Genomic DNA, 115,343 nt, shown 5'->3' on the forward strand with positions numbered 1-115,343 from the left:
GAGTGATCCCCTTCTTTGTCTTCCCGCCGGCCATCCGGAAAGTGATTTACACCACCAATGCCATCGAAAGCATCAATGCCCAGCTGCGCAAGATCATCAAGACCCGGGGTCATTTCCCGAACGATGAAGCAGCCACCAAGCTGATCTGGCTGGGTCTGAGAAACATCACGGCGAACTGGGGCTCAGCGGCGCATGATTGGAAAAGTGCGATGAATCAATTCGCGATTTTGTACGGGGATCGATTCATCAGGCCAACCTGGTGAAAATCAGGGCCTGCTTGACGGCAGGCCGCTACCGGCCCGCACACAAAAAAACTGACACTCCCGGTTTGGGTTGCAACCCAAACCCTCTGCTACCCTTGACCTTCAGCACTGAGGCTGAAAGACAGTCGCTCGCCGTACCAGCGTTCACCTCCCTGGCTCCCGCCCCTCATTTCGAGCGTGACAACCCACCTGGGAGATGTGTATGCGCCCGCGATTCACCGCTGTGCTGGCAGTGACGCTGTTCTTGCAAGGCGCCCCGGCCCTTGCCGAAACACCCGACCCCGGCCCGGCCGCGCCCGCCGGCGACAACCAAAGCAGCCAGGGCAACCAGACCATCATCATCCAGCCTGCCGACCCGCAAACCGTCTACGTACCCAGCTACAACCCCAACGCCAGCTACGGCACCTGGCCTTATCCGGCCTCGCCGCCAACCTATTACCCGCCACCCCCCACCTGGTACCCAGGCTCGGCGCTGGTGGCCGGGCTGGCCTTCGGCACCGGGGTTGCGATCGTCGCCTCGCTGCGGGGCAATTGCGACTGGAACGACACCGACAACATACCCGGCGAATTGCACCACCCCCTGTAGGAGCCGCCTTGCCGGCGACAGGGCCGGTGAGGCTGGCACACCTTTTGTGGCCTGTGCGGGCCTCATCGCCAGCAAGCCGGTACCTGCAGAAAGCGCGTACAAGACCAACGGAGGGCACACATGCCACATGACGGCAGCCTGTTGCAGGCCACGGTGGTATTCCTGCTGGCAGTAGTGATTCTGGTACCGCTGGCCCAGCGCCTGAAGCTGGGGGCAGTGCCAGGTTACCTGCTGGCCGGCATCCTTATCGGCCCTCGGTGCTGGGGCTGATCGACAACCCGCACAACGTCGCGCGGCTATCGGAAATGGGCGTGGTGATGCTGCTGTTCGTCATTGGCCTGGAGCTGTCGCCGCGGCGCCTGTGGACCCTGCGCCAGGCCTTGTTCGGGGTGGGCTCGCTGCAGGTCGGGTTGACCGCCGCGGTACTCGGGCTGCTGGCCTGGCTGCTGTTCGGGCAGCTCCCGGCGGCGGCGGCGGTGCTGGGCCTGGGCCTGGCGCTGTCGTCCACGGCCTTTGGCTTGCAGGTGCTGGCCGAGCGCAAGGAGCTGGGCAAGGCCCATGGCCGCCTGGCGGTGGCCATTTTGCTGTTTCAGGACATCGCCGCCATCCCGCTGATCGCCGTGGTGCCGCTGCTCGGTGGCAGCGTCAGTACCGCCGACGAAGGCGCCTGGCCGCTGCTGGCGGTGCTGCTGGGTATTGCGGTGGTGGTGATCGCCGGGCGCTACCTGCTGCGCCCGGTGTTCCGCTGGACGGTGGGCAGCGGCCTGCACGAGCTGTCGACCGCCACCGCGTTGTTGCTGGTACTGGGCACCGCCTGGCTGATGGAACAGGTGGGCGTGTCGATGGCGCTGGGGGCGTTTCTGGCCGGGGTGCTGATGGCTGAGTCGGAGTTCCGCCATGAGCTTGAGTCGCAGATCGAGCCGCTCAAGGGGCTGCTGCTGGGGCTGTTTTTCGTCGGTGTGGGCATGACCGCCGACCTGCGCCTGCTGGCCGGCATGCCGTTGCAGGTGCTGGGCCTGACCGTGCTGTTGGTGGCGGTCAAGCTGCCGCTGCTGTGGGGCATAGGCCGCGCGTTCGGCGGCCTTGGCCGCCCGCAGGCACTGTGCCTGGCGGTGGTGCTGGCCTCTGGCGGCGAGTTTGCCTTGGTGGTGTTCAAGCTGGGCCTGCAACACCAGGTGCTGGCCCGGCAACTGCGCCCGGCGCCTGCGGCGGGTGGCGAGCAGCCGCTGCCGGAACCGCAGGAGGCCCCCCAGGTGGTGATCGCCGGCTTTGGCCGGCTGGGCCGGGCTATCGGCCGCATGCTGCACGCCGAAGGGGTGCGCGTGGTGGCCCTGGACGCCTCGGCCGAGGCCTTGGCGCGCAAGCCACGCCAGCGTGGCGACGGGCCGAGGGTGTTCTATGGCGACCCGTCGCGCTCGGAGATCTTGCGCGCCGCCAAAGTGGGGGAGGCGGCCCTGGTGATCGTCGCAGCCGACGATGCCCACAGCAACCAGAAGACCGTCGAGGTGCTGGTGCAGCAGTACCCGCGGCTGGAGGTGATCGCCGCCGCGCGCAACCACCGTGATGTGCTGCGCCTGCTCGACCAGGGGGTGAACCCGGTGCGCGAGACCTTCCATTGCAGCCTGGAAATGGCCCGCCGGGCCTTCATCGCCCTGGGCCGCAGCGAGGCGCAGGCGGCAGCCTGGGTGCAGCGCTACCAGCAGCAGGAGGCGCACTGGCTGCTGGAGCAGCACCACCAGGGCGCGGCGGTGGATGAGGATGTGCTGCCCGGCGCCGACCCGCACTGAACAACCAACCCGCAGGTGGACCATGCAGCCTGGTTTGAAACTGTACAGCGCGCTGTCGTGCGGTTTGCTCGATGTGCTGATAAAGGCCGGTGGTTACAGGTAAGGCGTCTGGCTGGCGGTTGTGGCGGTGTCGGTGATCACCTGCTCCTGGCCCGAGCGCAGTACGGTCAGCCGGCGGCGTTCGTAGTCTTCCTGGCTCAGGCCCTGGCGCTGCAGCGCTTCGAGTTGCAGTTGGCGGGTTTCTTCGGCGGTGTAGGGGCGCAGCTCGGGGTGGTTGGCGCAGCCGCTGAACACAGTGACGGCGAGGGCGGCTAGCAGCAGGCGGGCGGTGGTGTTCATTGGGGGCTTTCCATCAGCGGGGGAGTCGATGGGGAAAGGTTATGGTGCGGGGCTGGTGTTGAGAAATTGGCTGGCTTGATAGTGACTATTGAGGTTGGTGGGGGGTAGGGTGGTGATCTGCGTGATCTGGTTGGTTTTGGTAGTTTTATGCGCATTCATTTGCTGTGTTGACGCTTATTCACCTTTCCGCCCTTACGGCGTCTCACTTTTTGAAGGATCAAAAAGTAAGCAAAAAATCCTCGCTCCATTCATCCGGCCCCCTGCGCTGCGCTCCGGGGGTTCCCTCACTCCGGGCTTGCTCCGGGGGGACGCGCCGACGGGCCGTCCCTGGCCCGATCGGCGCTCGACCGACATCCATGCCGGTCGCCCCCCTACGCAATCCCTGCGTTCGGCCTCCTGAAGTCGCGAAGTTAGGGGCGGCGCCTGGGCTGGCGCAGCTAACCGCTAGTTGCCAGCGTGGGACCTCAGGCTTGCCCCGCGATGGCGTCAGAACAAACAACACATCAACAACAATCAAACCAACATCCCCGCTGTTGATCTGGCTGTTGATCTGGCTGTTGATCTGGCTGTTGATCTGGCTGTTGATCTGGCTGTTGATCTTGCTTCTAAGTGCGCGGAAGTTCAGGCAACACAAATCGCGACTTCAGGAGGCCGAGCGTAGGGATTGCGTAGGAGGGCGACCGGCATGGATGCCGGTCGAGCGCCGATCGGGCCAGGGACGGCCCGTCGGCGCGTACCTCCGGAGCAAGCCCGGAGCGAGGGAACCCCCGAAGCGCAGCGTAGGGGGCCGGATGATGGGAGCAGTGTACGGGTCACCCACATGGGTTACACAAAAGTTCGCTCACATAGGTGACAACACCTGAAGTGTTACATAACCATCATCGGCATCTCGCTCATCGATCCTGCCGAGAATGATTGGGCCGAAAATAACATCCCACACCCCATCCCCGACTTGCTCCAGCCCAATGGTCTGATGCTTGAGCACGTAACCTACATAGATCCTCAAACCCCGGCGGTTGACGATGCCACTGCGATCAGCTGGCAGGCTCTCGATATGACTGGGGTAAGTCATTTCAGGTAGTTTTTCCGGGAACGGGCGTGGCGAAGGCTGGTAGCAGGACGCTGGTGTTTTCTGCTTCAGTGCTTCGTGGAGCCGCTCGTAATTGTAGTGTTGCCGGAAGCGGTCGAAGTGCCGTTGTTGAGCCTCCCAAGCCACTGCGGGCGGTGACGGAAGCGTACTTTTGAGTGTTCGGTGCATACGCTCGTGCCGACCATTTTGCTCCGGTCTGCCAGGCGCAATACGTTCAGGAATGATGCCTAGGCGCAGCCACCAGATGGACAGCTGGGAGAGCCCTGCACGCCCTTTACTGGCAAACGGCACGCCGTTATCGGTCCGGATACGTTCAGGTAGCCCGTTTTCACGAAAGACCTCAGTGAACACAGCCTGTGTCTCCAGAAAGTTCGTATTGGCCATGCTGTGGCACGCGAGCAAGAAGCGACTGGCGTGATCCATGATCGTCAACGGATAGCACCAGACCCCAGCTCCTGTCAGAAACTGGCCTTTGTAGTCCGCAGTGAAGAGCTGATTGGGCGACTCCGCCTTTTCAAGCGGCTTGGGATAGACCGCTACGCGCTGACGCAGGCGCCGCGGCTTGATCAGCTCGGCTTTCTTGAGGATGTTGTAGATCGTTGTCTTGGAGGGAGGCGCCTGGTCAGGAAAACGTTCCTGCAATGCGGCCTGGATCTTTGGGCCCAGGCTCCGTCTGGCCCTTGCCGCGTAATTCGATAATGGCCTCGCGAACGGCGACGGGTACAACCAATCTTGCGTCAGCCGGCGACGGCTACGTTCCTCTAGGCCTGCTGGGCCAGCTTTCTCGAAACGCTCGACCCATTTGTAACCGGTCTTTCGACTGATCTCGTAGGCCTCGCAAAGGGCGCTGAAGCTAGGCGCCCCCTGGAGATAGTCAGCGATGAAAAGCACTTTCATGTCCATAGGTTTCAGCTCTCGCCAAGGCATGGTCAGATCCTCGAAAAACCGACCATGCCAGTTAAAAACTGTTACCTATGTGCGTGAACTGATTTGTAACCCATGTGGGTGAGTCATACCGCAGGGATTTTTTGGTGACTTTTTGATCCTTCAAAAAGTTACCCGCCGTAAGGGCGGAAAGGTGACGAAAAGCCGCTATCGTCAACGAATGTGCATACATCTTCTGAAGAAATCACCATAAGCCCCGAACCCGAACCCGAACCCGAACCCGAACCCGAACCCGAACCCGAACCCGAACCCCAAAAACCAGCGAGCCCCCATGCCCATAGCCCTGCTACTCCACACCACCAACCTAGAAACCACCCGCACCCACTACCGCGACACCCTGGACTTCACCCTAACCGACACCGCCCAATCAACCCTCACCGCCACCCTGCAAAACGCCACCCTGGTACTCACCCAGCAAAACCTATGGCAGCACCCCACCGGCTGCTCAGGCACCTTCTACCTGATCGTCGATGACATCGACCACTACCACCAGCAAGTCAAGCACCGCGCCAAAATCGCCTGACCACTGCAAAACATGCCCCATGGTTCCCGCGAATTCGGCATCCGTGACTGCAACGGCTATTAACTGGCGTTCAGCCAGCATCAAGCCCGCTGATCAGCCGGCAGAAAAAGGCCGGACAGGGGGCCTAGACTCGAGGAACCCCGCCCAGGAGCCAACGCACATGACCCCCAAGAACAGCATCTGCCTCTGGTACGACCACGACGCCGAAGAGGCCGCCAACTTCTACGCCAGCACCTTCCCCGACAGCCACGTCACCGCCGTACACAAAGCCCCAGGCGACTACCCCTCGGGCAAGGCCGGCGATGTGATCACCGTAGAATTCACCGTGATGGGCATCCCCTGCATTGGCCTCAACGGCGGCAAGGCCTTTACCCACAGCGAGGCGTTTTCGTTCCAGGTGGCTACCGACAGCCAGGCAGAAACCGACCGCTATTGGGACGCCATCGTCGGCAACGGCGGCCAGGCAAGCGTCTGCGGCTGGTGCAAGGACAAGTGGGGCCTGTCGTGGCAGATCAGCCCGCGGGTGCTCACCGAGGCGGTGGCCAGCCCCGACCGCGCAGCCGCCAAGCGCGCCTTCGACGCGATGATGGGCATGACCAAGATCGATATCGCCGCCATCGAGAAGGCTATCGCTGGGTAAACCGCGCAGCCTCTGGCTGCTGTACGGTGGCCAGGTATGTTCAGCCCTGGGCCGCCGGCTGACGGGTCGCGTGCCAGCACAGCAGCGAACCCAGGGTGACCAGCAACGCACCTTGCCAGAACTGCATGGCCAATGAGGCGCCCAGCCACAGTGCGGCAAAACCTGCCGACAGCACCGGGGCGAAGTACGAGGCGGTGGCCAGCAGGGTCAAGTTGCCGCGCAGGATGCCGATGTTCCATAGCGCATAGCCGCCGGCAATGGCCAGGCCCGCGCCCAGCAGCTCCAGGCTGGCCGCCGTGTGCGCGGCAGGCAGCAGCTCATCGCTGAAGGCGTACTTCACCCACAGCACGGCGGCAGTCAGCAGGAAGAACAGCACCACGTGGTTCTGCCCGTTGGCGTACCGCCGTGTGACGTTGCAGTACAGCGCGAAGGTCACCGCGCAGGCGGCCGCCAGCCCGTAGCCCAGCGGGTTGGATGCAAGGTTGCTGGCAAGACTCTGCAGCGACAGCCCGTCGGTGCTCACCACCCACAAGATGCCCAATAGTGCCAGGGCCGTGCCCGGCACGATGTACCAGCGCGCCGGCTGGCGGTTCATCACGATCGCCAGCACCACGGTCAGGCTCGGCCACAGGTAGTTGACTACCATCAGCTGGATCGCCTGGGTGCTGTCCAGGGCATAGCCCAGGGCCAGTGACAGGCAGATCTCGTAGGCGACGAACAGTATCGAGCCACTGACCAGGTAGAACGGCGTGGCCCTGCGCAGTCGCGGCTTGCCCAGCAAGGCCACCAGCAGCAGGGCACCGAGGGTATAGATGAGCGCGGCACCGCCGATGGCGCCGAAATGCTGGCTGACGCTGCGGATCAGGCCGGAAGCTGTGCTCCACAGCAGGATGGCGGCGAGGCCGCGGAAGGTGGCATCGCGCCCGGTGATCTTGGCCATGTTGGAGTTCGCGAGGAAAAGGCGCGAAGTCTAATGCGGTAGACAGTGTGTATACCATAGGCCGGGCGCGTCCCAGCGCTCCCACAGGGACCTTGTTAAATCAATGAGTTGCAGTTTGTTCTATGAGAGCCGGCTTGCCGGCGATAGGGCCGGCAAGCCAGGCGCGGCTTCAGAAACTGTACTTGGCCGTCAGCATGAAATTGCGCGGGTCGCCAAAGGTATCGCCGCCGTAATCCACCGACTCGGAGATCGACGAGTAGTACTTGCGATCGAAGATATTGTTGGCGTTCAGCTGCAGGTCCAGGTGCTGGCTGACCTGATACCCGGCCATCAGGTCGGTGACTGCATAGGCGCCTTGCTCCAGGCGGTAGTGGCTGACGCCGTCCTTGAGCACGATGTCGTTGTACATGCGGCTCTGCCAGGTCAGGCCACCGCCCACCCGCAGTTTTTCCAGCGGGCCCTGGAAGCGGTAGGTGGTGAACAGTTTGAACTGGTGCTCGGGGGTGTCGCTGTTGAGCGGCTTGTTGATGTTGCCGGGGTTCTTTTCATCCTTGATGGTGTGCACGCGGGCATAGGTGTAGCCACCACCGATCTGCCAGTTGTCGGTCAGCGCGCCTTGCAGCTCGAAGTCGACCCCCTGGCTGCGCACTTCGCCTGACGCCTCGTAGCAGGTCAGTTGCGGGCAGTTGACCACACCCACCTCAACCTGGCGGTTTTCCTGCTCGATGCGGAACACTGCAAGGCTCGCGTTGAGTGCGCCGTCGAAGTACTCACCCTTGATCCCCACCTCGTAGTTCTTGCCGACGATCGGGATGATCGGCGTGCCGGAGGCATCGCGACCGTCCTGTGGGGTGAAGATGTCGGTGTAGCTCAGGTACACCGAGTGGTGTTCGTCGAGGTCGTAGATCAGCCCGCCGTAGCGGGTCACGTTGCGGGTGACCTTGTAATCGCCTTTGCCATCGCCGTCGTGCTGGTCGTAGTCGTACCAGTCCAGGCGCCCGCCGAGGATCAGCTTGAGCGGGTCGGCCAAGCTCAGGCGGGTGGTGGCGTACACGCCTTCCTGCTCGATCACGTACTGGCTGTTGCTGCTGTGCAGGAAGTTAGGCTTGCCGCCGTTGAGCGGGTAGTTGGTGTCGTACGGGCTGTAGTCGCGCTCGTTCATGTCGTAGAGGCGCTTGCTGGCGCCGACCACCAGTTCGTGGCTGCGGCCAAGTGCCTGGAACGGGCCGCTGGCGAAGGCATCCACGCCCAGCTGGTTTTCGCGGTGGGCCGATTGGTAGACCGTGCGGCTTAGGTCATTGCCCGCCCAGCGCGACTGGTACGAGCCGCGGAACAACGCATTCTGCTCGCTGTAGGTGGTGTTGACCTGCAGCTTCCAGTCGTTGGCCAGTTGCTTGCGCACTTCGGCGAACAGGGTGTTGATCTCCTGGTCCTTGTTCTCCCAGTCGGTGGCCGGGTTGTACGAGCGCGACAGGTCCAGGTGGTGGCCGTCGAGCCCGACCGGGGTCGCCCCCCAAAAGAAGTTGGTCTTGTCCTTCTGGTGGGAGATGCCGAGGGTGAGGGTGGTGTCGTCGCTCAGGTCCGCTTCGGTTACCGCATAGAACAGGTCATGGTTCTCGTCCTGGCCGTCGCGGAAGCTGCGGCTGGGGTTGTACGAGGCCACCACCCGGCCGCGCAGGGTGCCGCTGTCGTTGAGCGGGCTGGAGGCGTCGATCTCGCCGCGGTAGTTGTCCCAGCTGCCGAGCGCGCCGGTGAGGGTGACCTTCTGTTCGGCCAGCGGGCGCTTGCGCACCAGGTTGATGGCCGCAGACGGCGTGCCGGCGCCGGTGACAAGGCCGGTGGAGCCGCGTACCACTTCGACCCGGTCGAACATCGCCAGGTTGGGCTGGGCGCCGACCACCCAGCCGGTGTAGGCGCTGGGGATGCCGTCGTACATGATGTTGTCGACATCGAAGCCACGGGCGGTGTAGGTCTGCCGGCCCGGGCCGTTGGACTGGTTGAGGAACAGCCCCGGCGTGTACTTGGCCACGTCGTTGATGCTCTTCATGTTCTGGTCGTCCATGCGCTGGCGGGTGATCACCGTCACCGCCTGGGGCGTTTCGCGCATGGTCAGCGGCAGCTTGGTGGCAGTGGACATGCTGCCGGTGGTGTACGACTGCGACCCTTCGGTGGTGCTGCCCAGGCTGCTGTCGTTGATGGCGGTGGCACCCAGTTCCATCACCGCAGGCGCTTGGGCCTGCTCCTCGGCGAAAGCGGGTGGCAGGGCGGCCATGCAGATGGCCATGGCCAGCAGGTTGGGCGTGAAGCGCTGGGGGGAAGGGCGAAGGGACATGCCTGAAGGGGTCCTTATTGCTAGTGCTTATGAGAACGATTAGCAATAATTCTGTCAGGGTTTATCAATATGTAACAGTCTGTATGGGTGGTTTTTTTACATATTTTTCACATTGGACACCCGTTCGAATGCTTTCGCCCTCTGTAGGAGCCGGCAAGCCGGCTCTTACAGAGGGCGTGGCCCGCCGATCCGCTTGCCTTGTTGCAACCCCACCTCCAGCGCTTGCCCGTCGCGCTGTTTGCCCTGTCGGGCCTGGCCGACCAGTTGCGGAATCAGCGGCCCCTCCGGCAGGTTGCGCCAGAAGCGCCCGGGCAAGTGCTGGCGCAGGGCATCCGGGTTGAGCCTGGCCGGGTTGAAGGTGTGCCGGTAGTAGGTCAGCCACAGCTCTGCGCCGGGGTCTTCGGCATTGCGCGCCCAGTCTTGCCAGTCGCTTGGGCACTGGCGCCGGTAGTCGAGGGTTTGCCCGTCGTAGCGGATGCCGTCGCGAGGCGTGGCAATCAGCCAGCGCTGGCGGCCCAGGCGCTCGGCAAAATGGCCGCTGGCGCTGTCGAGGATGTCGTGGGCCGGTTCGTGCCACGCGATCAGGTCAAGTTGCAGCGACTCGGCCAGCGCCTCTGGCAAGGGTATGAAGCGTACGAAGGCATGCAGGTGGTGGGCTTCACGGCCCACCTGGCGGATCCGCCGCTGCAGCTCGCTGCCCAGGCGCTCGCCGGCCAGCATGGCAGTGCGGTCGCCATGGGCCACCCGCCACAGCACCTCGTACAAAAGGTTCCAGCGCTGCTCGCCACGGTAGCGGCCGGCTTGTTCCAACTGTGTGAGCAGCTCTGCCGGCACCCGTGCGCGGAACGGGCCGGGCCCTTCGGGCAACGGTGTGACCACGGCCAGCAGGTCGCCCATCGGGCCCTGGCCCCAGGTGACCTCGGCCGGGTCGATGCCGTGGCCGAGCAGGGTGCGCGCCTGGTTGCGCCAGGTGGCGAAGCAGTCGCTGCAGTCGAGCGCGATCACCCCCACAGCCCCATCTGCACCGGCGCCTGGGGTTCGCGCAGGCGCTCGCGCAAAAGGCCACTGCGCAGCTCTGCCTGGGCCGGGCGGTAGTCGCTGGTGACGATGAACGGCCGGGCCTTTTCCAGCACGCAGCGCAGCTGGATCAGGTCGTCGTAGCGGATGCGCCGCTCGCGGCGCAGCGCCACCATGCGCTGCACGCTGCGCAGGCCGATGCCGGGAATGCGCGCCAGCAGTGCGGGCTCGGCGCGGTTCACATCCAGCGGGAACACCTCGCGGTTGGCCAGCGCCCAGGCAAGCTTGGGGTCGATGTCCAGCGCCAGGTTGCCCACCTCGCCCAGCAATTCGCCGGCCTTGTAGCCATAGCCGCGCAGCAGGAAGTCGGCCTGGTACAGGCGGTGCTCGCGCAGCAGCGGCGGGGCGGCCAGGGGCACGCTGCCGGGGCTGTCGGGGATCGGGCTGAACGCCGAGTAGTACACGCGCTTGAGGCCGTAGCCCTGGTACAGCGACTCGGCGTTGCGCAGCAGGGTGCTGTCGTCGGTGGCGTCGGCGCCGACGATCACCTGGGTGCTTTGCCCGGCCGGGGTGAAGCGCGGCGCGCGGGGTTCGCCGGCCACCGCCTGCTGGCCCTGGTGAATCACGCCCATGGCCTGGCGAATGGTGCTGGCTTGTTTTTCCGGGGCCAGGCGCTGGAGGCTGGCGTCGGTGGGCAGCTCGATGTTGACGCTCAGGCGGTCGGCCAGGCGCCCGGCTTCTTCGATCAGCAGCGGGTCTGCGTCGGGGATGGTCTTGAGGTGGATGTAGCCGCGGAAGTTGTGCTCCTCGCGCAGCAGGCGGGCCACGCGGATCAGCTGCTCCATGGTGTAGTCGGCCGAGCGGATGATGCCGGAGCTTAAAAACAACCCGCTGATGCAGTTGCGCCGGTAGAAGTCCAGGGTCAGGCGCACCACTTCTTCGGGGCTGAAGCGCGCCCGCGGCACGTTGCTGGAACGGCGGTTGACACAGTACTGGCAGTCGTACAGGCAGAAGTTGGTCAGCAGCACCTTGAGCAGCGACACGCAGCGCCCGTCGGGGGTGTAGCTGTGGCAGATACCCATGCCGTCGGTGGCGCCCAGCCCGTCGCGCCCGCGCGAGCTGCGCTTGGGCGCGCCGCTGCTGGCGCAAGAGGCGTCGTACTTGGCGGCGTCGGCGAGGATGCCGAGTTTGGCGATCAGCTGCATGGGGGATGACTCGATATACTGAATATTCATACAGTATTTCGAGAATGCGCCGATGGCAAGCATCTGCTGCATCGGCCTTACCGCCGGCACGGCTGAGCCCCCTGCAGGAGCCGGCTAGTCGGCGATGAGCCGGTTCAGCAAACCCGAGCATTTCAGTCAGCTAAGCTACACCCAGGCGTGATGCCCGATCATGGACAATCGCAAAGGGAGCACACATGAACATCAACAAAAAACCATGGGCGCTGGCCACGCTGTGCCTGGCCATGGGCTTGGGCACGGCCCAGGCCGCCGATAGCAAAAAGGTCGACGTGCTGCTGGTGGGCGGCGGCATCATGAGCTCCACCCTGGCGGTGTGGCTCAACGAACTGGAGCAGGGCTGGTCGATGCAGATGGTCGAGCGCCTGGACAAGGTCGCCGAAGAAAGCTCCAACGGCTGGAACAACGCCGGCACCGGGCATTCGGCGCTGGCCGAGCTCAACTACACCCCCGAGAAGGACGGCAAGATCGACATCAGCAAGGCGGTGGAGATCAACGAGTCGTTCCAGGTCACCCGCCAGTTTCTCGCCTGGCAGGTGCGTCAGGGCGTGCTGAAGAACCCGCGTTCATTCATCAACACCACGCCGCACATGAGCTTTGTATGGGGCGACGACAATATCCGCTTCCTGAAAAAACGCTACGAGGCCCTGCAGCAGAGCCCATTGTTCAAGCCCATGCAGTTTTCCGAAGACCACGCGCAGATCGCCAAGTGGGTGCCGCTGATGATGGAGGGGCGCGACCCCAACCAGAAGCTTGCGGTCACCTGGACGCCCATCGGCACCGACGTCAACTTCGGCGAGATCACCCGCCAGTACGTGGGCTACCTGCAAACCCGGCCGAACTTCGACCTCAAGCTCTCCAGCGAAGTCGAGGACATCACCCGCAACCAGGACGGCAGCTGGCACGTCGAGTACAAGAACCTCAAGGACGGCAGCAAGGCGGCCACCGATGCCAAGTTTTTGTTCATCGGCGCCGGCGGTGCGGCGCTGCCGCTGCTGCAGAAGTCCGGCATCGACGAGGCCAAGGACTACGCGGGCTTCCCGGTGGGTGGCTCGTTCCTGGTCACCGACAACCCGGCCATCGCCCAGCGCCATATGGCCAAGGCCTACGGCATCGCCGCCACCGGGGCGCCGCCGATGTCGGTGCCGCACCTGGACACCCGGGTGCTCGACGGCAAGCGCATGATCCTGTTCGGCCCGTTTGCCACCTTCTCCACCAAGTTCCTCAAGGAAGGCTCGTTGCTGGACCTGTTCGCCAGCATGTCGGTGCACAACAGCTGGCCGATGGTGCGGGTGGGTGTGCGCGAGTTCGACCTGGTGAAATACCTGATCGGCCAGGTGCTGCAGTCCGACGATGACCGCTTCGCGGCCTTGCAGACCTACTTCCCGGAGGCGAAGAAGGAAGACTGGCGCCTGTGGCAGGCCGGGCAGCGGGTGCAGATCATCAAGAAGGATGAGAACCAGGGCGGGGTGCTCAAGCTGGGCACCGAGATTGTCGTCGCCAAGGACGGCAGCATCGCCGGCCTGCTGGGCGCCTCGCCGGGCGCCTCGACCGCGCCGCCGATCATGCTCGATCTGCTGGGCAAGGTGTTCAAGGACAAGCTGGCCACGCCCGAATGGCAGGCCAAGGTGCGGCAGATCGTGCCTTCATACGGCACGCGGCTGAACGAGCACCCGGACAAGGTCGAGGAAGAATGGCGCTACACCAGCGAGGTATTGCAGTTGGCGGCGCCCAGTGAGGTGGCGGCGCCTTGAGCCATGATTGCCAGCTCCTGCAGGGTTGCGCGGGCCCCTGTAGGGGCCGGCTTGCCGGCGATGGCGTCATCACCGACAACACAGCAACATCGTTGAGCGGTCAGGAGGCGCGCTTGCGCGAAGCGTGCGGGCGGCCGGCGTAGCTGGACTGCTCGATACGTGAAAACGCCTCGATGGCGTTTTCGTTCAGAAAGCTGTCGTATTGGCTGGAGGCGCGCAGTTGAGCGAGCTTCTCGTCGGCAATGGCTTTGAAATGAGCCACGGTGGCGCTGACGTCACTGGGTTTATCGGTCATTTCGCCTCATGATTGAGCGCAGCGTAGCCACGCGTCAGGTCGTAGGCAAGGCCGATGCCCTTGACCTGCCTGAAACCGTCCAGCCCGTAGGCGGCGCGAGCCTGGGGCTTCTCTTGTTATCGACTGAGCAGTACCAGCTATACCAGAGCGAGAAGCCGTTTGCGTATGAAGATCAAGGACTTGAGGTTAGCCCCCGGTCACCTTAAATGGCCTGGGGCTTTTTCAGCCCGGTCCACAGCAAAATTCCGGCCCCGGCCATGATGGCGATATCGGCCAGGTTGAACACGCCGGTGTGCAGGGGGCCGAGGTTGAGCACCAGGTAGTCGACCACGTGGCCGTCGCGGGTCACCCGGTCGATCAGGTTGGACAGCCCGCCCATGGCGATGAAGTACGCAGCGCCAGCCTTGAGCGGCGTGGCCTGCCAGTTACGCAGCGCCCAGACGATGGCCCAGACGCACACCACGCCCACTGCTGCCACGAAGATCAATTGCTTCACCCAGGGCGACAGGCCTGCGCCCAGGCTGAGGAATGCGCCTGGGTTGAGGCTCAGGGCCAGGTCCAGCCACAGGTGCTGGTTGCCGAATACGTAGCTGTGGCTTTTCAGCCCCACCAGGGCGATCAGCTTGACCCACTGGTCGAGGAGGATGAAGGCGACACCCAGGATCAGGGTGAGGGTACGGCTGGAGAGCATGCTGGCATTTCCTTCGCATTGCAGGTGGGGCGGGCGGCGAAGATAGCGCAGGCGCGGTGGGACTTAAAGCCCGGTGGCGGTTCAGGTGGTTATTCCTGTGGCGGCCTCTTCGCGGGCAAGCCCGCTCCCACAGGTATCCGGCTCCTGCAGGGGCAGCGCAGGTTTGAAGCTCACGTGGTCCCTGTGGGAGCGGGCTTGCCCGCGAAGAGGCCGGGCCTGCAAAACAAAAGGGGCGCCATGCGGCACCCCTTTTGTTCATACCACTGATGATCAGGCTTCAGCGTCCCACGGACGGTCGCCTTTTTCATCTTTCACGCGGGTCGGCAGGCCCATCACGTCCAGCGCCTTGAGGAACGGCTCGGCCGGCAGTTCCTCGACGTTGACCATGCGCCCTGCGTCCCACTCACCGCGGGCCACCAGCAGGGCGGCCGCTACCGGCGGCACGCCAGCGGTGTAGGAGATGCCCTGGCTGTCGGTCTCGGCGTAGGCTTCTTCGTGGTCGGCCACGTTGTAGATGAACACCTCGCGCGGCTGGCCATCCTTGGTGCCCTTGACCAGGTCGCCGATGCAGGTCTTGCCGGTGTAGCCCGGGGCCAGCGAGGCTGGGTCCGGCAACACGGCCTTGACTACTTTCAGCGGTATCACTTCCAGGCCTTCGGCGGTCTTCACCGGCTGCTCGCTGAGCAGGCCGAGGTTCTTCAGCACGGTGAACACGTTGATGTAGTGCTCGCCGAAGCTCATCCAGAAGCGCACGTTCGGCACGTTCAGGTTCTTCGAGATCGAGTGCACTTCATCGTGCCCGGTCAGGTACAGGTTTTGCGAACCCACCACCGGCAGGTCGTCGGTACGCTTGACCTCGAACATGGTGTTGCTGGTCCACTGATTGTTCTGCCAACTCCACACTTGCCCGGTGAACTCGCGGAAGTTGATTTCCGGGTCGAAGTTGGTGGCGAAGTACTTGCCGTGGGAGCCGGCATTCACGTCCAGGATGTCGATCGAGTCGATCTGGTCGAAGTACTGTTGCTGCGCGAGTTTCGCGTAGCTGTTCACCACACCCGGGTCGAAACCGACGCCGAGAATGGCGGTAATGTTCTTTTGTTGGCACTCTTCGAGGTGTTTCCACTCGTAGTTGCCGTACCACGGCGGGGTTTCGCAGATCTTGCCCGGCTCTTCGTGGATGGCGGTGTCAAGGTAAGAGACACCGGTATCGATGCAGGCACGCAGCACCGACATGTTGAGGAAGGCAGAACCGACGTTGATCACGATCTGCGATTCGGTCTCGCGGATCAGCGCCTTGGTTGCCTCGACATCGAGGGCATTGAGCGAGAAGGCCTGGATGTCGGCGGGTACCTTGAGGCTACCCTTGGCCTTGACGCTGTCGATGATGGCCTGGCATTTGGAGATGTTCCGTGACGCAATCGCAATACGACCCAACTCGTCGTTATGCTGTGCGCACTTGTGGGCCACCACCTTGGCGACACCTCCTGCACCAATGATAAGAACGTTCTTCTTCAATTCAGCTGCTCTCCTTCATGAAAGCCCGTCTTACGACAGGCTCGAAACGTAGTCTTCGAAACCAAACTCGCGTACCAGCTCGACGCTGCCGTCGAGTTGCTTGACCGCGATGGACGGCATTTTCAGACCGTTGAACCAGTTTTTCTTGACCATGGTGTAACCGGCCGTGTCGATGAACGACAGGCGATCGCCGATGGCCAGCGGCTTGTCGAACTGGTACTCGCCAAAGATGTCACCGGCCAGGCACGACTTGCCGCAAACCATGTAGGTGTGCTCGCCATCGTTGGGGGCCATCTTGGCGTTGAGGCGGTAGATCAAAAGGTCGAGCAGGTGCGCTTCGATCGAGCTGTCGACCACGGCCAGGTGCTTGCCGTTGTAAAGGGTGTCGAGCACGGTCACTTCCAACGAGGCGCTGTTGGTGATGGCCGCTTCGCCTGGCTCCAGGTACACCTGCACACCGTATTTTTCGGCGAAGGCTTTCAGGCGCGCGCAGAAGGCGTCGACCGCGTAGTCCTCGCCTGTGAAGTGGATGCCGCCACCCAGGCTGACCCATTCGACCTGGTGCAGCAGGTGGCCGAAGCGCTCCTCGATGTGGCTGAGCATCTTGTCGAACAGGCTGAAATCGCCGTTCTCGCAGTTGTTGTGGAACATGAAACCGGAGATCTGCCCGATCACCTGTTCGATCTTTGCCGGGTCCCACTCGCCCAGGCGGCTGAACGGGCGCGCCGGGTCGGCCAGCAGGTAGTCCGAGCTGCTCACTTGCGGGTTGACCCGCAGGCCGCGGATCTTGCCTTCGGACTGTTCGGCGAAGCGCTGCAGCTGGCCGATCGAGTTGAAGATGATCTTGTCGCAGTTGTCGAGCATCTCTTCGACTTCGTCGTCGGCCCAGGCCACGCTGTATGCGTGGGTTTCGCCGGCGAACTTCTGGCGGCCGAGCTTGAGCTCGTACAGCGAGGAAGAGGTGGTGCCATCCATGTACTGCTGCATCAGGTCGAACACCGACCAGGTGGCGAAGCACTTGAGGGCGAGCAGGGCCTTGGCACCGGAGTGTTCGCGCACGTAGGCGATCTTCTCCATGTTGCTCAGCAGCTTGGTTTTGTCGATGAGGTAGTACGGCGTCTTGATCATTTAAAGGCCCCCGGCCAGGCCGGCCAAAAAAAGGACACGCATTGTGCCTTCACTTGCCGCAGTACGAAAGGGCGCAAGGCGCTTTTCGTCCGAGTTGCGGCCGTTTGCTGCCGGCCTTTCGCCGGCAAGCCCCTGCGCGCCGTCCCTGGCGCGGGTTCCGGCGGGCTGGCCGGGGGAATTTTTCTGGTTGGGGCGGGCTCAGTAGAACAAAAGAATATGACCGTCGTGATCAGCCTTTGAGTTGAGCAGGCGTATGCTGTGCCGCCCGTCAGCCGGCAGAGGATTGGCAATGAAAATAGGCGTGATATCCGACACCCACGGGCTGCTGCGCCCAGAGGCTTTGACCGCGCTGCAAGGCTGCGCGCTGATCGTGCACGCCGGGGATATCGGCAAGCCAGAAGTGCTCGAGGCGCTGCAGGCCATGGCGCCGCTTCAGGTGGTACGCGGCAACAACGACCTGGGCCTGCCTTGGGCCGAAGGCCTGGCAGATGAGCTGCGTTTTTCCATCGAGGGTTGGCAGGTACTGCTGGTGCACGATATCGCGGATGTGCCGCAAGACCTGGACGATGCGGTGCAGGTGGTGATCACCGGGCATTCGCACAAGCCGCTGATCGAATGGCGGGCAGGGCGCTTGTACCTCAACCCGGGTAGCGCCGGGCCGAGGCGGTTCAAGTTGCCGGTGACGCTGGCGTTGGTCGAGGCCAGTGCCGCTGAGTTTCGACCAGAGCTTGTCACGTTGTTGGGCTGAAGGCCGCCTTAACCTGTAGGAGCCGGCTTGCCGGCGATAGGGCCCTGTCAGGCCAGCAGATCCTCATGAAACGCCCCGTACCCCAGCGTCGGGTGGGCAATCTGGATTTCCAGAATCCACAGCCCGGCCCCCGGTTGCCCTTCGAACGCGCCCAAATCGCCGGCACGGTAGATGGAGTGCGGGAAGTCGCTGACCCGGTGCCCCTTGATCTCCATGTTCAGCACCCAGCCCATGGCCCGGGCGCGTTCGGCGGCGAAGTCGTACAGCGCGACCCCGGTCACGCCCTGGCTGCGCCAGCAGGCCGCCACTTCGTCGAACAGGGCCTTCACCGCTGCCGCGCAGGCGACCATCTGCGGGTCGTTGCCGGTGACGAAGGTGGTGCCGGCATCGCCTTCGTGGCCTTCCCACACCACTCCCATGTCGATGAAATAGATGTCCTGTTCGCCCAGCACCGGGTCGCCGTCGGAGCGCTGCTTGAAGGTCTTCAGGGTGTTGGCGCCGAAGCGGATGTGCGTGGGGTGCCAGAGGCGCTGCATGCCCAGCTGCTCCAGCACCTGCTGGCCCAGGGCACGCGCCTCGGACTCGCGCATGCCCGGGCGGATGCCGTCGGCGATGCGCTCGACGGCTTGCCAGGTCATGCGCTGGGCGTGCTTCATCAGGTCCAGCTGGTACTGGGCACCTACGGCTTCCTTGGCGGCATGGTTCATGCCGGTACTCCTTTTCGTTGTATTTTTTTGATGTAGCGATCAGGCGGTCTTGCCCACCGCCAGCGCGTCCGGGCGCAGGCTGCGCAGCAGCATATCGACCATGGCCTGGGTCGAGGCACGGCTGGGCCTGACCTGGCTGGCGCTGCCTGGCGCCTCGCCGAAGCGCAAGGTGGCCAGGGGCGTGGACCAGAGGAACACTAGCAGATGTTGCGGGCAGGCCCGGGCGATCAGCCCGCGGTCCATCCAGGCGCTGAGGCAGGCGAGGTTCTGGCGCACGCTCAGGCGCAGCTCCTCGGCGCTGTTGCCGGGCAGGTGGCGGGCGCCGTGCAACATTTCTTTTAGCCACACCCGCGTGGCATGCGGGTGCTGGCGGGCGACTTCGGCCTTGGCCTTGAGGTAGCGCGGCAGGGCCTGCTCGGGGTGCAGGTCGGCGACCAGGCGGCGCGAGGCCAGCAGCAGCGGTTGCATCACCAGGTCGAGCACGGCGATATACAGCAGGCGCTTGTTGCGAAAGTAGTAGAACACGTTGGGCCGCGGCAGCCCGGCGCGGGCGGCGATGGCGTCGATGCGCGCCGCGGCGAAGCCGTGTACGGCGAATTCCTCGCTGGCGGCTTCGAGGATCAGGTGCTGGTTGCGATCACGGATAGTGGGCATGGCAGGGGACTTCTAAATCGCTGTATCAAAAAGTATATAGCGATAGAGGGCGGCTTTGCCATGCTGGTTGCCGGCGATGGGGGGCAATTCATTGGCCGAGCCAGGCGCGCATCTGCGCAAGCGTGGCCGTCGCCCCGCCACACACGATCACCAGCACATTGCCGTAACCCTGCAACGCATCCGGCCGCTCCAGCAGCGCCAGCGCGGCACCACAAGCCGGCTCCACCAGCAGGCGGTGTTCGTGCAGCAGCCGTTCGCAGGCCAGGAGGGCCTCGCGGTCGCTGACCAGGTGGCTGTGCACCGGGTGCTCGCGGGTGCAGGCCAGCGCCCGCTCGGCAACCCGCTTGGCACCCAGCGAGGTGGCCACCGAGGTGATACCGGCAAGTTCCACGGTGTGCCCGGCGGCCATGCCCGCATGCAGCGAAGCAGCGCCCTCGGTTTCCACCGCCAGCACCGGCACATCGCCCCAGCCATTGCGTTGCAGGCCCTCGATCACACCGCTGAGCAAACCGCCACCGCCCACCGACAGCACCACGGCATCGGGCTTGAAGCCGGCCGCCGCCACCTCGTCGACCATGCTGGCATGGCCGCCCCACAGCAGCGGGTCGTCGAACGGATGGATGAACGCGTCATTCGGGCCCAGCAGTGTCTGCGCATGGGCATTGGCTTCTTGCCAGGAGGCGCCATGCACCACCACCGTGGCGTCTTCCAGGCGCAGCAGCTCGATGGCGCGTGCGCTGGTGGTTTCGGGCACCACCACGGTCACCGGCACGCCCAACTGGCGCCCTGCATAGGCCACCGCCAGCCCGGCGTTGCCGCCCGACGACGACACAAAATGCCGGGCGCCGCGGACGTGGTGGGTTTCACAGGCATGGCCGACCCCGCGCAGCTTGAACGAGCCGCACGGCTGCAGGGCTTCAAGTTTGAGCCAGACCGGGCGCCCGGCGCTGAGCGACAGTGGGCGGGACTCGATCAAGGGTGTGTGGATGTGCAAGGGCATGGCGGCTCCGGGGTCAGTCGCGGGCAGCCGGGGCGTGTTCGCCGCGCAGCTGCTCCAGGTAGTTGTAGATGGTGTAGCGGGTCACGCCGAGGGCCTCGGCGGCTTTCTCCACGCCGCCCTTGACGATGAACAGGCCGCGCTCCTGCATCATGCGCACGGCCTGTACCTTGGCCTGCTTGTTCATCCGCCCCTGGCCGCTGCGTTGCAGCGCAGCCTGGATGATCTCGGCCATCAGTACCGCCATGTCGGCGGCCGGTTCCACGCTGTTGGCCTGCCCCGGGCTGGCCCCCAGCGGCTGGAAGTGCTGGATGAAGGCCATGGCCGCGTCAAGGCCGGTGACATCGGTGTTGATGCACAGGCTGGCGAACGGTTGGCCGTCGCGGTCACGGAAGATCGCCGTGGCGCTGCGCAGCTGCCGGCCCTTGAGGGTGGTCGGGTAGTCGGGCAGCACCACCGGCGCGCAGCCGGGCTGGCCGTCGGCGGCCTGCATCAGGGCCTTGAAACCTTGGTCCTGCTCGGGGGCGGCGAGGATCGGGCTGCCGACCTGGCGCCCGGACAGCTGGCCGTTGGCGATGGCCACCACCGAGTGTTCGGGGTGGTCGAGGTCGTGCAGGAGGATTTCTACATTGCGCGGGGCAACGCTGGCCAGGGCCTGGAGGGCGGCCTTGAGGACGGTGAAGGTGAGCTTGCGCTCTTGGGCAGCGGTCATGCGGGCAGGCTCTAATCAACAGATGGTTGATTTTTGCATGCTTTGTTGAATTGTTCCAGGTGGTCGCTGGCCCCCTGTAGGAGCCGGCTTGCCGGCGATGAGGTCGTCAGCCACGGCGCAACTCCAGCATCGTGGTTTGCAGGCCGGGCCCTATCGCTGGCAAGCCAGCTCCTACAGGGGTGTTGCGATCAGCTCAGTTTCGGCGTGCGCGGCGGGATCATGCGGCGCGAACCTGTGGCCTCGAAGGCCGCGGCAAATTTCAACAGATTGTTGTCGCTGTATGCCTTGCCGGCGAAGGTCAGGCCCACCGGCATGCCGATATCGGCCATCACGCCCATCGGCACGGTGACGGTCGGCACGCCCAGGTGGCGGATCGCCAGGTTGCCGTTGGCCACCCAGATGCCGTTGCTCCAGGCAATGTCCGCCGACTCCGGGTTTACGTCGGCATCTGCCGGGCCCACGTCGGCCACGGTGGGGAACAGCACCGCATCCAGGCCCTGGGCGTCCATCCAGTCTTCGAGGTCGAGCTTGCGGGTGGCTTCCAGGCCGCGCAGGCCGTCCGGTAGGCTGGCGATCTGGTCCCAGGTTTTCAGGCCGCGCTTGGCCATGTTGACGTACTCGTCCATGCCGGCGGCCAGGTCGTCTTCACGGTTGGGCAGGGTGCCCGGGTCGTGGGGGAAGATCTGCGGGCCGTCGACGTCGGCCAGGCGGTTGAGTTGCGGGTCGTCGTTGGCCCGCAGGAAGTCGTCGAACGCCCAGCCCGACAGCTCCCACAACTCGTCATGCAGAAACTCCTTGCTGACCATGCCGCGGTTGTACACGGTGGGTGCGCCCGGGCGGTCGCCCTCGCAGTTGGACACCAGCGGGAAGTCGGTTTCGACCACTTCGGCGCCGGCTGCTTCCAGCGCTTGGCGGGCCTGCTGCCACAGCGCGATCACGCTGGCGCGGGTGTTGATGCGCTGGCCAGTCGGGCCGCCGATGCCGGGCTTTTCCGAGGTGCCGGCTTCAGGGTCGGCATTGATGTACATGCGCGGCACGGCAAAGCGCTTGCCCTTGAGCGAGTCGGCTGGCACCGCCAGGTCCAGGTACGAAGCCGGGCGCACGCTGGAGGCTGCCGGGATCGGCACCCAGGGTTGCAAACGCCACAGGTCGCCGCGGGTGTCGCTGTCGTCGGCCACCACCACATCGAGGATTTCCAGCAGGTCGGCCATGGTCCGGGCGTAGGGCACCACCACGTCCATGGTCGGGGTCAGCGGCCAGTTGCCGCGTACCGAGATCACCCCGCGCGACGGGGTGTAGGCGCACAGGCCGTTGTTCGAGGCAGGGCCGCGGCCGCTGGACCAGGTTTCTTCAGCCAGGCCGAAGGCGCTGTAGCTGGCGGCAGTGGCGGTGCCGGCGCCGTTGGACGAGCCCGAGGCGAAGGGGGCGGTCAGGTACTTGGCGTTGTACGGGCTTTCGGCACGGCCATATACGCCGCGCTGCATGCCACCGTTGGCCATCGGCGGCATGTTGGTCTTGCCCAGGCAGATGGCGCCGCCGGCGCGCAGGCGCTCGACGGTGAAGGCATCGCGCTGGGCGACCAGGTGCTGAAACGCCGGGCTGCCGGAGGCGGCGGTCAGGCCCTTGACCAGGTAGCTGTCCTTGGCGGTGTAGGGGATGCCGTCCAGCGGGCCGAGGGTCTTGCCCTGGGCGCGGCGGGCGTCGGAGGCCTCGGCCTCTTTCAGTGCCTCGGGGTTGCGCACCACCACGGCGTTGAGTGCGGTGGCGGTGTGTTTGCCGTCAAAGGCGTCGATACGTGCCTGATAGGCCTTGACCAGCTCCACGGCGGTCGTGCGGCCGGTCTCGAGCGCGTTGCGCAGCTCGGCAATGGAAACCTCGGTTACCTCGATCATGCTGTCACCACAGTTGTGCAGGTGGAAAAATCATGGCGGCGAGTGTAGCAAGAAGGTCTTGTTGCACGCAGGCATGCAGCGGGGAAATGGTTCGTTGCAGCGCGGCAGTCCGGGCGCGCTGGCGGGGCATGAATGCTGGTGTGGGAGCGGGCTTGCCCCGCGATACCGGCGCAGCCGGCGCCATCCATCGCGGGTCAAGCCCGCTCCCACGAGGCATCAATCCAGATCAGCCGCCGAATGCCGCTCCGGCACCTGGGTGTCTTCATCTCCCCAGGTGCGGTTGACCCGGGTGCCGCGCTGCACCGCCGGGCGCTGGGCGATGGTTTCGGCCCAGCGCTGCAGGTTGGGGTACTCGTGCACCGCCAGAAACTCGGCCGCACCGTACAGGTTGCCGCGCACCAGCTGGCCGTACCAGGGCCATACGGCGATGTCGGCGATGCTGTACTCGTCACCGCCCAGGTAGGCGCTGTCGGCCAGGCGCCGCTCCAGCACGTCGAGCTGACGCTTGGCCTCCATGGTGAAGCGGTTGATGGCGTACTCGAACTTCTCTGGCGCATACACGTAGAAGTGGCCGAACCCACCGCCCAGGTACGGCGCCGAACCCATCTGCCAGAACAGCCAGTTGAGGCACTCGGTGCGTGCGGCCGGAGCCTTGGGCAGCAGGGCGCCGAATTTCTCGGCCAGGTACAGCAGGATCGAGCCGGACTCGAACACCCGCACCGGCGGTTCGACGCTGCGGTCGAGCAGGGCGGGAATCTTCGAATTGGGGTTCACCTCAACGAAGCCGCTACCGAACTGGTCACCCTCGCCAATGCGGATCAGCCAGGCATCGTATTCGGCGCCGGAGTGGCCGAGGGCGAGCAGCTCTTCGAGCAGGATGGTCACCTTCACGCCGTTGGGCGTGGCCAGCGAATACAGCTGCAGCGGGTGCTTGCCGACAGGCAGCTGTTTGTCGTGGGTGGGGCCGGCGACCGGGCGGTTGATGCTGGCGAACTGGCCGCCGGAGGCGGCTTCGTGCTTCCAGACTTTGGGCGGTACGTAGGGGGACTTGCTCATGGGCGCGATCTCCTGAAAGGCATGTGCAGGCACGGTAGACGTGCATCTATGCCATGGGTTCGGCGCCGGGGGCAAATGGTTGGTGGCCTGGGCTGGCCCTATCGCCGGCAAGCCGGCTCCTGCAGGGGGCGCGTCAATCGGGATTGCGCGTTAGCTTGCCGGCGATGAGGCCATCCGCTCAGAACCGGTAATCCACGGTGGCAAAGTACGACCGCGGCGTGCCCAGCAACCACTGCTCGCCGCTGTACGCCGACTGCGCATACACCCGGTCGAACAGATTGTTCACCTGCAGCCCCAGGCGCACGTCCGGCAGCACTTGCCAGCCGATATTGCCATCGACCACGGTATAGCCCGGCACGCGCTGGCTGTTGGCGGTGTTGGCGTAGCGCTCGTCCACATAGCGCAGGCCGATGCCGGCATCTACCGCCTGGCTGAAGCCTTTGTTCAGCCACAGGTTGGCGGTGCGCCGCGGTACGTCGGTGGGGCGGTTGCCGGCGCGGTCATAGGCGATGCCGCCGTTCACCTCGTCGAACTGGTCGTACTCGGCCCGCACAAGCGCTGCGTTGGCCGACAGCTGCCACTGGTTGCCCAGCGCCAGTTCCAGGCTGGCTTCCAGGCCATCGGAGGTCTGCTGGCCGGCCTGCTGTTTGGCATGGGTGAGCGGGTCGCTGACCAGCAGTTTCTTTTTGACGATGTGGTAGGCCGCCAGGGTCCATTCGCCGCGCCCGGCCCAAAAGCGCTGTTTCAGGCCCAGTTCGGTCTGCTTGGCCTCGGTCAGGTCCAGGCTTTGCTCCGGGCGCAGGGTCAGCAGGTCGCCGACGCCGTCCTCGCTGGTGGAAAACTGGCCGTACAGTGACAGGTCGTCGCTGAGCGCATACACCAGGCCCGCTCGCCAGTTGCCGCCGCGCAGGCTGCGGTCGTTGCGGCTGTTGTTGACCAGGTCGTCGCGGTCGATGTGGTTCTGGTCGCGGCGAATGCCGGTGACCAGCGCCAGGCGCTCGCTCAATTGGGTGCGGTTTTCGGCAAACAGGGCGACGGTGTTGACCTTGGACAGCATCTGCGGTTGTGTCGGGCTGTTGCTATGGAAAGGGCCGGGGGCAGGGTGCCACGGGTCGAGCGGGTCGCTGCTGCCGTCTTCGTAGGGGAAGTTGCTGTCGATGTTGAAGCGGATGCGGTTGGCCTCGACGCCCACCACGGTCTTGCTGGCAAGGCCCAGCAGGCTGTGGTCGAAGGTGAAGCTCTGGCGGTCGCCGACCTGCTCCTGGTTGTGGCGGATTTCCAGGAAGCTGCCGCGCTGCACCGCAGAAGCGGACGGGTCCCAGCTGTAGCTTTCGGCGTTGCGCCAGTGGCGGCGGCTCTTGATGTAGTACAGCTGGTTGCTGGCCGACACGCTGTCGCTCAGGGCCCAGTCGGTGGTCAGGCGTGTCCATTCATCGTGGTAGCGCTGCACATCGTTGCTGACGTTGTAGTTTTTCTTGCGCAGGCTGTCGCGCAGGTGGCCGTCGATCAGCGGGGTGCCGTAGTAGTTGGCCGGCTGCGCGTCACCGCGTTCGTGGGCCAGGGTGAAGCTCAGGTTGTCGCTGGCATCGAAGCGCAGGGCGGCGCTCAGGGCCAGGCTGCGCGACTCGGTGCGGTCAACGTAGCCGTTACCGGCTTGCTGGTTGAGGGTCAGGCGATAGCTCAAGCGCTCGCTCAAGCTGCCGCCACTGTCCATGCCCAGTTGCTGGCGGCCCCACGAGCCATAGCCCAGGCGCAGGTGGTTGCGCACCTCGCCGGTCAGCGGCTTTTTCGGGACCACGTTGATCGTCGCCCCGGTGGCGCCTTCGCCGTACAGCACCGAGGCCGGGCCGCGCAGCACATCGATACGCTCGACCATCCACGGGTCTACCGGGAACGTCTGGGTGCCGGCACCGGTGTACAGGCGTGCGCCGTCGAACAGGGTCATCACCGAATTTTGCCCGGTGAAGCCGCGCGCCGACAGGCCGGTGCCGCCGTCGCCCGGGGTGCCGATGAAGGTCAGCCCTGGGGTGCGGCTTACGGCGTCCTGCACGGTGGCGTTGTTGCGCTGCTGGATCTGTGCCTCGCTGAGGGTGCTGGTGCTGGCGGGGGTGTCCAGGGCGCTGAGGTTCAGCCGCGAGCCAGCCGGGGTCGGGGTGGCCAGGTCGATGCTGCGTGCCTCCTGGCTGTCGGTAACAGCGGTGGAAGGCAGGGTCAGGGGTTCGTCGGCCAAGGCCGGAAGGGCGACGGCCAAACAGGCGGCCAGGGGGTGGAGCTTGCTGAATCGGGACATGTCGTTCCACTGCTGCAGGAATGAATGGATCCCGGTGGAAAACACGCAAAGGCGAACCACGCACGCAGGCGCGCACGCGGATACCGGCCTGCGCCCGCCCACCGCGGGTTGCCAAGTAAGGCTTCAGGCCGGTCTCCGGGCTTGCGAGGGTCGTGAAGCCTTCACCTTCCCATGCCAAGGCACAGTGGTGTGTCGAAGGGTTCGCTCGCTTACCGTTGCGGGGGCAGCGCCGGACTTGTCGCAAAAACGACGCACCGGCTTCCCGTTTCACCCTGCGCGCGGCGGCGCAGGACACCTGAAACTGGCGCGCATCTGACCACCAAAAGTGTGACGGGGCAATGGTTTAGCAGTTTTTACTGATTTTTTTCCGAACTTTTCCCAATGACGTTGTCTCGAAGGGCTGGTTTGTCATTCACTTACGTCATGGAGACTTTTGCCAATGTTCATCCGTAACCCGCTGCGCCACGCCTGCCTGCTGGCACTGATGGGCGCGCCCCTGGCCGCCAGTGCCGCACCCAGCACCGACCCGCTGTTCACCTTCGGCCTGCTGGGCTCGTACGACAGCTTCAAGTTCGAGGGCGGCAGCAGCTCGGACAAGGAGCACCTGGGCCAGGGCGGTGTGTTCGCCAGCTTCGGCAACAAGATGACTGCCGAGTCCGGGCTGATCTATCAGCTGGGGGCCGAGGCCAAGTACGGCAAGAAGAACGACAACAAGCTCAAGGAGGCCCAGGCCGAACTGGACCTGGGCTGGCGCGCCGCGCTGGATGCGCGCAACTTCGTCGATGTCACCGTAGGCGGTGGCTACAGCTGGACCCGCTTCGAGCCCGAGATCAACGACCTCGATACCCGCCTGACCTACAAATCGCCTTTCGCCAAGGCGGCGCTGGGTTACAACCACCAGTTCGACACCTCGACCCTGCGTTTCGAAGTGGGCGCCCGCCACACTATCGACGGCCGTGCGCGCATCAAGGTGGACGATTTTGGCAGCGACAGTGTCGACATGAAGGACCGCACCAACCCTTACGCCGAAGTCACCTTGCTGATGAACCAGCAGGGCAGCATGCCGGTGCAGGCCGGGGTGTACTACACCCGCACCGAGTACAAGGTCGATGGCGATTCGCCGGTGCTGGACAACAACAAGCTCAAGCGTGACGAGTTTGGCGTGAAGGTCGGGTTGGCGTTCTGATCAAAGTGTCCTGTCGCCGGCTTGCCGGCGACAGGGCCGCTACCGGGCATCAGCGCCCGCGTCGTCGCGACACCCGCGCCTCGATGTTCTTGCGCCCGATCAACAGCGCAGGCTTTTCCACCACCGGCTCGTCGGCAAGCCACTTGTACATCACCAGGCAGTCCACCAGCCCCAGCTGGGCATGCCGGTAGGCCTTGGGCAACCGCCCGACCGTGTCGAAGCCGAGCTTGTGCCACAGCGCCACAGCCACTTCGTTGCTGGCCACCACCGAATTGAACTGCAACGCCAGAAAACCCTCCTGGCGCGCGAGCTTTTGCGAGTGTTCGCACATCAGCCGCGCCACGCCACGGCCACGGGCGTGCTCGCAGACCATGTAGCCGCAATTGCCCACATGGCTGCCAGGGCCGGCGGCGTTGGCTTTGAGGTAGTACGAGCCGAGCAGCTCGCCGTGTTCTTCGGCCACCAGGGTATGCAGGGGCGCTTGCAGCCACAGCTGGCGGGCCTGGCTTTGGTCGAGGGCGGGGTCGAAGGCGTAGGTCTGGCGGGCCTGGACGATGGCCTGGAAGGTGGGCCAGAAGCGTTCGAAGTCGTCCGGGGTCATGGGGCGGATGTGGATCATGCGGCTACCTGGGCGGGCTGGGCAGGCAAGTCTGGGGGGTGTGGCGATTGGGAGCAAGCCTGTTATGGCCCCATCGCGGGCAAGCCCGCTCCCACAGGTACAGCGCAGGTCTGAAAGGCCATGCGCCCCCTGTAGGAGCGGGCTTGCCCGCGATGAGGCCGGTAAAGGCAACACCAGGCAGTTGCCCCCACCGGGTGGTGCCAATCAGGCCCCGGCCTTGCCCACCGCATCCAGCGCCCGGGCCGAATACACCAGCGCCGCGCCGGCATTCATCGCCACCGCCACACCCAAAGCCTCGGCGATTTCCTCGCGGGTGGCACCATGCTTGACCGCCTGCTGCGAGTGCACGGCGATGCAGCCGTCGCAGCGGGTGGTCACCGCCACCGCCAGGCTGATCAGCTCGCGGGTTTTTGCATCCAGGTGGTTGGTCTTGGCGCCGGCGCCGCTGGCGGTCATGTACCCGGCCACGGTGTCGGGGGAGAGGTGCTTGAGGTCGCCGATACCGGCCATCAACTGCTTACGGTAGGCGTCCCAGTCCATCATGCTCATCGTCTTCACCTTGTCGGGTTGGCAACAGGAGCTTTCAGGCTAGTCGAGGTTGCGCAGGGCGTCTTGTGCGGCTGTGCTGCGTTCGCAGCGCCCCCTGGAGGAGCCGGCAAGCCGGCACCTCCAGGGAACGGCGGGTCAGATGTAGATGAACACCAGCACAAGTGCGGCGACCACAGCCCACTTTTCGAGGTAGTAGCGGGTGCGGTTGCGCTTCTTCATGGCCTTGCCGCGCTCGCGAATCTTGTAGATGCGGGTGAACAGGCGGTTGATGCCGCCGGTCTTGTCGTTGGCATCGTTCGGTGCGGCGGCTGCGGCCATCACGTTGCGGCTGAACCAGCGGTTGAAGGCGGTCGCCCAGCGGTACTTGAGCGGGCGCTCGACATCGCAGAACAGGATGATGCGGTTGTGCTCGGTGGTGTTGGCGGCGTAATGGATGTAGGTCTCGTCGAACATCACCGCCTCGCCGTCGCGCCACGAGTACTTCTCGCCGTCGACGTCGATATAGCAGCCGTCGTCGTTGGGGGTGTCCAGGCCCAGGTGGTAGCGGTAGGAGCCGGCGTACGGGTCGCGGTGGCGTACCAGCTTGGCGCCCGGCGGCAGGGTGGCGAACATCGCCGCCTTGACCGTGCCGATGCCTTGCAGCAGCTCGGTGGTGCGCGGGCACAGGCTCATCGCTGACGGGTGGCTCTCGCCGTACCACTTCAGGTAGAAGCGCTTCCAGCCGGTTTTGAAGAACGAATTGAAGCCGACGTCGTCATAATTGTCGGACTTTTTGATTTCGCCGGCATGCAGCAGTTGCTGGGCTTCCTGGCGGATTTCCTGCCAGTTGTCCTTGAGCGGTTGCAGCTCGGGAAACGCCTCCACAGGCAGGTACGGCTTGGCCGGCTGCTTGGAGAACAGGTAGAGGAAGCTGTTGACCGGGGCCAGGAAGCTTGAGTGGTCACCGAGCTGGCGGGTGAGTTTGTGACGAACCCGACCGCGCAGGTGAACATAGGCGATCGAGAGGGCGAAGATCAGTACGATTGCAATTTTCATGGACGTTTACTTGTCGAAAAATGGCCATGCGCCATGGCATAAGCCCGCCAGCATAAACTTCGTGGTCGGTCTTGTTAAGACAATTCCGGGCGACTTAGGTGTAATGGCCTATAGCTTGCGCAACCGTTTCAACCAAGGAGCAGCACATGGCCCAGGACCCACGCCCCAGCGGCGCCCCCTTCAAGCGGTTGTTCTTCGCCCTGCCAGTGGGCGACGCCCAGCGCCGCGAGCTGGCCCGCTGGCGCCGCGGGCTGGGCCTGCGCAGCGGCAAGCCGGTGCCGGCCGACAACTTTCATGTGACCTTGCTGTTTTTGGGCGATGTCGATGCCGGGCAGGTGCCGGCGATCTGCGCGGCGGTCGAACGGTTGGAGCGCCCGGCGGCGCCGCTGCGGCTGCTGCTCGACCGGCTGCAGGTGTGGCCGCGGCCCGGGGCTTTGCTGCTGGCCCCGGAACACACGCCACCGGCCTTGTTGCAGTTGGTGTATGGCTTGCAGCAGGCGCTGTTGCCGTTGGGGGTGCAGGGAGGCAGCCGCGAGTACCGGCCGCACCTGACGCTGTCGCGTGATTACCGCGGCCAGCCGCCAGAGGCTGGGGAGGCGCCGGAATTCTTCCTTACCGCCCGGCACTTCACCTTGTACGAGTCGCGCAAGGGGCAGTACTGGCCGCTGGCCGAGTGGGCGCTTGGTTAGCCTGCACATTCCTGTAGGAGATCACCCAGCCCTCGGGGCTGCGCGACAGCACAGCCCTCGGGGCTGCGCGACAGCACAGCCCTAGAGGGCTGTGTGGTCTCCTACAGGGAAGGCACCGACCGAGCCGGTGCCATGGCTTGAGGTTTGCCGGTCTGCCGCATCGCGGGGCAAGCCCGCTCCCACGAACGCCTTCTAATCGGTTGCCTGGATTGCCCTCAGAACGTCGGCGTGTATTGGGCAGCGGTGTGAGCTGTCGGGTCAGGCGCTGACCGCTTCGGTGTCGAACAGCCCTTGGCCAAGGGCTTGGGCCTGGCGCAGCGCGGCGGCTTGCGGTGCGCTTTCGGTTTCGCTGAACAGCGTCGAGCTCAGCACCTGCGCGCCACAGTAGTCGAAGATGCCGTGCTCGATCTGCACACGCATCGCTTCGGCGTAGCCATGGCGTTCGAAGGTGCCGGCGTCGGCTCCGGCCACCCCGACCAGGTGCGCGGTTATGCCGCGCAGGCGCTTGGTGGTGCTGCCGTCGGCAGCATAGTCGAAGGCCCAGCCGTTGCTGAACACGCGCTCCACCCAGCCCTTGAGCAGGGCCGGCAGCGACCACCAGTAGATGGGGTAGACCAGCACCAGAGTGTCGGCGCGGTCGATGCGCGCCTGCTCGGCCAGCACGTCAGCCGGCGGTGCGGCCAGGCGGCGGTGCACGGCATGGTCGGCCAGGCCGAAGCGTGGGTCGAAGCCTTCGCTGGCAAGGTCTGCCAGTTCGCTGGTATGGCCTGCCGCCGCAAGGCCAGCAGCCACCTGGTGGGCGAGGGCATGGGTGAGGGATGCAGGGTCGTGGTGGCCGATGACGATCAGGGCATGCATGGCGAAGCCTCCGAAAAGCGGGGTGCACAGGGAGCGCGAGCGCTATATACTCGCAGTAAGTTACGATCGGTAAGTTACTTTTGGTAGGTAAGCTATGTCAAGCGAAGACAACGCCGCCCCGCGTAAACGCCTGTCCCGTGAGCAGCGCCGCCGTCAGTTACTGGAGGTGGCCTGGCAACTGGTACGCGAGGAGGGCACCGAGGCCCTGAGCCTGGGGCGCCTGGCCGAGCAGGCCGGGGTTACCAAGCCGGTGGTGTACGACCACTTCGAGACGCGTGGCGGGTTGCTGGTGGCGCTGTACCAGGACTACGACGCGCGGCAGACCGCCATGCTCGAAGCGGCCCTGGCCGGGTGCCCGGCAGAACTGCCCGGGCGGGCCTGGGTGATTGCCGAGGCCTGGGTCGATTGTGTACTGAGCCAGGGGCGGGAGATCCCCGGGGTCAGCGCGGCGCTGGCCGGCTCGCCTGAGCTTGCGGCCCTCAAACAGGCCTACGAAGGGCCGTTTCTCGACAAGTGCCGGCAGGCCCTGGCGCCGTTCGCACCGGGTGGGGATGTAGGCGGCGCAGGGTTGCGCGTGCTGGTGGGGGCGGCAGATGCGCTGGCCCAGGCGGCGGCGAGCGGGGAGCTGGAGGCAGCGATGGCCAAGCTGGAGTTGCAGGCGACCATTGTGGCGATGGTGTTGCGTCAGTAGGGGTATCAGCCTGCTTCGCGAATTTTGTAGGAGCGGCCTTGCCGGGGCGCCGGACCGGCCGGAAAGGGCCGCAAAGCGGCCCCGGCATATCAGCCGTGATGCTGGAATCCTGGGGCTGCTGCGCAGCCCTTTCGCGGCACAAGGCCGCTCCTACAGGGACCGCGTCAAATCGGCGGTCTAACTCTCTTAAACCGGCAAGCTCTGATACGGCTGCTCCTCCCCCGGGCTGCGCGCAAACTCGCGCTTGTACTCGCGGCTGAACTGCGAGGTGCTCTGGTAGCCCACCCGGTGCGCCACCTGCGCCACCCCCAGCCGTTCGCCGATCAGCATCTGCTGCGCCTTGAGCAGGCGCAGGCGCTTGAGGTACTGCATCGGCGCAAGGTCGGTTGCGCGCTTGAAGTGCTCATGGAAGGTCGACACGCTCATGTTGGCGCGGCTGGCCAGCTCGTCCACCCCCAGCGGCTCGGCGTAGTGGGCACGCAGGTAGGCCATGGCCGCACCGATGCGGGCGAAGTGCCCCTGCTGCTCCACCAGCGCCCGCAACACCCCGGCCTGGGGCCCGCGCAGCGCGGTGTAGAGCACCTCGCGCACCCGCGCCGGCCCCAGAATTCTGGCGTCCATCGGGTCCTGCAGGCACTGCAGCAGGCGCTCGACGCTGTCGCGCATCGGCGCATCCAGCGCCGCCGAGCTCATCGACTGCGGGGTCTGTACCTGCACCGCAGCGTCCGGCGCCAGGTGCATGCTCTGCACCAGTTCGCCCAGCAGGGTGCGGTCGATGTCCACCGCCACCCCCAGCAACGGCGCTTGCGCGGTGGCGAAGGTTTCGCACATGAACGGCACCGACAGCGCCTGTACCAGGTAATGCCCGGCGCCGTATTCCAGCGTGCGCGGGCCCAGGCGCGCCAGCTTGCTGCCCTGGGCGAGGATGATCAGGCTCGGCTCGTAGATCTGCGGGCTGCTGGCCACGTAGTGGTCCCAAGTCAGCACCTGCACCTGGGGCAGGGCGGTCGGCACGAAGCCCGGGCGCGTGGCGAGGCTGCGGATCAGCGTGCAGAGCGTGGCGTTTGCATCCACGTGGCGGGTCAGTTGCATGGTCTACCTGGGGCAGAGAATCGGACAGTGCAATTTTCGCAGAATCGCCGCTGCACGCCAGACGCTTACGCGAAGTTCCGGAGAATCAGGCATGCATGCCGGAGAATCGGCGATGGGCGCAGGCCGCACCCGCGCGGAAAATGGCACCACCTGAACCGTTTCACTCTCCGAGGTGCCCCCTATGTATACCGCAATCGGTTACGCCGCCCAGACCCCCACCAGCCCCCTGGCCCCGATGACTTTCCAGCGCCGCAGCCCGCGCGCGGACGATGTGGCCATCGAGATTCTCTACTGCGGCGTGTGCCACTCCGACATCCACCAGGCGCGCAACGAGTGGGGCATTGCCGTGTACCCGCTGATGCCGGGCCACGAGATCGTCGGCCGCGTCACTGCGGTGGGCGAGAAGGTCACCGGCCACAAGGTCGGCGACCTGGTGGGCGTCGGCTGCATGGTCGATTCGTGCCGCCAATGCGCTGCGTGCAGCCAGGATGAGGAGCAATACTGCCTCGCCGGCCCGACCATGACCTACGCCACCCCCGACCGGGTCGACGGCAGCAACACCATGGGCGGCTATTCCAGCAGCATCGTGGTCAGCGAGCACTTCGTGCTGCGCATTCCGCAAGGCCTGGACCTGGCCAGCGCCGCGCCGATTCTGTGTGCAGGCATCACCACCTACTCGCCGCTCAAGGCGCACGGCGTGGGCCCTGGTCACAAAGTCGGTGTGCTTGGCATGGGCGGCCTGGGCCACATGGGCATCAAGTTCGCCAAGGCCCTGGGCGCTGAAGTGACCCTGTTCACCCGCTCGGCAAGCAAGGCCGAAGAGGCCCGCCGCCAGGGTGCCGACCATGTGATCGTGTCCACCGACGCCGAGCAGATGGCCGCCGCCGCCGGGCACTTCGACTTCCTGCTCGACACCATTCCGGTACAGCACGACCTAAACCCCTACCTGCAAACCCTCACCTTTGGTGGCGTGCACATTCTGGTCGGCCTGATCGAGCCGGTCGAGCCGCCGGTGCACGCCGCCAACCTGGTGATGCAGCGCCGGGTGCTGGCCGGCTCGCTGATCGGCGGCATCGCCGAAACCCAGGAAGTGCTGGATTTCTGCGCCGAGCACGGCATCAGCTGCGACATCGAGATGCTTGACATTCGCAACATCAACCAGGCCTACGAGCGCATGATCGTGGGTGATGTGAAGTACCGTTTCGTTATCGATATGGCCACTTTGCAAGCCTGATGCAGCCCCTGTAGGAGCCGGCTTGCCGGCGATGAGGCCGGGCCTGCCTGAACAGGTCCGATGGCCCTATCGCCGGCAAGCCGGCTTTCATGGAACAAACTACAACTGATTGATTTAACACGGCCGCTTCCCACAGGTACAAGGTTTGCCTTGGGCTTGTGGGAGGTCGAATCACCGCGAGCACGGGCGACGTCCGTGTCATTCAGTGGCCTTACCAGACCAGCGGCCGCTCGAACCCCTTCCAGCACACCCAGCGGCGCACTTCGCCATGCTCTGCGGTACCGATCTGCCACGCCGGCCGCCGGGTATCCAGGGCAATCACCGAAATGAACCCCGCATAACTGGCCGCCACCAAGGTGCGCCCATCGGCACTGATGTCCATGGCGCTGATGGTCGAACCCAGAAAGTGCTGCCAGTGCTCCGTTGCGTCCTCACCGAACGCTCGCAAGTAACCATGGGCATCGCCAACGATGTACTCCCCCTGGCGCGCCACACCGGCATACAGTCGTGCGCCGTCCTGCAGCACCGGCGTGCGCGCATCCTCGCTGTAGTGCTCGGTGTCCAGCCCCGGCAGGTCGGCTACCCGCACTCCGACGCTGGCGCCGTGGTAGAAGTGGCAGGCGTTGAGCAGCAACTGGTCGCCAGCCTGGTTGAACAATGCAAAATGCGGGTACTCGCTGGCCGGGCCGACCACCGCCAGGCGCTGCAACTGCTCGCCCAGCACCAGGTGGTGCCCGCATTGCTCGCCCAGGGCGATGAGCCGGCCGTCCGGCGACATCGCCACGTGCTGCATGCACAGGCCCAGGCCGACGTCGTCCGGGTCGGTGCCGGCGTCCAGCTCTTCGAGGATGTCGTCAGCGCGCGGCAGCAGGCGCGTGGCGCCGTCGGCGGCCAGCACGAAGATGCCGTCGCTGCTGGCCAGCAGTACCCGCTGGCCGTCGGGGAAGGGCATCAGCGCGGTCGGGCGCGGCGGCATGTCCAGGGGTTCGAACGGGAAGCCTTCAGGCAGCCCCTCAAGGCCGTGGGGCCAGGGCAGGCGGGCCACCAGCGGGCCGCCCCAGCCATCGGTCACGCGCACGCCCTCGCTGTTGGCCAGGGCGTAGAAGCGCCGCTGCGGGCAACGGCCAAAAAAATCGACGCCGATCACCGGAGTTACCGCATCGCCCTCGAGGCGCAACACCTGGCCCTTTTCGAACGGCTTGCCGATGCGTGCCAGCAGGCTGCCGTCATCGAGCAGCAGCACCTGGTCAACCCCCTGGGCCTGTTCTTCGAGCAGTGGCAGCAGCGGCAGGTGCGCCGGCGGCCAGGCCTCGCGAAACAGCTGGCGCTGCTGCTCGCCAGTGCCTGGCCGGTTGATCGCCACCAGCGCCGCGCGCCAGGCGTCGAGCAGGTGCGCGGTGTCGGGGGTGGCAGGTTCTTCGAGGTGGTCCCAACCTTGCTCGCGGCCTTGCGCTACATACAGGTTGATCGCCTCGGCATAGGCCAGCACGGCCTCGCGCCACTGCTGCTGCGGGTGTTGCTTGTCCATGGGCGGATCGGGCTCCTTGTTCCGCGTTGTTGCTGGCAGTCGTATCACAAAAGCGTGCATGGTACTCCGTCCACCGGCGAGGTTGTGAGGCCCGGGGTTGATGCGTACCATGGCTGCATCCTACTAATAACCAAACGTGCGTCGCCCAAGCCCCAGGCTGGCTGTCGATGCGCGTGCTGTTGCCTTGTCTGCGAGGAATGCGTTTTTCATGAATGGTCCGGTCCCTACCTCAATGCCGCCCACCGCCGGCAGCGGCAGCTGGCTGAGCGTCATCGCCCTGGCCCTGGCGGCGTTCATCTTCAATACCACCGAGTTCGTGCCGGTGGCGCTGCTCAGCGATATAGGCCGCAGCTTCGACATGAGCACCGCCCAGGTGGGCCTGATGCTGACCATCTACGCCTGGGTGGTGGCGCTGGCATCCCTGCCGATGATGCTGATGACCCGCAACGTCGAGCGCCGGCGGCTGTTGTTGTTCGTGTTCCTGGTGTTCATCGTCAGCCACCTGCTGTCGTGGGTGGCGCAGAGCTTTGCCATGCTGCTGGTCAGCCGCATCGGCATTGCCCTGTCCCACGCGGTGTTCTGGGCCATCACCGCGTCGCTGGCGGTGCGCGTGGCGCCGCCGGGGCAGCAGGCCAAGGCCCTCGGGTTGCTGGCCACTGGCACAACGCTGGCGATGGTCATGGGTATCCCGCTGGGGCGCGTGGTGGGTGAGGCGCTGGGCTGGCGGGTGACTTTTTTGTGCATCGCCGGGGTGGCGCTGGTTACCATGCTGTGCCTGATGAAGTCGCTGCCGCTGCTGCCCAGCCAGAACTCGGGCTCGCTGCGCAGCCTGCCGATTTTGTTCAAGCGCCCGGCGCTGGTCATCACCTACCTGCTGGTGACCCTGGTGATTACCGCGCAGTTCACCGCCTACAGCTACATCGAGCCGTTCGCCCTGCATGTGGCGCAGATCGGCGGCGAGCGCACCACCTTGCTGCTGTTGCTGTTTGGCGGTGCGGGGGTGTTCGGTTCGCTGCTGTTCAGCCGCTACAGCGAGCGCTTCCCCCATGGGTTTCTGCTGGGCGCCATCGGCGCGCTGGCCGCATGCCTGCTGTTGCTGCTGCCGCTGTCGGGCAACTTCTACCTGTTTGCCGGTTTGAGCATGCTGTGGGGCGTGGCGATCTTGAGCTTCAGCCTGTCGCTGCAGTCCAAGACCCTGAAGCTGGCATCGGATGCCACCGACGTGGCCATGGCGCTGTTCTCGGGCATCTACAACATTGGCATCGGTGGCGGCGCGCTGCTGGGCAGCATTGTCAGCAGCCAATTGGGCGTGGCCGATATCGGGTTGGTGGGGGGCGGTGTGGCGTTGGCCGGGTTGGCGCTGGCGCTGGCCGGCAGCCGGCGGTTGCGTTAGGCGGGCGCCGGCCTCATTGCAGGCTGGCGCCAAGGGGCCCACAAGATGCGCATGGCTGAAGGTCGGTGGGTTCTGTGGGGTGGTTTGTATATTGCGATGTGCGCTGTTGTTTGTTGTTTGTTTTGAAAGTTGTATGCGCATTCATTATTTGTAGTGACGCTTATTCACCTTTCCGCCCTTACGGCCATCCCTTTCAAGGTCTTCGGTAGAATCTGCTGAAATCCAGTCAGGAAGACCCGAGTGATGTGGGCTGATGTTCTAGCGCGATTCGAGAAAAAAGCACCGGCCAGCGTCATGGCCAAACTCGCTTTGGAGCAAGCTATTGCGCCTGAGTGGGTCGATCAGGTTTTCGAAGAGCACCGCCAGCGGCAGTACTCTCGTGAGCTGTTGTTCTCGACCATCGTCAAGCTCATGTCGCTCGTTTCGCTGGGTCTGAAGCCGTCGCTACATGCTGCGGCAAAGCAGTTGGACGATCTCCCGGTCAGCCTGGCAGCGCTTTACGACAAAATCAGTCGAACAGAACCTGCGCTACTACGTGCCCTGGTGACAGGTTGCGCACAGCGACTGACTCCAACGATCCATGAGTTGGGCTGCTCGGCCATGCTTCCCAATTGGCAAATTCGGGTGGTTGATGGCAGCCACCTGGCCTCCACCGAAAAGCGTCTTGGCGCGTTGCGCCAGGAGCGCGGGGCTGCCCGTCCGGGGTTTTCGGTAGTGGTCTACGATCCCGATCTGGATCAGGTAATTGACCTGCAACCCTGCGAAGACGCCTACGCAAGTGAGCGAGTCTGCGTCCTACCGCTACTGGCTGATGCCCAGCCCAATCAGGTTTGGATCGCTGACCGGCTCTACTGCACGCTTCCTGTGATGGAGGCGTGCGGGCAGGTGAAAACTTCATTTGTCATTCGTGAGCAAGCCAAGCACCCACGCATAATCCAGGAAGGCGAGTGGCAAGCGCCGATGCCCGTCGCAACAGGTATGGTACGCGAGCAATCTATCGAGGTGAGGGGCGGGCACACGTGGCGGCGGGTCGAGTTGACGCTCCATTCAAAAAACGACTCAGGCGATACCAGTCTGATGTTCTGGAGCAACCTGCCCGAGAGCATCAGCACACAGCAGATCGCAGATTTGTATCGTCGTCGCTGGAGCATCGAAGGGATGTTTCTGCGACTAGAAGCCATTCTGGAAAGTGAAATTGAAACCCTCGGCAGCCCGCGTGCTGCGCTGCTTGGGTTCACCACTGCGGTCTTGGCCTACAACGTTCTGGCATTGCTGAAACGCAGTGTTGAGCAAGCCCACCGCGAGACGCTGCCGGAGAGTTGGGAGGCGTCGATCTATCACTTGGCGGTCCAGATCCGAGGGGGCTACGAGGGTATGCAGATCGCCCTACCATCGGAGCACATACCGGTTGTCCCTATAGAAGAATTAGGTCGGCGCCTGCTGGAACTGGCCAAGAACATCCAGCCCAAGCAGGTTGCGAAAAACCCACGAGGCCCCAAGGTGGCCAAGCCCAAAACCTGGGTACAGGGAACGGCGGTACATGCCCACGTTTCAACAGACCGGGTGATCAAGGCTGCCAAAACGAAAAGACCTTGAAAGGGATGGCCCTTACGGCGGCTTACTTTTGTCTTGTCAAAAGTAAGCAAAACCGCTCGCTCCCATCATCCGGCCCCTGCGCTTCGCTCCGGGGTTCCCTCACTCCGGGCTTGCTCCGGGGGTACGCGCCGACGGGCCGTCCCTGGCCCGATCGGCGCTCGACCGGCATCCATGCCGGTCGCCCCCCTACGCAATCCCTGCGTTCGGCCTCCTGAAGTCGCGAAGTTAGTGGCGGCGCCTGGGCTGGCGCAGCTAACCGCTAGTTGCCACCGTGGGACCTCAGGATTTAATCGCGGGGCAAGCCCGCTCCCACGTGGTTCAGCGAGCGCAGTTCTAACGTGGGAGCGGGCTTGCCCAGCGATTGCGTCAGAACAAACATCACATCAATAACAATCAAACCAACATCCCGGCTCTTGATCTGGCTCTTGATGTTGCTTCTAAGCGCGCAATAGCCCAGGCAACACAAATCGCGACTTCAGGAGGCCGAGCGTAGGGATTGCGTAGGAGGGCGACCGGCATGGATGCCGGTCGAGCGCCGATCGGGCCAGGGACGGCCCGTCGGCGCGTACCTCCGGAGCAAGCCCGGAGCGAGGGAACCCCCGAAGCGCAGCGTAGGGGGCCGGATGATAGGAGCAGGCGGTTTTGCCTACTTTTGCCAAGACAAAAGTAGGCCGCCGTAAGGGCGGAAAGGTGACTAAAAGCCGCTATCGTCAACGAATGCGCATACATCTCCAAAAGCAATCACCCTGGCCTATGACCCCGCCCGCCCCCCGGCATCCAGGCACCAAACCAACCCCTACCGCAAAAACGGATTACGCAACCGCACCCAAACTACAGCCGGCAGCGCCATCAGCAGCCACTTCAGGTACTTGTTCACCCCGAACTGCTCGCACAGCACCCCAATGACCGTGCAAACCACGACCACCGCCATAAACTCGATCATCTTGTGCATGGAGATTGTTCCGTCATAGCCGCAAAGAAGAGGGCGCGCACTTTAGCAGGTGCACCCGGCGACGGCGTGCACGGCATTGCGCAGTAACACTTTCAACCTTTACACCCGAGCCACCTGGGCTACCGTCCCGGCTGCCCCCATAGCCCGGACGTCACCCCATGCCCACCTTCCACGGCGGTTGCCTGTGCGGCCGTATCCGCTTTCGTGCCAGCGGCACACCGCGCTTCCCCCATACCTGCTCCTGCCATATGTGCCAGCGCCACTCCGGCAGCCTGACCTTGTGCTGGGTCGAGTTCGACAAGATGGCGGTGCACTGGACCGGGGAGGGCGGGGCGCCCAGCCTGTACCGGTCGTCCGAGCATTCCAGCCGGGCGTTCTGCCCCGCCTGCGGCAGCTCCCTCGGCGCCATCGACGACGCACCCACCGTGGCCCTGTTGCTAGGCAGCTTCGACCGCAAGAGCGCGCCGGCCCTGCGCCCGCTGAGCCATTCGTTCACGCCCTCGCGGCCACGCTGGTGGGGCGCTATTCTTGCCCCATGACCACCCAACCCCTTCAACGCCACCCATGCCCGCCCGGCGCCTGTGACTGCGGCCGCGAGCAACTGCTCGACGGCCCGGCCGAGGTGCAGCGCATTCTGCTGCTGACACGTGAGGAGGAAAAGCGCCTGCTCGAACGCCTGGAAAACCTCAAAGACCTCGAAGACCTGCAGCGCCTGCAGCAGCGCATGTACCAGAACCTCGGCCTGCGCGTGCACATCGCCCCAGGCTACAACGAGGTGCGCACCATGCGCGGCATCGTCATCGAGCTGGAGGCGCTACCGGGGCTGTGCCGCAAGACCCGGCAGTCCATTCCAGCGGCGATTCGCCGGGGGCTTGAGCGTAACCCGCAAGTGGCGTTCAGGTTGCTGGATGCCCACGACCTGTTGCGCGATGCAGGAGCGTGAGTGCTCCAGAAGCGATCACCATGATCATGTGTTCCCTCCACGCAGTGATAAAATGGCCATCCTGATGATGTCTTGTACCATGTCTGCCTTGGCACGCCGCTCGGTGAAAATGAGTGAAACTTTCCCTATGTGTCTTTCTGTTCTAGTCCGGTTGTCAGTAGCCGCCATGTCATATGCCAGCCTAGCAATATAATTGGACTGTTCTTTGTATAGGCGTATGAGGTTTTTAATTTCTTCGTCTATGGATATCGAGGTGCCACTGTAATTTTTGCTCAGTTGCTGTAGTGTTCTATCCGAAGTGGCGAGTTGGTTAATTTTTCCAGCGGATATAGGCCGCAGTTGGTATTTTTCAAAATTGGGGCTGATCGCGCGAAATTGAGTATATGCATTCGCATAAGCTTTTTTCCCAGAGGGAGTTTTTAACCACTCCAAATTGCTTTTATATATCTTCTTTATTATTACAGGCAGCTCGGGACGAACAGGGATGGGCGCAGGGATGACTTTTTTTGGGCGTGGGGGCGTTTGTGGGATCCGATGATGGCCTGAGGGGTCTCGGTAGTTCACTGGGTCGCCACCGCAGTAGCTGTAGCTGTTGATCCCGCCCTTGCCAAAAGGGCTTGTTCTATCGCCTGCCAGGAAGCGCATCAGTACCGCGGAGTACGCACGGTGATGCCCGGTCCCCAGTAGATAAAGTCGTGCATACGGCTCGTTGAATTCGCCATTGAAGCCAAGCAGGGACTCAATCGCGTTGAGGCTCCCATCATGGCCAAAAGCAGAAAAGGTGCGCGGCTTGATCACTTCGCCATTCAGCGCAGCGAGCGAAGAGCCTTTCTCATCGCACGCCAGCAGATGAGTAGCGTTATCAGTGACACCGTGCTGCTCGGCCATTGCCATGCCTTCGGCACGGAAGATTCCGCGATACTGCCTACTGCCGTTGGCGGTAACGAGCGCGCCCTCTTGGTAGAAATAACGGGTGGTGTAGTTGTCCTTGCTCATGGCGCGCTCCTGTTCGCGACGGTGACTGATACTGCGGACTCAACAGCAGCATGGCCATGAACAAGTCAACAGTCTACTGGCAAAAATGCCAGTCTGGCAGGCGCAGCTTCTAGCGCATCGCCGCCAGCTTGATGCCGAACCCCACCAGGCAAGCCCCCGCCAGGCGCTCGAGCAAGTTGCCCACCCGCGGGTTGGCACGCATGCGTTCGGCCAGGTGGTGGGTCAGCAGCACCGCCACCAGCCCGTACAAGAAGGTCACCGTGGCCACAGTCACCGCCATGAAGGCAAAGGTCACCATGCCTTGGTGCTTCACCGGGTCGATGAACAGCGGGAAGAACGCCATGTAGAACATGATCGCCTTGGGGTTGAGCAGGGTGATCATCATGGTCTGGCGCAGGTATCGGCCATTGCTCATGGCGCTTTCCCGGGGCGCTGTGCCGGGCTTGCTCAGCACCATGCGCAGGCCCAGCCAGGCCAGGTAGCCAGCGCCGGCCCACTGCACCACATGAAAGGCCGCCGGGTACGCCGCCAGCAGTGTGGCAACACCGGCCACCGCCAGCCACATCAGTACCTGGTCACCCAGGATCACCCCGCAGGTGGCGGCCAGGCCACCCTTGATGCCGCCCTTGCCGGTGGCGGTAATCAGGGCAAAGTTGCCAGGCCCCGGGATCGCCAGCAGGATGATAAAGGCAATCACGAAAGCGCCGTAGTCGGTCACGCCGAGCATGGGGAAGGTCTCCGGGGGCAGGTTGGCAGTCAGGCGTTGATATATGCCATCATCCGCGCCACTTGCAAAGCCGCAGCTCACACGGAGGTGAACCATGGCATTCAACGAACACGAGCGCAGCCAGCTGCTGGCGCTAAAGGGCGTCGGCCCGACGGTGCTGCAGCGCCTGGAGCAACTGGGCTACCACAGCCTTGCACAATTGGCCGAAGCGGACGCCGGGCACATCGTCCAGGCCGTCGCCAGCCTGGTGGGCTCCAGCTGCTGGAAGAACAGCCCCCAGGCCCGCGCCGCCATCCAGGCCACCATTGCTCATGCTCGGCTAATTTCCGGCGCACCTGCTTCGTCTTCCTGATAGCCGCCCCGCGCCCGGCGCGTCGGCCCACATCATCCAAGGAGACAGGCAATGACTTCCGTATTCGACCGCGACGACATCGTGTTCCAGGTAGTGGTCAACCACGAAGAGCAATATTCCATCTGGCCCGACTACAAGGCCATACCCAACGGCTGGCGCGCGGTGGGCAAGAGCGGCCTGAAAAAAGACTGCCTGGCTTACATCGACGAAGTCTGGACCGACATGCGCCCGCTGAGCCTGCGCCAGCAGATGGCAGCCGCGGCCCAGTGAGCGTGGCCACGCTGAATCTGCTGTGCCTGCCGTATTCCGGGGCCAGCGCCATGGTTTACAGCCGCTGGCGGCGCAAGCTGCCGGCCTGGCTGCAGGTGCGCCCGGTAGAGCTGCCCGGGCGCGGTGCGCGGCTGGGCGAGGAGCCTTTCACCGACATGCAGGCTCTGGCGCGCAAACTGGCCGATGAGCAGCGCCTGGCTGCCGCTGCGCCCTATGCGCTGCTCGGCCATAGCTTGGGCGCGTTGTTGGCCTTCGAGCTGGCCCACGAGCTGCAGGCCCTGGGTTGCCCGCCGCCGGTAGCGTTGTTCGCCTGTGGCACGGCAGCGCCGACCCGTCGCGAGGACTATGACAACGGCAACTGGCGCGAACCGAAAAGCGACCCTGAGCTCAAGGCCGAGCTGCACAAGTTGGGCGGTACCCCTGAAGAGGTACTGGCCAACGACGAGCTGATGAGCCTGACGTTGCCGGTGCTGCGTGCGGACTTCTTGCTGTGCGGGCGCTACGCCTACCGCCAGCGCCCGCCACTGCGTTGCCCGCTGCATGTGCTGGGTGGCGAAAGCGACCGGGCGAATGCCGAGCAGTTGCAGGCCTGGGGCAAGGAAACCCTCGGCCCGTTCAGCCTGGACATGTTCCCCGGTGGGCACTTCTTCATCCATGAGCATGAAGACGCGGTGCTGGGCTTGCTCAGCGCCACCCTCGAGCCTCACCGGCTCAGTGCCTGATTGACGCCTGCGTTTGCCTGGGGGAGGCTAGACGCTTTCCCAGGCAAGGCGCAGACAATGCTGATTGACTCATCCAAGGCCACGCTGCTGGTGGTCGACATCCAGGAAAAACTCATCGGCGCCATGAGCGACCCCGCCGGCACCGCCGCCCGGGCCCGCTGGTTGCTGGCCGCCACCGCCGACCTTGAGTTGCCCACGGTCATTTCCGAGCAATACCCCAAAGGCCTGGGCTACACCCTCGAGGCGTTGAAGGCTGCCGCGCCTGCCGCTGAAATTGTCGAAAAACTGCATTTCTCCTGCGTTGCCGGCGAGTGCCTGCCGGCCAGCCTGCTGGCCCGCGAGCAGGTGATCGTGTGCGGCATGGAAACCCACGTTTGCGTATTGCAGACCGTGCTTGGTCTGCGCGAGTTGGGCAAGCAGGTGTTCGTGGTCGAGGACGCCTGCGACAGCCGCAGCGCCGCCAGCAAGGCGGCGGGCCTTGCGCGCATGCGTGACGCCGGGGCGCATATCGTCACCCGCGAAATGGTGCTGTTCGAGCTGATGGGCAGCGCCAGCCACCCGCAGTTCAGGCATATCAGCAAGACCTACCTCGTCGGTGAGCAGCCCTGAACGCGCGGCTGTTGGCGGCGGGGCTGCTGGCCCTGGGCCTGTTGCAGGGCTGCGTCGGGCGCCGCGAAGAAGCCCCTGAAGCGGACCCTGCCAAGGTCCGCGCCCAGTTGCTGCGCCTGCTGCCGGCGCAGGTCAAGGACCGCGAGGGCTGGGCCAAGGACATCCAGGTGGCGTTCCAGGCCCAGGGCCTGGCCCCGAGCAAGGGCAATCTGTGCGCCGTGCTGGCGGTGACCGAGCAGGAGTCCACTTTCAACGCCGACCCGCAGGTGCCCAACCTGGGGCGCATCGCCCGTGAAGAGATCGACCGCCGCGCCGCGCGCCTGCACATTCCGAAACTGCTGGTGGACGGCGCCCTGCAAACTCCGTCGAGCAACGGCAAGAGCTACCAGCAGCGGCTGCAGGCAGTGCGCAGCGAGAAACAGCTCAGTGCCCTGTACGACGAGGTGATCGGCCGCCTGCCGCTGGGCCGCACGCTACTGGACGGGCTCAACCCGGTGCACACCGGCGGGCCGATGCAGGTGAGCATCGACTTTGCCGAGCAGCACACCCAAGGCTACCCCTACGATTACCAAGGCACGGTGCGCCAGGAGGTATTCAGCCGGCGTGGCGGTATGTACTTCGGCATCGCCCACCTGCTGGGTTACCCCACCCACTATGAGCGCCCGCTGTACCGCTTCGCCGACTTCAATGCCGGCTGGTACGCCAGCCGCAACGCGGCGTTCCAGGCTGCCCTTAGCCGCGCGACCGGTGCAGCGCTGGCGCTGGACGGCGACCTGATCGCCCCCGGCGCGCTGATGCCGGGCAAGACTGAAACTGCCGCGCGCTCGCTAGGGCCGAAGCTGGGTTTGCGTAACCCGCAGATTCGCTCGCAGCTGGAGAAGGAGGGCAGCCTGGCCTTGAAGCAGACCGACCTGTACGAGGGCGTGTTCCGCCTGGCCGAAGCCAAGGCCGGCAAGGCGCTGCCAAGGGCGGTGCTTCCCGGTATCGAGCTGAAGAGCCCGAAGATCACCCGCAAGCTGACCACGGCGTGGTTCGCAGGCAGGGTGGATGAGCGCTACCAGCGCTGCATGAAGCGTTGATCGCAAAGCCGCCACGCGCCGCGGCAATTTTGCATGATGCGCAGATCCTGGGGCTGCTTCGCACCCCTTTCGCGGCACAAGGCCGCTCCTACAGAATTGCGCCAGTCCTGAGCCCTGTGCGGTACCTGTGGGAGCGGGTTTACCCGCGAACACCGGCGAAGCCGGTGCCATCTAGCGCGGCGCCTGTTTCGCGGCTAAAGCCGCTCCCACAGGTATCGCGCCAGCATTTAGAAGTGGAGCAATACATTCAGAAGCGGCGTTCAGCCTTGCTGCAACGCCTTCACTACCTGCTCGACACTGGCCTTGAGCCCGGCCACGGTATCTTCCGGGTCGCTCTCCACCACCAGAAGCTTGGCGCCACCCGCAGCAATGGCCTCAGTCACCTTCGCATCAGGTTGGCGGTGGTGCAGCACCAGCGCCACATCCTGGCCCTTGAGGTTGTCGGTCAACGCTTTGAGCGCCGCCTCATCCCACTGGTCATCGGCCGGCAACGGCTGCTCCACCACATCCAGGTTCAGCCCGCTGGCCAGGTAACCTAGGCGCTCGGACAGGCTCACCACGCTCAGGTTGTCGACTTCGGCCAGTTGCGTCTGGCTGCTGGCGGTCAGCTCCAGCATCTGGCGTTTGAGCGTGGCCAGGTTGGCCTGGATCTTCGGCTTTTCAGCAGGCGACAGGCGCTCCAGGTCGTTGGCCACTACATCGGCCATGCGCCCAAGGTTGCTCGGGTTGAGCCAGGGGTAGGCGGCGAACGCCTCGTCACCCTTGACCGCGATGCCCGGCAGCGCGCCGTCCACCGGGCGCGCGGCATCGATCTCGACAATGCGGATATTGCTGCGCCGGGCCATGGGGTACAGCGGGTCGTCGCGCCAGATCGAGCGCACGCCGATCACAGCATCCGCCTTGAGCGCCGCCTTGTGCAGGCTGGCGCCGCCACGGCCGCTGAAATACGACGGCTGGCGCGTGGCCGGCAGGTTGGCCGGGGCAGCGCGGGTCAGTTGCACCTGGGTGCCCTGCAGCAGCGCGCTGGCCAGGCTGTGGGTCAGTGGCAGGGTGGTCAGCACCTGGGTGTCGGCCGCTTGGGCCAGCGCCGGCAGGCTGGCCAAGGCCATGGTCAGGGTGAGGCGTTTGAGCATCGGGGTCATGCCGGGTTTCCTTGCAGACGGGGTACGAGGGCGCGGGCCAGGGCGGCGAGGGCGAAGCACATGCCGGCGACCAGAATGATCGCCGCGCCCGAAGGCACCGGCAGGTCGAAGACGATCGGCAGCAAAATGCCGAGCAGGGTGCTCAGGGTGGCAATCACCACCGAGACGAAGAAAAACCCTTTGAGCGACTGGCTCACCAGGCGCGCCGCAGCCGCTGGGATCACCAACAAGGCGCCCACCAGGATCGCCCCGATCACCTTCACCGCCGCCACGGTCACCAAAGTCACCAGCACCACGAACAGGTAGTCCAGGGTCTTCACCGCCACCCCGCGCACCGCTGCCAGCTGCGGGTTGAAGCTGGCCAGCATGATGCGGTTGTACAGCGGCACGGCCAGGGCCAGTACCAGCACCGCGACGATACCCAGTACCAGCAGGTCCTGGCCGCTGACGGTCAATACCGAGCCGAACAGCACGTTCTCCAGAATATGCACGTTGATCTTGCCGGCCAGCATCAGCAGCAGGCTGGCACCCAGGGCCAGCGACACCGACAGGAACACGCCAATCAGCGTATCCGGCGAAAGCCCGGTGCGGTTGCGCAGGTAGTTGAGCAAGATGCCGAACAGCAGGCAGTAACCGAACAGGCTGCCGTAGGGGCCGGTGTAGGGCTCACCCAGCAGGATGCCGATGGCCACACCGGTCAGCGCGGCATGGCCCACGGCTTCGGAAAAGAACGCAAAGCGCTTGACCACCACCAGGGTGCCCAAACCGCCCAGCACCGGGCCGATCATCAGGCCCGCCAGCAGGGCGTTGACCACAAAACCATAGGCCAGCGCCTCGGGCAGGTAACCCGCGCTGGCCCACTGCTGGACCATTTCGCGGAAGGCGTCGTAATTCATCAGGCAAGGCTCTCGCTGCGCGGGTGGACGGAAAACAGCCCGAGCAGGCGCTCGGGGGTCAGGGCTTCGGCTGGCGGGGCGTCGAACAGCACCTGGCGGCTCAGCCCGGTAACCCGGTCGGCCAGGCGCAGCACTGCTTCAAGGTCGTGCTCGATCCACAGCACCGTGGTGCCGGCCTGGCGCCAGCGGTGCAACAACTGCTCGAACACCTGAATGCCGGCCTCGTCCAGCGCCGACATCGGCTCGTCCAGCACCAGCAGTTGCGGCTCGGGGATCAAGCCCTGGGCTAGCAGCACGCGCTGGCGCTCGCCACCCGACAGCGCACCCATGCGCCGTTTGCGCTTGTGCAGCATGCCGACCCGCGCCAGGGCCGCGTCGATGTCCGGGCGCACCCGCCGCGACAGCCCGAGAAACGCCGGGCGGCGCTGGCACATGGCAGCCATGAAGTCGTCCACGGTCATCGGCAGGCCGCGGTCGAACTCCAGTGCCTGGGGCACGTAGCCGATCACCTCGCGCTCGCCCGGCCAGTGCAGGGTCAGTTGGCCCTGGTGCGGCATCTGCCCGAGCAAAGTTTTGATCAGCGAGCTCTTGCCGCCGCCGTTGGGGCCGACGATGGCGTGCACGCTGCCGGGGGCGACGCTGAAGCGCACGTTTTCAAGGATGCGCGTGCGGCCCAGGGTCAGGTCGATGCCCTCGAACTCGATGCGCGGCCCGTGGCTGCTGACGATGTTGGCGGCGGCGGTCACGCGCGGTTCTCCTGAATGGCCTGCACCACGGTGTCGAGGTTGCGCTTCATCTCCACCTCGTATTTTTCCTTGGTGTACTCGCCGTAGGAGATATGGGTCAGCGGGTAGATGCGCACGCCCGATTCACGCTGGATGGTCTCGACATAGGCCGAAGGGAAGTCCATTTCCGAGAAAATCACTTTCACGTCCAGCGCCTTGAGCTGGTCGATGGTCTTTTTCAATTGCGCAGGGCTTGGCTCGATGCCGTGGGCCGGTTCCACCACCGCAGTTACCTCCAGGCCGAAGTCGCGCACCAGGTAGTCGTAGGCGGCGTGAATGGTGGCCACGCGAAAAGTCGCACCTGGCGCCTCGGTGACCTTGGCCAGGGCCTCGGCACGCAAGGCACGCAGGCGCTTGGCATAGGCGCGGGCGTTGCTCTGGTAGAACTTGGCGTTGTCCGGGTCGAGCTTGCCCAACTGGCGGGCAATGTTGTTCACCTGGGCGATGGTGGCGCTGATCGACAGGAAGGTGTGCGGGTTGACCACCTTGCCGGCGCCACGGGCGGCGATGCCGGTGGCTGCCAGCAGCGGCACGTTGGCGTTGGATTCGATGGTCTGGATGTCGGGCTTTTCGCTGGCGGCGATCATGCGGTCGGCAAAATCGTCATGGCCCACGCCGTTGAGCACGATCACATCCAGGCTGCCGATGCGCTTGATGTCCTCGGCGCGCGGCTCGTAGGCGTGGGGGTTGAAGCCTGCCGGAATCAACGGCACCACTTCGGCCTTGTCGCCGACGATGTTGCTCACATAGCTGTAGTAGGGGTGCAGGGTGATGCCGATGCGCAGCGGCTTGCCGTTGTCGGCGAAGGCCAGGGCGGGCAGGGTGGCGGCCAGAAGCAGCGCCAGGGCGCGGGCGAAGCGGAGCATGGGCAGGTCCTTGAAATCAGTGGCGGTGCTGGCGGGTGACCCCGGCATCGTAGTGGGTGACGATCTGCTGCCAGCCGGCGGCGATCAGGGTGTCGGCATCCAGGGCGTCGGGGGCCACGGCGCTGCTGTCGCGGCGCAGCCAGAGGCCGGCAGGGGCCTGGTTATCGAGTGGCACGATCAACAGGAAGCTGCCGGCCACTGCCGCGTCCTGGCTGCGGCCCAGGTAGGCGTTGCCGGGCAGCTGCGACCATTGGTGGCTGCCGCGGCTCTGGCTGCTGGCATCCGCCACGAACGGCGGCAGGCCTTCATCGGCCAGGGCTTCGACGCCAGGCGCTGTACCGGTTTCGTCGCGCAGGGCGCGGATCTCGTCCGCCGCCACCCACAGGTCGGTGTGGATGCCTTGCTCGGCGGCGTTGAGGTCGCGGCGGGCATCCAGCTGGTGGGCTTCGACGGTCTGTTCGTCCTCGCGCTCGCCGCGCAGCGACACCACGCCTGCGGCCAGCAGCACAATCAGTAGCGCCGCCAGCAGCACGTACAGGGTTTCATGCCCGGCACCGGCCGGGCGCACCAACTGTGCGCGGCTCATGGCGCACCGATGTCGGCGTGGTCGACTTCCACCACGTGGCCGGGGCCTGCATCGAACAGCACGTAGAACTCGCCGTCCGGGCGCTTGAAGGTCAGGCTGGAGTCGTCGCCCAGCTTGCTGGCCACCAGCACCTGTTCGTCGTAGCCGATCACATCCAGGGTCACCCCCGGTGCGCCGCTGCCGTCGGAGAAGCCACCCTTGCAGGTGATCTGTTCGCCGCTTTCGGTGCATTCGCACATCGGGTTGTGCGCCAGCGCCGGGGTGGCGGCCAGCAGGGCGAAGGGCAGGGCGAGCCTGCGCAGCAGCTGTTTCATTTATTGCCTCCTTGTTTCTTGAGCCAGGCCACGGTGGCCGGGGATGCCTTGGCCAGCGGCACTGATGCCTGGTACATCTTGCCGTCCCAGCCTTCGATGGTGATCCAGATGTCGGCGTCGCCACGGGTGCGCGGCGGGATCGGCAGGTTGGTGCCCATGCGGTAGGGCGAACCGAAGAAAATGGTACCGGCGGCGCGCAGGCTGCGCGGTTTGCCGATGCGCAGGTAAACCGCCTTGACGCCTTCGGCGCAGGTCTGGCAAAGGGCTGCGTTGAACGCCTTGAAGTACCCGGCCGGGCCGTCGCTGAGCGGGGCCTGGTCGCGCAGCTCGGCCAGGCTCAGGCGCCAGCGGTCGATCTGGATATCCTCGATCACGTTGGCGCCCAGGCCGCTGGCGCCGCGGAACAGGCTCACATCGGCGAAGTACTTGGGCATGAAACCCAGCGGTATGAGGATCAGCAGGATGTTCAGGTGGAAGCGCCACTTCAGCCACCACTGCTTGAAGCCGCCCTGCGGTAAGGTATTCGCCTGGCTCATGGCTGGGCCTCCACGGTGGTTTCACGGGGCTGTTTGACCCGCGCTGGGCGCTCGCTGCGCTTGAGCGCGGCGGCAGTGGCCTGGGCGGTGCGCTTGGTCCAGATCAGCAGGCCGCTGAGCACCATCAGGGTCAGTACCAGGCCGAAGAAGAACCAGATCAGCTTGATCGCCAGGCCGCCGAAGTCGCCGGTGTGCAGCGGGCGCATCGACTCGGTGACGAACTCCAGGGCCGAGCGATCGCCCAGCAGGAACTGGCTGTCGACGTTGCGCGTGTAGGGGTTGACCTCGGCGGTCTGGAACATCAGCGGGTACCAGCCGCGCCCGCCCATGCTCACGTGGCTGTAGGCGGTGGCCGGCAGCGAGATGAAGCTTACGTCCAGGCCCGGGATGGTCTGGGTGGCGATGCGCGCGGCTTCGTCCAGGTCGATGCGTGGGGCCGGGCTGCCATCGGTGGTCTGCGGCACCTGCTCGCGGGCGATCACCGGCACGATCGGCTCGGTGGAGATGGTCACGTGGTTGTCGCCGAGGATCGCCTGGATCAAGAACCAGGTGCCGGTGATGGAAATTACCGCGATGAACCAGATCGACCACACCCCGGCCAGACGGTGCAGGTCACCCCAGAAGATCCGCGGCCCGTGGCCAGTACGCACCGGCTTGAAGAAGCCGCGCCAGAACTTCTTGTAGACCACCAGCCCGGTCACCAGCGAGGCCAGCATCGGCAGCCCGAGCAACGACACCAGGTACCAGCCCCAGCTGTAGCCGTTGGTGAACGGCACCAGCCACCAACCGTGCAGGGCGCGGGTGAAGGCCTCGAAGTCGAAGTCCGGGCGCTTGCCCTGAATGGCGCCGGTATAGGGGTTGACGTATAGCAGCGCGCTGACGCCATCGCCGCGGATCACCGAGGCCTGCAGGGCGAAGTGCGAGCCGTCCGGCTGGCTGAAGAAGCGCACCGTGGTGTTCGGCTCGGCCTTGAGCACGGCGTCGTACACCTGCTGGTAGCTCAGGCGCTCGGCATCGGGTGCGTCATCGGGCTTGCTGGCGCGCACATCCGGGTTGGCCAGCCAGACGATCTCCTGGCTGACCACCGCGAGCATGCCGGTAAAGCACACGATCAGGACGAAGAACCAGATCGGCAGGGCAAGCCAGCTGTGTACCAGGAACCACAGTTTGGAGTTGGATTTCTTTTTCGGTTGTCGGGCCATCGGTCGGTCTTCTGCATAAAAAGTGCGGTCGAGACACGGCTCAACCGTGAAGGCTGCACTTAATAGGACGGATGAGAATGAGAAACCTGCCAGGGCAAATGAAAGCAAATGTTTCAGAGGCCTTCGGGTGCCCGTCCGGCTGCGGCGCAAGCCGTTAATTTTTTGCAGGTTGTATCCGTTTCGTAGGGATAGCCGGGCTCGGCCCGATACCCCACTCGTACGGAAGCAATCTGAATGAATGCCGAAAAGTCCTTGCAACTGGCCCGCCGTTTCATCGAGCTGCCGCAGGACAAGCGTCGCTTGTTCCTGGCCAGCCTGGACAAGGAGGGCATCGACTTTTCCCAGTTCCCCATCCCCGAAGGTGTCGTGGTCGATGACCGCGATGCCCTGTCCTATGCCCAGCAGCGCATGTGGGTGCTCTGGCAGCTCGACCCCCAGGGGGGCGCCTACAACCTGCCCGGTGCCGTGCGCCTGCGTGGCGCCCTGAATCTGCAGGCGCTGGAGCAGGCCTTCGCCACATTGCTGGCCCGCCACCAGGCACTGAGCACGGTGTTCGAGCGCCGGGCCGATGACCAGTTGCGCCAGCGCTACCGCCCGGGCGCCCCGGCTATTGCCCATACCGACCTGGCGGGGCTGCCTGGCGCCGAACAGGAGCAACAGGTGCAGGAGCAGGTGCTGGCCGAGTCGCTGCGCCCGTTCGACCTCGAGCACGGGCCGCTGTTGCGCATACGCTTGCTGCGCCTGGGCGAGCAGGAACATGTGTTGCTGCTGACCCTGCACCACATCGTGTCTGACGGTTGGTCGATGAACGTGCTGATCGACGAGTTCAGCCGCTGCTATGACAGCTTCGCTGCAGGTCAGGCGCCCAACCTGCCCAGCCTGCCGATCCAGTACGCCGACTACGCGCTGTGGCAACGGCGCTGGCTGGAGGCGGGCGAGCTCGAACGCCAGCTCGGCTACTGGCAGGCGCAACTGGGTGAGGAGCAGCCGGTGCTGGAACTGCCGCTGGACCATCCGCGCCCGGCAACCCCAAGCCTTGCCGGCAGCCGCCTGGAACTGGCCGTGGAGGCTGGCCTGGCCGAGCAATTGCGCGGCTTCGCCCGCCAGCACAACCTGACCTTGTTCATGGTGTTGCTGGGGGCCTTCGGCCTGTTGCTGCAGCGCCATACCGGCCAGCACGACCTGCGCATCGGCAGCCCGGTGGCCAACCGCAACCGCGCCGAAGTCGAAGGCCTGATCGGCCTGTTCGTCAACACCCAGGTATTGCGTCTGCAGCCAGACGACCAGCTCGACGTATCGAGCTATTTGCAAGCTGTGCGCCAGACCGTACTGGGTGCCCAGGCGCACCAGGACCTGCCGTTCGAGCGGCTGGTCGATGCGCTGAAGGTCGAGCGCAGCCTGAGCCATGCGCCGCTGTTCCAGGTGATGTACAACCACCAGCCGCAAGTGGCTGACCTTGGGGCAGTGACCCTGGCCTCGGGGCTGGAGCTGCAGCCGCTGCAATGGCGCAGCCGCACCACCCAGTTCGACCTGAGCCTGGACACCTTCGAGCAGGGCGGCACGCTGCGCGCGGCCTTCACCTTTGCTACCGACCTGTTCGAACCCGCAACCATCGAGCGCATGGCCGGGCACTGGCTGACGCTGCTGCGTGGGCTGGTCGAGGAGCCTGGCCGGGCTCTCTGGCAGTTGCCGATGCTCGACGCTGCCAGCCGCCGCCAGGTGCTGCAGGAGTGGAACGCCACCGATACCCCTTACCCACTCGAGCAGCCCGTGCACCAGCTGTTCGAGGCGCAGATGCGGCAGAACCCGGATGCCCCCGCGCTGGTGTTCGAGGACACCACGCTCAGCTATGCCGAGCTCGATGCCCAGGCCAACCGGCTGGCCCACTACCTGCGCGGCCGGGGTGTCGCCAGCGATGGGCTGGTGGGGGTGGCGGCCCAGCGCAGTGTGGAAATGGTCGTGGCCCTGCTGGCCATCCACAAGGCCGGCGCCGCCTACGTGCCGCTCGACCCGGAATACCCTGCAGAGCGCCTGGCCTACATGATCGAGGACAGCGGCATTGCCCTGTTGCTCACCCAACAAGCCTTGCAGGCCAGCCTGCCGCTGCCGCCCGAGGTGCAGTGCGTGGCGCTGGATACCCTGGCCCTGGACGAGCAGCCAGCAACCCCGCCGGCAGGCGATATCACCCCGTCGCAGTTGGCCTACGTCATCTACACCTCGGGCTCCACCGGCCGGCCCAAGGGTGCCGGCAACAGCCACGCGGCACTGGCCAACCGCCTGCACTGGATGCAGCAGGCCTATGCCCTGGGCGCGCAGGACCGGGTGTTGCAGAAAACCCCGTTCAGCTTTGACGTGTCGGTCTGGGAGTTCTTCTGGCCGCTGATGACCGGTGCCTGCCTGGTCATGGCAACCCCCGGCGAGCATCGCGACCCGGCCCGCTTGATCGCCCGCATTCGCCGCCATGGCGTGACCACGCTGCACTTCGTGCCCTCGATGCTGCAGGCGTTCATTCATGAACCAGGCGTCGAGACCTGCGACAGCCTGGTGCGGATCGTTTGCAGCGGCGAGGCGTTGCCGGTGGATGCCCAGCGCCAGGTGTTCGCCCGCCTGCCCGCTGCCGGCCTGTACAACCTCTACGGCCCGACCGAGGCCGCCATCGACGTCACCCACTGGACCTGTGTCGAGGAAGGGCGTGACAGCGTGCCGATTGGCCGGCCCATCGCCAATATTCGTACCTATGTGCTCGATGCAGGGCTCGAGCCTGTGGCGCCCGGGGTGTCGGGTGAGCTCTACCTGGCAGGCATCGGCCTTGCCCGGGGCTACCACCGTCGGCCGGGGCTCAGCGCCGAGCGCTTCGTCGCCGACCCGTTCACCCCCGGTGGCCGGCTGTATCGCACCGGTGACCGGGTACGCCAGCGCAGCGACGGGGTGATCGAGTACCTGGGGCGCTTCGACCACCAGGTGAAAATCCGTGGCCTGCGCATCGAACTGGGCGAAATCGAGGCGCGCCTGGCCGAGCATGACAGTGTGCGCGAGGCGGTGGTGCTGGCCAGGGATGGCCGCCAGCTGGTGGCGTACCTGGTACTGGACGCGCAGCCCGAGGGCTGGCAGCAAGGGCTCAAGGACTGGCTGCTGCAAAGCCTGCCGGAGTTCATGGTACCCACCCACCTGCTGGTGCTCGACAGCCTGCCCCTCACCCCCAACGGCAAGCTCGACCGCAAGGCCTTGCCGCTTCCGGACAGCGCCGCGCAACCGGCCTACCAGGCGCCGCAGGATGCCCGCCAGGCCAGCCTGGCGCAGGTCTGGAGCGACGTGCTCGGGGTGGCGCAGGTGGGCCTGGACGATAACTTCTTCGAACTGGGCGGTGATTCGATCATCGCCATCCAGGTGGTCAGCCGCGCGCGCAAGGTCGGCCTGCAACTCAATCCGCGCGACCTCTTCCAATACCAGACGGTGCGCAGCCTGGCCCAGGCGGCGGGGCAACTGCGCCACATCGAGGCCGAGCAGGGGCAGGTACAGGGCCAGGCCCTGCTGACGCCTGTGCAGGTGGCGTTCTTCGAACAGGCCCTCGGCGTGCCGGGGCACTGGAACCAGTCGCTGCTGCTTGCCCCGCGTCAGGCGCTGGACCCCGAGCGCCTGGCCCAGGCCCTCGAGCGCCTGGTGGCCCAGCACGATGCCCTGCGCCTGCGTTTCAACCGCCCTGACGGGCACTGGCAGGCCTGGCACCAAGGCAGCGATGGCGCTGCGACGTTCAGCCAGGCGCAGGCCGACAACGACGCCGCCCTGCAGGCGATCTGCGAGGCGACCCAGCGCGAGCTGGACCTGGCCGACGGGCCACTGTTGCGGGCGGTGCTGGTGCAGCATGCCGGCGGCGGGCAATACCTTCTATTAGTCATTCACCACCTGGTGGTGGACGGTGTGTCGTGGCGTGTACTGCTCGAAGACCTGCAACTGGCCTACCAACAACAGCCGCTGGCGGCCAAGAGCACTTCCTGGCAGGCCTGGGCGGGGCGCCTGCCGGCGCTGGCCCAGGCCCATGCCGGCGAGCTGGATTACTGGCGTGGGCAGTCCGGCGCAGCCGAGCTGCCCTGCGACAACCCGGCCGGCGCCATGCGCAACCGCGATGGCCGCACCCTCAAGGCGCGCCTGGACAGCGAGGCTACCCGGCGCTTGCTGCAGGTGGCGCCGGCCGCCTACCGCACCCAGGTCAACGACCTGCTGCTGACGGCCCTGGCACAGGTGGTGACCCGCTGGAGCGGCCAGGCCTCGATGCATGTGCAGCTGGAAGGGCATGGCCGCGAGGCGGTATTTGATGACGTCGACCTGTCCCGTACCGTCGGCTGGTTCACCACGCTGTTCCCGCTGAACCTGACCCCGGCCCGGCATCCAGGTGAGGCAATCAAGGCGGTCAAGGAGCAGTTGCGCGCGGTGCCTGGCAAAGGCCTGGGTTACGGCCTGCTGCGCCACCTGGGTGATGCGGCGCAGCGCCAGGCGCTTGCTGCCCTGCCCGAACCACGCATCACCTTCAACTACCTGGGGCGTTTCGACCAGCAGTTCGACGCCGACGCACTGTGGCAGCCAGCCACCCAGGGCAGCGGTACCGCCCAGGACCCCGATGCGCCGCTGGCGAACTGGCTGACCGTCGAAGGCCAGGTTTACGCCGGCGAGCTGTCGCTGCAGATCGGCTACAGCAGCCAGATGTACCAGCACGACACAGTCGCCCGCCTGCTCGAGGAGTACGTGGCCCAGTTGCACGCACTGATCGAGCATTGCTGCCAGCTGCCTGCCCCCCAGGCCACGCCTTCGGACTTCCCGCTGGCGGCTGTCGACCAAGCCAGCCTCGATGCGCTGGCCTTGCCCCTGGCCGATATCAGCGACCTCTACGCGCTGTCGCCGATGCAGCAGGGCATGCTGTTCCACAGCCTGGCCGACCAGGCTGCCGGCAGCTACATCAACCAGCTGGTGGTAGGGGTCGAGGGCATCGAGCCGGAGCGCTTCCGGGCAGCCTGGCAGGCCTGCGTCGATGCCCACGACATCCTGCGCAGCGGCCTGCTCTGGCAAGACCCGCTGGAGCAGCCGGTGCAGGTGGTGTACCACCAGGCGCAATTGCCGTTTTGCAGCCTGGACTGGCGTGAACAGGCCGACCCCGAGGCAGCCCTGGCTGCGCTGGCGGCCGAGGAGCGCCTGCGCGGCTTCGACCTGCACCGCGCGCCGCTGCTCAGGCTGGTGCTGGTGCGCCTTGGCGAACATGACTACCGACTGATCCAGACCCATCACCACGTGCTGATGGACGGCTGGAGCAATGCCCAGTTGCTGGCCGAGGTGCTGCAGCGTTATCAGGGCCTGGCACCGGTTGCCGGCGCTACGCGTTATCGCGATTACATCCAGTGGCTGCATGCCCAGGATGCGACAACCAGCGAAGCGTTCTGGCGCGAGCGCCTGGCAACCCTGCCAGGGCCGACCCGGCTGGCGCAGGCCCTGCCACAGGACGCGGCAGGCGAGGGCTTCGAAGATTGCGCGGTGCAGTTGGACGCTGCGTGCCTGGCGCGCCTGCAACGCCTGGCACGGGAGCAGAAGGTCACCCTCAACACCGTGGTCCAGGCTGCCTGGCTGCTGCTGTTGCAGCGCTACACCGGGCAGTCGACGGTGTGTTTCGGTGCCACCGTGGCGGGGCGCCCGGCGCAGTTGCCGGGCGTCGAGCAGCAGATCGGCCTGTTCATCAACACCTTGCCGGTGATTGCCAGCGTCGCCGGCGACGTGGTGGTGGGGGACTGGTTACGCCAGGTGCAGGCGCACAACCTGGCCCTGCGTGACCACGAACACACACCGCTGGCCGAGTTGCAGCGCTGGGCCGGCCACCCTGGCGAGGCGTTGTTCGACACCCTTGTGGTGTTCGACAACTACCCGGTAGCCGATGCGCTGTCGCAGGCGGACGCCGGGCTACGCTTCTCAGGCCTGCAGCACCATGAACATACTCACTACCCATTGACCCTGGAAGTGGGCCAGGGCGCCGGCCTGAGCCTGCGCCTGAGCTACGATCGCGCCAGCTTCGACGCCCCGCGGGTGGCGGCACTGGCCGCGCACCTGGAGCAGTTGCTCGACGCCTTCTGCGCCGCGCCCACGCAAGCACTGGGCAACCTTGCCCTGCTGCAGTCTGGCGAACACCGGCAAGTGGTCGAGTCGTGGAATGCCACGGCCAGGCAGTACCCAACGCAGTACAGCGTGCAACAACTGATCGAGGCCCAGGTGGCGCGCACCCCGCACGCCGACGCGCTGCTGTTCGGCGAGCGGCGGCTGAGCTACGGCGAACTCGATGCACAGGCCAACCAGCTCGCCCACTGCCTGCGTGAACAGGGGGTAGGGCCGGACGTACTGGTCGGCATCGCCGCCGAGCGCAGCATCGAGATGGTCGTCGGCCTGCTGGCCATTCTCAAGGCCGGGGGCGCCTATGTGCCGCTGGACCCTGAGTATCCCCGTGAGCGCCTGGCGTATCTGTTCGAGGACAGCGCCATGGCATTGCTGCTCAGCCAGTCCCACCTGGCATTGCCGGTGCCTGCCGGGGTGCCGGTGCTGCACCTGGACCGCCTGGACCTGGCCGGTTACCCGGTACAGCGCCCCGAGGTGACGGTGGCCGGCGAGCACCTGGCCTACGTCATCTACACCTCTGGCTCCACCGGCCAGCCCAAGGGTGCCGGCAACCGCCATGTCGCCTTGCTCAACCGCTTGTGCTGGATGCAGCAGGCCTACGCCCTGGATGCATCGGACACGGTCTTGCAGAAGACACCGTTCAGTTTCGACGTGTCGGTGTGGGAGTTCTTCTGGCCGCTGATGACCGGCGCGCGCCTGGCGATCGCCGGGCCCGGCGATCACCGCGACCCGGCCCGCCTGGTGGCGCTGGTTCAGCAGCACCAGGTCACCACGCTGCACTTCGTGCCGTCGATGCTGCAGGCATTTCTCACCGACGAGCAGGTACAGGCCTGCGTCGGCATCACCCGCATCATCTGCAGCGGCGAAGCGTTACAGGCCGACACCCAGCAGCAAGTCTTCGCGCGCCTGCCGGGTGCTGCGCTGTACAACCTGTACGGCCCGACCGAGGCGGCGATCGACGTCACCCACTGGACCTGCCGCGAAGAAGGCAGCGATACGGTGCCGATCGGCCAGCCGATCGCCAATCTGGCCACCTACGTGCTCGACGCCGACCTCAACCCATTGCCGGCCGGTGTCACCGGCGAGCTGTACCTGGGCGGTGAAGGCCTGGCGCGGGGTTATCACCGCCGGGCCGCACTGACCGCCGAGCGTTTCGTCACCAGCCCGTTCGGCGGCGGTGCGCGGCTGTACCGAACCGGTGACCTGGCGCGCCAGCGCGCCGACGGCGTGATCGAGTACGCCGGGCGCATCGACCACCAAGTGAAGATCCGCGGGTTGCGCATCGAGCTGGGCGAGATCGAGGCGCGTCTGCTCGAGCAGCCCGAGGTGCGCGAGGCGGTGGTGGTAGCGCTCGATCAGCAGTTGGTGGGCTACGTGACTGGCGCAGTACAGGCCGACATCCTGCGCGAGCGCCTGCGTGCAGTGTTGCCCGAACACATGCTGCCGGCGCAGTTGCTGGTGCTTGAGCACATGCCGCTGAGCCCCAACGGCAAGCTCGATCGCAAGGCCCTGCCGCGCCCGGACGTCAGCGCCAACCAGGCCAGCTACGTGGCGCCGGTCACGCCGGTCGAACAGCACCTGGCGCAGATCTGGCAGCAGGTGCTCAAGCTTGAGCGTGTCGGCCTGCACGACAACTTCTTCGAACTGGGCGGCGACTCGATCATTTCCATCCAGATGGTCAGCCGGGCTCGCCGCCTGGGCATCCAGCTGTCGCCCAACGACCTGTTCCGCCACCCGACGGTAGCTGCCCTGGCAGCCGTGGCGGGGCAGGGCGCCCAGGCTGTCATCAGCCAGGGCCCGGTGCACGGCGAGCAACTGCTGCTGCCGGCCATGCACGGGTTCTTCGGGCAGGTGACGGTGGAGCGCGGGCGCTGGAACCAGTCGCTGGTGCTGGATGTACACCAGCCCCTGGACGGCGACGTACTGGGCCAGGCCCTGCACGCGCTGGTCACCCACCATGACGCCCTGCGCCTGCAGTTCAACGGGCAACAGGCCCACTACGGCGAACCCGCTGCAGGCACCGACCTGTTGTGGCAGCACTGCCTCGACGACGAGGCGCAATGGTCGGCCCTGGCCGATGCGGCGCAGGGCAGCCTGGACCTGGCCCAGGGCCCGCTGCTGCGGGCACTGCTGGCAACCGTGGGCGGGCGCCAGCGGCTGTTGCTGGTGGTCCACCACCTGGTGATTGACGGGGTTTCCTGGCGGGTGCTGCTCGAAGACCTGCAGGGGCTCTACCGCGACCTGCAGGCCGGGCGGCCTGCAGCACTGCCGGCCAAGACCCACTCGCTGCAGGACTGGGGGCGTGCGCTGCAGGCGCAGGTCGCGCACACCGCAACGGCCCAGCTTGCGCGCTGGCAGCAACTGCTCGCCGGGGCGTCGCCGGCCTGGCCGTGCCCGCAGCCGCAGGGCAGCCGCCAGCGCCGCCACCTGGGCGTGGCCCGCGCCAGCCTGGCAGAGCCGCTTACCCGGCAATTGCTGCAACAGGCGCCTGCGGCCTACCGCACGCGCATCAACGACCTGCTGCTGACCGCGCTGGCACGGGTGCTCACCGCCTGGAGCGGCGCTGACGAGCTGCTGGTGCAGCTCGAAGGGCATGGCCGCGAGGTCGAGGGGGTGGCGTTGGACCTGACCCGTACCCTGGGCTGGTTCACCGCGTTCTACCCGGTGCGCCTGGCCCCGGCGGCAGGCATCGGCGAGTCGATCAAGGCGATCAAGGAGCAACTGCGTGCGGTGCCAGGCAACGGCAGCGGCTTCGGCCTGCTGCGCCACCTCGGTGATGCCCCGACCCAGGCCGCACTGGCGGCGTTGCCGCAGCCTGCGGTCACCTTCAACTACCTGGGCCAGTTCGACACCGATATCGCCGGGGCGCAACCGCTGTTCACCCTGGCCGGGCACGACAGCGGCCTGGAGCAGTCGCTGGACGCCGAACTGCCAGGTGAGTGGTCGATCGACGCCAAGGTCGAAGGTGGCCAGTTGTCGCTGGTCTGGACGTTCAGCCAGGCCCGTTACCCGGTTGCCCAGATGCAGGCGCTGGCCGATACCTACATTGCCGAGCTGGGCGAACTGGTCCGCCACTGCTGCCTGCCGGAGCAGGGCAGCGCAACGCCGGCAGACTTCCCCCTGGCCGGGCTGGACCAGGCCCAGCTGGACGACCTGCCGGTACGCCTGGCCGAGGTGCACGACATCTACCCGCTGTCGCCCATGCAGCAAGGCATGCTGTTGCACAGCCTGTTCGACAGTGGCCGTGGCGACTACATCAACCAGGTACGCCTGGATGTCAGCGGCCTCGACCAGGCGCGTTTCATCCAGGCCTGGCAGGCGTGCCTGCAGGCCCACGAGATCCTGCGCAGCGGGTTCCTCTGGACCGCGCAAAGTGCGCAGCCACTGCAACTGGTGTACCGCCAGGCGCAGCTGCCGGTCACCCGCAGCGACCTGCAGGGCCAGGCGGCGCAGGCCTTCGATGCGCTGGCCGAGGCTGAGCGCCGGCAAGGCTTCGCGCCGCTCGAGGCGCCCCTGCTGCGCCTGCACATTGCCGAGCGCGGGGCCGGGCAGCAGCACCTGGTGCTGACCTACCATCACGCCCTGCTCGACGGCTGGAGCACTTCGCAGCTGCTCGGCGAGGTACTGCAGCGTTACAGCGGGCTGCAGCCTTCGGCGCCGGCCGGGCGCTACCGTGACTACATCGCCTGGCTGGGTGCCCAGCCGGCGGGGGCCAGCGAAGCGTTCTGGCGCGAGCAACTGGCCGGCCTGCAAGGCCCGACCCGTCTGGTCGATGCCCTGGGTGGCGGCTCCGGCGAGGCCGGCGGCGGCCAGCACGACCTGCAACTGCAGCTCGACAGCGCCACCAGCGAAGCGCTGCAGCGCCTGGCGCGGGATCACCGGGTCACCCTCAATACCCTGTTGCAACTGGCGTGGGCGCTGCAGCTGCAACGCCTGACCGGCAGTGTCCAGGTCACCTTCGGTGCCACGGTTTCCGGGCGCCCGGCAAGCCTGCCGGGCGTCGAGCAGCAGGTCGGATTGTTCATCAACACCCTGCCGCTGGTGTGTGCGCCGCGCGCCGAGCAACCCTTGGGCGAAGCGCTGGCGCAGTTGCAGGCCAGCAACGCCCGCCTGCGCGACTTCGAATACGCGGCGTTGTCGGATATCCAGCGCTGGGCCGGGCTGCCGGGCGAGCCGCTGTTCGACCATATCCTGGTGTTCGAGAACTATCCGGTGGCCAAGGCCCTGCGCGAAGGCACGCCGGACGGCCTGCACTTCGACAACCTGCAGGCGCCTGAGCAGACCAACTACCCGCTGACGGTGCTGGTGACCCAAGACCCTGGCCTGGTGGTGACCCTGCGCTACGCCAGCGAGCACTTCAGCGAACAGGCCATGCGCGCCTTGCGCGACGGCCTTGCACAGCTGCTGCATGGGCTGCTGGCCGCGCCACAGGCGCGCATCGGCGAACTGCTGGCAGTGGGCAATCGGGCACTGGGTGAGCAACTGGCGCGCTGGAACGCCACCGCGCAGGACTTCCCGCTCGATCGCCCGGTGCACCATTGGATCGAGGCACAGCCGGCCGATGCGGTAGCCCTGTTGTATGGCGAGCAGACCCTGACCTACGGTGAGCTCGACGCACGCGCCAACCGCCTGGCCCATGGCCTGATCGGGCAGGGCGTAGGGCCGGAAACCCTGGTCGGCGTTGCCGCCGAGCGCAGCCTGGAGCTGGTCATCGCCCTGCTGGCGGTGCTCAAGACCGGCGCCGCCTACGTGCCGCTGGACCCGGACTACCCCTCGCAACGCCTGGCCTACATGCTCGAGGACAGCGCAGTGCGGTGCCTGCTGGCGCCACGCGAGCTGGCACTGGAGCTGCCTGAAGAGGTTGCGCGGCTGGACATCGCCGGTGACTGGTCGGCCTTCCCGGCCACCCGCCCGCAGGTCGAAATCGCCCCGCAGAGCCTGGCGTACATGATCTATACCTCAGGTTCCACCGGCCAGCCCAAGGGCGCCGGCAACCGTCATTCAGCGCTGACCAACCGCTTGTGCTGGATGCAGCAGGCCTATGGCCTGGGGCGCGACGACACGGTGCTGCAGAAGACGCCGTTCAGCTTCGATGTGTCGGTGTGGGAGTTCTTCTGGCCGTTGATGGTCGGCGCGCGCCTGGCCATCGCAGCCCCTGGCGATCACCGCGACCCGGCGCGGCTGGTGGCGCTGATCGAGCGCCACCAGGTGAGCACGCTGCACTTCGTGCCTTCGATGCTGCAGGTGTTCCTGCTCGATGACGGTGTGGGCCGCTGCAGCAGCTTGCGCCGCATCATCTGCAGCGGCGAGGCACTGGCGATCCAGACCCAGCGCCAGTGCCTGGCGCAGCTTCCCCAGGCCCGGCTGTACAACCTGTACGGCCCGACCGAGGCGGCCATCGACGTCACCCACTGGACCTGCCGCGAGGAGGGGCTTGACCTGGTGCCGATCGGTGAGCCGATCAGCAACGTCAGCACCTATGTGCTCGATGCCGACCTGCAACCACTGGCGCCGGGTGTGATCGGCGAGCTGTACCTCGGCGGCGCCGGCCTGGCCCGGGGTTACCACCGCCGCCCGGCGCTGACCGCCGAGCGCTTCGTCACCAGCCCGTTCGGCACCGGCGAGCGGCTGTACCGCACCGGCGATTTGGCGTGCTATCGCCCGGACGGGGTTATCGAATATGCCGGGCGTATCGACCACCAGGTGAAAATCCGTGGCTTGCGTGTCGAGCTGGGCGAGATCGAGGCACGCCTGATGGAGCAGGACCAGGTGCGCGAGGCGGTGGTGATCGCCATCGACCAGCAGCTGGTGGCCTATGTCACCGGCAACCCGGCCCTTGAGCCGCTGCGTGAAGCGTTGCGTGGCGTGCTGCCTGAACACATGGTGCCGGCCCGCATCGTGGTGCTCGAGCGCTTGCCGCTGAGCCCCAACGGCAAGCTGGACCGCAAGGCCTTGCCGAGCCCGCAGGCACAGGCGGCGCCAAGCCGCGCGCCGCACAGCGAGCTGCAGTTGCAGGTGGCGGCGTTGTGGGGCGAGGTGCTCGGGTGCGAGCAGGTGGGGCTGGACGACAACTTCTTCGAGCAGGGTGGCCATTCGTTGCTGGCCACGCGCCTGGTCATGGGCCTGCGTCAGCAACTGGCCCTGGACATTCCCCTCGATGCGCTGTTCGCCAGCGCCAGCCTTGAGGCGTTCTGTACGCGCCTAGAACAGCTGCGCGCAGGCAGCGCACCGATTGTGGACGAATTGGCTAAATCTCTGGAGGCACTCAAACGTTTATCTGCCGAAGAACTTGAAAACCTGATTCATTGACGGGAGAGGCCTCGTGCAAGAACTACTGGACTCGGTGGCATCGCTCGGCCCGCGCGAGCGCAAGGCGCTGGCGGCGATGCTGGCCAAGAAGGGAATCAACCTCTTCGGCATCACTCCGATCCAACCCCGCGACCGCGACGAACCGGCGCTGTTGTCCCATGCCCAGGAGCGCCAGTGGTTCCTCTGGCGCCTGGACCCGCAGGGCAACGCCTACAACATGGCGGCCACCCTGCGTGTGCGAGGTGCCCTGGACGTGCCACGCCTGCAGGCGGCATTTCAGGGGCTGGTGGAGCGCCATGAGGTACTGCGCACTACCTTCGTCGAGCAGCAGGCAGGCCCGGTGCAGGTCATTGCCGGGCACCTGGCGCTGCACGTCGAACACTTGCCGGGCAGTGCCGACGAGGCGCAGGTACGGCGCCAGGCCGAGGCGTTCCATGCCAGGCCTTTCGACCTGGCCAATGGGCCATTGCTGCGGGTGGCGGTGCTTGAGTGCGGGCCGCAGGAACATGTGTTGTTGCTCACCCAGCACCACATCATTTCCGATGGCAGCTCTACCCAGCAATTGATCCGCGAGGTGATGGCCCTGTACCAGGGCGAGCAGTTGCCGGCGCCGACACTGCAGTACGCCGACCATGCCGCGTGGCAGCGCCAGTGGCTGAACGCTGGCGAGCGCGAGCGCCAGCTGGCCTGGTGGCGTGAGCGCCTGGGCGGGGAGGCCAGCGTATTGCCGTTGCCGTTCGACCGGCCGCGGCCGCTGCAAGGCGACAGCCGGGGCGCGGCCGTGACGGTGCGCTTGCCGGCCGCGCTGGTGACTGCGCTCAAGGCCCGCGCGCGGGCCAGCGATGCCACCCTGTTCATGTGGCTGCTGGCGGCGTTCCAGGGCTTCTTGTACCGCTACAGCGGGCAGGCCGACGTGCGTGTCGGTGTGCCGGTGGCAGGGCGCGGGCGGCCCGAGCTGGAAGGTTTGCTGGGGTTGTTCGTCAACACCCAGGTGTACCGTACCCAGGTGGACGGCCAGGGTGATTTCACCCGTTTGCTGGGCCAGGTCATGGCCGAGGCGCGTCAGGCACAGTCCTATCAGGAGCTGCCGTTCGAGCAACTGGTCGAGGCACTGCAGCCGCAGCGCCAGCTGAATGTCAGCCCGTTGTTCCAGATTCTGTTCAATTACCAGGGGGCCCAGGTGCCGGCCACCGGCATGACCGGCCTGCAGCTTGAGTACCTGGACTGGGCGCAACCGGCAGCGCCCTTCGACCTGACCTTGTACATGCGCGAGACAGGCGACGCCCTGGAGGCCGAGTTCATCTACCCGACCGCGCTGTTCGATGCTGCCACCGTGCAGCGTCTGCTGGACCACTGGCAGGTGTGGCTGCAGGCGCTGGTGGCCGATCAGGGGCAGCGCATCGATGAGGTGGCGCTGCTGGGCGAGGGCGAGCGAGCCTGGCTGCTGCAGGCCTGGAACCCGCCGGCCAGCGAGCTGGCCAGCCCGTTGCCGGTGCACGAGCAGTTCGTCCAGCAGGCCCTGCGCACGCCGCAGGCGACGGCGCTGGTGTATGCCGGCCAGGCGTACAGCTACGGCCAATTGGAGCAGGCCAGCCGTGCGCTGGCCCAGCGCCTTCAGGGTGAAGGGCTGCAGGCCGAAGAGCGGGTGGGCCTGGCCGTGCGCCGCGGGCCTGCGTTGGTGGTCGGCCTGCTGGGCATTCTGCGCGCGGGGGCAGCCTACGTGCCGCTGGACCCGGAGTTCCCGGCCCAGCGCCTGGACTACATGCTTGAGCAGAGCGGGGTACGCCTGCTGCTGAGCGAGGCGGCGGTGCTCGCGCATTTGCGCGTGCCGGCGCAAGTGCGCAGCCTGGGCCTGGACGACTGGGCCGCGCTGCCTTTGGCGGACACGCCGCTGGTGGCGCCCATCGCCCTCGACCAGCTGGCCTACACCTTGTACACCTCCGGCTCCACGGGCCAGCCCAAGGGCGTGATGATCAGCCACCGGGCGCTGAACAACTTCATAGCCGCGATGGGCTCGCGCCTGGGCCTGGCGAGCGGGGACCGGCTGCTGTCGATGACCACGTTCTCGTTCGATATTTTCGGCCTTGAACTCTACCTGCCGCTGGTGACCGGCGGTGTTGTGGTGCTGGCCAGCCAGGAGCAGGCCAGGGACCCGCTGCACCTGCGTGAACTGCTGGCCGGGCAGCCGGTCAAGGCGATCCAGGCCACGCCTTCGGCCTGGCGCATGCTGCTGGACAGCGGCTTGCAGGCGGCGCTGCGCGATGTGCTGGTGCTGTGCGGCGGCGAGGCATTGCCACCGGACTTGCTGGCGCGCCTGCAGCAGCTTGGCCCGCAGGTGTGGAACCTGTACGGCCCTACCGAGACCACGATCTGGTCCTCGGCCCAGTGCATCAGCGCACAAGACCGCGAGGCCCTGCTGGGCCAGCCGTTGGACAATACCGTGCTGCACGTGCTCGGGCCGGACCTGGCACCTGCGCCCCTGGGGGCGGCGGGTGAGCTGCTGATCGGTGGGCTGGGGCTGGCGCGCGGCTACCTGGGGCGCCCGGGCCTGACGGCCGAACGCTTCGTGCCCGACCCGGCCCGCAGCGGGCAGCGTCTGTACCGTACCGGCGATGTGGCGCGTTATCGCCCGTGCGGTGCGCTGGAGTACCTCGGGCGTGCCGACCAGCAGGTCAAGGTGCGCGGTTTTCGTATCGAGCTGGGCGACATCGAGGCGCAACTGTTGCTGCTGCCGGGTGTGCGCGAAGCTGCGGTCAAGGTGGTCGAATCGCCCGAGGGCGCGCAACTGGCAGCCTGGGTGGTGGTCGAGGAAACAGCGCTTGTCGGCAGCTTGCCTGAGCAACTGCGCCGCGAGTTGGGCCAGCGCCTGCCCGGCTACATGGTGCCGGGCTTGTGGCAACGCCTGACGGCCATGCCCAGAACGCCCAACGGCAAGCTCGACCGCAATGCCCTGCCTGCCATTGCCAGCGCCGCCGCCGAAAGCGGCCGGTTGCCGGCCACTGAGCTGGAACGGTCGGTCGCCGCCGTCTGGGAGCAGGTGCTGGGGGTTCAGGGGCTGACCCTGGAGGCAGACTTCTTCGGGCGCGGCGGGCACTCGTTGCTGGCCACCCGCATCACTTCGCGGCTGCGCGAGCAACTGGGCCTGGAAGTGCCTTTGCGCGTGCTGTTCGAGCATTCGCAACTGGGCGACTTCATCGCCGCCCTGCAAGCGGTGGAGCAGGGCAGCCAGGCCATGGCCAGGGCGCCGGAGCACGCGCGGCGCCGGCCATCCTTCGCCCAGGAGCGCCAGTGGCTACTGTGGCGCCTGCAACCAGACAGCCATGCCTACACCTTGCCGGCCGGTTTGCGCCTGCGCGGCACGCTGGACATCGCGGCACTGAACCAGGCGTTCGATGCGCTGATCGAGCGACACGAACCGCTGCGCAGCCGCTTCATCGCCACGGCCGACGGTGTCGAGATCGACGTACTCGAACAGCTGAAACTGCCGGTGTCGGTGCAGCGCATCGAGGCTGCGGGGCTGGCTGCGCTGATCGATGAGCAACTGCGCCAGCCTTTCGACCTGGCCGAGGGGCCGTTGCTGCGCCTGACGGTAGCAACGTTGGACGACGACCAGCACGTGCTGTTGCTGACCCAGCACCACATCGTCTCGGACGCCTGGTCGATGCAGTTGATGATCGAAGAGCTGCTGGCGCTTTATGGCGCATTGCGCGAGGGGCGCGCAGCCGAGCTGGCGCCGCTTCAGGTGAATTACTGCGACTACGCCTGGTGGCAACGCCAGTGGCTGGCGTCGTCGGTGGGCGAGCAGCAACTGGCCTACTGGCGCGGGCAACTGGGCGAGGAGCAGCCTGTGCTGGCGCTGCCGTTCGACCGGCCACGCCCGGCGCGCCCGAGCCTGCGTGGCGGCTTGCTCAGCCGCCGCCTGGGCCCGGCCTTGTCGGCGGCCGTCGCCGAACAGGCGCAGGCGCACGGGTGCACGCCGTTCATGCTGCTGCTGGCGGCCTACCAGGTGCTGTTGTGGCGCTACAGCGGCCAGGCGGATATCCGCGTCGGCGTACCGGTGGCCGGGCGCAACCGGCTTGAGACCGAGCGCCTGATCGGGTTCTTCGTCAATACCCAGGTGCACCGCGCGCAGTTGCAGGGCAGTGACACCTTCGCCGGGTTGCTGGCCCAGGTGCGCGAGACGGCGCTGCAGGCCCAGCAGCATCAGGACCTGCCGTTCGAGCAGTTGGTCGAGGCACTGCAGCCCCAGCGCAGCCTTGCGCATACGCCGTTGTTCCAGGTGCTGTTCAATCACCATGCCCGGGCCGCCGAGGCCCGTTGGCAGGCGCCTCTGGCGGGCCTTGAGGTGCAGCCGCTGAGCTGGCCGCAGGAGGCTGCCAAGTTCGACCTGACCCTGGAAACCCAGGAGCTGGACGGCGATATCGAAGCCGCGTTCATCCATGCCAGCGACTTGTTCGACGCCAGCACCATCGAGCGCCTCGCCGACCACTACCTGCAATTGCTGCAGGCGTTCGTCGGCCAGCCCGGGTTGCGTCTTGGCGAGCCGGTGCTGGCCGCAGGCCCCATGCCGGTGCTTGAGGGGGCGGTCACACACGAGGCGGGCGAGGGTGTATACGCGCGCTTCGAGCAGCAGGTGCGGGCCAACCCCGAACGCCTGGCGCTGGTCGAGGGCCAGCAACGGGTCAGCTTCGCCCAGTTGCATCAGCGCGTGCTGGGGCTCGCCGCGCTACTGGAAGAACAAACACAGCTGCAGGCGCGGGTTGCCGTGGTCGCCGAGCGCAGCATCGGTTTCGTTGCTGCGGTACTGGCCTGCCTGCGCCAGGGCCGGGTCTTCGTGCCGGTCGACCCGCAGCAGGGCGAGCGTGCCCGGCAGGTCATCACCGACAGCGCGGCGGCCTTGCTGCTGGGCGACCCTGCGCTGGCGCAAGGTTCTGCCGGCCTGCCGGTGCGCGACCCGGCCAGCGTCGGCGGCCTTGACGAGCGCCAGGCGCCGGCGGCGGTGAACACGCTGGACGACCAGTTGTGCTACCTGCTGTACACCTCCGGTTCCACCGGTACGCCAAAGGGTGTGGGTGTGCGCCATGGCGGGCTGCGCAACTATGTGCAGGCCTTGCAGCACTGGCTGCCGTGGGCTGACATCCAGCAGGTGGCCTTGCTCTCGACCCCCGCGGCCGACCTGGGCTACACCAGCCTGTTCGGCGCATTGTGCCTGGGCCGTACCCTGCACTTGCTGCCGGCCGACTGGGCGCTCGACAGCCAGGCGGTGGCGCGCTACATGCAAGCCCAGCGCATCGACCTGCTCAAGCTGGTGCCGTCGCACCTGGCGGCGCTGCTCGAAGGGGCGGGCGCTGACGTACTGCCGCGTCGGGCACTGGTGCTGGGGGGCGAAGCGCTGCCGGCCAGCCTGCTGGCCCAGGTACGCCAGGCTTTGCCGAGCTGTGAAGTGTTCAACCACTACGGGCCTACCGAAACCACCATCGGTGTGCTCAGCACTTCGCTGGCGCACACCAGCGAGCAGGCGCCCATCGCCCTGGGCCAGGCCATGCCCAACCTGCGCCTGAGCGTGGTCGACGAGCAGCACAACCTGCAGCCGCAAGGCCTGTATGGCGAGTTGCTGGTCGAAGGCGTCGCGCTGGCCCAGGGCTACTGGCAGCGCCCGGGGCTGACCGCCGAGCGCTTCGTGCCGTCACTGAACGGGGCTGCGGGTGCCCGCTGCTACCGAACCGGTGACCGGGTGCGGGTGCAGGCCGACGCCTTGCAGTTTGCCGGGCGCCTGGATGATCAGGTCAAGGTGCGGGGCCACCGCATCGAGCCGGCCGAGATAGCGGCAGCGCTCAAGCGCCTGGCGGGGGTGGCCGACGCGTTCGTCGGCCTGTGCCCGCAGGTCGATGGCCTGGTGGCCTGGGTGGTGGGCCAGGGCAGCGCAGCGCTGGAGCCTGGCGCAGTACTGCGCCAGCTGGCCGGGCAGGTGGCGGATTACATGGTGCCGGCCCACTGCGTGGTGCTCGAGCACATGCCGCTGACCGCCAACGGCAAGACCGACCGGCGAGCCTTGCCGGCGCCGACCCCGGCCCCCGAGCGCCCGTACCAGGCGCCGCAGGGCGATTGTGAAACCCGTGTTGCCGCGATCTGGCAGGCCGTGCTCAAGCGTGAGCGCATCGGCCGCCATGATGATTTCTTTGAATTGGGAGGCCACTCGCTGCTGGTGATGAGCGTGGTCTCGCGTATGCAGTTGGAACTGGGAATGACGATGAGCCCACAGTTGCTGTTTACCCACACGACGCTTGCCGCGTTGGTGGAGCACCTCGAACCGCAGGCGGCACGCCTGGATGATGCGCGGCTCAGCCGCCTGGAAGACCTGTTTGACGAGGTGGATGCGTAATGGACAATCAATCGACCGCCGCGCGCATTGCCCGCCGTTTCGTGCTGATGCCGCTGGAAAAGCGCCGCCTGTACCTTGAGAAGATGGCCGAAGAGAACCTGTCGCCGGCCAACCTGCCGGTGCCCGAGTGCCAGTCGGCGCTGCAGGTGTTGCCGCTGTCGTTCGCCCAGGAGCGCTTGTGGTTCATCTGGCAGCTTGAGCCTGACAGCGCCGCCTACAACCTGCCGCGCGCCCTGCGCCTGCGCGGCGCGCTGGACCTGGCCGCCCTGGGTCGTGCGTTCGATGCGCTGGTTGCGCGCCACCAACCGCTGCGGACCCTGTTCGGGCTGCATGAAGGCAAGGCCTGCCAGCTGATCCAGGCACCGTTCAGTGTCGATATCAGCGTCGAGACGCTGAGCCCAGGCGAGGCGCAGGCCAGCCTGCAGGCGCGTATCGAGGAGCAGGTGCACCAGCCGTTCGACCTGCAGGCCGGGCCGCTGTTCAGGGTGCACCTGCTGCGCCTGGCCGCCGATGACCATGTGCTGGTGCTGACCTTGCACCACATCGTCTCGGACGGCTGGTCGATGCAGGTCATGGTCGACGAGCTGGTGCAAGGCTACCTGGCCTGTACCACAGCTAGTCAGGGCGAGGCCCCTGCGGCGCTGCCCATTCAGTATGCCGACTACGCGATCTGGCAGCGTGCCTGGATGCAGGCCGGTGAGCAGGACCGCCAGCTGGCCTACTGGGCCGAGGAGCTCGGTGATGAGCAGCCGGCCCTGCAATTGCCTGCCGACCATCTGCGCCCGACGGCGCCGAGCGGTCGGGGCGACAGTGTCGAGCTGTTGCTGCCAGCCGCGTTGAGCCAGGCGCTGCAAGGCGTGGCGCAACAGCACGGGGCGACGCTGTTCATGCTGCTGCTGGCATCGCTGCAGGCCTTGTTGCACCGCTACAGCGGCCAGCAAGACATCCGCATCGGGGTCCCCACAGCCAACCGCAACCGCCCGGAAATCGAAGGGCTGATCGGCTTTTTCGTCAACACCCAGGTGATCCGCGCACAGCTTGACGGGCGCACCCGCTTCGAGGCCTTGCTGCAACAGGTCAAGGACCGCACGATCCGTGCCCAGGCCTATCAGGACCTGCCGTTCGAGCAGGTGGTGGAACGCCTGAGCCCCGAGCGCAGCCTGAGCCATTCGCCGCTGTTCCAGGTGATGTTCAACCACCAGCGTGAAACCGCGGCGCAGGGCCTGGTGCAACTGCCAGGCCTGCAGATCGAAGGCGTGCAGTGGCGCAACCATACGGCCAAGCTGGACCTGGCGCTGGACACCCGCGAGGCGGCAGACGGCAGTTTGAGCGCCCGGTTCACCTATTCCCTGGACCTGTTCGAACACGCCACCATCGAGCGCCTGGCCCGCCACTGGCAACAATTGCTGGGCGCCATCGCCGCCGATCCCGGCTGCGCGCTGGGCGAGCTGGCGCTGCTTGATGAACAGGAACGCCGCGAAGCGCTGCGGGCCTGGCAGCAGCCGGCAGCCAGCGAGCATTTCACGCCGGTTCACCAAGCCATCAGCGCACACGCCCGGCGCACGCCGGATGCCGTTGCGATCATCTGCCAGCACCGCTCACTGAGTTTCGCCGAACTCGATGCCCGCTCCGATCGCCTGGCCGCCAGCCTGTGGCGCCGCACCGAGGGCCGTGCGGTGCGTATCGGTATTGCCCTGCCGCGCGACGAGCAGGTGTTCGTCGCCCTGCTGGCGGTACTCAAGGCCGGTTGCGCCTACGTGCCGCTGGACCTCAAGCACCCACCGCAGCGCCTGGCCTACCTGATGCGCGATGCGGGCATGCCGTTGCTGCTGACTCACTCCAGCGTCAGCGCTGGCCTGCCAGAGGCAGGCGAGGTGCTGGCCCTGGACATCGAGGCCTTGCTGGCAGAGCCCGAGGCGCCGGCGCCGGCGTTGCAGGTACACCCGGCACAACTGGCCTATGTCATCTACACCTCCGGCTCCACCGGCGAGCCCAAGGGCGTCGAGGTGGCGCACGCCGGTATTGCCCGGCACTGCCAGGCAATCGGTGAGCGTTACGGCATGACGCCTGAGGACTGCGAACTGCTGTTCATGTCGCTGGCCTTCGACGGTGCCCACGAGCGCTGGCTGACCACCCTGACCCATGGTGGGCGCCTGCTGCTACGCGAGGACAGCCTGTGGACGCCAGAGCAGACCTTGCAGGCGATGGTCGAGCATCAGGTCAGCGTCGCCGCGTTCCCGCCGGTGTACCTGCAGCAGTTGACCGAACAGGCTGCGCTCGAGGGGCCGCTGCCCAAGGCGCGCATCTACTGCTTCGGTGGCGATGCCGTGCCTAAGGCCAGCTTCGAGCGCCTGCGCGAGGTACTGCGCCCGGACTACATCATCAACGGCTACGGCCCTACCGAAACGGTGGTGACGCCGTTGCTGTGGAAGGCGCCGGCCAACCAGCCGTGCCCGAGCGCCTACGCGCCGATCGGCAGCCCGGTGGGGCCGCGTACCGCCTGCGTGCTGGATGCCTCGGGCAACCTGATGCCGGCCGGGGCCTGCGGCGAGCTGTACCTGGGCGGCCTGCTTGCCCAGGGCTACCTGGGCCGCCCGGGGCTGACCGCCGAACGCTTCGTGCCCGACCCATTCGGAAATGGCGAGCGGCTGTACCGCACGGGCGACCTGGTACGCCAGCGCGCCGATGGTGAATACGACTACCTGGGGCGTGTCGACCAGCAGGTGAAGATTCGTGGTTTTCGCATCGAGCTGGGCGAAATCGAATCGCGCCTGTTGGCCCATGCCGGCGTCGAGGACGCCGCGGTCCAGGCCCGCGAAGGGCAGGGCGGCAAGCAACTGGTGGCCTATGTGGTTGCCGCGGCCGACCTCGACGGTCAGGCGCTGCTGAGCCAATTGCGCGCCAACCTGCGCGTGAGCTTGCCCGACTACATGGTGCCGGCGCACTTCATGCTGCTGCCCAGCCTGCCGCTGAACCCCAATGGCAAGCTTGACCGCAAGGCCCTGCCCGCGCCGGTGTTCGATGCCTGCGGCGCCGACCATGTGGCCCCGGAAGCGGGCCTCGAGGCCCGTATTGCGGGGCTTTGGCAGGATATCCTCGGCCATGGCGCGGTTAGCGCCACGGCCAACTTCTTCGAACTGGGCGGCGATTCGATCATTGCCATCCAGGTGGTGGGGCGGGCACGCCAGGCCGGTATCCACTTCACACCCAAGGACATGTTCATTCACCAGACGGTGCGCGAACTGGCGCAGGTGGCGCAGCTGGCCGGTGGCCAGGGCGTGGTCGAGCAGGGGCCGGAGCAGGGTACTGCGCCGCTGCTGCCGATCGCCGAATGGTTCTTCACCCAGGATCACCCGCTGCCCGGGCACTGGAACCAGGCCGTGGCGCTGGAGCCGCGCCAGGCCCTGCAGCCACAGCACCTGCGCCAGGCGCTCGAGGCACTGATCGCGCACCACGACAGCCTGCGCATGCACTTCACCCGTGATGATGCCGGCGTACAGGCCCGCTACCTCGACAGCGTCGATGCCAGCCAGGTGCTGTGGCACGAGCAGCTCGATGACCTGGCACAGTGGCCGGCGCTGGCGGAAAAGGCCCAGCGCAGCCTGGACCTGCAGCACGGGCCGCTGCTGCGCGTGGTGCTGGCCGACCTGCCGGAGCAACGCCAGGGCCTGCTGCTGGTGATCCATCACCTGGTGGTCGACGGGGTTTCCTGGCGCATCCTGCTGGAAGACCTGCAAACCCTGCTGGGTGCCCTGAACCAAGGCCAACCGCTGCGCCTGCCGGCGCGCAGCAGCAGCGTGAAGGCCTGGGCGCAGCAGTTGCAGGCAGCCGCCACGCAGCCACGCTGGCTGGCCCAGCTGGATTACTGGGCGGGCCTGGCCGAGGGCGCGGTGGCGGCATTGCCGGTTCGCGCCGGGGCCAGTGACACGGCGCGCAACCAGGATGCGCGGCAGCTGGACGTGACCCTCGACGAGGCTGATACGGCACGCCTGTTGCACCAGGCGCCGGCGGCCTACCGCACGCAGATCAACGACCTGTTGCTGGCCGCTCTGGCCTTGGCCGTGCGCGGCTGGACCGGGCATGCGCACACCTTGGTGCAGCTCGAAGGCCACGGCCGTGAGAGCGACAGTTTCGAAGGTATCGACCTGACCCGCAGTGTGGGCTGGTTCACCAATGCCTACCCGCTGCGCCTGACGGCTGGCGAGGGCGTTGGCCAGACGCTGCGGCTGGTCAAGGAACAATTGCGCGCGGTGCCTGACAAGGGGCTGGGCTTCGGCCTGCTGCGCTACCTGGGCGATGCCGCCAGCCGGGCACGCCTGGCGGCGCTGGCGCAGCCGCGCATCACCTTCAACTACCTGGGCCAGGTTGACGGTGGTTTCAACGAGCCGGGTGGGTTGTTCGGTCCGGGCAGCCTGGTGACCGGCAGCAGCCAGGACGCCCAGGCACCGCTGGGCAACTGGCTGACTATCAACGGCAAGGTCGAGGCGGGGCGCCTGTCGCTGGCCTGGAAGTTTTCCGACAGCCAGTTCGGCGCCGACGACATGGCCGCCCTGGCGAACGATTACCTGGTGCAGTTGCGCGCGCTGATCGAGCATTGCTGCGACCCGGCCCAGGGCAGCCTGACGCCTTCGGACTTCCCGCTGCTGGCCCTAGAGCAGGCGCAGCTCGACCAGTTGCCAGTGGCCGCGCGCCAGGTGCAGGACTTGTATCCGCTGTCGCCGATGCAGCAGGGCATGTTGTTCCACAGCTTGTACCAGCAGGGTTCGAGCGACTACATCAACCAGCTGCGCAGCGATGTCGAGGGGCTCGACCCCGAGCGCTTCGCCCAGGCCTGGCAACAGGCCATGGACCGGCATGACATCCTGCGCAGTGCATTCCTTTGGGCGGGCGCTTTCGAGCAGCCGGTGCAATTGGTTCACCGCCAGTTGCCGTTCCCGCTGCAGGTGCTCGACTGGAGCGACCGGCCGGTGGATGCGGCGGCGCTCGATGCGTTGGCCGAGGCGCAGCGCCAGGCAGGTTTCGAGCTGGCTCAAGCACCCTTGCTGCGCATGGTCCTGGTGCGCCTGGCCGGTGACCGTCACCACCTGATCTACACCAACCACCATGTGCTCATGGATGGCTGGAGCAGCTCGCAGTTGCTCGGCGAAGTGCTGCAGGCCTACGCCGGCCAGGCCATGGCGCCGGTGCGTGGCCGCTACCGCGACTACATCGCCTGGCTGCAACGCCAGGATGCCCAGGCCAGCCAACGCTTCTGGCAGGCCCAGCTGGCGCCGTTGCCGGCACCGACCCTGCTGGCCAACGGCTTTGCCGTGCGCCAGGGGGGCAGCGTGGCCCGGCAACAGGCCGAATGCCAGCTCGATGCCCAGGCCTGCGAGCGCCTGAACCAGTTCGCCCGGCGTTGCAAGGTCACCCTCAATACCGTGGTGCAGGGGGCCTGGGGGCTGCTGCTGCAACGCTGGAGCGGCCAGGACGTGGTGGCCTTCGGTGCCACCGTGGCCGGCCGCCCGGCCGAACTGGCCGGCATCGAGCAGCAAGTCGGGTTGTTCATCAACACCTTGCCGGTGGTGGTCCAGGCCGCCCCGCAACAGCCGCTGGATACCTGGCTGCAAGCGTTGCAGGCGCAGAACCTGGCGATCCGCGAGCACGAGCACTGCGCGCTGGCGGACATCCAGCGCTGCGCAGGCTTCGAGCCGCAGTCGCTGTTCGACAGCTTGCTGGTGTTCGAAAACTACCCGGTGGCCGAGGCCCTGAGCGGCGCTGCGCCGTCGGGAGTACGCTTCTCCACTATCGACAGCCGCGAGCAGACCCACCTGCCGTTCACCCTCACCGTGCATCAGGGCAGTGTGCTGGCGCTGGGCCTGACCTGCACCGGCCCGCTCGAGCCAGGCCTGGGCCAGCGCCTGCTGGAACAGTTGGCCCAACTGCTTGGGCACATGAGCCAGGCAGGCGGCGAGCGGTTGGGCAACTTGCCGATGCTGGCCGATGCCGACTACCAGCAGTTGGTGCATGGCTGGAACGCCACAGAGGTCGATTACCCGAACGCACAGCCCGTGCATCGGCTGTTCGAGGCCCAGGTGCGTGCCACGCCGCAGGCGCTGGCGCTGGTCTGCGCCGGGCGTGAGCTGGACTACGCCAGCCTCAACGCCCAGGCCAACCGCCTGGCACATCAGCTGATCGCCCACGGCGTCGGCCCGGAAAGCCGGGTCGCGGTGGTGGCCGAGCGCAGTGTGGAGATGGTCGTGGCCCTGCTGGCGGTGCTCAAGGCTGGCGGCGCCTACGTGCCGATCGACCCTGAACTGCCCGCCGAACGCATTGCCTACCTGCTGCGCGACAGCGCCGCCCAGCTGCTGCTGGGCCAGGCCGCCCTGCGTGGGCAGATCCCCGCCGATGACGCCACGCCTGGCCTGTGGCTGGAGGCCGACGCAGTGATCGCTGCAGGCTTTGCGCAGGATGATCCGCAGGTTGTGTTGCAACCGCAGAACCTTGCCTATGTCATCTACACCTCCGGCTCCACCGGCCAGCCCAAGGGGGCTGGCAACAGCCACGCGGCGTTGTACAACCGCCTGGCCTGGATGCAGCAGGCATATGCCCTGGGTGAGGGCGACCGGGTGCTGCAGAAGACGCCGTTCAGCTTTGATGTGTCGGTGTGGGAGTTCTTCTGGCCACTGATGGTCGGTGTGCCGTTGGTCATGGCCCTGCCCGGAGAGCACCGCGACCCGGCGCTGCTGGTCGAACGTATCGTCGCGCAAGGCGTCACCACCCTGCATTTCGTGCCTTCGATGCTCCAGGCGTTCCTGCAGGACCCGCAGGTGGCGCGCTGCACTGGCCTGCGCCGGATTGTCTGCAGTGGCGAGGCGTTGCCGGTCGAGGCCCAGCGCCAGGTGTTCGAGCGCCTGCCACAGGCGGCGCTGTACAACCTGTATGGCCCGACTGAAGCGGCGATCGACGTCACCCACTGGACCTGCCGCGAGGAGGGCAGTGACAGCGTGCCGATCGGCCAGCCGATCGCCAACCTGGCCACCTATGTGCTCGATGCTGCCCTGCGCCCCCTGCCTGCGGGTGTGGTGGGCGAGCTGTACCTCGGCGGCCTGGGCCTGGCGCGCGGTTACCACCAGCGCCCGGCGCTGACGGCCGAGCGTTTCGTGCCCAGCCCGTTCGCCACGGCCGAACGCCTGTACCGCACCGGCGACCTGGCCCGCCAGCGCGCCGACGGGGTGATCGAGTACGCCGGGCGCATCGACCATCAGGTGAAAATCCGCGGCCTGCGCATCGAACTGGGTGAAATCGAGGCGCGCCTGCTCGAGCAGGCTTGGGTCAGCGAGGCGGTGGTGGTGGCCCGCGATGGCAGCCATGGCAAGCGCCTGGTGGCTTACCTGGTCGCCACCAGCGACGCGCCGCAGGGGCCTGCGCTTGTGGAGGCGGTGGCGACGCAACTGCGCCTGGCGCTGCCCGAGTACATGGTGCCCAGCCACTTCGAGGTGCTGGCAAGCATGCCGTTGAGCGCCAACGGCAAGCTCGACCGCAAGGCGCTGCCTGAGCCCGGCCTCACCCAGGCGCCCTCGCGGACACCACAGGGCGAACATGAACTGGCCCTGGCGCAGATCTGGCAAGAGCTGCTGGGCCTGGAACAAGTGGGTGCCGACGACAACTTCTTTGCCTTGGGCGGTGATTCGATCATTTCCATCCAGGTGGTCAACCGGGCGCGTCAGCGTGGCCTGGCGATCCAGGCCAAGGATATTTTCGAGCAGCAGACCATCGCCTTGCTGGCCCTCAAGGTCGGTAGCACCGGCAACCTGCCGGCGCTGGCCACGCCCAAGGACTGGCACGGCTTGAGCGACGCCGAGGTGCAGGCGTTGGCGCTGCCCCATGCGCGCATCACCGGCCTTTACAGCCTGTCGCCGATGCAAAAGGGCATGCTGTTCCTCGGCCTCGACAGCCCGGATGCGCAGTTGTACGTCAACCAGCTGAGCCTGCCGGTGCACGGGCTCGACCCGGCGCGCCTGCGCAAGGCTTGGGCGCAGGTGGTGCAGCGTCACGATATTTTGCGTACCGGCTTCCTCTGGCAGGGCTTGGGCGACCCGCTGCAGTTCGTGCTCGATAGCCTGGAGCTGGCATACAGCGAGCTGGATTGGCGTGACCGGCCGCACGACCCGCAGGCGTTGCGCGAGCTGGCCCGCGAGGAGCGCGAGCGTGGCTTCGACCTGGCCAACCCGCCTTTGCAGCGCCTGATGCTGGTCAGCCTGGACAACGGCGGGCACCAACTGATCTGGACCTACCACCACATGCTCATCGATGGCTGGAGTACCTCCCAGCTGGTTGGCGAAGTGCTGGCGCTGTATGCCGGCAAGGCCCTGCCGGAGCCGGTGCCGTATCGCCAGTACATCGGTTGGCTGCGCAACCAGGACGAGGCGCAGGGCGAGGTGTTCTGGCGCGAGCAACTGGAGCCGTTGAACGAGCCGACCTTGCTGGCTGCCTGGCAGCCGCACAAAGCCAGTGGCCACGGCCACCAGGCGCTGTACAGCCGCCTCGATGCGCAGCTGACGGCACGCCTGAAGGCCTTTGCCCAGCAGCAGCGCATCACCTTCAACACGCTGGTGCAAGGTGCCTGGCTGTTGCTGCTGAGCCGCTACAGCGGCCAGAGCACCGTGGCCTTTGGCGCCACCGTGGCCGGCCGGCCGGCGAACCTGGCCCACAGCGATTCGATCCTCGGGCTGTTCATCAACACCTTGCCGGTAGTGCACTCGGTGCAGCCGACCCAGGCGGTCGGTGACTGGCTGCGCGAGCTGCAGGCGCGCAACCTGGCGATGCGTGATTTCGAATTCACGCCGCTGGCGCAGATCCAGCGCTGGGCGGGGCGCCCGGGGCAGGCACTGTTCGACAGCATCATCGTGTTCGAAAACCACCCGGTCGATCAGACCCTGCGTGACTGGAGCGACGAGCAACTGCGCTTTGGCGAGATGGACAGTGTCGGCCTGACCAACCTGCCGATGGACCTGATGGTCACCCTCGACGATGTGCTGGTGATCGAATACATGTTCCTGCGCCAGCACTTCGATGTGCAGGCGGTGGAGGGCATCCGCCAGGCCATGGAGGGCCTGCTGCTGGCCCTGGCCGAAGACGCCGGGCGTGCGCTCGGGGTGATAGGCCTGCCGTGCCCGGCGCCGCAGCCTGCGGCAGTACCGGTTGGCGCCAGCCAGGGCTGGCTGGCGGTTCACCAGCGCATCGCGCAATGGGCCGAGCGTACGCCGGGGGCACTGGCGCTGACCTGCGCTGACGGCGCAACCCTGACCCATGGTGAGCTGCAACAGCGTGCCAACCGCCTGGCCCACTGGCTGGTCGGGCAGGGGGTCGGCCCCGAGGTGCGGGTGGCGGTGGCCCTGCCGCGCAACGAGCACCTGCTGGTGGCGTTGCTGGCGGTACTCAAGGCAGGCGGCGCCTACGTGCCGCTGGATGTGGACTACCCCCGTGACCGCCTGGCCTGGCAGATGCAGGACAGCGGCGCGGCCATGCTGCTGACCGATGCGCAGCAGCGCGAGCTGCTGCCGATCCCGCAGGGGGTGATGGCGGTCGACCTGCCGGGCCTGGTGCTGGACGGCCTGCCCGAGCATGCCCCGGCCTGCGAGGTGGCTCCGGGCAACCTGGCCTACATCATCTACACCTCAGGCTCCACCGGCCTGCCCAAGGGCGTGGCGGTCAGCCACGGGCCGCTGGCCATGCATTGCCTGGCGGTGGGTGAGCTGTACCAGATGAGCCCGGCTGATTGCGAACTGCACTTCATGTCGTTCGCCTTCGACGGTGCCCACGAGCGCTGGCTGACTGCCCTGAGCCACGGTGCGCGCCTGCTGCTGCGTGGCGATGGCCTGTGGACCGCGCCGCAAACCCTGGAGCAGATGCGCCGGCACCGGGTCAGCGTGGCGGCGTTCCCGCCGGTCTACCTGCAGCAGTTGGCCGAACAGGCAGAGCTTGAAGGCGATGCGCCGGCGGTACGGGTTTACTGCTTCGGCGGCGATGCGGTGCCTAAAGCATCGTTCGAGCGGGTACGCGCCGCGTTGGCGCCGCAATGGATCATCAACGGTTACGGCCCGACCGAAACCGTGGTCACGCCGCTGATCTGGCGTGCAGACGCCCAGCAGGCGTGTGACAGCGCTTATGCGCCGATCGGCGCCATCGTCGGGCAGCGCAGTGCCTATGTGCTGGACGCCGACCTCAACCCGTTGCCGGCAGGCCTTGCCGGTGAGCTGTACCTGGGTGGTGAAGGCCTGGCTCGGGGCTACCTGGAGCGCCCGGGGCTGTCGGCGGAGCGCTTCGTTGCCGACCCGTTCGGCGCCAGCGGGCAGCGCTTGTACCGCACCGGCGACCTGGTGCGTGAGCGCGCCGACGGCGGCTACGACTACCTGGGGCGCCTGGACCAGCAGGTCAAAGTGCGCGGGTTCCGGATCGAACTGGGCGAGGTGGAAGCGTGCCTGAAGCGCTGTGCCGGGGTGCGTGATGCGGTGGTCGTGGCCCATGCCTCGGTCAGTGGCCAGCGCCTGGCCGGCTATGTGGTCATGCAGCAAACGCCAGCGTGCGCCGACCCGCGGCCGGCGTTGAACCTGGCCCTGGAGCAGGCCTTGCCGGATTACATGCGGCCTTCGAGCCTGACCGTGCTGGATGCCTTGCCGCTGACCCCCAATGGCAAGATCGACCGGCGCAACCTGCCAGAGCCTGGGGTGGAGCAGCGCCGCTACGTGGCGCCGCGCAGCGAGTTGCAGATTGCCCTGGCGGCGATCTGGAGCGAGGTGCTGAAGGTCGAACAGGTGGGCATGACCGACAACTTCTACGAGCTGGGCGGCGACTCGATCCTCAGCTTGCAGGTGGTGGCCAAGGCGCGCGGCCTGGCTCGTCTGGGGCTGCGCCTGAAACTGCGCGACCTGGTCAGCCGGCCGACCATCGCCGAGCTCACCGGCGAGGCGCCGCAAGGCCCGGCCCTGGCGCCGACTTTGCCGCTGAACGCGGCGCTCGGCGGGCAGCCGCCGCTGTTCTGTCTGCACGCAGGCTTTGGCACGGTGTTCGATTACGAGCCGTTGGCGCGCCGCCTGAACGGTGTGCGTCCTCTGGTCGGCCTGCCGTGCCGCATGCTGCTTGAGCCTGGGCGCGAAGAAACCTCGCTCGAGGCCATGGCACTGGACTATGCCCAGGCGATTCGCGGGCAGCAGGCCGAAGGGCCTTACCACCTGCTGGGCTGGTCGTTGGGCGCCACCTTGGCGGCGCTGGTGGCTGCCGAGCTTGAGCGTCAGGGGCAGCGGGTGGCGTTTCTCGGTCTGGCGGACAGCTTCGTGCCAGGTACCGAGCAGGCCGACCCGGACCGCCCTGGCGACTGGCACGACGACCTGCAAAGCCTGATGGGCTGGATGTCGGCGCAGGCGCCCAAGGTGGACCCTGCACGCGAGGCCTGCGAAGCGACCGCCCGCCATTACCTGGGCCAGGCCATGGCCCAGCTTGGGCAGCAGGGCGGCGCCTATGCGGCCCTTGGGCTGGAGGAGTGGTTGAACCTGTTTGCCACCGCGCGGCGCCTGAAGCGCCTGGCACTGGGTGCGGCTGACTGCCAGCCACTGCGCTGCAGCCCGCGGCACTGGTGGGTCGAGGGGCGCCAGGCACACCGCCAGGCGCTGGCCGGGCAACTGGGCCAACCCCTGGACGATGCGACGATCCTGCCCTGCGACCACTTCCAGCTGCCTCGCAACGAGGCCTGGCTGGATGCCATAAGCGATGAACTCAGCCCGCAACCGGTTGCGCTTGCAGCCGACTGAAACTTTCTTTCCCACTGAGCATGCCCGGCCATTCGGCCGGGCATCGGAGATTTCCCGTGAACCTCAATCCCGATATCGCTGCCTACCTGCAGCTGGTCAACGCAGCCCGTGCCAGTGGCAAGGTGGCGGCCATGCACGAAATGTCCCCTGAACAAGCCCGCGCGGCCTTTGACCAGTCCTCCGTCATGATGAGCCTGGGCGGGGATGACAGCGTCGAGGTGCAGGACCTCGAGCTGCCCACCCGTGACGGCGTGGCGCTGGCGGCGCGGCTGTACCGGCCGGCTCCGGCCCGGCCCGGCAAGCTCGATGCTGCGGTGGTGTACCTGCATGGTGGCGGCTATGTGGTCGGCAGCCTGGACTCGCATGATGCGCTGTGCCGTGACCTGGCCCTGGACTGCGGCTTGCCGGTGCTCTCGGTGGACTACCGGCTGGCCCCGCAATGGCAGTTCCCGACGGCCAGCGAGGATGCCGAGGACGCATGGGCGGCGGTGGTGGCACAGGCGCAGGCTTTGGGCCTGGATGCCCAGCGGCTGGTCGCGGCGGGTGATAGCGTCGGTGGCAGCCTGGCGGCGCAAGTCGGCACGCCACAAGCCTTGCCGCGCTTGCGCGTGCTGATCTACCCGGTGACCGATGCCACCAGTCAGAGCGCTTCGTTGCAGCGCTTCGCCAGCGGGCATCTGCTGGAGACGGCGACCCTGCAATGGTTCTACCAGCAATACGCACCGCAGGCAGCTGATCGCAGTGATCCGCGGCTGTCGCCCTTGCTGGGTGCGGTGGCCAACCCGCAGGTGCCGGTGTGCCTGGTGCTGGCCGACTGCGACCCGCTGTACGACCAGGGCCTGGCCTACGCCCGGCACCTGCAGGCGGCGGGTGTGACGGTGCAGCTGCAGGTATATGCCGGCATGGTGCATGACTTCTTGCGCATGGATGCGATTGCCGATGAGGCAGGCGAAGCTCGCCAGGCGATTGCCGAGGCGATTCGCGTGGCGGTGGGCGAGGGCTGAGAGGCATCTTTGCGATTGCGTTCGCGTTTGGCTTGCCTGGGGCTGCTTTGCAGCCCGTTCTCATAGAACTGCACATAACACATTGATTTAGCAGGGACCTGTGGGAGCGGGCTTGTCGGGGTGCCGAACCACCGCGAAGCAGGCGACGCGGTGTCTGGCACCGGCTGCGCCGGTGTTCGCGGGCAAGCCCGCTCCCACAGGGATCGCGCCAGCTTTCGATGAGGCCAGTACTGCCAGCACAAGGCAGTGGCTATTTATAGAAGACCGCGAATCGCTGAAGCGGGTCTTGGCAATCTTGAATCAAGCGACAATCGCCAGAAAGTTGCGCAAACCTTGAAGGAAGTCCCGCCGTGCCCTGGGGCACGGCGGGCAGGGCGCTTAGAACTTGGCCCGGAGGGTGACGGTGAAGTTGCGCGGGTCACCGTAGAAGTTGTTGTAGTGGTTGAACTGCACGGTCTGGTAGTACTTCTTGTCGAAGGCGTTGTTCAGGTTGCCCTGGATCTCGTAGTTCTTGTTGAACTCGTACACCGCATGCAGGTTGGTGACGGTGTAGCCGGCCTGCTCCACCCGGTAGGTCGCGGTCTCTTTGTACATGTGCGTCTGCGACAGCACGCTGCCGCCCACCCGTACCTGTTCCAGCGGCGCTGGCAGGCGGTAGTCGGTGGAGAGCTTGAACAGGTGCCGCGGGATGTCGGTGTTGGCCGCCGAGCCCTTGCTGTCACCACCCTCGTAGCGCGGCGAGGAGTAGGTGTAGCCGGCTGCGATGTTCCAGTTCGGGGTCAACTCGCCGTAGGCTTCCAGGTCCAGGCCGGTGGTGCGGATCTTCTCTTTGGCGGCAAAGCAGCTCGCAACACCTGGGGCGCAGCTGTCCAGCGCTTCGGGGGTACCGGTCAGGTCGGTCTGGAACAGCGCCACGGAGCCGCCGAAGCGTTTGTCCAGGGTCTCGCCTTTCAGGCCGATTTCATAGTTGCTGCCGGTGGCCGGAGCCAGCACGCTGCCGTTGAAGTCGACGTTGCTCTGCGGCTTGAAGATCTCGGTGTAGCTGGCGTAGACCGAGAAGTTCTCGTTGAGGTCCTGGACGATGCCGGCGTACGGGGTGATCTCGCGGTTCTTGGCGTACTCGGCCTTGACGCCCAGCAGGTCGGTCTCGGTCTTGTACCAGCTGATCCGCGAACCGAGGATCAGCTTGGTGCTGTCGGTCAGGCTCAGGCGGGTCGCCAGGTAGGCACCTTGCTGCTCGGTGTTGTAGCTGTACTTCCACTGGTTGTAGTTGATGTTCGGTTCCGGCGGGTTGAAGGCATCGAGGTTGTCGATGTCGAACGGGTAGCTGTAACTGGCGTCGCGGCCGCCGTGGTAGTCGAAGTCGTCCTGGCGTGCGTTGAAGCCGATGATCAGGTCATGCTGGCGCCCGAGCATCTGAAAGGGGCCGCTGAGATAGCCGTCGATGCTGGTCTGGTTGTCGTCGTAGCGAAAGCCGCGCGGGTTGAGGGTGTAACGGGTGGGGTCGCCGGCCACCGGCCAGGTGTAGTTGGCCAGAAAGTCCGACTTGGCCCAGATCTGGTTGGCCGCCAGTACCAGCTTCCAGTCGTTGTCGAAACGCTTCTGGTAGTCGACGAAGACGTTGGTGTTGCTCTTGTTCAGGTGCGCCCAGTCGGCAGTCAGCGCAGTGGAGCGCGACAGCGGGTAGAAGTTGCCGTTGGCCTGGGCGGGCAGGCCGCTCCAGTCATAGCCGGGGTTGCGGTCTTTCTGGTAGCTGAAACCCAGGGTCACCATCGAGCTGTCGTCGATGTCGGCTTCCAGGATGCCGTAGATCAGCGAGTTTTCCTTCTCGGCCTCGTCCCGGTAGCTGTTCCCGGTGGTGTAGGAAACCACCGAGCGGCCACGCACGGTGCCGGCATCGTTGAGCGCGGAGCTGACGTCCACCGAGTTGCGGTAGGTGTCCCAGGACCCGATCGAGGAGGTGATCTGTACCTGCGGCTCGACGGTGGGGCGTTTGCGCACCAGGTTGATGGCCGCCGACGGGTTGCCGGCACCTTGCATCAGGCCGTTGGCGCCACGCACGATTTCGATGCGGTCGTACAGGTCGGTGTTGGGCTTGGAGATGGCATCCAGCGAGTAGGCGTTGGCGATATTGGTGGGCACGCCATCGATCTGCAGGGTATCGATCTGCTGGCCGCGGGCGTAGTAGTTGCTGCGCTCGGTGCCGTTCTTGACCAGGGTGATGCCGGTGGCGTTGGTGAGCACATCGTCCAGGTTGACCAGGTTTTCATCCTCGATCCGCTGGCGGGTGACGACGGTCACCGACTGCGGGGTCTCGCGGATCGACATCGGCAGCTTGGTGGCCGTGTTGCTGCTACCGGTGGTGTAGGAGTGCGTGCCTTCGGTGGTGGCGCCAAGGCTGGTGCCACTGATGTTGGTGGTCCCCAACTGCACGGCCGAGCTATTGGTCGCAGGCGCCAGCAGGATCACCGAATTGCCGTCGATGCTGAACGAGAGCCCGGTACCTGCCAGCAGTCGGGACAGGGCCTGGGCCGGTTCCAGGTTGCCCTGGACTGCCTGGCTGCGCAGGCCCTGGGCCAGTTCCGGGCTGTACAGCAGCTGCATGTCGGCTTGTGTGCCGAAGCGTTGCAGGGCGGTTGCCAGCGGCTGGGCCGGGATGTCGAAGCTGACTTGCTGGGCGAAGGCCAGCATCGGCAGGGACAAGGAAGCGGCCATGAGCATTGAAGCAGGAAGGTGCTGACGATTCAGGCACCGCTTGACCAGCAGGGCGGCCAGCGGAGTCATCTTCGGAAAGACATGCATTGCGTGTGCTCTATGTTGGTGTTTGTTGGTATTGGTTCTTATTCTCTTGATTAAACGCACCACCGCTGCAAAACCGGAAAAACAAATGAAATATTCTTTGGGTCCGGGCTGTCGGGGTGGCGGGAACCGTGGCTGGCTATTCACGCAGGTGAAACCAAAGGGCGATGCCGCTGGCATCGCCCTTTGGTTTCGGGTCAGGCGCTGACGGCCCGCTCGCAACTCACCTGGCCGGCCTGCAGGCGAACCAACTGGTCGGCGATGTCGAAGTAGCGATCGTCATGGGAGATGACGATGATGGTCTTGCCCAGGCGCTGGAGGTCCGGGAGCAGTTCGGTGTAGAACACCCGGCGGAAGGTCGGGTCCTGGTCGGCGGCCCATTCGTCGAAGACCAGCACGGGGCGCTCGTCGAGCCACGCATTGACCAGTGCCAGGCGCTTGCGCTGCCCGGTTGACAGGTCGGTGGTGGTGAAGCGGCCGTCGCGGATATCCACCTTGTGGGCGATTTCCAGGCGCTCCAGGTAATGCCGCGCGGTGTCCGGGATCTGCCGGTCGTCGAGCAGCACGTCGTCGAACAGGTAATAGTCGGCGAACACCGTGGTGAACAGTTGCCTGTAGTCGTCACGGTTGCGTGCGTCGATGGTTTGGCCGTTGACCCGTACCTCGCCCTGCTGCGGCACGTACAGGCCCAGCAGCAGCTTGATCAGCGTGGTTTTGCCACAGCCGTTCTCGCCGACGATGAAGGTGATCTCACCCTGGCGCAGGCGCAGGTTCACCGGCCCCAGACGAAACGGCTCGACCCCTTCGCTTGGGGCGAAGGTGAACGCCACGTCCTTGAGCTCCAGCTCGTGAACCGCCTGGCGGTTGGGGCCGGCATCCTGCAACAGCAGGTGCGGTTCGGGTGAGGAGAAGCGCTCGGACAGTTCGGCGATGCGGCGAAAGGCGATCTGCGCGCGGCTGACGATGGGCAGGGTGCCGACCAGGTGTTCCAGCGGGCCCTTCATGTACAGCAGCACCAGCACAAAGCCGCTGGTGACTGCCGGGCTGGCGCTGGGCCAGAGCGATTGCAGCACCAGTGCCAGCCCGATGACCACGAAGAACAGCATCGAGCCCAAGCTCTTGGCGATCACGAAGGTGTTGATCGAACGCACCTGGATGTCGCGGATCTCGCCGGCAGTCTGGCGAATGCCCTGGGTGAACATGCGCTGGCGGCGTGGCCGGTGAATGCGCAACTCCTTCGCGCCTTCGGCGATGGCGTGGTAGTGCTTCTGCAGCCGGTCCTCGGCATCGCGGGCCTGGTAAAAGCCGCGGATGCCTCGGCCACGGGCGATGTACTGGATGATCGTCCCGACAGCGATGGCGGCCAGCATGATCAGGAACATCGGCCAGGACAGCATGGCCAGGTAGCCCATGCAGCCCAGGGTGACGGTGACCGAAATCGCCAGCGGGGCGAAGGCGAAGGCGAAGTCGCTGATGGTATCGACGTCATGGGTCAGCACCGGGATCAGGCGGTGGCTGCGGTAGCGTTCGATCTGTTCGATCGGTGCCGAAAGCACCTTCTCCCCCAGCTCTTCTCGCAACCTGGCAATGATGTGCTGGCCGACGTAGTTGGTGGCGATATCGGAACAGATGGTGCTCAGCAGCGCCACCACGCAGAGGCCGGCGAACGCCAGCACCACCGAACTGCCCAGCCCGCCCTCGGCATGCAGGCCATTGTTGATGGTGGCCAGCAGCGCGGTGACGCTGAGGCCACCGAGCATGCCGAGGACGATCGACAACGCAACGATCGGCCAGAAGGGTTTGAGCAGGGCGGACAGCTCGCGCAGCGCCCCACGTGGTTGCTTGGACATGGACGGTACCTGTGTCAGGCGCGGGTCAGCGCAGCAGCGTCGAAGGACGGGTTGGCAGCCGGCTTGGCCAGGGCCTTGTACAGCGACTGGCCGATTTCCTGGGCGCGGGCCGGGAGCACCGACAGCAGGGTGTCGGACAGGCCGTGGGAGGCCTCGCAGAAGCCCTGCAGGTACACGCTGGCGCCAAACTCGGGGCTGGCCAGGGCGCGGTAGTCGCGGTCCACCTCGAAGTCCTGCAGGTGCTGCTGAAGCGGTGCCAGCAGCTCGCGGTGCGAGCGGCGCTCGTAGCCGGTGGCCAGAATCACCGCATCGTAGCGGTGGGTTTGCTGCACGCCGGTGGCCAGATCGCGCAGGGTCAGCTCGATGCCTTCGGCGGTGTTGGCGACGTGCTCGATGTTGCGCCGGCACAGTACGTGGTGGCGATACTGGTGGGCGACTTTCTGGCGGTAGAGGATGCCGTAGATGCGTTCGATCAGGTCGACATCGACCACCGAATAGTTGGTGTTGTGGTACTCGCTGACCAGTTTCTCGCGCTCGGCGTGGGGCTGGTTGAACACAAGGTCGGTGTATTCGGGGGCGAAGATCTCGTTGACGAACGGGCTGTCGTCGGCAGGCTTCAAGGCTGATGCGCGCAGGATCATGTCGACCTTGACCGACGGGTAGCTGTCGTTGAGGTCGATGAAGGCTTCGGCGGCGCTCTGCCCGGAGCCGACCACGGCGATGCGCATTGGCTTGCCCTGGTTGCACGGCAGCTTTTGCAGGGCACTCAGGTACTGCGAGTGGTGGAACACGCGGGGGTCGCCCTTGAACGCGCGGAAGGCCTCGGGGATTTTCGGCGTGCCGCCGCTGCCTACCACCACCGAGCGTGCCTTGCGGCTGAATTCGCGGCCTTGCTGGTCACGCGAGACGATGCGCAGGTGGTCGACCTTGCCGTCGCGCAGCTCCGGCTCGATGCGCAGCACTTCCTCGCCGTACACCGCCTGGGTGGCGAAGTGGTCGGCGGCCCAGCGCAGGTAGTCGTTGTACTCCAGGCGGCAGGGGTAGAAGGTGCCGAGGTTGATGAAGTCGGCCAGGCGCTGCTTCTGGTGCAGGTAGTTGACGAAGCTGTACGGGCTGGTGGGGTTGCGCAGCGACACCAGGTCCTTGAGGAAGGAGATCTGCAGCTCGCTCTGGGTGGCCAGGGTGTTGCCGTGCCAGCGGTAGTCGGCTTGCTTGTCGATGAACAGGGCGTCTAGGGCGTGGCCGTTGGTTTCGGCGAGCTCTTCCAGGGCGATGGCCAGGGCCAGGTTGGAAGGGCCGAAGCCGACGCCGATAAGGTCGTGGATGTTGTCGGAAGAAGCGGTCTGGCTCATGGTTGCGGTTCCTTGGATGGTGGTTGGGGGCGCCGTGATGTGGCGCCCCGGGTCCTCTGCAAGTACACCGATAGGAACGAGCCGGGTGGGGCAGAATTTACCGCCGGCCAGCGCTTCAGAGCTGCCTGGCTACGCGAAAGCCGAGCCAGTCGCCGCGGGCGTTGGTGTAGGCGTTGTTGCGGTTGCCCGAGCGCGAGAAGATCGGCGCCTCGCCCCAGTCGTTGCCGCGAATGCTCACCAGCTTGCAGCCTTGCTCAAGCCACGCGCTGCCGTCGGCGGGGGCACCCTGGTAGTTGTCGTGGTAGCAGTCGGCGACCCACTCGTAGACGTTGCCGTGCATGTCGTACACGCCAAAGGCGTTGGCCGGGAAACTGCCCACCGGCGAGCTGTAGCTGTAGCCGTCCTTGGGCCCGTATACGTTGGCGTGCTTGCTGATTTCAAAGTTGGCGTCGGGCTCGAACGGGAACAGGCCGGTGCTGCCGGCGCGGGCGGCGTACTCACGCTGGGCTTCGCTGACCAGGCTGTAGCGCTGGCCGGTCTTTTTCGACAGCCACGCGGCGTACTGTTCGGCGTCGTGGTAACTCATGCACACCGCCGGCTGGCGCGGGCCCTGCTTGTAGCTGGGCTTGCTGTTGGTGCAGCGCCGGCCGGGGCGCTCGTCGCCGTCGGCGATGACCACGCCGGCTTCTTTCTGGTACGCCGCCCACTCGCCGGCGGTGACCTGGTAGCGGCTGATGGCGAAGGGTTTGGCGAAGGTCACCGGGTGCTGCGGGCCTTCATCGTCCTGGCGGCCCATCTCGTCGGGCGGGGTGCCCATGGTGAAGGTGCCGGCGGGCAGCACGACCATTTCCGGGCAGGCGCTGGTGCAGTCGCGCCAGACCGTGCCGGGCTTGTCCGACGGTGGTGCGGCCAGGGCCGGCAGGCTGCAGGCGGCCAGCACGGCGGCCAGGGTGAGGCGGTACACAGGTGCGCTCATGGGTTTGCCTTGTTCAGAGTTGCTGGGTGATCAGGGCCATGGCGCGGTCGATCTGCTGCTCGTCGTTGAGCAGGCTCGGCGCCAGGCGGATGACAGGGCCGACATCGCGGTACACCGCATCGCACATCACCTTGTTGGCGGTGAGGTGTGCAGCCACGGCGTCGGGGTCGCGGCCCTCGATGCGGAAAAAGGTAAAACCGGCCGAATAGCGTTCGCTGCGCGGGGTCACCAGCTGGACCTTGCGGTGCTCGCTGAGGCGCTCCTTGAGCAGGCTGTTGAGCTGGTGGATGCGCCGCTCGACGTCGGCCTTGCCCAGCTCCAGGTGCAGCTTGAAGGCTTCGCCTGCGGCCCAGCGGTGTTCGAAGGCGTGGTAGCCGCCGGGGGTCATGATGGTGGCAAAGTCTTCATCGCGGGAGAAAGTGGCGATGGTCGGGGTGAGGTTGGCCATGCCGGTGGAGGCGGCGCAGATGATGCCGGTGCCGCGCGGGCCGAACATCCACTTGTGGGTGCCGGCAATGAAGTAGTCGCAGTTGAAGTCGGCAAAGCGTGCGTTCTCCACGCCAAAACCATGCACGCCATCGACCACGTAGATAATGCGCTCGGCTTCGCTGCGTTCGCGGTTGTGCCGGCGCACCAACTCGCCGATCTCGCCCACCGGCAGCTTGACGCCGCTGCCCGAGTGCACCCAGGTCATGCCCAGCACCCTTGTGTGGGGCTGGATGGCCTTGTCGATGGTGCTCAGCACCTGGTCGGTGGACACCGTCCAGGGGTTGTCGAACAGGCGGATCTTGCGCACGGCGGTGCCCTGGCGGGCGGTGCGGAAGGCCAGGGCCTTGTGGGTGGAGTAGTGCTCGTGTTCGGTCACCAGGATCTCCTGGCCGGGGCCCACCTTGAGGCCGCCAAAGATCATCGCCAGGCCTTCGGTGGTGCTGCCGGTGAGGGCAATCTGACGCGGGCCGACCTCGAGGTAGCGGCCGGCCCATTCGCGCACTTCGTCCTCGCGCTGCCATTCGTACTGGCTCTCCCAGTCCATCAGCGCGGCGGGGTTGCGGTCGAGGTCGGCGCGGTGGCGGTCGATGGCGGCCTGCACCGGGCGCGGGTGGGCGGTGACCAGGAAGTTGGCAAAATGCGCGATGCCGGGGTCGAGCGGGAACAGTGCGCGCAGGTTGCGCCACTTTTCAGGGCCTGTGAGGGGCTGGGGCGCGGCGGCCTGTTCTTGCGCGCGGGCCAGCAGGGGCAGGCTTGCGGCCAGCACGCTGGCTTGTTTGAGGAAGGTGCGGCGGTTGCTCATTGACGGGTGCTCAGCGGGTGGCGACGGGATGTGCGGATTTTTGTACCTGGTCCCAGACGCGCAGGAAATTGCCCGCCCAGAGTTTGGCGATGTCCGTCTCGCTGTAGCCGCGGGTCAGCAGTTCGGCGGTGACGTTGCGAATTTCGCTGACGTCCTTCCAGCCATCCAGGCCGCCGCCGTCGTTGAAGTCGGAGCTGATACCGACGTGGTCGATGCCGACCTTCTTCACCGTGTAGTCGATGGCGTCGACGTACTGCTTGAGGGTGGCCTTGGGTTCTTCTTCGAGAATGCCGTACAGCGAGCTTGCGTACTCGCCGAAGCGTTGCTCGGGCCAGATGGCGATCACCGCGTCACCGGGCATCAGGGCGTTGGCCAGGCCCTGCAGCGGTTGCAGGTCGAAGCGCACGCGCAGCGCTTCGAGCTTGTCCAGTACCGGCTTGCTCAAAGGCTTGAGGTACTGGCCGAAGCCCACCACCTGGATGACCCCACCGCTGTCGCGGATCAGTTGCATCTCTTTGTCCGAAAGGTTGCGCGGGATGTCCACCAGGGCCCGCGGCGCCGAGTGCGAGGCGACCATCGGGGCGCGGGACAGGCGGGCGACGTCTTCCAGGGCCAGGGTGGACATTTGCGAGACGTCGATGATCACGCCCAGGTCGTTGAGGCGCTTGACCGCCTGCTCGCCCAGCGGCGACAGCCCGCCCAGGGCGTCGGCGGTATCGTTGAAGAACGGCAGCGGGCGCGAGGAGTCGGCCCAGTCGTTGTTGCCGGTGTAGCTGAAGCCGAACATGCGCATGCCGCGTGCGGCCCACAGGTCGAGCTGGTTCAGGTCGTGGCCCAGCGGGTAGGCGTTGAGCATGCTGATGAAGATGGCGAACTTGCCTTCGCCGTTGAGGCGGCGGAAGTCTTCGGGGGTGTAGGCGATGCCGACCTGGTTGGGAAAGTCGCGGACCATGCCGGTGATGATCTTGTAGCGCACTTCCTGCTCTTGCCGGGCGGCATCGACGAAGCCCGGGGTAGGGCGGTGCGGGGCGTTGGCGCCGTTCCAGATTTCCGGCCAGCCGAACACGGTCAGCGCCGCCCCGGACAGGCGCCCGCGCCCGGCCTTGACCAGGTCGAACTGGCCGGGGCCGTCCTTGTCCAGCTCGTGGCCTTTGCTGCCCAGGTTCATGGGCACGGTGATGTGGCTGTCGAACGACAGCATGTGTTCGTGCAGTGCCTCGGCCTGCTGGACGATCTTCAAGGGGTAGCCTGCGTGGCGCTGTTGCCAGTAGAGGTAGCCGGCGGCGCTGCCAGCGGCGACCGCCAGGGCCAGGGACAGGCCGATATACAGGGCTTTGCGGGAACGGGTCTTGGTCATTGCCATCTCGTTGCAGGGCTGATCGGGGCGAACCTGGCGCCGGGCGAAAGGGGCGGGCAGGGCTCGGGTATCAGGTGGACGAGTAGCGGGGCGGCAAATTTATCGGGGCTTTGTGTTAAAGAATGTTGCGCTGCTGCCGATAGGGCGGTTATCGAAAGGACCCATCTTCTAGAGGATCAGGGACATGGCTGGTATCAGCGCTATCACCATCAACACCGCGGCCACCCAGGCCAGCACTTCGGCCGCCACCCAGGCAAGCGAAGACATCACCAAGGGCGTCAAGGCCGACATGGGCCAGGTGACCACCGGCAAGAGCGCCGCAGCTGGCGGCAAGGCCGAGGCGTCCGACAGCGACAGCAGCGAGTCGGTGGAGGTCAAGACCCTGCGTGAGCTGATCAAGCAGTTGCAAAAGCAACTGGCCGATGAGCAGAAGCAACTGGCGGCGTTGATGGCGAAGGCCGGCGACGACCCTGCCAAGCAGGCCCAGGTGGCGGCCAAGCAATCGAGCATCGCCACCCTGACCGGCCAACTGCTGGCCGCTACTGGCAAGCTGCTCGAAGCCTTGACCAAGGACGGCGGCAGCAGCGCCGGCAGTGTGGTCGACACCCAGGCCTGAGTTGGCCTGGTCTGGCCCCATCGCCGGCAAGCCGGCGATGGGGGCCTTGCAGGTTACTCCTCACCCCCGTTGGCCAATGCCTGGTTCACCGCCAGCCAGCCATTGACCGCCGTTTCGCCGGCCTGTGCAAACACCCGCTCCAGCAGTTTCACCTGCTCGCGACGCAGTGCCTGCTCCAGGCGCGCTCCTTCCTCGGTCAGCTCCAGCAGGCGCATGCGCTTGTCGGCCGCCGACGCCACGCTGTTCACCAGGCGCATTTCCATCAGCTGACGCAACGGCATGTTCAGTGCCTGCTTGCTCACCCCCAGCACGGCCAGCAGCTCTTTCACGCTCAGGTTCGGGTAGCGGGCGATGAAAAACAGGATGCGCTGGTGCACCCGGCCCAACCCTCGGCGCTCGAGCATCTCGTCGGGTTTGGCGGTGAACGCCTGGTAGCCGAAGAAAAAGGCTTCCATGGCCTGCTGCTGGCAGGCGGGGTTTTTAAGGTCAAGCATATTGACTTATCCGTGGGCGGCATCGTAGTTTCGGTCAAGCAGTTTGACGTATTTCTCCCACGCCTCGCTACCGGTGCCCCCATGGCTTTCTCCGAACGTGTCACGCGCCTCAAGAGTTCCCTGATCCGTGAAATCCTCGCCGCGGCCCAGCGCCCGGGGGTGATGTCGTTTGCCGGCGGCCTGCCGGCCGAGGCCATGCTGCCCAAGGTGCAGTGGCAGGACATGCCGGTGGGCATGGGCCAGTACGGCATGAGCGAGGGCGAGCCGGCCCTGCGCGAGGCCCTGGCGGCCGAAGCGCGGGCCCAGGGCATCGACTGCCAGGCCAGCCAGGTGCTGGTGCTCAGCGGCTCGCAGCAGGCCCTGGACCTGGCGGCCAAGCTGTACCTGGACAAGGGCACCCCGGTGTTGCTGGAGGCGCCGACCTACCTGGCCGCGTTGCAGAACTTTCAGCTGTTCGGCGCCGACTGCCTGACGCTGCCGATGCAGGCCGATGGCCCGGACCTTGCGGCCATGCGCCAGCGCCTTGAACAGCAGCGCCCGGCGTTCGTTTACCTGATCCCGACCTTCCAGAACCCTTCGGGCCTGCGCTACAGCCAGGCCAAGCGCGAGGCGGTGGCGGCGTTGCTGGACGAGTTCGACGTAACCCTGATCGAGGACGAGCCGTACCGCGAGCTGAGCTTTGACGGCGCCAGCGCCACGCCTATCGCCGGGCGCCTGCGCAAGGCCAGCTGGATCTACACCGGAACCGCCTCGAAAACCCTGCTGCCGGGCCTGCGGGTGGGCTACCTGATCGCCAGCCCCGACCTGTTCCCCTACCTGCTGCGCCTGAAGCAGGCCGCCGACCTGCACACCAACCGCATTGGCCAGTGGCAGGTGCTGCAGTGGCTGGGCAGTGAAAAGCACCAGCAGCACCTGGCGACCTTGCGCAGCTATTACCGGGGCCGGCGTGATGCGTTCCAGGACGCTTTGCACACGCATTTCGCTGACCTGGCCGAGTGGCAGGTGCCTGAGGGCGGGCTGTTTTTCTGGCTGACTCTCAAGCAGCCACTGGATACCCGCACGCTGTTGCCGGCGGCGCTGGCGGTGGACGTGGCGTTCATGCCGGGGGAGGCGTTCTTTCCCGAGCCGGACCGGCACCTGGGGCATATGCGCCTGAACTTCAGCCATGTGCAGCCTGAGCTGCTGGATGAGGGGTTGCGGCGTTTGGCGCAGGTGGTGCGCGAGGGGTTGCAGGGCAGGGCGGCATAGGGGTTATGCCTGTTGCGGCCCTATCGCCGGCAAGCCGGCTCCTGCAGGATGTGGGCCGGGCTTGCGAACGGGTATTTCTGGGCCATTCTTGAACCAGCCAACCCATGGAGGAACAGGCATGTCCAAGCTCCGCTTCATCCCCGCCATGCTGCTGGGCGCCATGGCCCTGGCACTGACCGCCTGCAGCAGCATCGACGCGCACACCACCGAATACGTCGGTGCCCCGCACCCGGCGCCGACCGCGCCGGGCAATGTCGAGATCCTGCGCAGCGAACCTACCCGGCCCCATGTGCGCCTGGGCGAAATCCTGGTCAGCGCCGGCACCGAGCCTGCGGCCTCGGTCAGCGAGATCGAGCAGAAGCTGCGCAGCGAGGCTGCGGCTATTGGCGGCGATGCGGTGGTGGTGGTTTACGACCGTATCCAGCCGGTGGCGGCCTATGTGCGCGGGCCGATGTGGGACCGGGACATCGAGTCGGTAGAGGGGCGCAAGTTGAAGGGGATCGTCATTCGCTATGCGCGGTGAGGCGGCGGCCAGCGGTTGCCCCCACAAGCCTCAATACAAAGGCGTTTCTGGCAAGGGCTTCCAGGCCGAGGCAGGTTTTTCGATTTCGCGCAGAATATCTGCAGTCGGTACCCATATCGAATGGCTGAAGTAGATCTTGTAGATGAAGTTGGCGATCCGCGCCTTGCACGGCACCGACTCCCGCTGGGCCAGCATGTGCCGGAGTTCGGCGCTGTCGAGGTCGCGCTGCGAGCCACCCTCATCAAGCGTCAAGCTGAGGCTGCCTCGGGCGCCGAACACCCGCCAACACTTCCCGGCAAAAATCCCGGATAATGCCGGCCATTTTCCGCCCCGCTTCCTGGTACCCCTTCGCATGGAAATCAAGGTCAATTTTCTCGACAACCTTCGTCTCGAAGCCAAGTTCGACGACTTCACGGTGATCGCCGACCAGCCGATCCGCTACAAGGGCGACGGCTCGGCGCCGGGGCCGTTCGACTACTTCCTGGCGTCCTCGGCGCTGTGTGCGGCGTACTTCGTCAAGCTGTACTGCCAGACCCGCGACATCCCTACCGAGAACATCCGCCTGTCGCAGAACAACATCGTCGACCCGGAGAACCGCTACAACCAGATCTTCAAGATCCAGGTCGAGCTGCCCGAGGACATCAGCGAGAAGGACCGCCAGGGCATCCTGCGTTCCATCGACCGCTGCACGGTGAAGAAGGTGGTGCAGACCGGCCCTGAGTTCATCATCGAGCAGGTCGACAACCTCGACGCCGACGCCCAGGCGCTGCTGATGCCGGTGTCCGACAGCCAGACGCTGATCGCCGGCAAGGACCTGCCGCTGGAGCAGACCATCGCCAACATGTCGGCGATCCTGGCCGGGCTCGGCATGAAGATCGAGATCGCTTCGTGGCGCAACATTGTGCCCAACGTGTGGTCGCTGCATGTGCGCGACGCGCAATCGCCGATGTGCTTCACCAACGGCAAGGGCGCCACCAAGGAAGCCGCGCTGGCTTCGGCGCTGGGCGAGTTCATCGAGCGGTTGAACTGCAACTTCTTCTACAACGACCAGTTCTGGGGCGAGGACATCGCCAACGCGCCGTTCGTGCACTACCCGAACGAGCAGTGGTTCCTGCCCGGCCCGAAGGACGCGTTGCCGGCCGAGATTCTCGATGAGTACTGCCTGGAGATCTTCAACCCGGACGGCGAGCTGCGTGGCTCGCACCTGTACGACACCAACTCGGGCAACAAGGCGCGTGGCATCTGCTCGCTGCCGTTCGTGCGCCAGTCGGACGGCGAGACGGTGTACTTCCCGTCCAACCTGATCGAGAACCTGTACCTGAGCAACGGCATGAGCGCCGGCAACACCTTGGCCGAGGCCCAGGTGCAGTGCCTGTCGGAGATTTTCGAGCGGGCGGTGAAGCGCGAAATCCTCGAGGGCGAGCTGTGCCTGCCGGACGTGCCGCAAGAGGTGCTGGCCAAGTACCCGGGCATCGTCGCCGGCATTCAGGGGCTGGAGGAGCAGGGCTTCCCGGTGCTGGTCAAGGATGCCTCGCTGGGCGGTGAATTCCCGGTGATGTGCGTGACCCTGATGAACCCGCGCACCGGTGGCGTGTTCGCCTCGTTCGGCGCCCACCCAAGCTTCGAGGTGGCGCTGGAGCGCAGCCTCACCGAGTTGCTGCAGGGGCGTAGCTTCGAGGGCTTGAACGACCTGCCGCAGCCGACGTTCGAAAGCCATGCGCTGACCGAACCGAACAACTTCGTCGAGCACTTCATCGACTCCAGCGGCGTGGTGTCGTGGCGCTTCTTCAGCGCCAAGGCCGATTTCGAGTTCGTCGAGTGGGACTTCTCGGGCGAGGGCCAGGACTCTAACGTGCAGGAGGCGCAGACGTTGTTCGGCATCCTCGAGGAGCAGGGCAAGGAGGTGTACATGGCGGTGTACACCGACCTGGGCGCCACGGCTTGCCGCATTCTGGTGCCGGGTTATTCGGAGATCTACCCGGTGGAGGACCTGATCTGGGACAACACCAACCGGGCGCTGGAATTCCGTAGCGACATCCTCAACCTGCACAAGCTCGACAACCGCAACCTGAAGCTGTTGCTCAAGCGCCTGGACAACGCCGAGGTGGACGATTACACCACCATCACCACGCTGATTGGCGTTGAGTTCGACGACAACACGGTGTGGGGCCAACTGACCATCCTTGAGCTGAAGCTGCTGGTGCACCTGGTGCTGCAGCGCTTCGACGATGCCAAGGAGCTGGTGGAGATGTTCCTTCAGTTCAACGACAACACGGTTGAGCGTGGGTTGTTCTACCAGGCGCTGAACGTGGTGCTGGAGGTGGTGCTGGATGACGAGCTGGAGATGGCCGACTACGAGGGTAATTTCCGCCGCATGTTCGGTAACGAGCGGATGGATGCGGTGCTGGGGTCGGTGGATGGCAGTGTGCGGTTCCATGGGCTGACGCCTACCAGCATGAAGCTTGAGGGGCTTGATCGGCATTTGCGGTTGGTGGAGAGCTACAAGAAGCTGCATGCGGCGCGGGGTAGGGTTGCTCAGGGCTGATTGGGGGGGCGGCTTGAGGGTGATGGGGCGGGTGGCTTGTTTTATGTGATGTACGCTGTTGCCTGTTGAAGTTGTTTTAGTTGGTTTTGGAAGTTGTAGGCGCATTCATTATTTGTAGTGACGCTTATTCACCTTTCCGCCCTTACGGCGGGTAACTTTTTGAAGGATCAAAAAGTCACCAAAAAATCCTCGCTCCATTCATACGGCCCCTGCGCTGCGCTCCGGGGTTCCCTCACTCCGGGCTTGCTCCGGGGGTACGCGCCGACGGGCCGTCCCTGGCCCGATCGGCGCTCGACCGGCATCCATGCCGGTCGCCCCCCTACGCAATCCCTGCGTTCGGCCTCCTGAAGTCGCGAAGTTAGTGGCGGCGCCTGGGCTGGCGCAGCTAACCGCTAGTTGCCACCGTGGGAACTCAGGATTGAATCGCGGGGCAAGCCCGCTCCCACGTGGATCAGCATCCGCAGTTCTAACGTGGGAGCGGGCTTGCCCCGCGATTGCGTCAGAACAAACAACACATCAATAACAATCAAACCAACATCCCGGCTCTTGATCTGGCTCTTGATGTTGCTTCTAAGCGCGCGATAGTTCAGACAACACAAATCGCGACTTCAGGAGGCCGAGCGTAGGGATTGCGTAGGAGGGCGACCGGCATGGATGCCGGTCGAGCGCCGATCGGGCCAGGGACGGCCCGTCGGCGCGTACCTCCGGAGCAAGCCCGGAGCGAGGGAACCCCCGAAGCGCAGCGTAGGGGGCCGGATGATGGGAGCAGACGGCTTTGCCTACTTTGGCCACGACCAAAGTAGGCCGCCGTAAGGGCGGAAAGGTGACGAAAAGCGCTTATCGTCAATGAATGCGCATACATCTCCAAGCGCAATCACCAATAAGCCCCAAACCCACCCCACCCCGCAAAGCAAACCAATCAGCTCTCATACCCAAGATTAGGCGCCAACCACCGCTCACTGACCCCAACCTCCTGCCCCTTACGCAAGCTGTACTGCTCGATCTGGTCCTTGTCCACCTTGCCCACCGCAAAGTACTGCGCCTGCGGGTGCGCAAAGTACCAGCCACTGACCGCCGCCGCCGGGAACATGGCAAAGTGCTCGGTCAAGAACACCCCGCTAGGGCCCGTCTCGCCGATGGCGCTGCCATCGAGCAGGCGGAACAGCGTTTCCTTCTCGGTGTGGTCCGGGCAGGCCGGGTAGCCCGGGGCAGGGCGGATACCGCTGTACTGCTCCTTGATCAGCGCCTCGTTGTCCAGGTGCTCGTCCTTGGCATAACCCCAGTGCTCCTTGCGCACCCGCTCGTGCAACCACTCTGCGCAGGCCTCGGCCAGGCGGTCGGCCAGGGCCTTGACCATGATCGAGCTGTAGTCGTCACCCTTGTCCTGGTAAGCCTTGGCCACTTCCTCGGCGCCGATACCGGCGGTGGTGATGAAACCACCCACGTAGTCGGTCACGCCGCTGTCCTTCGGTGCCACGAAGTCGGCCAGCGACCAGTTCGGCTTGCCGTCCGGCTTGATGGTCTGCTGGCGCAGGTGGTGCAGGGTGGCCAGGGTGTCACCGTTGTCGGCGTAGACCTCGATGTCGTCATGCTTGACCTGGTTGGCCGGCCAGAAACCGAACACCGCCCGGGCGCTGATCAGCTTCTCGTCGATCAGTTTGTCGAGCATCTCGCGGGCGTCCTTGTACAGCGCGGTGGCTGCCTCGCCGACCACTTCGTCGGTGAGGATGCGCGGGAACTTGCCGGCCAGGTCCCAGGAGATGAAGAACGGCGTCCAGTCGATGTACTCGGCCAGCTCGCGCAGGTCGATATTGTCCAGCACCTTCACGCCGGTGAAGGAGGGTACTGCCGGCTGGTAACCGGCCCAGTCGTACTGCGGCTTGGCAGCGATGGCCTGGCTGTAGCTCAGGCGCTCGGTACGGGCGCTGCGGTTGGCGGTGCGCTCGCGCACCTCGACGTATTCGCTGCGGGTGCGCTCGACGAAGCCGGCTTTGAGCTCCTTGGACAGCAACTGCGTGGCCACACCCACCGCGCGCGAGGCGTCGGTGACGTAGACAACGGCATCGTTGGAGTACTTGGGCTCGATCTTCACCGCCGTGTGCGCCTTGGAGGTGGTGGCGCCACCGATCATCAGCGGCAGGTTGAAGCCCTGGCGCTGCATCTCGCGGGCCACGTGGACCATTTCGTCCAGCGACGGGGTAATCAGGCCCGACAAGCCAATGATGTCGCACTTCTGCTCGCGGGCGGTCTGCAAAATCTTCTCGGCCGGCACCATCACGCCCAGGTCGACGATGTCGTAGCCGTTGCAGCCCAGCACCACGCCGACGATGTTCTTGCCGATGTCGTGCACGTCGCCCTTGACCGTGGCCATCAGGATCTTGCCCTTGGCCTCGGGCTTGTCGCCTTTTTCCAGCTCGATGAACGGGATCAGGTGGGCCACGGCCTGCTTCATCACCCGGGCCGACTTGACCACTTGCGGCAGGAACATCTTGCCGGCGCCGAACAGGTCGCCGACCACGTTCATGCCGCTCATCAGCGGGCCTTCGATGACCTCGATGGGGCGCGCGCACTGTTGGCGGCACTCTTCGGTGTCTTCGACGATGAACGCGGTAATGCCCTTGACCAGGGCGTGCTCGAGGCGCTTTTCCACCGGCAGCGAGCGCCACTCTTCGTTCTCGACTTCCTTGGTGGCGCCGCCGCCCTTGTAGTCGTCGGCGATGGCCAGCAGGGCGTCGGTGCCGTGCGGAGTGCGGTTGAGCACCACGTCCTCGACCTTCTCGCGCAGCGCGGCGGGGATCTCGTCGTAGATCTCCAGCTGGCCGGCGTTGACGATACCCATGGTCAGGCCATTGCGAATGGCGTGGTAGAGGAACACCGAATGGATCGCCTCGCGCACCGGGTTGTTGCCACGGAACGAGAACGACACGTTGGACACACCGCCCGAGCTCAGGGCGTGGGGCAGGTGGTCGCGGATGAAGGCACAGGCCTCGATGAAATCGACGGCGTAGTTGTTGTGCTCCTCGATACCGGTGGCCACGGCGAAGATGTTCGGGTCGAAGATAATGTCTTCCGGCGGGAAGCCCACTTCGTTGACCAGAATGTCGTAGCTGCGCTGGCAGATCTCTTTTTTACGTGCGGCGGTGTCGGCCTGGCCGACCTCGTCGAAGGCCATCACCACCACGGCGGCGCCGTAGCGCTTGCACAGGCGGGCGTGGTGCTTGAACTGCTCGACGCCTTCTTTCATCGAGATCGAGTTGACGATGCCCTTGCCCTGGATGCACTTGAGGCCCGCCTCGATCACCTCCCACTTGGAGGAGTCGATCATGATCGGCACGCGGGAGATGTCCGGCTCACCGGCGATCAGGTTGAGGAAGCGCACCATGGCCGCCTGGGAGTCGAGCATCCCTTCGTCCATGTTGATGTCGATCACCTGGGCGCCGGCCTCGACCTGCTGCAGCGCCACTTCCAGCGCTTCGGTGTAGTTCTCTTCACGGATCAGCCGGGCGAACTTGGCGGAACCTGTGATGTTGGTGCGCTCGCCGACGTTGACGAACAGCGACTGGCGATCGATGGTGAACGGCTCCAGGCCCGACAGGCGGCAGGCCTTGGGGATCTCGGGGATCGCGCGCGGTGGGTACTTGGCCACGGCCTCGGCGATGGCCTGGATGTGGCCCGGGGTGGTACCGCAGCAGCCGCCGATGATGTTGAGAAAGCCGCTGGCGGCGAATTCTTCGACCACCGCGGCCATTTCGGCCGGGGTCTCGTCGTACTCGCCGAAGGCGTTGGGCAGGCCGGCGTTGGGGTGGGCGGACACATGGGTGTCGGCCTTGCCGGACAGCTCCTCGAGGTAGGGGCGCAGGTCCTTGGCGCCCAGGGCGCAGTTCAGGCCGATGGAGATCGGTTTGGCGTGGCGCACCGAGTTCCAGAACGCCTCGGTGGTTTGCCCGGACAAGGTGCGCCCGGACGCGTCGGTGATGGTGCCGGAGATCATGATCGGCAGCTCGACCGCGTCTTCCTCGAACACCTGCTGCACGGCGAAGATCGCCGCCTTGGCGTTGAGGGTGTCGAAAATGGTTTCGATCAGCAGCAGGTCGGCGCCGCCCTCGATCAGGCCGCGGGTGGCCTCGACGTAGTTTTCCACCAACTCGTCGAAGGTGACGTTGCGGTATCCGGGGTCGTTGACGTCGGGGGAAATCGAGCAGGTGCGGCTGGTCGGGCCAAGCACGCCGGCGACGAAGCGTGGGCGGTCCGGGGTTTCGAGGGTCTTGGCGTCGGCCACCTGGCGGGCAACCCGCGCGCCCTCGACGTTGAGCTCGTACACCAGCGCTTCCATGCCGTAGTCGGCCTGGGAAATCTGCGTGGCGTTGAAGGTGTTGGTTTCAAGAATATCGGCGCCCGCATCGAGGTAGGCCTTCTCGATGGCGGCGATCACATCGGGGCGGCTGAGCAGCAGCAGGTCGTTGTTGCCCTTCACATCGCTTGGCCAATCGGCAAAGCGCGTGCCACGATAGTCGTGTTCCTCGAGGCGGTAGCTCTGGATCATAGTACCCATGCCGCCGTCGAGGATCAGGATGCGCTCTTTGAGTGCTTTCTGGAGTGCTTTTAAACGAGCGCTGCGGTCGGACATAGGACTACCTGGTCGGGCGAATATCAGAAGGTGCCAAATAATAACAAACCTGCACGGTTTTTCGACGCATCGCCGGTTTGCATGAATTTCCTTCATGTTGGCGGCGCGCGTTCTGCACAGCACCCATTACCCGGACAGGCATCGTGATGGCTTTCAAGAACCAGGACATTCGGCACATGCTGCTTCGCATACTTGCCGGCGCCTTCGCACTGTTGATCAGTGGCGCGGCGCTCGCGCAGGCCCCCCAATCGAGCCCGGCGATTTCGTACACCCGGGATATCCAACCGATCTTCACCGAGAAGTGCGTGGCCTGCCACGCCTGCAACGACGCGGCCTGCCAGCTCAACCTGGGCAGCGCAGAAGGCGCCGAGCGCGGTGCTTCCAAGGTGCCGGTGTACCAGGGCGAGCGCAGCCAGGCGGTGCCCCCCACGCGGCTGTTTTACGACGCCCGCGACGAAGCGGGCTGGCGCAAGCAGGGTTTCTACTCGGTGCTCGACAAACAGGGCAGCCAGGCGGCGCTGATGGCGCGCATGCTCGAGCTGGGCCACAGCGCGCCGCTGACGCCCAACGCCAAGTTGCCTGAGGAGATCGTGCTGGGCCTTAACCGCAACAACATGTGCCCCTTGCCCCACGAGTTCGACGCCTACGCCGGCGCGCACCCGAAAGAGGGCATGCCGCTGGCGGTCACCGGCCTGACCGACCAGCAGTACCAGACCCTGCAGCGCTGGCTGGCAGCCGGTGCGCCGGTGGAGAAGAACCCGATCAAGCCCAGCGCCAGCGAGGCGCAGCAGATTGCCGAATGGGAAGAGCTGTTCAACCGTCCAGGCTCCACCGAGGCGTTGGTGGCCCGTTGGCTGTACGAGCACCTGTTCCTGGCGCACATCCATTTTGTCGGCGGCGAGCAGGGCCACTTCTTCCAGTGGGTGCGCTCACGCACGCCCAGCGGGCAGCCGGCCGACCTGATCGCCACCCGTCGCCCCAACGACCCGCCCGGTACCGATTTCTATTACCGCTTGATCCCGGTGCAGGGCGTGATCGTGCACAAGACCCACATCACCTACCCGATGGGCCCGCAGAAGCTCAAGCGGGTCAAGCAGCTGTTCTACAGCGGCGACTGGCACGCCAGCGCCTTGCCCGGCTACGGCCCGCGCCACCGCGCCAACCCCTTCGAAACCTTCGAGGCAATCCCGGCGGTGGCCCGCTACCAGTTCATGCTGGATAACGCCGAGTACTTCGTGCGCACCTTCATTCGCGGCCCGGTGTGCCGTGGGCAGATCGCCACCGACGTGATCCGCGACAACTTCTGGGCGCTGTTCCAGGAGCCGGCCCACGACCTCTACATCACCAATGCCCAGTACCGCGGCGAAGCCACGCCGCTGCTGGCCATGCCCGGGCAGATCGACGATGTGGGCAGCGTGTTGAGCCTGTGGCACGCCTACCGCGACAAGCGCAACGATTACGAGAAGCTGCGCCGCGACGCCTACGCCGAGCAGCCCGCGCCAAGCTGGTCGACCCTGTGGGCGGGTAACGACAACGCGCTGCTGAGCATCTTCCGCCACTTCGACAGCGCCTCGGTGACCAAGGGCCTGATCGGTGACGTGCCGCTGACAATGTGGCTGTTCGACTACCCGCTGTTCGAGCGCACCTACTACCAACTGGCAGTGAACTTCGACGTGTTCGGCAACGTGTCGCACCAGTTGCAGACGCGCTTGTACTTCGACCTGATCCGCAACGGCGCGGAGGTCAATTTCCTGCGCCTGATGCCGGCCGGGCAGCGTGGGCACATTCTCAGCGACTGGTACCAGAACAGCGGCAAGGTGAAGATGTGGATGGACTACGAGGACATCGACACCGACACCCCCAGCGCGCTGAAGCTGGACCCGCGCGACCCCAAGCGTGACTTTGGCCTGAAGCTGATACAGCGCACCGGCAGCCTGAACGCCGCGCCCGACCCGATCAACCGTTGCCAGGGGGCGTACTGCTCACGGCCGCAAATGAGCGAGGAGTTCCGCGATGTCGAGCAGTCCCTCAGCCGCCTGGTATCGCGCCCGGCAGCGGGGTTGAAGGTGATCGGCCAGTTGCCCGAGGCGACCATGCTGCGCATCGAGGGCAAGGGCGGCCAGCGCCAGGTGTACAGCCTGCTGCGCAACCGCGCCCACAGCAACGTGGCGTTTTTGCTGGGTGAGGCCTACCGCTACCAGCCGGGGCTGGACACCCTGACCCTGTACCCGGGCGTGCTCAGCAGCTACCCCAACTTCATCTTCAACATCCCGGCGGCCGATGTGCCCGAGTTCGTCGAGGACATGGAGGCGGCGCGGGACGATGCCGGCAAGTTCGAGCGCATCGTCATGCGCTGGGGCGTGCGCCGCAGCCACCCCGAGTTCTGGCGCTATTTCCATGACCTGAACCGCTACATCCAGGAGACCGACCCGGTAGAGGCGGGGGTGCTGGACATGAACCGCTACGAGAACCTCTGATCGGTTGGACTGATCTTTGCCGGCGAGCTGCGGTCGGAATCGGTGAATGGGCCTTTGGGGCTGCTTTGCAGCCCATCGCGGGCAAGCCCGCTCCTACAAGGATCTCGGGTGGGAGCGGGTTTAGTCGCGAACGAGCGCGAAGCGCTCGCCTGGGCCTCAATGCACCGGCAATCGCAGGGTATTTCATGCTGTATTCGCTCCAGGCTCTTCGGGCATTCGCCGCCTGGGTGGTGGTCTGCCACCACTTCATGCAGATCTTCTTCGACTTCAAAGCCAGCGGCCCCATCGGCCAACTGCTCGCCGACCGCGGCGCGGTAGGGGTGGACATCTTCTTCGTGATCAGCGGGATGGTGATTTACCTGTCCACCCGCGACAAGGCGATTGCCCCCGGCGCCTTCCTGCTCAACCGCGCCCTGCGCATCATTCCCGCTTATTGGTTCTACACCTTGCTGATGGCCGTGCTGATGCTGATCGCCAGCCGCTGGATGCCGCACCAGGTGTTCGAATGGCAGCACCTGTTGTTGTCGTTGTTGTTCATTCCGGCGGAAAACCCTGGTGGCTATGGGTTGTACCCAACGCTTAACGTGGGCTGGACGCTGAACTTCGAGATGTTCTTCTACTTATTGTTCGGCCTGGCCTTCCTGGTGCGCCAGCGCCACCACCTGCTGCTGGTGACGGCGGCGCTGCTGCTGGTGAGCGAGGTGCTGGGGCGCCTGGGCGTGCTCAGCCGCTTCTACAACAACGACATCGTCTACGAGTTTTTGCTGGGTATCGGCCTGGGCGTGCTGTACCGCCGCGGGTTGATCCGCGAGGGGCTGTGGTTGCCGCTGGGCCTGCTGGGGCTGGCGGGCTTTGCCCTGTATCATCTGGACGCCTCGCAGCGCTTGCTGCACTGGGGCCTGCCCAGCGCGCTGGTGGTGCTGGCGTTCGTCGCCCTGGAGCCGTACTTCAAGGGCAACCGCGTGCTAAAGGCGCTGGGCGATTGCTCGTACTCGGTGTACCTGGTGCACGTGCTGGTGCTGTACGGCGGGCTGTTCGTCAGCGAGCGCCTGCGCCTGAACCCTTACCTGGTGTTCGCCCTGTGCGTGCCGTCAATCGGACTAATGTCGTGGCTCAGCTACCACTGGCTGGAGCGTGGCCTGTACTGGCGGCTCAAGGCGGTTTTCGCGGCCCGCGCGCCCGGCGAGCCTACGCTGGCGCTATCCCGAGTCAAATACTAGGACTTTGTTCGTGGCACGGGTTGGCGTACACTGCCGGCAAGTCTGTGAGGAACTTCCATGAGCGCTATAACCATTACCGACGCCGCCCATGATTACCTGGCCGATCTGCTCTCCAAGCAGAACACGCCTGGCATCGGCATCCGTATTTTCATCACCCAGCCGGGCACCCAGTACGCCGAGACCTGCATCGCCTACTGCAAGCCCGGTGAAGAGAAACCCGACGACGAGCCGGTGGGCCTGAAGAGCTTCACCGCCTACCTGGACGCTGTCAGCGTGCCGTTCCTCGAGGACGCACTGGTTGACTACGCCACCGACCGCATGGGCGGCCAACTGACCATCAAGGCACCCAACGCGAAGGTGCCGATGGTCAACGAAGACAGCCCGATCAACGAGCGGATCAACTACTACCTGCAGACCGAGATCAACCCCGGCCTTGCCAGCCACGGCGGCGCCGTGAGCCTGGTGGACGTGGTCGATGACGGCATCGCCGTGCTGCAGTTCGGTGGCGGCTGCCAGGGCTGCGGCCAGGCCGACGTTACGCTGAAGGAAGGTATCGAGCGCACCCTGCTCGAGCGCATTCCCGAGCTCAAGGGCGTGCGTGACGTGACTGACCACAGCCAGAAAGAGAACGCCTATTACTAAGTAGGGTGTTTTCTCCAATCGCGGGGCAAGCAATCTCCCACGCCGTGATGTGGGAGCGGGCTTGCCCCGCGATGCTTTCAGCGGTATGCCGGCAGCTTTTACATTGATCCCTAGCAACAAACTGTTACGGATTCAACCCCTGCGACAACCGGTCGCGCCCCGTATTCAAAGGGCTGCAGCCCGATCCGACCTCAGTCGGGTAGCTGGTACCGGGGTGTCATGCCAGAATGCGCGCGTTTTCTGGCCGGCCCACCCCAAGGGCCGGCACCTTCCCTGTAAAGGATGGTTCCATGACTGATCTGTTGACCCGGCGCGCGGTAGTCGCCGGGATGGGCGTTCTGGGGCTGGGCCTGCTGGCCGGTTGCAACCCGGCGCGTGGCCTGGACTTCAAGTACGGCAAGAACATGAGCAACGAGATCCTCGGGCGCAAGTTCAAGCTCAAGGACACCCAGGGCAACGAACGTAGCCTGTCGAGCTTCTACGGCAGCATGCCGATGATCTTCTTCGGCTTCACCCAGTGCCCGGCGGTGTGCCCGACCACCCTGGCGCGTGCGGCGCAGATCCGCGGCATGCTCAGGGGCCGCGACCGCGACCTTTTCCAGGTGGTGTTCATCACCCTGGACCCGGAGCGCGACACCCCTGAAGTGTTGGATGCCTACGTCAAGGCCTTCGACCCAAGTTTCGTCGCGCTGACCGGTACCCCGGAAGAAATCGCCGAGGTGGCCCGCGAGTTCAAGGTGTTCTACGAAAAGGTCCCGGCCGGCGATACCTACACCATCTCGCACTCGTCCACCAGCTACGTCTACGATACCCGTGGCACCCTGCGCCTGAGCCTGGGCCATTCCCTGAACGCCAAGGAATGCACCGAGGACCTGCTCACCCTGATGGAGATCTGCTGAATGTCGATGCAACCGATCAAACGCACCCTGGCCGCCCTGGGCCTGCTCGGCCTGGCGCTGCCGGCTATGGCCCAGACCGTTGTGAGCGACGCCTGGGTGCGTGCCAGCGTGCCGCACCAGCAGTCCACCGGCGCCTTCATGACCATTACCTCCAGCAGCGACAGCAAGCTGGTAGGCGTGGCTTCGCCGGTGGCCAAGACCGTGCAGGTGCATGAGATGACCATGAACGGCGACGTGATGGGCATGCGTGAAGTGAAGGCCGTCGAACTGCCGGCAGGCAAGCCGGTCAAGCTCGACCCCAACGGCTACCACGTGATGCTGATGGGCCTGAACCAGCAGGTGAAGGAAGGCGAGCAGGTGCCGCTGACCCTGACCATCGAAGACGCCAAGGGCGGCAAAGAAACGCTGCAGGTACAGGCCCAAGTGCGGCCGCTGACCGAAGCCGCTGGTCACGACCACGCCCATATGCATTGATACACCTCTGCAGGAGCCGGCCTGCCGGCGATAGGGCCGTTACCAGTGGGTCTGCTTCGCAGCCTTTCGCGGGCAAGCCCGCTCCCACAGGTACAGCGCCGGGTTGAGGCTTTGCACGGTCCTGTGGGAGCGGGCTTGCCCGCGAAGGGCCGCAAGGCGGCCCCTACAACCGCGGCAACCTGCGGTACTCCCCCGGCGGCATGCCGAACCAGCGCAGGCACGCCTTGTGAAAGCTGCTGGGGTCGCGAAAGCCCAGCGTGGCGCCGATGTACTTGATGCTGCGCACCGAATCGCACAACAAGCTGTGGGCCTGGGTCAGCCTGGCTTCATCCAGCAGCGCACTGAAACTCACCCCCTCACGCTCCAGCGCATTCTGCAGGCTGCGCCGGCTCAGGCGCAGATGCCCGGCCAGGTTTTCCAGGGCAATGGGCTGCCCCATGGTCAGCAACTCGGTGAGGGCGCGTCGTACCCGCGCAACCGCTGAGCCTTCAATCCGTTCTTCCAGCCGGGCAGCGGCGTACTCGCCGTGCAGGCGGTCGAGGGTGGGGGAGGCGGTGGGCAGCGGCAGGCGGCACACCTCTTTAGACAAGCGCACGCTGTTGTATGGCCTGCCAAACACCAGCCGATCACCGAACAGGCCGCGCAGTGCTGTGATGTCCTGCGGCTGCGGGTAGGCCAGCTCGACTTCCAGCGGCATGAAATGGCAGGCCGGGGTCAACCAGCGCAGCAGCCCCAGGGTCATGGCGGCGCCGGCATCGATGAACGAGCGTGGCGCAGGTGGCCCCACTTCGAAGCCGATCAGGCGCATGTCACCCTGGTGCTGCTCCAGGCGCAGGATCGAGCCGTTGGTGGTGAGCGGGTGAAAGGCTGCCAGGCGCTGCAAGGCGTCACCCAGGGTGGCGCAGGACATGACCGCGTAGCCCAGTTGGCCGAGCATTGCCGGGTGCGCATGGGCATGCACACGTACACCGATATCCTCATCGCCCGTGCGCTCAACCACGCCCTCCAGCCAGTCGTACACCCGCACCAGGCGGATATGCCGGCCGCTCTCGGCCAGGATCGGGTCGTGCGGGTCGACCTGCGCGCCAGCCCGAATCAGGGCCTGGGCGAGGGCGGTGAAATAGCTGCGGGAAACGGTATGCATGACGCTGTCCTGAAACGCGGGAGGGCGATAAAAGGTGAGTGCCGGTTCAGACGCCGGCCTGGCGCAGAGGGTCAGGCGCCTGGGCGAGGGGACAACCGAAGGGGGCCTGGGAACACTGTTCGCAGCCCTGCACGGGTGGGACCATGCGCGCCACCATGGAGGACGTGTTCGCCGGCAGGACGCTGGCTGATCGTTGGAGCGAACCGATTGATGAATGATCCTCTGGAGGCAGGCCCCGCACAAGACCGGGAAGACCTGCGCAATGCCCGTTTGGTATACCGACAACTTGCCCAGCGCCACTTCCTGCTGGCCTTCCAGCCTGTCATCGACGGGCATGAACCAAGCCGCGTGCTGTACCACGAAAGCCTGCTGCGCCACGACGGGCCGGACCTGGGGTTCAACCCCATCGCTGCGCTGGAGCGGCGCAATGCCATGGGCCTGCTCGACCGCAGCGTGCTGACGAGTGTCATCACCACCCTTGAGCAGCACCCGCACTTGCACCTGGGGTGCAACCTGTCGGCACAAAGTGCCAGCGACGGCCCCGCCTGGCAGCCGTTGTGGGCGCGCTTGCGCCAGCGCCCGGAACTGGCCGCACGGCTGGTGCTGGAAATCACCGAGAGCGCAGCACCGGCGGACCCGGCGCGTACGCTGGCTTTCATCGCCCAGGCCCAGGCGCTGGGTTGCCGGCTGGCGATCGATGACTTTGGCGCAGGCTTTGCCAGCCTGGCGTTCGTGCGCCAGGCGCGCCCGGACATTCTCAAGGTGGATCGTGGCTACCTGCACAGGGCGCGTGAATCGCGCTCCGAGGGCCAGGTGTTCCATCATCTGGTCAGGCTGTGTCAGGGGGTGGCTCCGCAGGTGGTGGTCGAGGGGGTCGAGGACGAGCAGGACCACGAGCGCGCCTTGGCGACCGGTGCCGTATGGATGCAGGGTTTCTACTTCGCCCGCCCGTCGTTGCAATCACCTGTTGCAGGCTGCCGCGTGTTGCTTGAGGGCTGAAAGGCGGGCGGGAGGCAGAGTGATGGCGCAATGACATTATCGAGTGAATTGCGTTTTGTAACAATGGCTTTAGCGATGCCGAGGGCAATGCACGGTAGATGCGGCAGGGCGGGCAGGTGTTCGTTGGCAGACTTGCTGCACCCATGAGCGCCGGCCACGCGCGCTGCGTTCAATCTTGATGCGCTGCAAGGCACTCTGGGTGCAGTTGCGAAGTTCAGCGAAACCGCGGCAGTGGCCGGTCGATGGTCAGCGAGGTGAGGGTCCTGCGCACCTTGGCTTCATCCGCTTCCAGCGCCTTGAGGCTTTCGCGGATCTTGCCGGCGGCAGGTATGTCGCCCTGACGGTCGATCCAGTCGGCGATCTCCTTGCAGGCGCTGCCCAGGCAGGCCTGGCGCTGGTTCATCAGCGACAGGAGGGTGGTGATTTCTCGTTCGGACATGATGGGCTCCTCCGTTCGACCCCATCAGTGTAGCAGTGGCCGGGCAGGCTGCCTGAGGCGGGCGGTCGCATTCGCCTCAGTGGTTGGCGCACGCCTGCCGATAGGCCCCAGGCGTTACCCCATAAGCCTGCTTGAACTGCCGGCTCAGGTGGCTCTGGTCGGCAAAACCCAAAGCCAGGGCAACCTCCAGAGCCGGCAGCCCGCTGCGCAGCAACTCCCGCGCGCGAGCCAGGCGGCGCTGCTTCAGCCAGGCGTGGGGCGGCAGGCCGGTTGCCTGGCGGAATACCCGTGCAAAGTGGAACGGCGAGAGGTTAACGGCGGCGGCCAGGTCCTCCAGCGAGGGCGGCTCGGCGAGGCGGCTCTCCAGCAGCTCCCGCGCGCGGGCTACCGCCAGCGGCTCCTTGCCGGGGGCGGCGGGCTCGACATAGTGGCCGTGGCGCTGCACCAACGCCAGCACTGCCTGGCGCCAGGCGGCTTGTTGCTCCAGCGCACTGGCGCCGGCCTCGCAGCGTTGGTTCAGTTGGCTGAAGGCAGCGGCCAGGGCCGGGTCGTGGATCACGCTGTCCTTGAAATACGGCATGCCATGGCGGCCCAGTTCCAGCTCGTCAAGCACCCCAGTGACCCGCGCATGCTCCGGGTAAAAGCCCCGGTAACGCCAGCCGGCCTCGTGGGCGGTGGCGCCGGTGTGCAACTCGTCCGGGTTGATCAGCACCATGCTGCCGACCGGCGCCAGGTGCTCGCTGCCGCGGTGCCAGAAACGCTGCGCGCCCGACTCGATCACGGTGAACACGTAACCTTCATGCACATGCGGGGCGAAGCGCTGCTGCAGGTAGCGCGCGTGCAGCATCTCGACGTCGCCGAGCGCCGGCGCCTGCCACAGGTGAGTCTGTTCGCGCAGGGGCGTGTTCATGCCAGCCAGCTGCGCAGAAGGAAGAAGATCAGCATGCTCACCAGCATGCTCAGCAACACGCTGCGGGTCAACAGCACCAGGGCGATGGCCACCAGCGCGCCGAGCAGGTAGGGGTTGAGCAGGCTCAACTGCAACTGATGCTCAGGCAGGAAGATGATCGGCCCACAGATGGCGGTGAGCATGCCGGGCACGGCAAACCCGAGGAACTGCCGGGCATTGGAGCTCAGGCGCAGCGGCAGGCGTGGCTCGAGGAAGGCGTAGCGGTTGAGGAATACCACCGCGCCCATGGCGAAGATCAGCAGCCAGATCATGGGCGGCCTCCGGAGAATTTCTGGCAGATGAAACCGGCGGCCATGCCCAGCAGGCCGGCTGCCACCAGCGCGGTTTCCCAGTGCCAGTAGCTGAACAGTACCGAGCAGAACAGCGAAACCGCCACACACACCACGGTTGGCAGGTTGCGCACCAGCGGTGCGATCAACGCGACGAAGGTGGCGACGATGGAAAAGTCCAGGCCCAGCTGGTCCAGGTGCGGGATGTTCTGGCCAAGGACGATGCCGGCCAGGGTGAACAGGTTCCATGCCACGTAGAAAGTCAGGCCCACGCCCAGGGCATACCAGCGGTTGAACTGCTGCTGGTCGTAGTGGCTGGTCAGGGCAAAGAACTCATCGGTGAGCAGAAACCCCAGACCCAGCCGCCAGCGGGTCGGCAGCCCCGACAGCACCGGGCGCATCGACAACCCGTACAGCAAATGCTGCGAGGTCAGCAGCAGGGTGGTCAGCAGGATCGAGAACAGGTTGGCGCCGCCCTTGAGCATGCCGATGGCCACCAGTTGCGCGGCGCCGGCAAAGACGATGGCCGACAGGCCCTGGCCTTGCCATGGGCTGAGGTTGGCTTCGATGGCCATTGAACCTGCCAGCAGCCCCCAGGGGGCGACGGCCAGGGACAGTGGCAGGATGGCGATGGCACCCTTGGTAAAGGCATGGCGAGCAACGGCGGGGCTGGGCATGGGTACTACAACGATTCGACAGGGCAGGCCAGCATGCCAGACAGCCGTTGCCACTGGCTTGAACGATCTTGCTCAGCGGCTGCTGGTCAGGCGCTGAGCGGCGGCGGCGCAGCCATTGATGTCCACGGCCTTTTGCAGCAGTGCCTGGCGCCGCGACGGGTCGAGGTCGCCGAGCAGGCGGTACACCTCGGCCTGGTAATCGCGCTGGCGGCCCCACTGCATCTCCAACCCCTGCGGGCGGGCGCGGCTGCAGGCCAGGCGGGCGGCTGGTTGCGGGTAGTAGGGGGCATACAGCGTGGCCATGCTCGGCACCGACTCCAGCGCTTCGCGGTACGCAGGGCTTGCATTGTAGGGCTGGCACCAGTGGGCGATGGCCAGTGCCGGCGGGGCGAAGCCCTGCTTGAGGCTGGCCTCCAGCAGCGGGCAGGCGGCGTCGGCGATCTGCGCGGCGGGCAGATAGGTGGTGTAGTACAGCGCCAGGCGGTACTGCGCCACCGGGTGGCCCAGGGCCACGGATTTTTCCAGCAGCGCCACGGCGGTGGGCAGGGTGCGCGCCATGGCCTGGCCCTGGCGGGTCAGTTCGGGGTCTGTACTGGCTGTGCGCAACGGGCTGGGGTTGTCGTCCACTTCATCGGCCTGCTCCAGCAGCGGCAGGGCCTGGCGGTACAGCAGGTCGGCATGGGGGTCGATGCTCACCTCCAGGGCCTGCGCGGCGAATGCGTTCAGTAGCAGCGGCAAGGCCGCGATGCGCAGTAGACGCGAGCATGGGTAAGCTGCTTTGAAGGTCATGGCGATTGCGCGTGGGCCTCAGGCGGGTCAGGGCGACGACGGGGTATTCTAGCCAGCCATCGGCATTCGCCGAAACCCCGCTGTCGTGACTATCGGACGAAGCCCGTCAGGCCAGCCTTGCAGGCGTGCCCCTGGCCGCTGCGTACTTGTCCTGCGCCAGGCCCAGCTTGGCGGTGATCACCTTGGCCAGGGCGTTGTTGCCCAGGTCATTGAAGTGCAGGCGGTCGACGAACAGGTGCTCGGCGAATACCGGTGAGCTGCTGAGCATGCCGTTCATGTCGTAGCAGGGCACCGGGTCGGCCTGGCTTTTCAGACGACGGAAGAACGCCGGGTGCAGCTGGCGCTCGAACGTGGCGTCCAGCAACCGGTCGAAATTGCTCGGTTGTTGCTGCAAGCCCTGCAACATTTGCTGCTCACCGGCAGGAACCACGTCCCGGCACCATGGCAGCAGCGGCTGGAGGATGAAGGTGAGGCTGGTGTGGCTGTTGGCCAGCAAACGTTCCCACTGGCACAGGGTGCGGCCGATGCAGTCGGCGGCAGCGGCCAGGCGTTTGTCGGGCGCAGGGAGTGTGTCCAGGGTTGGCCAGGCTTGCGTCTGGCGCGGCGCCAGGGCGTCGGCCAGGCGCCGCCACAGCGAGTCCTGACGGGGTTCGGCGGCGGCCTGGACCCCTTCGTTGAAGCGGTTCAGAAAGGCCTGGTAGGCCTGGGCGCGGTGGGGGTCCTGGCTGCCGGCCAGCAGGTCGGCCAGGGTGTCCTGGGCGAGGGTATTGAGGCCGCTCAGTACCACCACGTGGCCTACCTGGCCGAGGCGGTGCTGGTGAGTCAGGAACATCAGCAGCTCTTGTGTGGCGCTAAGCCCGCAGCCCGCCAGGGTCAGCCAGACCTCGCCGGTCAGCGCCGACAGGCAGGAGGCCACCGTGTGTTCATCGGAGCTGGCACCGATGCCAAGGGCGCACGAGCCGCCTACCAGCAGATTGACCCGTGCCGAACTGCCACGCTCGGCCAGCGAATGGCGCTTGCCGGCGAGGTAGCTGTAGCGCATGCCTAATGCGTCGGTATTGATGGTGCCCGAGCGGTAACCGCGCTCATGCACATATAGCGTTTGTGGCGCGCGGCGGCTGCCCAGTTGCAGAAAGCGCTGGTAGTCCAGTTGCAGGGGGAAGGCGGTGCCCACGCTGTGCATCGAGGTGTCGCGGCTGCGCATGGGCGCTCCTTCGTTATCGTTGTTGTCGAAGCCGGTTTTCAGGCCGCCAGTTCACGCAGGTTGTAAGCCAGGCCCACGGCGGCGATCAGCGCCAGCGCGACCCCCGAGGCCAGGCTGATGATGCGGCTGCTGCGCTGCGAGGCGATGCGGCCGATGGCGAAGATGTAGAGGCTGAGCACGGCGAAGTCGATGGCGATCCACAGCAGTGACAGCACCACCATGCTCTTGCCGAACGACTCGGT

82 protein-coding genes, 3 pseudogenes and 1 riboswitch (2 of these 86 only partly in view) are annotated in these 115,343 nt (G+C 65.8%); of the genes and pseudogenes, 34 read left to right on the forward strand and 51 right to left on the reverse strand.

Annotation, left to right across the window (positions count from 1 at the left end; all coding sequences use genetic code 11):
* The 3 genes and pseudogenes from KSS93_RS14275 to KSS93_RS14285 form a co-directional block, all read left to right on the forward strand.
* A protein-coding gene (locus tag KSS93_RS14275; protein WP_217884661.1) for an IS256 family transposase crosses the window boundary here: on the forward strand, positions 1-263 show its 3' portion. It extends 985 nt beyond the left edge of the window; 263 of the gene's 1,248 nt are visible here — the last part of the coding sequence; its start codon lies off the left edge, out of view; its stop codon occupies positions 261-263.
* Between the two features lie 280 nt (positions 264-543).
* Positions 544-816, forward strand: a pseudogene (locus KSS93_RS14280) (DUF3300 domain-containing protein); the annotation flags it as partial.
* 153 nt (positions 817-969) lie between these two features.
* Positions 970-2,582 (forward strand): annotated as a pseudogene (locus KSS93_RS14285) (monovalent cation:proton antiporter-2 (CPA2) family protein); the annotation flags it as partial.
* A gap of 147 nt (positions 2,583-2,729) precedes the next feature.
* Here KSS93_RS14285 and KSS93_RS14290 read toward each other — a convergent pair.
* Positions 2,730-2,975 carry a hypothetical protein gene (locus tag KSS93_RS14290; RefSeq protein ID WP_217884662.1) on the reverse strand — a complete coding sequence of 82 codons (246 nt, stop codon included), beginning with the start codon at positions 2,973-2,975 and terminating at the stop codon, positions 2,730-2,732.
* A gap of 841 nt (positions 2,976-3,816) precedes the next feature.
* A pseudogene (locus KSS93_RS14295) lies at positions 3,817-4,992 on the reverse strand (integrase core domain-containing protein).
* A gap of 289 nt (positions 4,993-5,281) precedes the next feature.
* Here KSS93_RS14295 and KSS93_RS14300 point away from each other — a divergent pair.
* Complete coding sequence (locus KSS93_RS14300) at positions 5,282-5,533, forward strand: VOC family protein (RefSeq protein ID WP_225917181.1); 252 nt, start codon at positions 5,282-5,284, stop codon at positions 5,531-5,533.
* A gap of 160 nt (positions 5,534-5,693) precedes the next feature.
* Positions 5,694-6,173: a VOC family protein gene (locus KSS93_RS14305; protein ID WP_217884664.1), complete on the forward strand. Its 480-nt coding sequence runs from the start codon at positions 5,694-5,696 to the stop codon at positions 6,171-6,173.
* A 40-nt stretch (positions 6,174-6,213) separates the two neighbouring features.
* Here KSS93_RS14305 and yddG read toward each other — a convergent pair whose 3' ends face one another.
* From yddG to KSS93_RS14325, 4 genes are all read right to left on the reverse strand, one after another.
* Positions 6,214-7,113, reverse strand: a complete 900-nt coding sequence (yddG, locus tag KSS93_RS14310; protein ID WP_302474045.1) for an aromatic amino acid DMT transporter YddG — start codon at positions 7,111-7,113, stop codon at positions 6,214-6,216.
* A 169-nt stretch (positions 7,114-7,282) separates the two neighbouring features.
* Positions 7,283-9,445: a TonB-dependent siderophore receptor gene (locus KSS93_RS14315; protein WP_217884665.1), complete on the reverse strand. Its 2,163-nt coding sequence runs from the start codon at positions 9,443-9,445 to the stop codon at positions 7,283-7,285.
* 165 nt (positions 9,446-9,610) lie between these two features.
* Positions 9,611-10,456 (reverse strand): TIGR03915 family putative DNA repair protein, encoded by an 846-nt coding sequence (locus tag KSS93_RS14320; RefSeq protein ID WP_217884666.1) that lies wholly within the window; start codon positions 10,454-10,456, stop codon positions 9,611-9,613.
* Positions 10,447-11,667, reverse strand: a complete 1,221-nt coding sequence (locus tag KSS93_RS14325; RefSeq protein WP_217888734.1) for a putative DNA modification/repair radical SAM protein — start codon at positions 11,665-11,667, stop codon at positions 10,447-10,449. Before KSS93_RS14325 ends, KSS93_RS14320 begins: the two co-directional genes overlap by 10 nt.
* A 215-nt stretch (positions 11,668-11,882) precedes the next feature.
* On the opposite strand from KSS93_RS14325, the gene mqo reads away from it, so the two are divergent.
* Positions 11,883-13,457, forward strand: coding sequence for a malate dehydrogenase (quinone) (mqo, locus tag KSS93_RS14330; protein WP_217884667.1), 1,575 nt, complete (start codon positions 11,883-11,885; stop codon positions 13,455-13,457).
* Between the two features lie 100 nt (positions 13,458-13,557).
* Here the strand turns inward: mqo and KSS93_RS14335 are convergent, their stop codons facing one another.
* From KSS93_RS14335 to KSS93_RS14350, 4 genes are all read right to left on the reverse strand, one after another.
* The gene (locus tag KSS93_RS14335) at positions 13,558-13,752 is read right to left on the reverse strand and encodes a hypothetical protein (protein WP_217884668.1); all 195 of its coding nucleotides are present in this window, start codon (positions 13,750-13,752) and stop codon (positions 13,558-13,560) included.
* A gap of 202 nt (positions 13,753-13,954) precedes the next feature.
* Positions 13,955-14,443 (reverse strand): signal peptidase II, encoded by a 489-nt coding sequence (locus KSS93_RS14340; protein ID WP_217884669.1) that lies wholly within the window; start codon positions 14,441-14,443, stop codon positions 13,955-13,957.
* A gap of 270 nt (positions 14,444-14,713) precedes the next feature.
* On the reverse strand, positions 14,714-15,958 hold the full coding sequence (locus KSS93_RS14345; protein WP_217884670.1) for a saccharopine dehydrogenase family protein: 1,245 nt from the start codon (positions 15,956-15,958) through the stop codon (positions 14,714-14,716).
* A gap of 30 nt (positions 15,959-15,988) precedes the next feature.
* Entirely contained in the window at positions 15,989-17,086 is a 1,098-nt protein-coding gene (locus KSS93_RS14350; RefSeq protein ID WP_217884671.1) for a carboxynorspermidine decarboxylase, read from the reverse strand.
* 289 nt (positions 17,087-17,375) lie between these two features.
* Between KSS93_RS14350 and KSS93_RS14355 the strand changes: the two genes are divergently transcribed.
* Positions 17,376-17,834: a metallophosphoesterase family protein gene (locus KSS93_RS14355; RefSeq protein WP_217884672.1), complete on the forward strand. Its 459-nt coding sequence runs from the start codon at positions 17,376-17,378 to the stop codon at positions 17,832-17,834.
* A 47-nt stretch (positions 17,835-17,881) separates the two neighbouring features.
* On the opposite strand, the gene KSS93_RS14360 is transcribed toward KSS93_RS14355, so the two are convergent.
* The 7 genes from KSS93_RS14360 to KSS93_RS14390 all read right to left on the reverse strand — a co-directional run bounded on the left by KSS93_RS14360 (position 17,882) and on the right by KSS93_RS14390 (position 26,142).
* Entirely contained in the window at positions 17,882-18,541 is a 660-nt protein-coding gene (locus tag KSS93_RS14360; RefSeq protein WP_217884673.1) for a M24 family metallopeptidase, read from the reverse strand.
* Positions 18,542-18,580: 39 nt separating this feature from the next.
* The gene (locus KSS93_RS14365; RefSeq protein WP_217884674.1) at positions 18,581-19,195 is read right to left on the reverse strand and encodes a TetR family transcriptional regulator C-terminal domain-containing protein; all 615 of its coding nucleotides are present in this window, start codon (positions 19,193-19,195) and stop codon (positions 18,581-18,583) included.
* A gap of 88 nt (positions 19,196-19,283) precedes the next feature.
* Positions 19,284-20,195: a pyridoxal-phosphate dependent enzyme gene (locus KSS93_RS14370; protein ID WP_217884675.1), complete on the reverse strand. Its 912-nt coding sequence runs from the start codon at positions 20,193-20,195 to the stop codon at positions 19,284-19,286.
* A gap of 13 nt (positions 20,196-20,208) precedes the next feature.
* A complete protein-coding gene (locus KSS93_RS14375) occupies positions 20,209-20,904 on the reverse strand; it encodes a helix-turn-helix transcriptional regulator (protein ID WP_217884676.1) in 696 nt (231 codons plus the stop codon).
* A 188-nt stretch (positions 20,905-21,092) separates the two neighbouring features.
* Positions 21,093-22,796, reverse strand: coding sequence for an amidase (locus KSS93_RS14380; RefSeq protein WP_217884677.1), 1,704 nt, complete (start codon positions 22,794-22,796; stop codon positions 21,093-21,095).
* 216 nt (positions 22,797-23,012) lie between these two features.
* The gene (yghU, locus tag KSS93_RS14385; protein WP_217884678.1) at positions 23,013-23,852 is read right to left on the reverse strand and encodes a glutathione-dependent disulfide-bond oxidoreductase; all 840 of its coding nucleotides are present in this window, start codon (positions 23,850-23,852) and stop codon (positions 23,013-23,015) included.
* A gap of 178 nt (positions 23,853-24,030) precedes the next feature.
* On the reverse strand, positions 24,031-26,142 hold the full coding sequence (locus tag KSS93_RS14390; protein ID WP_217884679.1) for a TonB-dependent receptor: 2,112 nt from the start codon (positions 26,140-26,142) through the stop codon (positions 24,031-24,033).
* Between the two features lie 109 nt (positions 26,143-26,251).
* A riboswitch (cobalamin riboswitch) is annotated at positions 26,252-26,456 on the reverse strand.
* A 125-nt stretch (positions 26,457-26,581) separates the two neighbouring features.
* On the opposite strand from KSS93_RS14390, the gene KSS93_RS14395 reads away from it, so the two are divergent.
* On the forward strand, positions 26,582-27,328 hold the full coding sequence (locus tag KSS93_RS14395) for an outer membrane beta-barrel protein (RefSeq protein WP_217884680.1): 747 nt from the start codon (positions 26,582-26,584) through the stop codon (positions 27,326-27,328).
* Positions 27,329-27,377: 49 nt separating this feature from the next.
* Here the strand turns inward: KSS93_RS14395 and KSS93_RS14400 are convergent, their stop codons facing one another.
* From KSS93_RS14400 to lpxO, 3 genes are all read right to left on the reverse strand, one after another.
* On the reverse strand, positions 27,378-27,947 hold the full coding sequence (locus KSS93_RS14400; RefSeq protein WP_217884681.1) for a GNAT family N-acetyltransferase: 570 nt from the start codon (positions 27,945-27,947) through the stop codon (positions 27,378-27,380).
* 204 nt (positions 27,948-28,151) lie between these two features.
* On the reverse strand, positions 28,152-28,496 hold the full coding sequence (locus KSS93_RS14405) for a carboxymuconolactone decarboxylase family protein (RefSeq protein ID WP_217839187.1): 345 nt from the start codon (positions 28,494-28,496) through the stop codon (positions 28,152-28,154).
* 135 nt (positions 28,497-28,631) lie between these two features.
* A complete protein-coding gene (lpxO, locus tag KSS93_RS14410) occupies positions 28,632-29,531 on the reverse strand; it encodes a lipid A hydroxylase LpxO (RefSeq protein WP_217884682.1) in 900 nt (299 codons plus the stop codon).
* Between the two features lie 146 nt (positions 29,532-29,677).
* Here lpxO and thpR point away from each other — a divergent pair, with 146 nt between their 5' ends.
* Positions 29,678-30,220, forward strand: a complete 543-nt coding sequence (gene thpR / locus KSS93_RS14415; RefSeq protein WP_217884683.1) for an RNA 2',3'-cyclic phosphodiesterase — start codon at positions 29,678-29,680, stop codon at positions 30,218-30,220.
* A gap of 258 nt (positions 30,221-30,478) precedes the next feature.
* Here the strand turns inward: thpR and KSS93_RS14420 are convergent, their stop codons facing one another.
* Complete coding sequence (locus tag KSS93_RS14420) at positions 30,479-31,078, reverse strand: NAD(P)H-dependent oxidoreductase (RefSeq protein WP_217884684.1); 600 nt, start codon at positions 31,076-31,078, stop codon at positions 30,479-30,481.
* Between the two features lie 94 nt (positions 31,079-31,172).
* Between KSS93_RS14420 and KSS93_RS14425 the strand changes: the two genes are divergently transcribed.
* A complete protein-coding gene (locus KSS93_RS14425; protein ID WP_217884685.1) occupies positions 31,173-31,769 on the forward strand; it encodes a TetR/AcrR family transcriptional regulator in 597 nt (198 codons plus the stop codon).
* A gap of 186 nt (positions 31,770-31,955) precedes the next feature.
* Here the strand turns inward: KSS93_RS14425 and KSS93_RS14430 are convergent, their stop codons facing one another.
* Positions 31,956-32,861 carry an AraC family transcriptional regulator gene (locus tag KSS93_RS14430; RefSeq protein ID WP_217884686.1) on the reverse strand — a complete coding sequence of 302 codons (906 nt, stop codon included), beginning with the start codon at positions 32,859-32,861 and terminating at the stop codon, positions 31,956-31,958.
* A gap of 181 nt (positions 32,862-33,042) precedes the next feature.
* On the opposite strand from KSS93_RS14430, the gene KSS93_RS14435 reads away from it, so the two are divergent.
* A complete protein-coding gene (locus KSS93_RS14435; protein ID WP_217839183.1) occupies positions 33,043-34,095 on the forward strand; it encodes an NAD(P)-dependent alcohol dehydrogenase in 1,053 nt (350 codons plus the stop codon).
* Positions 34,096-34,306: 211 nt separating this feature from the next.
* On the opposite strand, the gene KSS93_RS14440 is transcribed toward KSS93_RS14435, so the two are convergent.
* A complete protein-coding gene (locus KSS93_RS14440; protein WP_217884687.1) occupies positions 34,307-35,623 on the reverse strand; it encodes a hypothetical protein in 1,317 nt (438 codons plus the stop codon).
* A 208-nt stretch (positions 35,624-35,831) separates the two neighbouring features.
* Between KSS93_RS14440 and KSS93_RS14445 the strand changes: the two genes are divergently transcribed.
* Complete coding sequence (locus tag KSS93_RS14445; RefSeq protein WP_217884688.1) at positions 35,832-37,016, forward strand: sugar transporter; 1,185 nt, start codon at positions 35,832-35,834, stop codon at positions 37,014-37,016.
* A 294-nt stretch (positions 37,017-37,310) separates the two neighbouring features.
* Positions 37,311-38,612, forward strand: coding sequence for an IS4 family transposase (locus KSS93_RS14450; RefSeq protein WP_217888722.1), 1,302 nt, complete (start codon positions 37,311-37,313; stop codon positions 38,610-38,612).
* A gap of 796 nt (positions 38,613-39,408) precedes the next feature.
* Here KSS93_RS14450 and KSS93_RS14455 read toward each other — a convergent pair.
* Complete coding sequence (locus KSS93_RS14455) at positions 39,409-39,564, reverse strand: hypothetical protein (RefSeq protein ID WP_217884689.1); 156 nt, start codon at positions 39,562-39,564, stop codon at positions 39,409-39,411.
* Positions 39,565-39,722: 158 nt separating this feature from the next.
* Here KSS93_RS14455 and KSS93_RS14460 point away from each other — a divergent pair, with 158 nt between their 5' ends.
* Together KSS93_RS14460 and KSS93_RS14465 are read left to right on the forward strand one after the other, a co-directional pair.
* The gene (locus KSS93_RS14460; RefSeq protein WP_217884690.1) at positions 39,723-40,103 is read left to right on the forward strand and encodes a GFA family protein; all 381 of its coding nucleotides are present in this window, start codon (positions 39,723-39,725) and stop codon (positions 40,101-40,103) included.
* Positions 40,100-40,507 carry a hypothetical protein gene (locus KSS93_RS14465; RefSeq protein ID WP_217884691.1) on the forward strand — a complete coding sequence of 136 codons (408 nt, stop codon included), beginning with the start codon at positions 40,100-40,102 and terminating at the stop codon, positions 40,505-40,507. Before KSS93_RS14460 ends, KSS93_RS14465 begins: the two co-directional genes overlap by 4 nt.
* A gap of 24 nt (positions 40,508-40,531) precedes the next feature.
* Here KSS93_RS14465 and KSS93_RS14470 read toward each other — a convergent pair whose 3' ends face one another.
* Together KSS93_RS14470 and KSS93_RS14475 are read right to left on the reverse strand one after the other, a co-directional pair.
* A complete protein-coding gene (locus KSS93_RS14470; RefSeq protein ID WP_217884692.1) occupies positions 40,532-41,503 on the reverse strand; it encodes an RHS repeat-associated core domain-containing protein in 972 nt (323 codons plus the stop codon).
* 109 nt (positions 41,504-41,612) lie between these two features.
* Positions 41,613-42,230, reverse strand: a complete 618-nt coding sequence (locus KSS93_RS14475) for a LysE family transporter (RefSeq protein ID WP_217888735.1) — start codon at positions 42,228-42,230, stop codon at positions 41,613-41,615.
* Positions 42,231-42,324: 94 nt separating this feature from the next.
* On the opposite strand from KSS93_RS14475, the gene KSS93_RS14480 reads away from it, so the two are divergent.
* From KSS93_RS14480 to KSS93_RS14500, 5 genes are read left to right on the forward strand one after another with little or no spacing between them, the layout of a single operon-like run.
* Positions 42,325-42,582, forward strand: coding sequence for a helix-hairpin-helix domain-containing protein (locus tag KSS93_RS14480; RefSeq protein WP_217884693.1), 258 nt, complete (start codon positions 42,325-42,327; stop codon positions 42,580-42,582).
* Between the two features lie 51 nt (positions 42,583-42,633).
* On the forward strand, positions 42,634-42,852 hold the full coding sequence (locus KSS93_RS14485) for an MbtH family protein (protein WP_217839174.1): 219 nt from the start codon (positions 42,634-42,636) through the stop codon (positions 42,850-42,852).
* A 2-nt stretch (positions 42,853-42,854) separates the two neighbouring features.
* Positions 42,855-43,574, forward strand: a complete 720-nt coding sequence (locus KSS93_RS14490; RefSeq protein WP_217884694.1) for a thioesterase II family protein — start codon at positions 42,855-42,857, stop codon at positions 43,572-43,574.
* Between the two features lie 57 nt (positions 43,575-43,631).
* Positions 43,632-44,183, forward strand: coding sequence for an isochorismatase family protein (locus KSS93_RS14495; protein ID WP_217884695.1), 552 nt, complete (start codon positions 43,632-43,634; stop codon positions 44,181-44,183).
* Positions 44,180-45,262 (forward strand): DUF1615 domain-containing protein, encoded by a 1,083-nt coding sequence (locus KSS93_RS14500; RefSeq protein WP_437182125.1) that lies wholly within the window; start codon positions 44,180-44,182, stop codon positions 45,260-45,262. Before KSS93_RS14495 ends, KSS93_RS14500 begins: the two co-directional genes overlap by 4 nt.
* A 260-nt stretch (positions 45,263-45,522) precedes the next feature.
* Here the strand turns inward: KSS93_RS14500 and KSS93_RS14505 are convergent, their stop codons facing one another.
* The 8 genes from KSS93_RS14505 to KSS93_RS14540 are packed head-to-tail and all read right to left on the reverse strand — an operon-like array spanning position 45,523 to position 51,589.
* Positions 45,523-46,404, reverse strand: coding sequence for a metal ABC transporter substrate-binding protein (locus tag KSS93_RS14505; protein WP_217884696.1), 882 nt, complete (start codon positions 46,402-46,404; stop codon positions 45,523-45,525).
* A complete protein-coding gene (locus tag KSS93_RS14510; RefSeq protein WP_217839168.1) occupies positions 46,401-47,300 on the reverse strand; it encodes a metal ABC transporter permease in 900 nt (299 codons plus the stop codon). Before KSS93_RS14510 ends, KSS93_RS14505 begins: the two co-directional genes overlap by 4 nt.
* A complete protein-coding gene (locus tag KSS93_RS14515) occupies positions 47,300-48,046 on the reverse strand; it encodes a metal ABC transporter ATP-binding protein (protein WP_217884697.1) in 747 nt (248 codons plus the stop codon). The genes KSS93_RS14510 and KSS93_RS14515 overlap by 1 nt, the downstream gene beginning before the upstream one ends.
* Positions 48,043-48,951, reverse strand: coding sequence for a metal ABC transporter substrate-binding protein (locus KSS93_RS14520; RefSeq protein WP_217884698.1), 909 nt, complete (start codon positions 48,949-48,951; stop codon positions 48,043-48,045). The genes KSS93_RS14515 and KSS93_RS14520 overlap by 4 nt, the downstream gene beginning before the upstream one ends.
* 16 nt (positions 48,952-48,967) lie before the next feature.
* On the reverse strand, positions 48,968-49,537 hold the full coding sequence (locus KSS93_RS14525; protein ID WP_217884699.1) for a DUF6162 family protein: 570 nt from the start codon (positions 49,535-49,537) through the stop codon (positions 48,968-48,970).
* Positions 49,534-49,851 carry a hypothetical protein gene (locus KSS93_RS14530; protein ID WP_217839164.1) on the reverse strand — a complete coding sequence of 106 codons (318 nt, stop codon included), beginning with the start codon at positions 49,849-49,851 and terminating at the stop codon, positions 49,534-49,536. Before KSS93_RS14530 ends, KSS93_RS14525 begins: the two co-directional genes overlap by 4 nt.
* Positions 49,848-50,387, reverse strand: a complete 540-nt coding sequence (locus KSS93_RS14535; protein WP_217884700.1) for a PA2404 family protein — start codon at positions 50,385-50,387, stop codon at positions 49,848-49,850. Before KSS93_RS14535 ends, KSS93_RS14530 begins: the two co-directional genes overlap by 4 nt.
* Positions 50,384-51,589: a PepSY-associated TM helix domain-containing protein gene (locus KSS93_RS14540; RefSeq protein WP_217884701.1), complete on the reverse strand. Its 1,206-nt coding sequence runs from the start codon at positions 51,587-51,589 to the stop codon at positions 50,384-50,386. Before KSS93_RS14540 ends, KSS93_RS14535 begins: the two co-directional genes overlap by 4 nt.
* Before the next feature lie 234 nt (positions 51,590-51,823).
* Between KSS93_RS14540 and KSS93_RS14545 the strand changes: the two genes are divergently transcribed.
* Genes KSS93_RS14545 through KSS93_RS14560 form a run of 4 tightly spaced genes read left to right on the forward strand, consistent with a single transcriptional unit; the run spans position 51,824 to position 83,220 of the window.
* Entirely contained in the window at positions 51,824-64,045 is a 12,222-nt protein-coding gene (locus tag KSS93_RS14545; protein WP_217884702.1) for a non-ribosomal peptide synthase/polyketide synthase, read from the forward strand.
* A 13-nt stretch (positions 64,046-64,058) separates the two neighbouring features.
* Positions 64,059-70,427 (forward strand): non-ribosomal peptide synthetase, encoded by a 6,369-nt coding sequence (locus KSS93_RS14550; protein ID WP_217884703.1) that lies wholly within the window; start codon positions 64,059-64,061, stop codon positions 70,425-70,427.
* Complete coding sequence (locus KSS93_RS14555) at positions 70,427-82,216, forward strand: non-ribosomal peptide synthetase (protein WP_217884704.1); 11,790 nt, start codon at positions 70,427-70,429, stop codon at positions 82,214-82,216. Before KSS93_RS14550 ends, KSS93_RS14555 begins: the two co-directional genes overlap by 1 nt.
* Positions 82,217-82,272: 56 nt before the next feature.
* A complete protein-coding gene (locus KSS93_RS14560) occupies positions 82,273-83,220 on the forward strand; it encodes an alpha/beta hydrolase (RefSeq protein WP_217884705.1) in 948 nt (315 codons plus the stop codon).
* A gap of 378 nt (positions 83,221-83,598) precedes the next feature.
* Here the strand turns inward: KSS93_RS14560 and KSS93_RS14565 are convergent, their stop codons facing one another.
* The 6 genes from KSS93_RS14565 to pvdM all read right to left on the reverse strand — a co-directional run bounded on the left by KSS93_RS14565 (position 83,599) and on the right by pvdM (position 92,845).
* Positions 83,599-85,923, reverse strand: coding sequence for a TonB-dependent siderophore receptor (locus KSS93_RS14565; protein WP_225917183.1), 2,325 nt, complete (start codon positions 85,921-85,923; stop codon positions 83,599-83,601).
* Between the two features lie 293 nt (positions 85,924-86,216).
* Complete coding sequence (locus tag KSS93_RS14570; RefSeq protein ID WP_217884706.1) at positions 86,217-87,869, reverse strand: cyclic peptide export ABC transporter; 1,653 nt, start codon at positions 87,867-87,869, stop codon at positions 86,217-86,219.
* Between the two features lie 14 nt (positions 87,870-87,883).
* Positions 87,884-89,221 carry a lysine N(6)-hydroxylase/L-ornithine N(5)-oxygenase family protein gene (locus KSS93_RS14575; protein ID WP_217884707.1) on the reverse strand — a complete coding sequence of 446 codons (1,338 nt, stop codon included), beginning with the start codon at positions 89,219-89,221 and terminating at the stop codon, positions 87,884-87,886.
* Positions 89,222-89,336: 115 nt separating this feature from the next.
* Positions 89,337-90,197, reverse strand: coding sequence for a dihydropyoverdine dehydrogenase (gene pvdO, locus KSS93_RS14580; RefSeq protein WP_217884708.1), 861 nt, complete (start codon positions 90,195-90,197; stop codon positions 89,337-89,339).
* A 13-nt stretch (positions 90,198-90,210) separates the two neighbouring features.
* Positions 90,211-91,488, reverse strand: coding sequence for a pyoverdine-tailoring periplasmic protein PvdN (gene pvdN, locus KSS93_RS14585; RefSeq protein ID WP_217884709.1), 1,278 nt, complete (start codon positions 91,486-91,488; stop codon positions 90,211-90,213).
* 10 nt (positions 91,489-91,498) lie between these two features.
* Entirely contained in the window at positions 91,499-92,845 is a 1,347-nt protein-coding gene (gene pvdM / locus KSS93_RS14590; protein WP_217884710.1) for a pyoverdine-tailoring dipeptidase-like protein PvdM, read from the reverse strand.
* 184 nt (positions 92,846-93,029) lie between these two features.
* Here pvdM and KSS93_RS14595 point away from each other — a divergent pair, with 184 nt between their 5' ends.
* A complete protein-coding gene (locus tag KSS93_RS14595; protein ID WP_217884711.1) occupies positions 93,030-93,461 on the forward strand; it encodes a hypothetical protein in 432 nt (143 codons plus the stop codon).
* Between the two features lie 53 nt (positions 93,462-93,514).
* Here KSS93_RS14595 and KSS93_RS14600 read toward each other — a convergent pair whose 3' ends face one another.
* Positions 93,515-93,955: a MarR family transcriptional regulator gene (locus KSS93_RS14600; protein ID WP_217884712.1), complete on the reverse strand. Its 441-nt coding sequence runs from the start codon at positions 93,953-93,955 to the stop codon at positions 93,515-93,517.
* An 81-nt stretch (positions 93,956-94,036) separates the two neighbouring features.
* Between KSS93_RS14600 and KSS93_RS14605 the strand changes: the two genes are divergently transcribed.
* Together KSS93_RS14605 and KSS93_RS14610 are read left to right on the forward strand one after the other, a co-directional pair.
* Complete coding sequence (locus KSS93_RS14605; protein ID WP_217884713.1) at positions 94,037-95,203, forward strand: aminotransferase-like domain-containing protein; 1,167 nt, start codon at positions 94,037-94,039, stop codon at positions 95,201-95,203.
* Between the two features lie 118 nt (positions 95,204-95,321).
* Positions 95,322-95,726 (forward strand): YdgH/BhsA/McbA family protein, encoded by a 405-nt coding sequence (locus tag KSS93_RS14610; protein WP_217884714.1) that lies wholly within the window; start codon positions 95,322-95,324, stop codon positions 95,724-95,726.
* A gap of 30 nt (positions 95,727-95,756) precedes the next feature.
* Here the strand turns inward: KSS93_RS14610 and KSS93_RS14615 are convergent, their stop codons facing one another.
* On the reverse strand, positions 95,757-95,978 hold the full coding sequence (locus KSS93_RS14615; protein WP_217884715.1) for a hypothetical protein: 222 nt from the start codon (positions 95,976-95,978) through the stop codon (positions 95,757-95,759).
* A 100-nt stretch (positions 95,979-96,078) separates the two neighbouring features.
* On the opposite strand from KSS93_RS14615, the gene KSS93_RS14620 reads away from it, so the two are divergent.
* Positions 96,079-98,271 carry an OsmC domain/YcaO domain-containing protein gene (locus tag KSS93_RS14620; protein ID WP_217884716.1) on the forward strand — a complete coding sequence of 731 codons (2,193 nt, stop codon included), beginning with the start codon at positions 96,079-96,081 and terminating at the stop codon, positions 98,269-98,271.
* Between the two features lie 919 nt (positions 98,272-99,190).
* On the opposite strand, the gene metH is transcribed toward KSS93_RS14620, so the two are convergent.
* Positions 99,191-102,898, reverse strand: coding sequence for a methionine synthase (metH, locus tag KSS93_RS14625; RefSeq protein ID WP_217884717.1), 3,708 nt, complete (start codon positions 102,896-102,898; stop codon positions 99,191-99,193).
* 176 nt (positions 102,899-103,074) lie between these two features.
* Between metH and KSS93_RS14630 the strand changes: the two genes are divergently transcribed.
* The 5 genes from KSS93_RS14630 to KSS93_RS14650 all read left to right on the forward strand — a co-directional run bounded on the left by KSS93_RS14630 (position 103,075) and on the right by KSS93_RS14650 (position 108,610).
* The gene (locus KSS93_RS14630) at positions 103,075-105,375 is read left to right on the forward strand and encodes a fatty acid cis/trans isomerase (RefSeq protein WP_217884718.1); all 2,301 of its coding nucleotides are present in this window, start codon (positions 103,075-103,077) and stop codon (positions 105,373-105,375) included.
* 185 nt (positions 105,376-105,560) lie between these two features.
* On the forward strand, positions 105,561-106,595 hold the full coding sequence (locus tag KSS93_RS14635) for an acyltransferase family protein (protein ID WP_217884719.1): 1,035 nt from the start codon (positions 105,561-105,563) through the stop codon (positions 106,593-106,595).
* 57 nt (positions 106,596-106,652) lie between these two features.
* The gene (nfuA, locus tag KSS93_RS14640; protein ID WP_110996563.1) at positions 106,653-107,237 is read left to right on the forward strand and encodes a Fe-S biogenesis protein NfuA; all 585 of its coding nucleotides are present in this window, start codon (positions 106,653-106,655) and stop codon (positions 107,235-107,237) included.
* 290 nt (positions 107,238-107,527) lie between these two features.
* Complete coding sequence (locus tag KSS93_RS14645; protein ID WP_217839029.1) at positions 107,528-108,136, forward strand: SCO family protein; 609 nt, start codon at positions 107,528-107,530, stop codon at positions 108,134-108,136.
* The gene (locus KSS93_RS14650; RefSeq protein ID WP_217884720.1) at positions 108,137-108,610 is read left to right on the forward strand and encodes a copper chaperone PCu(A)C; all 474 of its coding nucleotides are present in this window, start codon (positions 108,137-108,139) and stop codon (positions 108,608-108,610) included.
* 163 nt (positions 108,611-108,773) lie between these two features.
* Here KSS93_RS14650 and KSS93_RS14655 read toward each other — a convergent pair whose 3' ends face one another.
* The gene (locus KSS93_RS14655; protein WP_217884721.1) at positions 108,774-109,754 is read right to left on the reverse strand and encodes an AraC family transcriptional regulator; all 981 of its coding nucleotides are present in this window, start codon (positions 109,752-109,754) and stop codon (positions 108,774-108,776) included.
* A 210-nt stretch (positions 109,755-109,964) separates the two neighbouring features.
* On the opposite strand from KSS93_RS14655, the gene KSS93_RS14660 reads away from it, so the two are divergent.
* On the forward strand, positions 109,965-110,753 hold the full coding sequence (locus KSS93_RS14660; RefSeq protein ID WP_217884722.1) for an EAL domain-containing protein: 789 nt from the start codon (positions 109,965-109,967) through the stop codon (positions 110,751-110,753).
* 214 nt (positions 110,754-110,967) lie between these two features.
* Here the strand turns inward: KSS93_RS14660 and KSS93_RS14665 are convergent, their stop codons facing one another.
* From KSS93_RS14665 to KSS93_RS14695, 7 genes are all read right to left on the reverse strand, one after another.
* Positions 110,968-111,192, reverse strand: a complete 225-nt coding sequence (locus tag KSS93_RS14665) for a hypothetical protein (RefSeq protein ID WP_217884723.1) — start codon at positions 111,190-111,192, stop codon at positions 110,968-110,970.
* A 76-nt stretch (positions 111,193-111,268) separates the two neighbouring features.
* Entirely contained in the window at positions 111,269-112,102 is an 834-nt protein-coding gene (locus KSS93_RS14670) for an AraC family transcriptional regulator (RefSeq protein ID WP_217884724.1), read from the reverse strand.
* The gene (locus KSS93_RS14675; RefSeq protein ID WP_217839022.1) at positions 112,099-112,413 is read right to left on the reverse strand and encodes an AzlD domain-containing protein; all 315 of its coding nucleotides are present in this window, start codon (positions 112,411-112,413) and stop codon (positions 112,099-112,101) included. Before KSS93_RS14675 ends, KSS93_RS14670 begins: the two co-directional genes overlap by 4 nt.
* Positions 112,410-113,108 carry an AzlC family ABC transporter permease gene (locus KSS93_RS14680; protein ID WP_217884725.1) on the reverse strand — a complete coding sequence of 233 codons (699 nt, stop codon included), beginning with the start codon at positions 113,106-113,108 and terminating at the stop codon, positions 112,410-112,412. Before KSS93_RS14680 ends, KSS93_RS14675 begins: the two co-directional genes overlap by 4 nt.
* A gap of 72 nt (positions 113,109-113,180) precedes the next feature.
* Positions 113,181-113,897, reverse strand: coding sequence for a sel1 repeat family protein (locus KSS93_RS14685; protein WP_225917184.1), 717 nt, complete (start codon positions 113,895-113,897; stop codon positions 113,181-113,183).
* A 106-nt stretch (positions 113,898-114,003) separates the two neighbouring features.
* On the reverse strand, positions 114,004-115,101 hold the full coding sequence (locus tag KSS93_RS14690; RefSeq protein ID WP_225917185.1) for a hypothetical protein: 1,098 nt from the start codon (positions 115,099-115,101) through the stop codon (positions 114,004-114,006).
* A gap of 38 nt (positions 115,102-115,139) precedes the next feature.
* Positions 115,140-115,343: the end of a LysE family translocator gene (locus tag KSS93_RS14695; RefSeq protein WP_217884726.1), read on the reverse strand. 426 nt of this gene lie beyond the right edge of the window; the window shows 204 of its 630 coding nt (coding positions 427-630); its start codon lies beyond the right edge, outside the window; it ends in the stop codon at positions 115,140-115,142.

It is taken from the genome of Pseudomonas xanthosomatis (assembly GCF_019139835.1).
GTDB classification, from domain to species: domain Bacteria; phylum Pseudomonadota; class Gammaproteobacteria; order Pseudomonadales; family Pseudomonadaceae; genus Aquipseudomonas; species Aquipseudomonas fakonensis.

Bases quoted from the DNA above. Each gene is read 5' to 3' on its own strand.
- KSS93_RS14545 (WP_217884702.1), top strand. From the start codon at position 51,824: ATGAATGCCGAAAAGTCCTTGCAACTGGCCCGCCGTTTCATCGAGCTG.
- KSS93_RS14460 (WP_217884690.1), top strand. From the start codon at position 39,723: ATGCCCACCTTCCACGGCGGTTGCCTGTGCGGCCGTATCCGCTTTCGT.
- KSS93_RS14315 (WP_217884665.1), bottom strand. From the start codon at position 9,445: ATGTCCCTTCGCCCTTCCCCCCAGCGCTTCACGCCCAACCTGCTGGCC.
- KSS93_RS14555 (WP_217884704.1), top strand. From the start codon at position 70,427: ATGGACAATCAATCGACCGCCGCGCGCATTGCCCGCCGTTTCGTGCTG.
- metH (WP_217884717.1), bottom strand. From the start codon at position 102,898: ATGTCCGACCGCAGCGCTCGTTTAAAAGCACTCCAGAAAGCACTCAAA.
- KSS93_RS14645 (WP_217839029.1), top strand. From the start codon at position 107,528: ATGACTGATCTGTTGACCCGGCGCGCGGTAGTCGCCGGGATGGGCGTT.
- KSS93_RS14510 (WP_217839168.1), bottom strand. From the start codon at position 47,300: ATGAATTACGACGCCTTCCGCGAAATGGTCCAGCAGTGGGCCAGCGCG.
- KSS93_RS14485 (WP_217839174.1), top strand. From the start codon at position 42,634: ATGACTTCCGTATTCGACCGCGACGACATCGTGTTCCAGGTAGTGGTC.
- KSS93_RS14380 (WP_217884677.1), bottom strand. From the start codon at position 22,796: ATGATCGAGGTAACCGAGGTTTCCATTGCCGAGCTGCGCAACGCGCTC.
- KSS93_RS14325 (WP_217888734.1), bottom strand. From the start codon at position 11,667: ATGCAGCTGATCGCCAAACTCGGCATCCTCGCCGACGCCGCCAAGTAC.
- KSS93_RS14355 (WP_217884672.1), top strand. From the start codon at position 17,376: ATGAAAATAGGCGTGATATCCGACACCCACGGGCTGCTGCGCCCAGAG.
- KSS93_RS14685 (WP_225917184.1), bottom strand. From the start codon at position 113,897: ATGACCTTCAAAGCAGCTTACCCATGCTCGCGTCTACTGCGCATCGCG.
- yddG (WP_302474045.1), bottom strand. From the start codon at position 7,113: ATGGCCAAGATCACCGGGCGCGATGCCACCTTCCGCGGCCTCGCCGCC.
- KSS93_RS14675 (WP_217839022.1), bottom strand. From the start codon at position 112,413: ATGATCTGGCTGCTGATCTTCGCCATGGGCGCGGTGGTATTCCTCAAC.
- KSS93_RS14390 (WP_217884679.1), bottom strand. From the start codon at position 26,142: ATGTCCCGATTCAGCAAGCTCCACCCCCTGGCCGCCTGTTTGGCCGTC.
- KSS93_RS14535 (WP_217884700.1), bottom strand. From the start codon at position 50,387: ATGAGCCAGGCGAATACCTTACCGCAGGGCGGCTTCAAGCAGTGGTGG.
- KSS93_RS14530 (WP_217839164.1), bottom strand. From the start codon at position 49,851: ATGAAACAGCTGCTGCGCAGGCTCGCCCTGCCCTTCGCCCTGCTGGCC.
- KSS93_RS14690 (WP_225917185.1), bottom strand. From the start codon at position 115,101: ATGCGCAGCCGCGACACCTCGATGCACAGCGTGGGCACCGCCTTCCCC.
- KSS93_RS14400 (WP_217884681.1), bottom strand. From the start codon at position 27,947: ATGATCCACATCCGCCCCATGACCCCGGACGACTTCGAACGCTTCTGG.
- KSS93_RS14475 (WP_217888735.1), bottom strand. From the start codon at position 42,230: ATGCTCGGCGTGACCGACTACGGCGCTTTCGTGATTGCCTTTATCATC.
- KSS93_RS14305 (WP_217884664.1), top strand. From the start codon at position 5,694: ATGACCCCCAAGAACAGCATCTGCCTCTGGTACGACCACGACGCCGAA.
- KSS93_RS14635 (WP_217884719.1), top strand. From the start codon at position 105,561: ATGCTGTATTCGCTCCAGGCTCTTCGGGCATTCGCCGCCTGGGTGGTG.
- KSS93_RS14540 (WP_217884701.1), bottom strand. From the start codon at position 51,589: ATGGCCCGACAACCGAAAAAGAAATCCAACTCCAAACTGTGGTTCCTG.
- KSS93_RS14610 (WP_217884714.1), top strand. From the start codon at position 95,322: ATGTCCAAGCTCCGCTTCATCCCCGCCATGCTGCTGGGCGCCATGGCC.
- lpxO (WP_217884682.1), bottom strand. From the start codon at position 29,531: ATGAAAATTGCAATCGTACTGATCTTCGCCCTCTCGATCGCCTATGTT.
- KSS93_RS14340 (WP_217884669.1), bottom strand. From the start codon at position 14,443: ATGCTCTCCAGCCGTACCCTCACCCTGATCCTGGGTGTCGCCTTCATC.
- pvdN (WP_217884709.1), bottom strand. From the start codon at position 91,488: ATGAGCAACCGCCGCACCTTCCTCAAACAAGCCAGCGTGCTGGCCGCA.
- KSS93_RS14605 (WP_217884713.1), top strand. From the start codon at position 94,037: ATGGCTTTCTCCGAACGTGTCACGCGCCTCAAGAGTTCCCTGATCCGT.
- KSS93_RS14430 (WP_217884686.1), bottom strand. From the start codon at position 32,861: ATGCAACTGACCCGCCACGTGGATGCAAACGCCACGCTCTGCACGCTG.
- KSS93_RS14375 (WP_217884676.1), bottom strand. From the start codon at position 20,904: ATGACCGCTGCCCAAGAGCGCAAGCTCACCTTCACCGTCCTCAAGGCC.
- KSS93_RS14660 (WP_217884722.1), top strand. From the start codon at position 109,965: ATGAATGATCCTCTGGAGGCAGGCCCCGCACAAGACCGGGAAGACCTG.
- yghU (WP_217884678.1), bottom strand. From the start codon at position 23,852: ATGAGCAAGTCCCCCTACGTACCGCCCAAAGTCTGGAAGCACGAAGCC.
- KSS93_RS14350 (WP_217884671.1), bottom strand. From the start codon at position 17,086: ATGATCAAGACGCCGTACTACCTCATCGACAAAACCAAGCTGCTGAGC.
- mqo (WP_217884667.1), top strand. From the start codon at position 11,883: ATGAACATCAACAAAAAACCATGGGCGCTGGCCACGCTGTGCCTGGCC.
- KSS93_RS14455 (WP_217884689.1), bottom strand. From the start codon at position 39,564: ATGCACAAGATGATCGAGTTTATGGCGGTGGTCGTGGTTTGCACGGTC.
- KSS93_RS14525 (WP_217884699.1), bottom strand. From the start codon at position 49,537: ATGAGCCGCGCACAGTTGGTGCGCCCGGCCGGTGCCGGGCATGAAACC.
- KSS93_RS14365 (WP_217884674.1), bottom strand. From the start codon at position 19,195: ATGCCCACTATCCGTGATCGCAACCAGCACCTGATCCTCGAAGCCGCC.
- KSS93_RS14420 (WP_217884684.1), bottom strand. From the start codon at position 31,078: ATGCATGCCCTGATCGTCATCGGCCACCACGACCCTGCATCCCTCACC.
- KSS93_RS14680 (WP_217884725.1), bottom strand. From the start codon at position 113,108: ATGCCCAGCCCCGCCGTTGCTCGCCATGCCTTTACCAAGGGTGCCATC.
- KSS93_RS14440 (WP_217884687.1), bottom strand. From the start codon at position 35,623: ATGGACAAGCAACACCCGCAGCAGCAGTGGCGCGAGGCCGTGCTGGCC.
- KSS93_RS14370 (WP_217884675.1), bottom strand. From the start codon at position 20,195: ATGCCCTTGCACATCCACACACCCTTGATCGAGTCCCGCCCACTGTCG.
- KSS93_RS14655 (WP_217884721.1), bottom strand. From the start codon at position 109,754: ATGCATACCGTTTCCCGCAGCTATTTCACCGCCCTCGCCCAGGCCCTG.
- nfuA (WP_110996563.1), top strand. From the start codon at position 106,653: ATGAGCGCTATAACCATTACCGACGCCGCCCATGATTACCTGGCCGAT.
- KSS93_RS14630 (WP_217884718.1), top strand. From the start codon at position 103,075: ATGCTGCTTCGCATACTTGCCGGCGCCTTCGCACTGTTGATCAGTGGC.
- KSS93_RS14520 (WP_217884698.1), bottom strand. From the start codon at position 48,951: ATGCTCCGCTTCGCCCGCGCCCTGGCGCTGCTTCTGGCCGCCACCCTG.
- KSS93_RS14595 (WP_217884711.1), top strand. From the start codon at position 93,030: ATGGCTGGTATCAGCGCTATCACCATCAACACCGCGGCCACCCAGGCC.
- pvdM (WP_217884710.1), bottom strand. From the start codon at position 92,845: ATGACCAAGACCCGTTCCCGCAAAGCCCTGTATATCGGCCTGTCCCTG.
- KSS93_RS14465 (WP_217884691.1), top strand. From the start codon at position 40,100: ATGACCACCCAACCCCTTCAACGCCACCCATGCCCGCCCGGCGCCTGT.
- KSS93_RS14665 (WP_217884723.1), bottom strand. From the start codon at position 111,192: ATGTCCGAACGAGAAATCACCACCCTCCTGTCGCTGATGAACCAGCGC.
- KSS93_RS14450 (WP_217888722.1), top strand. From the start codon at position 37,311: ATGGCCAAACTCGCTTTGGAGCAAGCTATTGCGCCTGAGTGGGTCGAT.
- KSS93_RS14600 (WP_217884712.1), bottom strand. From the start codon at position 93,955: ATGCTTGACCTTAAAAACCCCGCCTGCCAGCAGCAGGCCATGGAAGCC.
- KSS93_RS14300 (WP_225917181.1), top strand. From the start codon at position 5,282: ATGCCCATAGCCCTGCTACTCCACACCACCAACCTAGAAACCACCCGC.
- thpR (WP_217884683.1), top strand. From the start codon at position 29,678: ATGGCCCAGGACCCACGCCCCAGCGGCGCCCCCTTCAAGCGGTTGTTC.
- KSS93_RS14620 (WP_217884716.1), top strand. From the start codon at position 96,079: ATGGAAATCAAGGTCAATTTTCTCGACAACCTTCGTCTCGAAGCCAAG.
- KSS93_RS14505 (WP_217884696.1), bottom strand. From the start codon at position 46,404: ATGACCCCGATGCTCAAACGCCTCACCCTGACCATGGCCTTGGCCAGC.
- KSS93_RS14480 (WP_217884693.1), top strand. From the start codon at position 42,325: ATGGCATTCAACGAACACGAGCGCAGCCAGCTGCTGGCGCTAAAGGGC.
- KSS93_RS14335 (WP_217884668.1), bottom strand. From the start codon at position 13,752: ATGACCGATAAACCCAGTGACGTCAGCGCCACCGTGGCTCATTTCAAA.
- KSS93_RS14570 (WP_217884706.1), bottom strand. From the start codon at position 87,869: ATGTCCAAGCAACCACGTGGGGCGCTGCGCGAGCTGTCCGCCCTGCTC.
- KSS93_RS14650 (WP_217884720.1), top strand. From the start codon at position 108,137: ATGTCGATGCAACCGATCAAACGCACCCTGGCCGCCCTGGGCCTGCTC.
- KSS93_RS14395 (WP_217884680.1), top strand. From the start codon at position 26,582: ATGTTCATCCGTAACCCGCTGCGCCACGCCTGCCTGCTGGCACTGATG.
- KSS93_RS14405 (WP_217839187.1), bottom strand. From the start codon at position 28,496: ATGAGCATGATGGACTGGGACGCCTACCGTAAGCAGTTGATGGCCGGT.
- KSS93_RS14670 (WP_217884724.1), bottom strand. From the start codon at position 112,102: ATGAACACGCCCCTGCGCGAACAGACTCACCTGTGGCAGGCGCCGGCG.
- KSS93_RS14435 (WP_217839183.1), top strand. From the start codon at position 33,043: ATGTATACCGCAATCGGTTACGCCGCCCAGACCCCCACCAGCCCCCTG.
- KSS93_RS14495 (WP_217884695.1), top strand. From the start codon at position 43,632: ATGCTGATTGACTCATCCAAGGCCACGCTGCTGGTGGTCGACATCCAG.
- KSS93_RS14575 (WP_217884707.1), bottom strand. From the start codon at position 89,221: ATGAGCCAGACCGCTTCTTCCGACAACATCCACGACCTTATCGGCGTC.
- KSS93_RS14290 (WP_217884662.1), bottom strand. From the start codon at position 2,975: ATGAACACCACCGCCCGCCTGCTGCTAGCCGCCCTCGCCGTCACTGTG.
- KSS93_RS14360 (WP_217884673.1), bottom strand. From the start codon at position 18,541: ATGAACCATGCCGCCAAGGAAGCCGTAGGTGCCCAGTACCAGCTGGAC.
- KSS93_RS14470 (WP_217884692.1), bottom strand. From the start codon at position 41,503: ATGAGCAAGGACAACTACACCACCCGTTATTTCTACCAAGAGGGCGCG.
- pvdO (WP_217884708.1), bottom strand. From the start codon at position 90,197: ATGAGCGCACCTGTGTACCGCCTCACCCTGGCCGCCGTGCTGGCCGCC.
- KSS93_RS14445 (WP_217884688.1), top strand. From the start codon at position 35,832: ATGAATGGTCCGGTCCCTACCTCAATGCCGCCCACCGCCGGCAGCGGC.
- KSS93_RS14425 (WP_217884685.1), top strand. From the start codon at position 31,173: ATGTCAAGCGAAGACAACGCCGCCCCGCGTAAACGCCTGTCCCGTGAG.